Here is a 110639-nt window from a genome sequence, read left to right on the forward strand (position 1 = left end):
TTTTATCCTTTCTTCTTGCTCTGTTTCATTTTTTACCCCTTTTTGAATTCCTTTGCCCTTTTTTACTCCTTTTTCTTCCTCTGTTTATCCCCGATTTTCTTTTAATCTCTCGGATTTCTTTTTCCTTTTCTCTCCTCGCTTTGTTTTTTCTCTAAATTAATACGGTAAACCTTTATACCTTGAATTTCAGAGGTACACATGACTATTGTCATCGGTTTTGAATGAACGATACACACGGTGTATCGTCATCAGGTTTCCACTCGAAACAAAGGGGTCGGGGCGATCCCGTCCGGGTCCCTTGATCTGCCCTCCAAGACTCCCCCCAACTCGACCGGTTTATCGGGATCTCCCGGCGATCCAATGCTCGAAGTTCCACTGGAAACGAAGGGGTTATCTGTCCCTAAAGCGATCATATTAAGAGACCTCGACACGAAAATTTCCTGCCCTGCTTCCCTCCTCGGTGACATCATGTCGGACGATAAAACGAGCCCTATGGGGTTATTCAAAAAATACCTGACCAATAGACGTATATTCAAGAATAGAGAAGTCCTCCGCCACAACTATCGTCCCCAGATCCTGCCTCACCGGAAGCCGCAGATCGACGAGATCGCTTCGATTCTCGCACCCGCCCTCACGAACGAGACCCCGTCAAACATCCTCATCTACGGCAAGACCGGGACCGGGAAGACGGCTTCGGTCCGGTACGTGGGAACGGAGCTCGAGAACGCGAGCGCTCTTGCCGGGACGAAGTGCAAGATCGTCCACCTCAACTGCGAGGTGATCGACACCCAGTACCGGGTCCTCGCCCAGATCGCGAACGGCCTCGACAACGCCGATGAGCACCCGAGCGACAGCACCAGGAGCCACATCCCCATGACCGGGTGGCCGACCGACCAGGTCTACATGGAGCTCAAGAACCAGCTCGAGAGCAGCGGCGGGGTCATGGTCATCATCCTCGACGAGATCGACAAACTCGTCAAAAAGAGCGGCGACGACACCCTCTACAACCTCACCCGGATCAACTCCGACCTGAAGTTCGCGAAGGTCAGCATCATCGGGATCTCAAACGACCTCCGGTTCACCGATTTCCTGGACCCCCGGGTCCTCTCCTCGCTCTCCGAAGAGGAGATTGTCTTCCCCCCCTACAACGCCCCGCAGCTCTGCGACATCCTCCAGCAGAGGGCGGAGATGGCGTTCGTCGAGGGCGCGCTCGACGAGACGGTCATCCCCCTCTGTGCCGCGCTCGCGGCACAGGAGCACGGCGACGCCCGGCGGGCGCTCGACCTGCTCCGGGTCTCGGGCGAACTCGCGGACCGCGAGAACGCCTCGGGCGTGGCCGAGAAGCATGTCCGGATGGCCCAGGAGAAGATCGAGACCGACAGCATGGTGGAGTGCATCTCCACCCTTCCGACCCAGAGCAAGGCGGTCCTCTACGCGATGCTGATCCTCGAGCAGATGGGTAAGAGGATCTTCACGAGCGGCGAGGTCACGGTGGTCTACCGTGAGATCGCCCGGATCATCGACCTCGACGTCCTGACGCACCGCCGGATCACCGACCTCATCTCCGAACTCAACATGCTCGGCGTCATCAACACCCGGGTCATCTCACGGGGCCGCTACGGCCGGACGAAGGAGATGTGGTTCGATGCAGCGACGAGCAAGATCGAGGAGGTCGTCACCCGCGACCCGAGGCTCGACGACGAGAGGCTCAAGAAACTCGACGTCAACCGATTGAGAGCAATGTTCAGGTGAAACCATGGACGAAAAGGACCGTATCCTCCTCCATCTCCTGGAGGAGAACTGCCGCACCCCCGTAAGCGAACTCGCGGTGCTGGCCGAGATGAGCGAGCAGGACGTGAAGGATCGGATCGGCCGGCTGGAAGTGGCAGGCGCCATCCGCCGCTACGGGGCGGTTGTCGACTGGGAGCGGGCCGGCGACGGAAACGTCGCTGCAGTGCTCGAACTCAAAGTCTCGCCCGAGCGGGACTTCGGCTACGACCGGATCGCCGAGCGGATCACCCGGTTCCCGCAGGTCCGGTCGCTCCGCCTGATGACTGGCGCGTACGACCTTCAGATCCTGGTCACCGGGCCGAGCATGCACGAGATCGCGCGGTTCGTCTCCGAGCAGATCGCCCCGATGGACCGGATCCGGGAGACGGCGACGCACATCATCATGAAGACCTACAAGGAGAACGGCACCACCTTCGCCGAGCGCGAAGAGGTCGAGCGGCTCCCCTACTCATTCTGAGGTGAGACGTTTGAGAGATTTCGTCTCGAAACGGGCCCGCGCCATACCTCCTTCGGGTATCCGGAAGTTCTTCGATATCGCCCAGACGATGGAAGACGTCATATCCCTGGGCGTCGGCGAGCCGGACTTCGTGACGCCCTGGTGCGTCTGCGAGGCGTCCATCTACTCCATCGAACAGGGGTCGACCGCCTACACCTCGAACAAGGGGACGCCCCGGCTTCGGGCCGCCATCAGCCGCTACCTCGATACCCGCTTTTCCACGCACTACGATCCCGAGGCGGAGATCATCGTCACCTGCGGCGTCTCGGAGGCGGCCGATATCGCCATCCGGGCCGTCACGGATCCCGGCGACGAGATCCTGGTCGCCGAGCCCTGCTATGTCTCCTACAACCCCTGCGTCTCTCTTGCCGGAGGAACCCCGGTGCCCGTTCTCTGCCGGGCGGAGGACGAGTTCCGGCTGACGGCCGATGCGCTCGCGGAGAGCATCACCCCGCGGACGAAGGCACTGATTGCAAACTTCCCGAACAACCCCACCGGCGGGGTGATGGAGGAGGCGGACTGGCACGCGATCGCCGATCTCCTGGTCGACCACGACCTCCTCCTCATCAGCGACGAGGTTTATGCCGAGCTCACCTACGACGGCGACCATTTCTCACCGGCAAGGATCCCCGAACTCCGCGAGCGTACGATCACCCTGAACGGGTTCTCGAAGGCTTTCGCCATGACCGGGTGGCGGATCGGTTACCTCTGCGCTCCCCCCGAGATCGCCGCGGCGGCCCTGAAGATCCACCAGTACGTTGCGCTCTGCGCTCCTGTCATGGGGCAGATCGCGGCTTATGAAGCGCTCCGGAACGGGGAGGCCGAGAAGGATGCGATGGTCCGGGAGTACCGTCTCCGGCGCAACCTCTTCGTCGACGGGCTGAACAAACTCGGTCTTGTCTGCCACGTCCCGAAAGGTGCGTTCTATGCCTTCCCGTCGGTGGAGAGCACCGGCATGACCGATGTCGAGTTCGCGGAGGGGCTTTTACGCGAGCAGCACGTCGCGGTCGTTCCGGGGAGCGCTCTCGGCCCCTCCGGCGCCGGGCACGTACGGTGCGCCTACGCCGTCTCGCGCGACGATCTCAAAGAGGCGCTCTCCCGGATGGGGGCCTTTTTGGGGTCAGTAAAATAAAAATACCTCCATAAATATCTCCAAATGAAAATCGAAACTCTTTTATGAGATATCTCTGCATGGGCAACCGTCAGTTTGTTGTCCGACAGAGGAACGACAGGTGGAGAACCCCTTTATTTCCACTGGAGATGTGGATTTATTCGGGGATTTTGGCTGACCGGGATCCCCGTGTGCCCGTATCGGAAATATGCATTCAGTCGCCCAAACCCCGGGCAGATCTCCGGGTTCGCATCCGCGCTCCGGCCAATGGATCTGCTGACAGATCGGCATACCGCCCCGGAGGGAAAACTCGATGCGTCAGCCGGTGATCCCTCTGAGACGAAAATTCCACTGGAAACAAAGGGGTCAAGATCCCGTCGGTGATCGTGTCGGGGCCGATCCGCAGAAACCAGGGTTGATATACAATGACCTCTGCCGCTGGAAACCGGAGATATACGCGAATATCGCGGTGCAGCGCCGGAGATACTCGACCTGCACCCTGCACCTGCCCGGACATCTTCCGCGCCTCCTCCCCGGGCGCGGGCCGCTGGTGCGGACGCTGCAGGGGTTGCTGAAACCCGGTTGCCTTTAAACCGGGTGGCCGCACTCCCGGTATCAGATTGTAACGTTTATCAGCATGTATCACTCCATCCTACTTGATAGAACAATGAGTTGTACTATTATCGTCGGCGGGTTCTTTGGTGACGAGGGAAAAGGAAAAATCGTGGCCCACATCGCTCACCAGGACAGACCATCCATCATCTCCCGGGGCGGGGTCGGCCCGAACGCAGGGCATACCGTCTGCATCGGAGAGAAGGAGTACGGAGTTCGGATGGTTCCCTCGGGGTTCGTCTACCCGGAAGCGACCCTCATGATCGGGAGCGGCGTGCTCGTCGATCCTCGTGTCTTTCTGCGGGAAGTCGACCTGGTCGGCGTCCGGGACAGGATCTTTGTCGACGGACGGTGCGGGGTCATCGAAGAGGATCACATCGCGCGGGACAAGGCGAGCGACCATCTCAGTAAGAAGATCGGGAGCACCGGAACCGGGTGCGGCCCGGCCAACGCCGACCGTGTCCTCCGGACATCGCGGCAGGCGAAAGACGTCCCGGAGCTCGCGGGGTTCATCACCGACGTGGCCGAGGATGTCAACCGTGCTCTCGATAGCGACGAGGTGGTTCTCCTCGAGGGGACCCAGGGCTTCGGAATCTCGCTCTACTTCGGAACCTACCCGTTCGTGACGAGCAAGGATACCTCCGCCTCGCAGATCGCCGCCGACAACGGCGTCGGCCCGACCAGGGTCGACGACGTCATCGTCGTCTTCAAGGCCTACCCGACCCGGGTCGGGGAGGGGCCCTTCTCCACCGAGATGTCGGCGGCGCGGTCGCACGAGCTCGGGATCGAGGAGTTCGGCACTGTCACCCATCGCCAGCGCCGCATCGGCACCTGGGACGGGAAGATGGCGCGGTACTCGGCGATGATCAACGGGTGCACCCAGGCTGCGATCACCGGGATCGACCGGGTCGATCCGGCCTGTTTCGGCGCGACGGAGTACGATCAGCTGACGAAAGCGGCACGCGACTTCATCACGCAGGCCGAAAAAGACATCGGCAAACCGGTCACCCTGATCTCGACGGGCCCCGAGATGTCCCAGATCATCGATCTTCGGAGCGAACTATGAGAAAAAACCTGATGGAGATACTCTGCTGTCCGGTCTGCAAGGGCGAACTCGAGCTGACCGTGACCGAAGAGAGCGGTGAGGAGGTGCTGGAGGGGACTCTCCGGTGCGCGGCGTGCAGCGTCGACTACCCCATCAGCGAGGGTATCCCGAACCTCCTCCCGCAGACCGCCTGTGAGGACTGATTGCGCCGATGACGGAGATTCATCTCAACCGCCGGGGGATTAACTCCATCGAGGTTCCGGACGAGGTAGAGGCAACGCCGGGGAGCGACCTCGTCCTCCGGATTATCAACCACGGGTCGCCGCTTCACATCACCCTCGCCTCCCCGAACTCCTCGGCCTTCACCGGCTTTTTTCACGAGAACCTCTACGTGAGCAGATCCGAGGAGTTCTCCATCCCCATCCGGGAGAACGGCTACCCCGGCACCTTCAATATCGAGGTCATCGCCGGGTACGGCACCCGGAAGGCGGAGTTCCGGGTCGTCGTCAGGGAGCGGGCGGCACCGGAGCCCGAGCCGGTCGAGGTTCCGGCAACTCCTGCCGTTCCGGCGACCTCGATGCGATGGCGTTCGTCCGTCCCGGTTCTTCTCCTCGCCGCCGCCGCCCTGGTTCTCTACGTGCTCTGGCTGGTCTACCGGGTGGATCTCTTAAACGCCGCTGCGTTCGCGGTGCTGCTCATCGGGGTCGTCCTCGCATGGCTGCGGCAGCGGTCGTAGTCGCCGCGTCGTTGCTGGTGGACCGGCTGGTCGGCGACCCGCACTCACGCTACCACCCGGTGGCAATCCTCGGCCGGTTCATTGGGTGGTGGGGGGTCCCGGCCCGCTACCCGCCCGGCATCCAGCGGGTTGCCGGGGTTGCGGGAGCCGTCCTGACCGTCGCGCTCTTTGCCGCCCCGTTTGCGCTCGTCCAGTTCGCGGCCCCCTGGTACCTCTATCTTCTCCTCGCGCCCTTCCTGCTCAAGACCTGTCTCGCCTGGCGGGCGCTCGAGGAGCATGCCGCCGCCGTGGTCCAGGCGCTCGATGACGGCGGGATCGATGCGGGCCGCTGCGAGGTCGGGATGATGGTGAGCCGGGATACGGCGCGCCTCGATCCCGAGCACGTCCTCTCGGCCGCGTATGAATCGATGACCGAGAACCTTGTCGACAGCATCGTCTCCCCGCTCTTCTACTTCGGGCTCTTCGGGCTTACCGGGGCTGCAGCCTTCCGGGCGGTCAACACCCTGGACGCCATGCTCGGCTACCGCGACGAGCGGCTCCGGCTCGGGTGGTTCCCCGCCCGCGCCGACGATATCGCAAACTTCGTCCCGGCGCGGCTGACCGGCCTCATCCTTCTCGCCTACTTTGCGGCGAAAGGCCGGTTCGGACCGGCCTGGGCGGCCCTTCGCCGCGACGCGAAGAAACGCCCCGGATTCAACGGCGGGATCCCGATGGCCGTCATTGCCGGCGGCGTCGGCGTCCGGCTCGAGAAGCCCGGTGCCTACACCATCGGGGACCCGGAGCGGACCCTTGCGGAGGCTGGCGCCGGGATCGTCCGTGCGGTCCGTGCGGCGACGATCATCTTTGCGATCCTGGAGATCGCCGCACTATTTTTATTGTGGTCAATGAGCTATACATAGAAGTAATGAAACTCGAGGAACTGAGATTTGGCACCGAGCTGATCAAGCGCGGCTTTGCGTCGATGCAGAAGGGCGGCGTCATCATGGACGTCGTCAACGCAGAGCAGGCGCAGCTCGCCGAAGAGGCCGGTGCCGTCGCCGTCATGGCGCTTGAGAGAGTCCCTGCCGATATCAGGGCGGCCGGTGGCGTGGCCCGTATGGCCGACCCACAGAAGATCGTCGAGATCATCGATGCTGTCTCCATCCCGGTGATGGGGAAGGCCCGGATCGGCCACTTCGTCGAGGCGCAGATGCTGGAAGCCCTCGGCGTGGACATGGTCGACGAGAGCGAGGTCCTGACCCCGGCCGACGAGCAGTTCCATATCGATAAGACCGGTTTTGGTGTCCCGTTCGTCTGCGGCGCCCGGAACCTCGGGGAGGCGCTGCGCCGTATCAACGAGGGAGCGGCGATGATCCGGACGAAGGGCGAGGCCGGCACCGGCAACGTCGTGGAGGCGGTCCGCCACATGCGGGCGATCATGGGCGGGATCCGGGCGCTGAAAGGCCTCTCCAGCCAGGAGCTCGTCGACTGCGCCCGAGATATCGAGGCGCCCGTGGAACTCGTCATCGAGTGCGCACAGCGCGGCCGCCTCCCCGTGGTGAACTTCTCCGCGGGCGGGATCGCGACGCCTGCCGACGCGGCGCTGATGATGCAGCTCGGCGCCGACGGGGTCTTCGTCGGGTCGGGCATCTTCAAGTCCACGAACCCCGAGGCGACCGCCCGGGCGATCGTGGAGGCGGTCAACCACTACGACGACGCAAAGGTCATCGCCGAAGTAAGCAGGGGCCTTGGGGCTGCGATGAAGGGCCTCGACGTCCATCTCCTCCGCGAAGACGAGGTGCTGCAGACCCGTGGGCGTTAAGGTCGGCGTTCTCGCGCTCCAGGGCGACGTCGCCGAGCATATCGCGGCGTTCCGGGAGGCTCTCGCGGAGAGGCCGGGCTCATCGGTCGCGCCGATCCGGCGCGCGGAAGACCTTGCGGACCTCGACGCGCTCGCGATACCGGGTGGAGAGTCGACGACGATCTCCCGGCTGATGGGAAAAAACGGGCTCTATGAGCCGGTTGCGGAGTTTGAGGGCGGGGTCTTTGCCACCTGCGCGGGAATGGTCCTTTCCGCCGACCGGGTGGACGACCCCCGGGTCCGGCCCCTCTCCCTCATCCCGATGCACGTGGCGAGGAACGCCTTCGGGCGGCAGGTCGACTCCCGCGAGACGATGCTCGAGGTTGCCGGGCTTGCCGAACCTTTTCGCGCGGTCTTCATCCGGGCGCCGGTGGCGACGGAGGCCGGGGATGGCGTCGAGGTGCTTGCCCGCATCCCGGAGGGGATTGTCGCCGTCCGGCACGGCCGGCACATGGCGTTCGCCTTCCACCCGGAGCTCGGCGGGGACCTCCGCCTGCACCGGGTATTTTTAGAGGGGCTTGAGGTATAGGCCCCGGTTCACTCTTTTTCCCGGTCTTTGGCGGTGCCTATCCGCCGAGCCCATACAGCGCCCCCGAGATCGGTGAGGCTGTAGATGATCCAGTTCCCCTGCGCCTCGCCGGCGACGAGCCCGGCCTTCTTCAGAACCGCGAGGTGGTAGGAGAGCTTCGAGTCCGCTATCCCGAGCACCTCCCGTATGACGCAGACACAGAGGGGCTGGACGGCGAGCATCGCGAGGATCTTCAAGCGGAGGGGGTCGGCGAGTGCGCGAAAGAGGGCGCTCTCCCTTTCCAGGGCCTCGTTCCCCGGCAGCCGCTCCATCAGTCCCGCGATGCCGCCGCACCGGCAGAGCGCCTCCTCGATCCCTTCCGGGAGGGCCATCGATTCCTGCCTGCGCGTAGTGTTCTCTTCCAACCCGGACTCAGACCCCATGTTTCAAGCAGTTATGAAATGACAGCCGATATATAAGCACCGATCGGCCGGGAAAGCCTGCGCTGCCCCACCGGAACCTCAACGGCCAATTCCCCTTTTTCCACCCCCGGCCGGACCTATTTCAAACATTGCAGAGACCTCAACCCTAATGCCGGCATGCCGCCAATCTAAAATTCAAACAAATTTAAAATACCTGCGGATGCGATTGAATGACTGAAAGAGTAACGGAGAGCGTTGATATTGCCAGCGTATTGAAAACATATGCGCCGACAATCGTTCTGTTAGCCGTCATCGTCGGCCTGACTGCCTGGTCCTTTTCAACAGGCATGTCAGCAAAAGAAGGAGCGCCGGCTGTCACGCTGATGGTGGCAGTCCTGCTCGTTGTTGTCGGACTGGCTGCCGGAATGCTTGGCGGAATTATCGGGGCCGGCGGCTGCAGTGTCATGTTGCCGATCCTTCATTTTTACCTGGGGTATCCGGTGCCCATCGCGATTGGTACCACGCTTTTCGCTGTCATCTTTACAGCAATATCCGGAGGATACGGTCATCTGATACGGAAAAATCTGGATGTAAAAACCACCCTATGGCTTGGCGGGTTCGGCATTATCGGGGTGGTTATCGGTTCGTATGTCTTCAACCTTCTTTCGGATCAGACGGCTCTTCTGGGACTGATACTCGGTATAGCGTTCCTTCTGCCTGCGGTGCGTATGATTTTCGAAGGGGTTGCGCATCGAAAGAAAAGCCAGCCGGAAGGTAATGTCATCCCCGGTTCGGAAGGGAGAAAAGGGCTGCTCGGGTTCGTAGTCGGTATTCTGACGGGGCTTGTCGGACTGGGCGGAGGATACGCTCTTGTTCCCGGCCTGATTTACCTGTTTAACGCGCCGGTGTATGTCACGATGGGAACGTCGCTGGCGACAATAATCCCCCTGGCCGTCGTCGGTGGGGGCATCAAGCTCGCGGAGGGGTATGTTGCAATCGGCGCTGCATTGCTCCTGGCCGCAGGAACGATCGTGGGCGCACAGCTCGGTGCTGCCGTCATCAAGAAGTTCCACCCCGCGACGTTGAAACTGATCTTCGGCGTTTACTTTTTGTACGTCTCTGTGAAGTTTATACTGGCCTACTTCGGAATTGCAATATTTTAGCGCGAGATCCGGACCTCGGTGCCATCCCCTCGCAGTTACGATGGGGGAGCTTATCTCCGGCCAGGTGGACGGTTCCCGGTTGCGAACCCTGCCCTCATCCCGGACGGAGGATCGTGGCGGTCCGGAGAGACCTGCACACCGCGTTCGCGTTCCAACCGGGGCTCGGTGGCAGGGCCTGTACCGGGTGTTGTATAGATCCCCGGATGTGCCTGTTTTCAACTCCGGGCGTTGCCTGCTATCTGCTGCGCCCAGGCGCTGCCTTCACCGGTCAGCCGGTAGATGATCCAGTTCCCCTGCGCCTCGCCGACGATCAGCCCGGCTGTTTTCAGGACCGAGAGGTGGTAAGATAACTTTGAATCCGCTATCCCGAGCACTATCTTGATGACACAGACACAGAGCGGCTGCACGGCAAGCATCGCAAGGATCTTGAGGCGGAACGGGTCGGCGAGTGCGCGAAAGAGGGCGCTCTCCCGTTCTAGGATGCCCTCCTCCGGCAACTGCTCCACCAGCCCCGCGATCCCGCCGCACTGGCAGAGCGACTCCTCGACGTCGGGAGGAAGGGACAGGGATGCGCCCCGGTATATTTCGTCTTCTGTCATCGGGGTGTCACACTCATTATTTCAGGGTAACATGAAATGGAGATGCCTATAATTTTTCGACGCTACCATACGGATACGAACCGGTTGTAAGACCGCAGAGGAAAAACGTCGGTTTTATCAGCGGTGGCAGAGCAGCACGGCTCATCCTGACCGGACTCTACCGCAAGCCCACCGGTTGACCTCTACTTCAACTCTTTTTGAAACCAGAACATTTATCGGGTGGCGTTACCACAATATTTCAAATAATGTTGAAACGATGGAGCGTAGCACCATGACGGACGACACCAGCAAAAACCGGAAGGAGGGCACCGCCGGACGGATCAAGAACCTTTTTGCACCGGAGAGCGACTGCGGCTGCGGCGGCGGCTGCTGCGGCAACGTAAAGATTGTGCCGAAGAAGACGGACGAGAAGAAGGAGTGACCGGAAGCGGAGCATGGCAGGCGGATGGGTGAGGAGTTCCGTGCCCGGGCGGCGTACGGCCCTCAGGAGAGGGAACAGGACAGGTGAGTGAACGACCATGGATGCCGCTTCGAACCTGATCACCGCCGGAGAGTTCTTCGTCGTCATCGCCGGGGAACTGGTTCTGCTCTTTGTGGGGATCACCTTCCTGGTCGGGCTCCTCCAGGCCTACATTCCCGAAGAACGGATCCGGAGCGTGCTCGCCGGGAGGCGACAGGGTGCCGGGAATGTCCTTTCTGCCGGGTTCGGCGCCCTCACCCCGTTCTGCTCCTGCTCGACGATCCCGATCCTGCTCGGCCTCCTCGACATCGGGGTCCCATTCGGCGTCTGCATGTCGTTCCTGCTCGCATCCCCGCTCCTGAACCCGGTGATCCTCGCCCTTCTCGTGGCGCTGGTGGGAATCGTCCCGACCGCCATCTACGCCGCCCTTACCTTCACGGCCGCGATCGTCATAGGCTGGCTCCTCGGACGGCTCGGCTACGCCCGCTACGTGAAAGACGTCATGGTCGAAGGCCGGCCGGAACCGTGCGGCTGCAACAGCAGCCACGGGACGCGGATTCGCGGTGCGTTCTCCTTCGCCGTCCGTCTCTTCCAGCAGGTCTTCCCCTACCTCATCCTCGGAGCGGGGATCGGGGCGTTCATCTACGGGTTCATCCCCGGAGACCTGATCGTCTCTCTCGCGGGGCCGGACAACCCCCTCGCCATCCCGGTCGCGGCGGTCATCGGCATCCCGATGTACATCCGGGCGGAGACGCTCATTCCCGTGAGCGCCGTCCTCCTCGAGAAGGGGATGGGCATCGGCGCCGTGATGGCACTGATCATCGGCGGTGCAGGAGCGAGCATCCCGGAGGTGACGCTGCTCGCCGCGATCTTCGAGCGGAGACTGGTCGCCGCGTTCGTCGCGGTCATCCTCGGCGTCGCCGTCCTCGCCGGCGCGGCCTTCCAGGTCCTCGCCGCCATCTGAGCTGCAGATTGAGGGAACGATAAGAGAACACAAGAGTACAACAAAAGGGAACAGACCATGATCGAGATACTCATCGGCGCTCTTGCGTCGGGGCTCGCGGCAGTGCTCGACTACCTCTCGGCGCACGTCCTCACCTGCCTGGTCCCGGCGTTCTTCATCGCCGGCGCCATCGCGGCTTTCGTCAAGAAGGATGCGATCCTGAAGTACTTCAGCCCGGACGCACCCAGGCACATCTCTTACGGGATCGCATCGGTCTCGGGGACGGTTCTTGCCGTCTGCAGCTGCACCATCCTCCCGATATTCGCCGGGATCCTCAAGAAAGGGAGTGGGATCGGTCCGGCAACGACGTTCCTCTTTGCCGGCCCCGCCATCAACATCCTCGCGATCATCTACACCGCATGGGTGCTCGGCTTCGACCTGGGTATTGCCCGGGCAGTCTCGGCGGTTCTGCTCGCCATCGTCATCGGGCTTGCCATGGCGCTGATCTTCCGGTCGACGGACGTCGAGACCCTGAAGCGGAAGGCGATGGCGCCGAGCGTCGCCGGGGCGTGCGAGGAGGAGAAGCCGCGCTGGGTCACGCCGGCGTTCTTCGCCCTCCTCGTCGGGGTGCTGGTCTTCGGGGCCTCGCCGCTCGACTGGACGCTCCGGCTCTCGATCGTCTACATCCTCACCCTCGCGATCGCCATCCTGCTCATCTACTACTTCGACCGGGACGAGGTGACCGACTGGGGGATGGAGACCTGGGATCTCACGAAGAAGATCTTTCCGATCCTGATCGCCGGGACCTTCCTCGTCGGGATCATCGCCTTCTTCCTCCCGCCCGAGACCTTCCAGCCCTACTTCGGGAACAACTCGCTCGGCGCGAACTTCCTTGCGGCCGTTGTCGGGATGATCCTCTACATGCCGACGCTGCTTGAAGTCCCGATCATCGGCACGACGTTCGGCTACACCAGCGGGCACATGGCCGCAGGGCCGGCGCTCGCCCTCCTGCTCGCGGGCCCGACGATCAGCCTCCCCTCCGTCCTCGTCATCTCCCGGATCGTCGGGGCGAAGAAGACGGCAGCCTACGTGGGGCTGGTGGTCGTCTTCGCGACCATCGCCGGGTTCCTGTACGGGAACGGGATGCTGCTTATCTAGGAGAGGACCCATGGAGACAGAGAAGCGAGAAAAACCCTGCTGCGCTGCCGAAGCCCTGCGCCGCGTCCGCCGGATCGAGGTCGGCGGGGTCGTCGTCGGGCTCGCGATGCTCGACGATATCCTGGCCGATACGGTTGCCCGTAACCTCTCCGGCGAGACCGCCATCGGCGACGAACTCATCAAACAGGTGAAGATCTACAACTACATCCCGAAGGGGGCCGAACCGCTCTACCGGGCGGCGCTCCTCTGTGAGTACCAGAACGAGGTGAAGAAACAATGAAGATTGAAGTGCTCGGAACCGGCTGCGCCAAGTGCAAGCGGCTTGCAAAGAACGTTGAAGCGGCAATCAAGGACCTCGGCATCGAGGCCGAACTCGTCAAGGTCGACGACATCACCGAGATCATGGACCGCGGCGTGATGCTGACCCCCGCCCTCGCCGTCGACGGCGAACTGAAGGTCTCCGGCCGGGTGGCGGATGTCAAAGAGATCAAGGAGATCCTGCAGGGGTGAGACCCCTTTTTCCCCTGCAGTGGAGTCTGAGAGATGGTGCTGGTTGAAATCTTCGGAACCGGCTGCGCCAGGTGCAAGCGGATGAACCGGAACGTCGAGATCGCGGTCGGGGATCTCGAGATCGATGCGGAGATCCGCAAGATCGAGAGCCTCGATGCGATGATCGAGCGGGGCGTGATGCTGACGCCGGCGCTCTACGTCGACGGCGAGGCCAAGGTCGTCGGCCACGTCCCCTGCGTCGAGGATATCAAACAGATATTGCTTGGAGAGAAGTGAGATGACGGAACAGAACACACCCCGGTGCGCCTGTGAATCCGGGATAGAGCCGGAAGGCGGAACGAAACGGATCATCTTCGCCTGCGCCGGCGCATCGAAGGCCGGACAGCTCACAAACGAGGCCGCCGTCCGGTTGACGAAGGAAGGATACGGGAAGATCGCCTGCACGGCCTCCCTCGCCGTCTCTACACCCTCGATCACGAAGAAGGTCGAGGCGGCGGACGAGGTGGTCGTCATCGACGGCTGCCCGGTCGGCTGCGCCCGCCAGATCGCTGAGAAGGCAGGCATCACGCCCGACCAGGAGATCGTGGTCACGGACCTCGGGATCGAGAAAGGCGGGGGCCTCGACCTCTCCGAAGAGGACGTCGAGACGGTCGTCTCCGCCGCCTGGGAGGGCAAAGGGAGAACGGAGGAGGAGAAGGGGCGCAGGCCGTCCGGTGGATGCGGCTGTGGTTGCGGGGGCTCGATGGATACTCTCGTCATCGAATGGCGGCATATTGGAAGAGACATCGAGAACACCTGCGAGCGGTGCGGCGCGACCGGGCGGGCGGTGATGGACGTCGTCGAGCAGATCCGCCCCATCCTCGAGGAAGAAGGCATCGCGGTCCGGGTTGTCGAGACGGTTCTCGAGAACGAGGCGATAACGGAGTCGAACAGCATCCTCTTCAACGGCGTGGCGCTCGAGATCCTCATCGAAGGCATGGAGGTTACCAGCACGCCCTGTGCCTCCTGCTCCTGCATCACCGGGCAGGACGACGTCGAGTGTCGTGCGGTCGAGTATAACGGCGAGCGTTACGAGTCGATCCCGCCGGAGCTGATCGCCCGGGCGGCGCTGAAGGCGCTCGGGCTGGAGTGATCGTGGCGGAGACGCGCTCTCCGCCTGCACACACAACGTCGAAGTTGTCCCCGAGGCCGGAATAGCGAACGGCTTGCAGCCCGGCCGATAAGATGCACCTTTAATACTCCCTCCCTCAAACATATTGTTCGGGACGGAACGCCGTGATCAAAGAGAACCGTGACGATCCGTCGGCCGGTGGGCCGAACGTAATCGAGGTCGAGAACCTCACGAAGACCTTCGGCGCCGTCACCGCCGTGGACTGCGTCTCGTTTCACGTTCGGCGGGGCGAGATCTTCGGGTTCCTCGGGCCGAACGGCGCCGGGAAGACCACCACCACGCGGATGCTCACCGGCGTCGTCCCGATGGACGGCGGGAGCGTGAGGATCTTCGGCCACGATATCCTGAAGGAACCGGTCCAGGCGAAACAGCGGTTCGGCGTCGTGCCCGAGACCTCGAACGCCTACGTCGAGCTCACCGCGTGGCAGAACCTCATGCTGATGGGCGACCTCTACGGGCTCGACCGCGCCCACTCGGAGCGGCGCTCACGCGAACTCCTCGAAACCCTCGGTCTCTACGGGAGGAGGGACCAGAAGGTGCGGGGCTACTCGAAGGGGATGAAACAGCGGCTCGTTCTCGCCATGGCGCTCCTCCACGAGCCCGAGCTCCTCTTCCTCGACGAACCGACGAGCGGGCTCGACGTGCAGAGCACGCAGATGATCCTCGTCCTCCTGCGCGAGCTGAACACGGACGGAACCACCATCTTTCTGACCACCCACAACATGGAGGAGGTGAACCGGCTCTGTGACCGCATAGGCATCATCCGGGCCGGAAAGATCGTCGCGATCGATGCTCCCGAGAGGCTGAAGACGGCGATCGACCGCATGCACCGGCTTGAGGTGAGCTTCGACCGGCCGGTGCCCGCCGACGCCCTCGCGGGACTCGACGGCGTGGCCGAAGCGTACCGGACGGGGGATAAGTGGCGGATCGTTACGGAGGATCCGGATCTCGTCATCCGGTCGCTCGTGGCCTTCAGCGGCGATTGCAGTGTGGCGATCCTCACCCTGAATACTCTCGCCCCGTCGCTCGACGAGGTCTTCCTGCGGCTGACCGGGGAGGAGCAACCGTGAACCCGGCGGCGTACGGCGAGCAGGCGCGGCGGGCTTGGGCGATTGCGAGGAAAGACATCCGCGTCTACTACCTCAAGGGCCCGGTGCTCATCTTCGGGATCTTCATGCCGGTCTTCCTCTTCCTCGCCTTCTTCCTGGGCGGCCGGGACCTCCCGCTCGCGTTCCTCCTCTCCGGGCTCGTGGGGATGACCCTCTTCTTCACCGCGACCGCCGTCTCGCCGGCGATCTTCCCCTGGGAAGGGCAGGCAAGGACGCTCGAACGGCTTGCCGCCTGCCCCGTCACCATCGAGGCGATCGTCCTCGGGGACATGATTGCCTCCGTCCTCTTCGGGATCGGGGTCACGGCGGTCACCATCCTCCTCGCGCTCGGGCTCGGCCTGCCCCTCCTGCACGGCATCGTGCTTGGCATTGCCGTCCTCATCGCTGCATGCTGCTTCTCGGCAATCGGCGTCCTCCTTGCCGTCCCCCCGACGAACGTGCCCTCGAACATCATGATGCTCTCCACCCTCCTGAAGTTCCCGCTCGTCTTCATATCCGGCATCTTCGTCCCCCTGGAACAGATGCCGGCGTGGGGGCTCATGCTTGCGGCCTGCTCGCCGCTCACCTACTTCACGGACGTCGTCCGCTACGCGTTTTCCGGCGCACACCACTTCCCGGTGGTGGTCGATATTGCGGCGCTCACGCTCTTTGCCCTGGTCTTCACCGCCGCCGCGATGTACCTGCACAGGCGGAGCATGCCGCGGAGGATCTGATCCGGTGCAGCGACAGGAAGATGTCCTGTCAATGTCAACAGTGGAGGTGCACCATGAAGAAGGAACTCGTCATCGAATGGAAGCACGCTGAAGGGAACATCGAAAAGACCCCTGAGGAGTTCGAGGAGACCGGGATGACGCTTGCGGCGGTCCTCGCGGAGATCCGGATGCTCCTTGAGATGGAGGGGGTCGGCGTCCGGGTGGTCGAGACGGTCCTCCCCGACGATGCCGCCGCAGAGTCGGAGTCCCTCCTCTTCAACGGGATCCCGGTCGAGCAGCTCCTCGAAGGGGTCGAGGTGACCGCGACGGCCTGTGCCTGTGCATCATGTGAATCCTGCGGGGGGGACGCGGAGTGCCGGACGCTCCGCTACAACGGCGAGGAGTACGAGGCGATCCCGCCGGAACTGATCGGGCGGGCCGCCGCAAAAGCGCTCGAGATGGAGTGAGGCGGGGCGGTCGGGCCGCCGTCGCCGGTTCCCTCTCATGCCGGGAGCCGGAGGTTTCCCGAACGCCGGAGTACACGGGGCCGGTTCCCGTAGCGGGGCGGGGGAGACTTTTTCAATCTGTTTTCAATGTATTGTACTTAACATTAACATAAAGTTAAATGACTATTTTTAATAAGGGCCGCGTTCCAACCACGATACCGTAAGCCTCCGATACCTCCCCGGAGCGTACCGGAGAGGACCGAACGGACGTGGTAGCCATTACAAGACGTTGTCATCTTCTGCTCACCCTCCTCTGCATCTGCGGGGTGCTCCTCTGCACCTCCGCCGCCTGCACGACCGTCCGGGGGACGGATTCCCCTGCCGAGAACCGCACGATCACCGATATGGCGGGCCGGACCGTCGCCGTCCCGTCGGAGATCGAGAGCATCGCCTGCACCTCGCCGCCGTCGACGATGCTCGTTTACATGGTCGCGCCCGACCGGCTCGCGGGCTGGAACTTCGCGCCCGAAGAGGGCTACATCCCCGAGCGGTACATGGCACTCCCGGTCGTCGGGGGCTGGTTCAGGAAAGAGACCGGCAACTACGAGACCTTCATCTCGATGCACCCCGACATCGTCGTCGAGGGCTACACCACCGACGGCGGGGCGGCGCACGTCACCGTCGCGGAGCGGCAGCAGAAGATGGGTTCCATCCCGGTCGTCGCCGTCGAGGACACCACCAACGCCACCCGCTACTCGGGTCCCATCAGGTTCATGGGCGGCCTCCTCGGGGAAGAGGAGCAGGCCGAAGCGATGATCGCCTTCTACGAGGGCGTGCTCGCCACGGTGACGGAGCGGGTGGCCTCGATCCCCGACGACGAGCGGGTGGCGGTCTACTATGCCGAGGGGCCGAAAGGGCTCATGACCGACCCCTCGGGTTCGCCCCATGCCGAACTCATCGACCTCTGTGGCGGGAGGAACGTCGCCGAATGCGCGATTACGCCGGGAATGGGGATGACGGAGGTCTCGATGGAGCAGGTCATCGCCTGGAACCCGGACGTCGTTCTGGTCCACGACCCGGGATTCTACGCCACGGTCCGGACCGACCCGCTCTGGCAGGAGATCGCCGCCGTGAAGACCGATCGGGTCTACCTCATCCCGCAGACGGCGTTCTGCTGGTTCGACCGTCCGCCCGGGATCAACCGGATCGTCGGGATCCCCTGGACCGCCAAAGTCCTGTATCCGAACCTCTTCGCAGATATGGATCTCGAATCCCTCGTCCGTGAGTACCACGAGACCTTCATTCACGTATCGCTTTCCGACGACCGGATCCGGGAGATCCTGAACCCCTGAGGTCAAGATGGGATACGTACCAGGCAGATTCGACCGCGACGGGGCGGAGGATATGGACCGGATTGCAAAGACGATCTTCGCCCCGATCTATCCGGTGATTGCGCAGCAGATAATCGAGCGGTGCGGGATCTCCCGCGGCAGGTGCCTTGATATCGGCAGCGGCCCCGGCTCGCTCGGGATCGCCCTTGCGCAGGCGAGCGCGTTAGCGGTCACGCTCCTCGACTCCTCCCCGGAGATGATCGCCATTGCAGGAGGGAACGTCCGGGAGGCCGGGCTTTCGGGGCGCGTCGCGCTTCTATCGGGCGACGTCCACGAGATCCCGCTTCCCGATAGGTCCGTCGATCTCGCGGTCAGCCGCGGTTCGCTCTTCTTCTGGGAGGATCTCCCCCGTGCGTTCTCCGAGATCCACCGGGTTCTCGCACCGGGCGGGACGGCCTACGTCGGGGGCGGGTTCGGTACGGCCGAACTCCGGGACACCATCGCAGCCACGATGGAGAGGGCGAACCCGGACTGGAGGAGTTTCCGGGACAGGAACCTCGGCGCGGATAACCGGGAGCGGGTCGCCGGGATCCTCGCGGCCCTCGGGTTCCGTCACCGGCTCGTCAGCGACGACTCGGGGTTCTGGGTTGTGATGGAGAAGGAGGGTTGAGCATGCGCTGCTCAATCTGCGAGAACCGCTGCGCCGTCCCGCCCGGGGGCGTCGGGCGGTGCAGGATGTATACGAACGAGGACGGAGCGATCGTCGAGCGGTTCCCCGACCGTTACATCGCGGCCATGCCGATCGCGATCGAGACGATGCCGATGTGCCACTACCACCCCCGTGGGACGTTCCTGCAGGCGAGCGGTATCGGATGCACCTTCTCCTGCGGGGGGTGCATATCCGAGACGATCGCCTTCCACGCGGAGGCGGTCTCCGGGGCCCTCAGGCATATCCCGCCCGGCGCTCTGGTCAAGCGCGCCTTAAAAGAGGGGTGCCGGGGGATAGCCTTCTGCCTCAACGACCCGACCGCCATGCACCGGACCTTCCTCGGGGTGGCCCGGGCGGCGCACGACGCTGGCCTCCTCGTCGGGTGCGCGACGAACGGCTATTACACGGAGGAGTCTCTCCGCGACATCGCGCCCGCCATCGATTTTGCGAACATCGGGCTGAAAGGAGCGTCGGATGCGCGTTACCGTGCGTGCGGCGCGCTCTCGGCGGAACCGGCCTTCCGGACGGTGAAGACCCTTCACGAAGCAGGCGTCCATGTCGAGGTCTCCTGCATCCACGCCCGGGGGTGCGACGACGAGATCCGGGCCGCGGCCGCCCGGGTCGCGGGGATATCTCCCGACATCCCGTTCCTCGTCATGCGGTTCATCCCGTTCGGCGACGAACCGCCGGAGAGGGAACCGACGATTGCGGAGTCGGAGCGGATCTGCGACGACCTGCGGCGGACACTCCGCTACGTCTACCTCTTCAACTCGCCCGGGACCGGGTACCTCGATACGGCGTGCCCGTCCTGCGGGAAGACCGTCGTCCGGCGGGAGTTCTTCGGGCCGATGGGAGCGCGGACGATCGCGATCCCGCCGGACGCCCGGTGCTCCTGCGGTTGTTCTCTCCCCGTGACCGGGAGCGTCGCGGAGACGCTGTACGCCGAGCCGGGGATGATGGGCGGCTACCGGTTCACCCGGGCGCTGGAGATGGTTCACGCCGTCCTGGTCTGCCTCGGTGTCGAGTCCGATGCCGACCTCGCCCGTATCTGGGCCGGGGTCATCCGGGACGACTACATCCGGGACCTCCACGGGAAGATCCAGACAATAGACGGCTACCTTGATCTCGTCCGTGAACTCGGGGAGCGGGCCGGCCGCACCGGGGCGGCGGAGAGGCTGGCCGGCTACATCGGCGACCGGGTGGCGGCGGTCTCGTCGGCGGTCGAGGGCTGCCGCCGGCCCCGGGTCTACTACTCAATGGGGTCGCCGCTCTTTGCCCTGAACGCCGACCGGTTCGAGATGGACCTCGTGGAAGCGGCCGGCGGCGACCCCGTTAACCGCGGGATCGTCCGGGCCGGAAAACCGGGCGTCAACATAACGCCGGAAGAGTTCGCCGCATTCAACCCCGAATATATCTTCATATCCGGGTTCCTCTCGGCACCCGCCTCCGATTACATCGCGGCGTGCCGGAGGATGGGGCTCTCTGCCGACGCCGTCGAACACAGCCGTGTCTACACCCTTCCGCCGGGCTGGGACTTCGGCAACCCCCGCTGGGTGCTCGGCCTCTCTGCCATCGCAGGCACCCTCCACCCGGAGCGTGCCGTCTTCGACCTTGCCGCGGAGCAGGATCGGTTCTACCGGACGTTCTACGGGACCGATGCGGCCGCGATCACGGGGAACCGGTCGTTCTACCGTCCTTAGGTGCCGTGGGGTTTTGTCCCGGCGGTATTCGCCCTTCCCCCGCCACGGCAGCCGCACGGGTTCATCGGGATGCAAACCGTCCGCCCGGCCTCCTTGATGTAGTGGACGCAGATATCGATCCCGTAGGCTTCACGGAGGTTCTCCTTCGTGATGACGTCCTCGGCCCGGCCCTGCGCGATCAGCCTGCCTTTATTGAGGATGGCGGCCGAATGCGAGATCAGGAACGCATGGTCGGGGAAGTGGGTGCACATCAGGATGGCGATCCCGTCGGCGGCGAGCTGGTCGATAGTCGCTATCGTCTTCATCTGGTTGCCGATATCGAGATGCGACGTCGGTTCGTCGAGGATGAGCAGCGACGGCTCCTGGGCGAGGGCGCGGGCGATCATCACCATCTGCGACTCCCCCCCCGACATCTCGGAGATGGACTTCTCCCGGAGATGGGTGATCCCGATCCGCTCAAACGCCTCCTCCGCCTTCTCGTAGTCCTCTTCGCCCGGGACCGAGAAGGCCGATATATGGGGGGCTCTCCCCATGAGGACGAAATCGAGCGCCGAGAACGGGAAGACAGCCTGGTGGGCCTGGGGGACGTAACCGACCTGCCGCGCGACTTCCTCGGGCCGCATATCGGCGACCCGGCGGCCGTTGATCTCCACCTCCCCGCCCTGGAGCCTGAGGATGTTTAAGATGCACTTGATCAGGGTCGATTTTCCGGTCCCGTTCCTCCCGAGGAGGGAGAGGACCTCTCCTTGCCGGAGGGAGAGGGAGATCTCTTCGAACTGTTTTGTGATGCCGTCGTACGAGAACGAGGCGTTGTTGACGTTCAGAATCATGATATCCAGCCTACCTTTTTGCGTGTTAAGAGGTATGCGAAGAATGGCGCACCGATGAGCGACGTCAGGATGCCGAGCGGGATCTCGGCTGCGGTCAGGGTTCTTGCGATATCGTCAACGATCAGGATGAAAGAAGCCCCGATAACGGCCGATACGGGGATGAGTTTCCGGAAGTCAGGGCCGACGAGCATCCTTCCTATGTGGGGGACGACGAGGCCGACCCAGCCGATGATCCCGCTGATACAGACCGCGGAGGCGGTGATGACCGTCGAGGCGATGATGAGCACCACGGTCATCCTCTTTGTGTCCACCCCGAGCGCCCGCGCCTCCTCTTCGCCGACCGCGAGGAGGTTGATTCGCCACCTGACGAGGTAAAGGCAGAGAGCGCAGAGAAGGATCGGCGGGGCGACCGCGATGACGTCGGCGTTCGAGACCGTAGAGAGGCTTCCCATCAGCCAGAAGACTATCGCGGGCAGGGTGTCGTAGGGGTCGGCGACGTATTTGGTGAGGGATATGAAGGCGGAGAAGAGTGATCCAACGATGATCCCCCCGAGGACGAGGACGAGGGTCGAGCCCTTGCCGACGGCCCGACCGATGCCGTAGGTGACGGCGACCGCGAGGATCCCGAAGAAGAAGGCGGAGACCTGGATGACCCAGGGGTTGCCGGAGAGGAGGATCCCGACGGCTGCCCCAAACCCTGCGCCGGCGGACACGCCGAGGATATCGGGCGAGACGAGGGGGTTCCTGAAGAGTCCCTGGAACGAGGCCCCGGCGATGGCGAGTCCTCCCCCGATGAGCATCGCCGCAATCAACCGCGGGAGCCTGATCCGGAAGACGACCACCTGTTCCGATGCTCCCCAGGTCTGCTCGAAGGAGGGGAGGAGGACCGGGTGACCGGAGACGGTCGAGAGCAGGGACGACGCACCGCCGAAGCATGCGTTCGCCGACCCGATGATGAGGATCCGGAAGGTCTCCACCGGGTCCATCATGTATCTCCCGAAGAAGAGGGAGAAGAAGAAGAGGGCAACCGGGAGGAGGTAGATGGCCTTCCCTGCCGGCATCAGCCGGAGAACGGCTTCATGGGCCGGTATGCCGTCCCGAAAGACCGATCGCCAAAAACCGATCGCAACATTCTTCCGGGGTTCCTGTCCGATCTCTATAATCGGTTCTTTCCTATGGGTCATCCGGTATACCGTCCATACCGGATATGTTTATTTGTTTTACTTAATTTTATGGCAATGTAAATGGCATAACCTTTACAACAACAATAAAAAGGTTCGGCGGACCCCGCCGTGTTGCACAATTTCCCGGGATTTCCCTCACGGATCTTCCTGCGGTAGTTTCACTCAGGCCACCGCCGCAACCAGCGTGTTGCAACAGTTCACCTGTGCCTGGTCTGAGATCACCGTGAGGGGCGGGCAGACAGGTTCGGGGATAGGAATATATCTCCAGCTAATATGTAAATATGTTTTATTTAATTTTGCTGAAAAGTAAATGATTATAGATAAATATGCGCGACGTCGCACTATTGTACGGTGTAGTCGGTATGAAGAAAGATGCTCGCCATCTGGTTCTCGCCATCGTGGCCGTCTGTGCCGTCCTGACTCTTGCTTTCGTCCTTGCAGCGCCTGGGACTGCCGGTGAAGAATCTGCTGCAACGGTCCGGACGATCACGGATATGGACAACAGGACGGTGACCATCCCCTCCGAGGTCAGGACCGTGGTCATCACCTGCTGTGGCGGAGCGGCGCAGGAACTGGCTGCCCTGGGGGTCGGCGACCGGGTCGTCGCCCAGCCGCAGCAATGCACTACGGAGCGCCTGTATACCGTCGTCCCGGGATACCGCACCACGCCCGACGTCGGTTCCTTCGACAACGCCAACGTGGAGGAGATCCTGAAACTCAACCCCGACATTGTTATCGGGAGTTATTATGCAGAAACAGGCAACGCCCGCATTGAAGCAGCCGGGATCCCGGTCGTGCGGGTGCTCACGGGGCGTGCCGGAGTCGAGGAACTGAAACAGGAGTTCCGCATGCTGGGTCAGGTCTTCGGGCGCGAGGAGCGTGCCGAACGGCTGGTTGCGTACTGGGATGAAACGCTCGCGCGGATCGAGGCGAAGATCGCCGATCTCCCCGAGGGCGAGCGGAAACGGGTCTATTACATGATGAGCACCCCACTCAAGACGGAAGGCCACAGTGCGTGGGGTAACGATATGATCCGCGCTGCAGGCGGGATTAACGTCGCCGGAGGGATCGACCAGAAGGTCATCCGTGGGGGCTATGAGATCTCTGCCGAAGAGCTCGTCCGGTGGGATCCCGAGGTCATCTACGTTGCATCGAACATGAAGGACTACTCGAGCCCGGCCGGTGCGTTTGTAGCCAACCCCCAGTTTGCGACCGTCACGGCGGTCCGGGACGGGGCGGTGTATCCGTGTCCCGTAGGAACGTTCTGGTGGGATCGCCCCGCACCGGAGAGCCCGCTCGGGATCCTCTGGCTTGCACAGAAACTCTACCCGGACCGGTTCGCCGACGTCGACCTCGCAGACGAGACAAAGAAGTTTTTCCGTGAGTTCTACGACTACGACCTTACGGACCAGGAGGTAGAGAGCATCCTCCACCCGACACCAATTTGAACGGATGTGGTTACACCATGACAAGACAGACAATCCAGCTCCGGCAGGTCATGCCGGCGGTAGAGGGCGTTGCACGCCTGGATGCAGCCCTGTCCGGGTACCAATCGTACCAGGTCATCTCGGCAGCGCTCGAACTCCGGTTCTTTGACTGGCTCTCGGAGCGTGGCCCGACCGCAAGAAACGACGTCACTGCAATCGGCATAAACGGGATGTTTACCCGGGGTTTCCTGACGGCGCTCGCCGATATGGGATATATCACGTTCGAAGAGAACGTGTGTGCAAACACCCCAATCGCCGAAGAACTCCTGGTCAGCACCAGTCCCACCTACCAGGGCGACCTGATTCTCGCCGCCGGCAGGGAGACGTCATCGTGGTCCCACCTGGCCGCAACGCTCAGGGACGGCATGGAGACGCCGAAAACCGGTCCCCGGCCGACGCACGATCACCTCAGGGCGGTCGCTCAGCGGTGCACCCGGGGCGAACTGCAACACGTCGTCGGCCTGATCGGCCAGCACTCCGGGTTCAGGAACGCCCGGTCCATGCTTGATGTTGGCGGTGGACACGGCCTCTACGCCGTCGCCCTCTGCCAGGAGAACCCGAACCTCCAGGCAACCGTCTTCGATCTCCCGCATGTGGTACCGCTGACCCGGGAGTACATCGGCAAATACGGTATGGGTGGACGGATCTCCGCCCGGGGAGGAGACATCCTCGTCGACGATCCGGGCAGGGGGTATGACCTCATCATCGTCTCGCACCTCCTCTACACGTTCCGGGACCGGCTGACGGACGTCCTCGGCAAGATCACGGAATCTCTTGCCCCTGGTGGCCTTCTCGTCCTCAACCATCTCTTCTGCTCACCGGGCTGCACCATATCCCCGGGGAGTGGGACTGCAGAACTCGATCGGGCACTCATGAGCGCCGGGCATCCGCTCTGCCACCCGGAAGGCCTTGAGGCCGTGCTCAAGCGCCTGGGATACATCGACATCACCAGTTCCCCCCACGAGACCGGAATGGGCTATGGCGTCCTCTTCTGTGCGACGAAAGATGGCGGCGAGACCGTGCATTGCCGGGACGGCTCCTCGTCTTCCGGGTGCAGCTGCGGGCCGGGCGGGTGCGGGAACTGATGGGTGACAGTACAGTCCTCGACGCGACTGTCCGGATTCTCAAGGAGCGCCTCGGGGAGAGGATGGATGACGTGAGGGTCGATCGCGCGGTTGTGGGAGTCTTTTTCACGGGAGTCAAACTCAGCACGGGCCATGGGGGTATCTGCGCCACGCCCATAAAGTCGATCCCGGAAGCCGTCTGCTGCCCGAGTTCGGCAAAGGCGCTGCCGCACTCGGGGAGGCTCCGGGAGCGGAGAATCGAAGCCTACCTTGCCGACGCTCTTGGAGACCGGCCGATGCGCAAGGCGCTCGGGATCGCGGCCGTCAGCGCATTATCGGCGCTCTGTGACGATGTATGCCCCGGGCCGGATCACCCCGTCGTACGCGGCGTCGATGCGGTCGATCTCCTCACGATACAGGAGAGCGGGAATGTCGTGGTCGTCGGGGCGCTGACCCCGTATCTGCGTGCCCTCAAGCAGGCCGGTCAGCCGTTTCGTGTCCTCGAGATGGATCCCCGTACGCTCAAGCCCGACGAGCTGCCGTTCTACACGCCGGTCGAGGAGACGGATATGGTCGTTCCCTGGGCTGACACCCTGGTCATCACCGGCACCACGCTGATCAACGGGACGCTCGACCACCTGCTCGAACTCGCCCGGCCGGAGGCCACGGTGGTCGTGCTCGGCCCTTCGGTGAGCATCCTCCCCGACGCTCTCTTCTCGCGCGGCGTGGAGATCGTCGGTGGAAACCAGGTGACCGACCCCGACCGCCTGCTGGATATCCTTGCCGAGGGCGGTTCCGGCTACCACTTTTTCGGGAAGGGGGCCGACCGGATCGCCGTCCGGCGGTCCCAGGAACCGTGAACGCACGAATGACACAGGATAATAATGTGAAATGCTGGATCGACTGCTGGAAAGCATCGGCACAGCACAGCAAGATAGTCAGTGACGACCTCCAGGCGACCCAATGGGACGAGCGGGCTGACCGCTTTGTACAGAACATGGATGAGGAAAGGCACCGGAAACGAGTTGGCGATGTTTTTGCAATTCTGGAGGAGGCCGGTTTCTCACCCGAGGGCGCACGCGTCCTCGACATCGGGTGCGGACCGGGCACCCTCTCCCTCCCCCTTGCCCGGGCCGGGGCGGACGTCACGGCCCTCGACATCTCGACGAGGATGCTCGACCACCTCAGGGAAACCGCGCAAAATGAAGGCTTGCGTGTTAACGCGGTCGAATGTTCCTGGTGGTCGGCCGATATCGACAGACTTGGGTTCCGGGAGAAGTTCGATCTCGTGATCGCGTCGATGACGCCGGGAATCAGGGACGTCGAGACCTTCGACCGGATGATGGCGTGTTCAAGGCAGTTCTGCTATTACAGCCGCTTCGTCGGGAGGGTGGGCACAGACGGGGCTCGCCGGGAGATTTTCAGGAAAATCCTGGGTGAGGAACCCGACAACCCCGGGCCGGATATGCTGTATCCGTTTATGTACCTCTACGTTCTTGGTTACCGGCCGCTTGTGAGACTCAGCCATGTTTCAAGGACCCAGGAGCGGGACTGGGCCGAAGCAGCGGAAGAGACGATCAACGATCTGAGATGCACCCGCGATGTTTCCAGCGATGTCGAGGAAAAGATCAGGGAGTATTACAAAAATGCGTCGCCAGACGGCAAATATCGTTCCGAAACAGAGAGTTGCAGCGGCATGATGGTCTGGTCTGTCACGGCCGGAGATGGGGTATAAGCGGGCTGAAACGATCGATGCTCTTCAGTTCGGCATGGGCGGGGAAATTAACGGAGAACTCCTCGCATCCCCTCTCCCCCATCCTGTCGCCGAACTTCGGGGGTTTACCGGAGTATAACCCATCAGAGATCTCCCAACCGGGTTCCGTACCAGGGGGTGCCCCGGCGAACTCACCGACCTCGCAACACGGGACAATTAACAATAAAATGTTAACATGTCTATTTTGTAAATAGAAAATATTAAACTCCCGGCGTTAAAGACGTTACATCACACCTGTGAGGCGATATGCCGGAACGCCTGAAGGGCTACCCGTACGGGACCTGCGTATGAGGCCTGCAGGGGGTGTTAATGATGAAAGAGACGAGTACAGTCCTGAAAGCGTTCATAACCCTATCATTTATAGCACTTCTGGCGTTCACCTGCGGCTGCACCGGGCAGGGACAGGCGACCGACAGCGGGACAACAGTGGTCACGGACATGGCGGGTCGGGAGGTCGTCGTCCCGAAGAATATCGATAGTATCGTGACGATCGGTTCCGTGCCGGTGCAGAACAGTTTCATGTTCGCCATGGGGCAGGGGGGGAAGATCGCCAACGATCTGCCGGAGTCATTCATCAAAGGAGGCAGACACAAGTACCAATACGTGTTCGAGCCCAATTTAAAGAACAAACCAACGATCCAGACCACGACCGGGGACTTCAATCTCGAGGAACTCATGAAGATCAACCCGGACGTTGCATTCACCATGAGCATGCCCTCGGTCGATAAACTCGAGAAGAACGGTATCCCAGTCGTTTATCTCTCCTGGACGGATGCTGAGGACGTGAAAGACCTGCTGCTGCTGCTCGGGGAGGTCTTCGGTGAGCAGGAGAAGGCCGGGAGGTACGTCAGGTACTTCGACGAGGCCACCGCCCGCCCGGGTAAGGCGGTCGCATCCTTGCCGGACGACCAGCGGCCAAGGGTGTTGTGTTGTTCATACAAGGGCATGTCTGTGGGCCACAAGATAGCCGAGTGGTATATCGAGAAAGCGGGTGGGATAGCTGTCGCTAAGGAGGCCCATGTTGCGGAGAGCCTGCAGCTTGATCTGGAGCAGTTACTTGCCTGGGATCCCGACGTGCTCATTCTTAGCAGCCATGATGAGATCCCCCTGGTTTACAACGATACACGGCTCAGCGGCGTAAGTGCAGTAAAGAACGGGAAGGTGTATGCGACGCCCGTGGGAGCGCATTACTGGATCCAGCGTACAAGCGAGACGCCGCTGATGGTGCTCTGGGTAGCGAAGACAATCTACCCCGAACAGTTCAAGGACTTCGATATGGAGGCAGAGGTCATAGCCTTCTACAAAGAGTTCTACAACTGCGACATAACACGGGAGCAGGCAGCGGAGATACTCAGCGGAACGGCATAAGCACCGCCGAATGTTCCGTGCCTCTAAATTCGCATAGAGGGAGTTGTTGCGGGTGAAAGAAAAACTACGGCCTGAAAAGCGCTCATAACGATATCACTCATAATACCGTGTTGCACAATCTCCAAGGATTTCCTCGCGGGTCTTCCTGCGGTGGCTTTGCTCGGGGTAAGGCCGTTCCCAACGTTCTTTCTTGGGCATGAAGGCCCGGAATGGACGACCGTCGTCATCACGTTTGCGGTTGGGCAACCTGAATATGCGACACGGCAGGCAGATCCCGTTTTTCAGCTGCAATCGAGGGCCGGAAGTCGTGGTCGTTCTGCTCTCTTCTGGATCAGAGGAGGGCCCCCTCACTCGTCCGGGCCGTAGCATCGCCGGAGGATCACCGGGGTGCTCCGCGGTGCCCCGGCGGCCGCGTCCGCGCACTGGGGAGGAGCGGCGATACGATCCCCCGGAACCGGAGGCGCCGGAACCGGGGAGAACGCCTGTGCCTCGCGCCACTCCCAGACGGCATCCATCACGGCCTCCGCCGTCGCCATGACGCTCGCGGCTCCGACGTCCACCACGACGGCGTTCGTGATCTTCCACCGCTCTACGACCGTATCGAGCAGCCGGCGCCGGACCGTCCAGACCATCGGCGGGTGCGGATGCGCGAGCAGGTGGTCGAGCTGCTCCGCCCAGACCGCGCCCTGGAGCTCGAATCTCCCCACCTCGTCGATGACCATGAGATCCGTCTCCCGCGGGTCCGGCGGCGCGAGCGCCCGGCGGCCGAACACGAGCCCCTCGGGGCGGAAGTAGAACCGGCCGTGGGCCTCGCACCGCGGGTCGGGGTCGATCGAACAGAGTTCCTCGTGCTCGCCGGTGGCGAGGTCGACCAGAGTGAACCCCGACCTCCGCCCGTCCCGCAGGTGTCCCGGGGCGATGACCCCGCGGACCCGGACGTTCAGCCCGACGATGAGCCCGAGAACCAGATGCAGGAACGTCGTCTTGCACTGGCCCTGCCCGCCGGTGATGATGAAGACCGGCGCCCGGTGGTTCATCCGTGGACCCCTCCGCTGTTGAAGACCGGGTCCGGGGTTCCGGGTGTGTCCCGGTCTCCTCCGGGGAGGGAAACCCCGGAGACGTTCACTCGGGAGTACATGGGTATACATTGCGACCCCGGGTATAAAACACTTTTACTTGTTGGGTTTGTTAATGTTGTAGCATTTACCCCGCGGATACCGCCGGATCCCGCAACCCTTATGCGGGGTCCGGTGCCTGGGGTGCCCATGAACCAGGAGAGGGCCTGTTCAGCCTGCAGGAAGAACCTCGCCCCGCGCGAGAGGGGGGCGGAACCGGCGCCGCCGGGCGAGGAGACGCTCTCGAACCTCGACCTGATCGAGCGGGTCTGCCTGACGACGACCGAGACCGATCCGCTCGCGCTCGCCTGCACGATCATGCGGCACCCACAGGTCAGCCTCCACGGCCCGGAGCACCACTTCCTGGTGCCGGCCGTCCTGCTTGCGGCTTACTACAACCACCGCGGGAGCCCGGAGAAGAAGGAACCGGCGCTCCGGCAGGCGAGAAAACGGGCCGAGGCCGTCCAGCCGGCCTTCTGCGGCACGCACGGGACCTGCGGTGCGGCGATCGGCACCGGGATCTTCATGAGCCTCATTACGCACTCCGGCCCGCTGAAGAAGGAGGAGTGGTCGCTCTCCAACCAGATGACGGCGCGGAGCCTCACGGCGATAGCCGTGAGCGGCGGGCCGCGCTGCTGCAAACGCGATTCGTGGCTCGCGATCGGCGAGGCGGTGAAGTTCCTCGCCGAGAAGTGCGGTATCCGTCTACCGGTGACGGAGCATATCGCATGCGAGTACGCGACCGTAAACCGCGACTGCACGGGTTACGAGTGCCCGTTTTACCCCGGCGAGGAGTCCGGGCCGCGCCCTCCATCAGTATAAGTAGCAACGATGAACAATACCATACGGAGCTAATGATTATGGCTGAGAAGAACGTCGTGCTCCACACGACCATGGGAGACATCACGATCCGCCTCTACGACGACATGCCGGTTACCGCGGGGAACTTTGAGAAACTCGCAAAATCCGGGTTCTACGACGGCACGATCTTTCACCGGGTCATCGCGAACTTCATGATCCAGGGCGGCGATCCCACCGGCACCGGGACGGGCGGGCCGGGCTACACCATCACCGACGAGTTCGTGAAGGGCCACTCGAACCAGCGGGGCACGATCGCGATGGCGAACACCGGACGCCCGAACTCCGGCGGCAGCCAGTTCTTCATCAACCTGGTGAACAACGACTTCCTCGACTGGGACAACCCCAGGACGCCGAGCGCTCACCCGGTCTTCGGCGAGGTCGTCGGCGGGATGGACATCGTCGACAAGATCGCGAAGGTGAAGACGGGCTCCGCGGACAAGCCGAAGGTCCCCGTCCGGATCGAGAAGGCGGAAGTCCTGGAGTAATCCTTTTTTTATGCGCCATAGTGACGCCGGCCGCAGGGACCCGGGCGTGATCGAGGAGCGGATCGGTTATACTTTCAAGGATCGCGCACTCCTCGAACGGGCGCTCACCCGCCTCGCCTACACCCTGGAGGCGGGCATTCCCCCCGAGACCCACATGGACGCCCTCGCCACCCTCGGCGATGCGGTCATCAACGTGGCCGTTGTGGAAGCGGTGGTCGCGGGCGGGGCGCACGACAAGGGCGCGATCAGCAACCGCAAAATGAACCTGGTGAACATGACCCGGCTCCGCGGGCTCGCAGAAGACCTCGACCTCGCCGACTACGTCCGCTGGGGGAAAGGCGAGGCCGCCCAGAGGGTCTGGACCTCCGGCCGGGTCCTCGCCGAGTGCCTGGAAGCGCTCGTCGGCGCCGTCTACCTGGACGGCGGGATGGACGCGGCTGCGGGAGTGCTCCGGCGTCTCGGGCTCACGGCGAAGGCGTAACCCCTTCTTCTCTCTCCTCCCCCGGTGCCGGAACCCCCGCCGGCGGCCGCATCAGGAGCCAGGCGACGGCGAACCCCACGGCGGCGAGGGCCGCGACCCACGGGAAGACGCCGAGGTAGGTCCCGGTCGCCGTCCGGATGAACCCCGCGAGCTGCGGTCCAACGATGGCGCCTGCGCCGTAGGCGAGGAAGACGACCCCATAACAGCGCGGGTAGTCGCACGTCCCGAAGTAGGAGGCCGTCGCCGCCGGGGCAATGGCGAGCCAGCCCCCGAGGCATCCCCAGAGGACGGCGAACGCGACGATGTAGGCGGGCACCCCCGGCGCGAGCCACATCAGGACGGATGCCGCCGCGATCAGGGCGAACGTCAGCATCGCCGTCTTCTGCGCCGACATCCGGTCGGCAAGCCCGCCGAACGCGGGCCGGCCCAGCCCGTTGAAGACGGCGAAGAACCCGACGAGGAGCGTTGCGAGCCCCGCGTCGACCCCGGCGAGTTCGGTTCCGACCGGTTTCGCGATCGAGATCGCCATGAGCCCCGCAAGGCATCCGACGAAGTAGCAGGCGAAGAGCCCGTAGAACGTCCCCGTCCGGAGCATCCCTCTCCGGTCGCACTCGCAGACCGGGACGGTGCCGACCCCGGGCGCGGGCGCCGTCCATCCCGCCGGCCGCCAGCCCTCCGGCGGGAACCGGAGCGGCAGGGCCGAGAGGACCAGGACGGCGATCAGCGCGGCGCCGAAGATCCGGAACGTCGCCATCACCCCGTATGCGGCGATCAGGGCACCTGCCGCGTTCGCGGTGACGAAGGCCGAGAACCCGAACCCGAGCAGGGCGAGCCCGACGGCAAGCCCCCGCCGGTCCGGGAACCACCGGGCGGCCACGGCGACCGGCGCCCCGTAGGCGATCCCGACCCCGAGGCCGCCGATCATGCCGTAGACGACGTAGAGGGCCTCGACCGACGTCGCCGTCGAGGCGAGGAGCCACCCGAGGCCCGTGAGGAGCCCGCCGACGACCGTCACCCTCCGGGGGCCGTAGCGCTCGATGTACTTCCCGGCGAGCGGCATCGCGATCGCGAAGAAGGCGAGGAAGACCGAGAACGGGAGGAGGACCTCTGCCGCCGTCACCTCCCGGCCGAGCGTCGCGGTGAAGTGCGCCGCGAGCGGCGCCACGAAGACGCTCCAGGAGTAGATGCTCCCGAGGCAGAGGTTGACGACGAGGCCGAGGGCGACGAGCCCCCATCTCCCCTTCTCCGCGGGCAGGCCGAAGATCGTTGGTGTTTCCGGCATGGGATCTACTCCTCGAGCGTTGAGATGTCGCCCGGGTCCATGCCGAGCTCGCGGGCTTTCAAGACCCGGCGCATGATCTTGCCGCTCCGGGTCTTGGGGAGCCGGTCCATGAACTCGATCTCGGCCGGAACCGCGACCGGGCCGAGGCTCTTTCTGACGTGCCGGGCGAGGTCGTCGGTGAGGCCGTCGCCGGGGCTCACCCCCACGCAGAGGGTGACGAACGCCTTGATGACGTTCCCTTTCAGGGGATCGGGTTTCCCGATGACCGCCGCCTCCGCCACCGCGTCGTGGGAGACGAGGGCGCTCTCGACCTCGGCCGTCCCGATGTTGTGCCCGGCGACGACGATCAGGTCGTCGGCCCGGCCGAGGACCATGATGTAGCCATCCTCGTCCTTCACCGCGAGGTCGCCTGCGGTGTAGCACCCCGGGATGGTGTTCCAGTAGGCGCAGTAGCGCTCGTCGTTACCGTGAACCGTCCGGAGCATGGCCGGCCAGGGCTCCCGGATCACCAGGAACCCGCCGGTGCCGGGCGGAACGGGTTTCCCCGTCCTGTCGACGACGTCCACGACGGCGCCCGGGATGGGCTTTCCGGCAAACCCCGGTTTCATCGCCTCGCCGATCATCGTGGTCACCATGTGCATCCCGGTCTCGGTCTGCCACCATGTATCCACGATCGGGCACCGCCCGCCGCCGATCGCGCGGTAGTACCACTCGAATGCCTCGGGGTTGAGCGGTTCGCCGACCGAGCCGAGCACCCGGAGCGTCGAGAGGTCGTATTTCGCCGGCCACTCTTCGCCCACCCGCATGAACATCCGGATGGCGGTCGGGGCGGTGTAGAAGATCGTCACCCCCAGATCCTGGACCAGCCGCCAGTAGGCGCCGGGGTCGGGGTAGTCCGGCGTCCCTTCGGCGAGGACGACGGTCGTGCCGACCTCGAGCGGGCCGTAGACGATGTAACTGTGGCCGGTGATCCAGCCGGTGTCGGCGGTGCACCAGTAGACGTCGTTCTCCTTGACGTCGAAGACGTGGCGGGTGGTGTAGTAGGTTCCGACCGCATACCCGCCGCAGGTGTGCACGATGCCCTTCGGGGCGCCGGTCGAACCGCTCGTGTAGAGGATGAAGAGCGGGTCTTCCGAGTCCATCGGCTCCGCCGGGCAGTCGGGTGCGGCACGGGCCATCAGGTCGGCGTAATCGACCTCCCGGTCGGGGTCGAGTTCGACGGCCGGCGTCTCGCGCCGGAGGACGACGACCCGCTCGACGCCCGGCGCATGGGCGAGCGCCTCGCTCGCGAGTTCGCGGAGCGGGACGGTCTTTCCCCGGCGGTAACCGACGTCTGCGGTGACGAGAACCTTCGCCTTCGCGTCGTTGATCCGCATCGCGAGCGCGTCCGGCCCGAACCCACCGAAGACCACCGAGTGGACGGCCCCGATCCGGGCGCAGGCGAGCATCGCGACGACCTGCTCGGGGACGAGCGGCATGTAGATGCAGACGCGGTCGCCCTTCTCGACCCCGAGGCTCGAGAGGCCGTTTGCAAACCGCATCACCTCGCGGTGCAGGGCCTCGTAGGACAGGATCCGCTTCTCTCCGCTCTCCCCGTGCCAGACGATCGCCGGCTTATCCTTACGGCCCCCGGCGACGTGGCGGTCCAGGCAGCTCGTGGTGATGTTCAGTTTTCCGTTGATGAACCATTTCGCATAGGGGTAGTTCCACTCCCTGACCCGGTCCCAGGGCTCGAACCAGTCGAGCTCGCGGGCGACCCGGTCCCAGAACCCTTCCGGGTCGCGCAGGAACTCGCTGTAGGCCCGCGTGTAGTCCGGCGTCCAGGCGGTCGCCTTGCACCGGGGATCGGGGTAGTAGCACTTCTCTTCCAGTTTCACGGCGAATGTTTCTGCCATTTCTCCTCATTCCGTCTTCATTCATCCTCCGGGCCTGTTTGGCCCGTAATCGTGCTACCGATGCATACCGGTCGCCGGCAGGCGGTGCCGGTCCCCGCGGGGCGTAACCATCGCAGACCTCTGTTCTGCGTGGCCGTCCTGGATTTTACATGATTAATAATGTATAATATGTGATAAACTTTGCGGTCCCCGGAACAACAGAAATCGGTCCGGGGGTGGAAGGCGGGGTTTGCATGAAGGACGCGGAGGGGCGGATGCCGGTCTCCGGCCTGCCCCCAATCCGCAGATGTCAAAAAGGATGAGTCCTTCACCGTCGCTTAAGCCAGAACCCGGCGGCTATTGCGCCGACGACCAGGATAACCAGCACCACGGGAATGAGGGGCGTGCTGGTGGTCGGATTGTCCACCGCATCCTGTACCTCCCGCATCACGTGGCCGCTCACCTCCTGCGCGGCCTTTGCCACATCGCCGGCCATTTTATCGACGGTCTTCCCGATCCCCGATGCATCCGTCGTGTTGGTGACCTGATCTCCCGTGCCGGAAGGAATCGGTGTGAACGTGGGGAGCGCCGAAGAGGAGGAGCGGGAGGATGGACGCTTGCCGCTGCTGCTGGAATCGGGTGCCTGGGATGCGGGGATCTGGCTCTGGATGTAGGCCTCCAGCTGGAGGTTGCCGCAGGTGTGGTGGCAGCATGTCACCCCGTGGAACTCGACCGACTGCTGGAACTCCTGTGCGAGGTGCTGCAGGACCTCAGCATCGGGGTTCCAGTATCCCTTTCTGGCGGCATCCAGCATCCTTGCGGCAATCGACTGATATGCGTAGGGATTGCGCGCATCGAGGAACTCTTTCAGGCCGAGATCGTACTGATCCTCGGCGTATGTCTTGTAGACGCTGTCCCACATCTCCTCCGTGATGAGATCCGGCATGGTGACGTCCCAGATCCACATGTTTTCCACGAATGCCTCCATGTAGCGGGCTCCGTCGAAGCCCTGTTCCATCATTCCCTTTATCCATTCGGGATTCAGGTACCGGGAACGGAGATCGCGGCTGACGAAGTGCTGGAGCGTCTCTAATTTCTGGTTCTGCGCGTCCCGCTGGTTATTGATATACATGTCGGGAGAGATTCCGGATACGCTCTTTACCGCCAGGTTCAGTCCTCCGAAGTAGGCCGCAACCATCGGGTGCTCCAGTGTTCCGTAGACGTTGGATGTCCTGGAGAAGACGGCGGAATCCACATCGCCCAGGTTTGCACGGAAGACGTCGGCGTACTGCTCTCCCCAGATCGTACTCCCGTAGACGTAGCCCATCCGGTTGATGTAGAGGTCGGCGAGTTCTTCGGTGCTGCTCCAGGTGTCGGTGGCCCCGATGGCGTGCTCTATGCCGGGGGTGTACGAGTCCGGCGGCGGGCAGAAGATGCGGGAGGCTGCAAGTTCCCTTGCGGTCTCCGCGTCGTACCCTCGATTGATGAGATCCTGATAGATCGTCGCGGTATGTTCGCGGACATAGTTCGGCGTGGCGCCGTCGTCGGCAGCGGCGGCAAGTCGCACTGCTTTATCGATCAGGAGTAATTTACCGGCATACATGTCCCTGTACGAGCCCGACGTGACAACGAGTACGTCGATACGGGGGCGACCGAGTTCCGCGGACGGGATCAGTTCCACATCGTCCACGCGGCCGTTGTTGTTCCATACGGGCCTGACACCGAGGAGGTAGAGGATCTCAGCCTCCATCGTCCCCTGGTGGCGCGACGTCTCGATCGACCAGAGCAGGAACGCGACTTTATCGGGATACGTTCCGTGCGATGCAATGTGCGCCGCGAGCAGTTCATCCCCGAGGGCCTGTCCGACCGTCCACGCGGCCCGGGTAGGAATGATCCGGTCGTCGAAGGTACAGAGGTTTCTGCCGGTCGGGAGCGCGTCCGGATTGCGTATCGGGTCGCCGTTCGGGCCGGGAGGGATGTATTTCGCCTCCAGGGCATCCAGGATACGCGGTATCTCGATGTTGCAGCCTTCGATCCGGTTCCTGTAGTCCAGTGCCCGGTTGAGGTCGGCGGTGACGTCCGCATGCGTGGCGCCCAGGAACGTCACCTGCGCGTCTGCCGGGGACGCGCCGTTGAGGATCACTTCGGCGAGGAGTTCCAGGCGGTTCTCTTCGCTGCCGCCGGCCGCAGAGACATGATCGGCGAACGGAGCGCCCAGCATGCCGTCTATCATGGTGACGAGTTGTTCGCCAGCCGGCACCTCGCCGAGCGTGTGCGAACCGTAGGGCATGAACGTGGTCTTCAGTTCCTGCAGGTATTCGTCCAGATCGTCGACAAAGGCATCAAATGCGGCAACATTGCCTTCCAGAGTCGTCAGGTCGGCACCGAGATCCGTATCGAGATCGAGTTCCTCGACAGTGGCGACGATCTCGGACCGGTACTCGGCCTTTACGGCCTCGTCAACGACCGTCCGGTAATTGGTGATGGTTTCGTCAAGGTCGGCGAGCGGGCCGTACAGGCCCGACGGAACGATGGTCGGGGTCAGGAAGTCGACAATCGCCATGTTTGCACGGCGCCGATCGAAGATCCCTTCCGCATCCATCGGGAGCACGTGGACGTGCGGCATATCGCCCATCAAAAGAGCCCCCCAATCGTCTGCGGCAAGCCCCGATTCTTTTCCGGGCATCATCTCGATGCCGCTGAAGATGGAGAAGATGGCGTCGGCCCCGTATACCCGGTCCATGTAGTAGTAGAAGGCCAGACACTGGTGTGTCGGGGGAATCGACCCGTCGTGATACATCACGTCGGTATCCTGGTTCCAGCCCCACATCGGGTCCGGCACGAGCAGGACGTTGCCGAACTGGATCGTCGGGATGACCAGGGAACGCACTCCTCCGTCTTCGTATACCATGATCTCGCCGGGGGGTTCGCCCCAGATATCGATCATCTCCTGGCGTTTTGTAGCGGGCAGTTCGTTGAACCATGCGAGGTACTGGCTTTCCGGGATCAGGATCACGTTGCCGGCCCCGACGCGGCTATCCAGTTCTTCCTGTGCCCAGGTTCCGATATTGTAGCCCTGCGTCGCCATCAGGTCGGCAAGTTCGTCCGCATCGGGCAGCTGGCCGGTGCCGAGGCCGTATCCCCGGTCCCGCATCGCCCCGAGCAGGCTGGCGAGGCTTGCCTGCGCGTTGAGGTAATAGTCGATGTCGGCGCCCACGGTCGCCCTCCCTCCTTCGGCGCTGTAGTACGGGATGACGATCTTCTTCTCCGCATTGGCGGTTCGGTGCAGGTTCACCCACCCGAGGGTGCGCTCCGTCAGCCACGCAACCTGATCCTCGAATGGCTTGTAGTAGAGTTCGGCCGTGACGGGATCGGGCTCCTTGCCCGCGACGACGATGGGTTCGATGACGCCGTCGAGTTCCGCCATGACCAGCTGGTATGCCTGCTCCGGCCCGACGCCGTGGGGGCTCTCTCTCCAGGTCGTTTCGTTGACGTCGTAAAAGAGCCTGACGGCGTTAAGCACCGGGACGTTGAGATACTGCAGGTTCGCGATTCCCCTCTCGGGGTCGGCGTAGTCGAGCCGGGAACCCTTCGAGATGAGCACGGCGGTATCGATGAGCACCGCTCCGTTGTTGTCCAGGAAGTAGCCGATTCGTACCGGGTCCTTGTAATGGTAGGTGGCCACGATAACGTTGACGCCCTCTTCTTCAAACGAACGAACCAGAGCATCGATCATGGGGCCGTCCCGGTCCATATACTTGTACTCGCCGGTGATGATGCCGACGGTCGGGCACGTCGCGTCGTATCTGCCGGAAGCGCCGTACCAGTCCAGATACTCTGCCGACGATGCGAAGATATTGGGGGCGTCGGGGTGATAGATGCCGTAAACGGGCCGCTCCTGGGGAGGCGCCACGTCTGCCGTAATGCCGCAGTACGTGACCCCGATATGGCGTGCCAGGTTCTCGAAGTTGGTATCGGATGGATATTCGAGGTAGGCGACGATCTCGGCAACGGCCGGATCGGATGGGTCGACGGTGTGCAGGTTGTAACTTTCCACGAGCGGCCCGCAGGCGATGACGACGCTCCCGTTATCCCGTGCGTCCTCTACAGTATCTCTGATGGCCTCGATGACCGGTGCGTCCAGGTTTGAGAGCAGAATGACGTCGTTTCCGTCGAGATTGAAGGAGAGATCTTCGTTCGATCTGCCAAGGTACACGGAGATGTCCATCATCGACCGGATTGTAGAGTTACCGGAGACCGATGTCATGCTCGCGACCTCGGATGTGCGGGAGAAGACGTACGCGATTCCTGGTCTGCCGGGCGGCGGGATGGGATCTGCAAGGTCGTGGTTGGCCCCGTAGAACCGGTTGTCCAGGGCCAGGAGGAGTTGTTCGAGGTTTGCTTCGCCGCCGTAGAGCCAGTATTGCCGCAGAACTTCATCTGCAGGGATACCGAAGGCCACGCCTTCGGGGAGGTGGCAGGTGATCACCGTGGCGTTCGGGTTCAGCGTACTGTTGATGTGCGCAACGGTATCGTTGCCGATGGAAGCGGCGAAGATGAAAAGATCTTCGGAGAAGTCGTGCAGCAGTGCTTCTTCGGAGAAGAGGGAGACGTTTGACGGGGTGCTCCCGGTTACGCCGGCGATCGCAGTCCGTCTCTGGCTGTCGTTCGTGACGATCGCGAACCTGTTCTCTGCGCCACCCCCTCGCATCTCCCCGGTCGCATTCTCTTCACCGGAACGGGTTATGGTGTCTTCTATTGGGAATGTGTCGCCGGCGGTTGTTGTCGGGGCCGGGGTCTGCGTGGCATTCCCGGCGTCGGAGGGTTCGAACTGCGGTTCTTCTTTCCCGGAGAACGGTGGTTCTTCCTCCACTTCCGTCCCTGTTGCCTGCGGCGCAGGTGTGGTCTCAACCGGGTCCGGGGTGTCGAGCCCGCCCGTTACGTTCAGGGTCGACCCGCTCTCCTCCGGGTCCGCGGCGTCTTCACCCGCCACGGGTGCGATCAGGAGGAGAGCGATCGTGATCAGTGCACACAGACTGTATAGCTGGTTTTTTCGTTTAACTCTCATAATCTGGCCTCATTTCCTCCCGGCAACTCTCTCTGTGGCCGGGCATTTACTAAACTTATATTTAGGTAGATCAAGTACGATTGATTACTAATATACGTTACGCATCGAGGCGACGGAAGAGGCCGGTTTCTGGATAAAAGAGTTAGTTATTCTCGTCCCCATCGTCGGGAACGTAGATGATCTCGCCGCTCTCCAGGCGGTACGCCGTGCCCATGCGGCTGCCCTGGCCGCCGGCAAGCTCCTCGGTCATGTTCAGCACCTTGAGGGTCTTGCCTTCCTTGATGATGATCTGCATGTTCGGCTGTCCCGGGTTTTTCACCACCGTGAGGTCCGCTTCATCGTCGAGGAGCTCGGGAACGTTGTAGGCGACGACGAGCGCGACCAGGAGGGCGACGGCGAAGACCATAGCGACGTCAAAGAGGTTGGCGACGCCGGAGAGGGGGTCTTCGTCCTCGTCATCGAGGATGATGCGGCGCCTTCTCATGCCACCATCCTCACCACGTACTCCATGTCGCTCAAGTCCTGCAGATACCACCGGCGCTTCGTCAGCATGATGGTGTAGGCGATACCTCCGGCAAACAGCCCGAGCACCGTCGTGCTGAACGCGATGACCAGATTGGACGCCAGCGTCTCGACGTTCCCTGCCGAAAGACCCATCAGCGCGGGGCCGAGGGGTATCAGCGTTCCCATGAGCCCGAGCATGGGGGCTGTCCGCGTCAGGATCTTGAGCCGCTCCAGTTCAGCTGCAATGCGTATCTCGTAGTCCTGGAGGAGTTTTTCCGACTCGATTGAAAACCGGTCGTCGTCGAGAAGTTTCGCAAGGTCGCCGGTGAACGATCTGAGGAGCGGGTTTGACCCCGACGTCGCCAGCGTCTCTGCGGCCTCGCCGTACGACCGGGCCTGGACGAGCGCCCGTGTCTCCCGGCAGCCGTCCCTGAGCTGCTCGAGGTTCCGGGTTCGTCCCGAGTACTCGGAGATGAACTGGCCGAGAGCCGTCAGTGTCCAGACAACGAAGACAAGGAGCAGGATGATTGCGGGATAGAGCAATGCCCCGGACAGGGTGAACATGGTCTCCATGATCAGTGTCGGCAGGTCCATCATCGCCCGCCACGCTCCGCGGTGTGCCGGATTCTGTCGGCAAGCGCCCCGAACACGATCAGGGCCGTCATCAGGACGAGCGCAAGGAGCATGCCGCTCGGATCCGTTGCGATGCCGAATGCCGGTGCGTCCTGTGCCTGCAGGTAGGCCGGGACGAGGAGGAGGCAGAGCAGGTAGAAGAGGCCGAGGAACAGCATGACGTTACCCAGGGTGGAGGGATTGTCCATGCCGGCTTTTCTCGTAATCCAGCTCGTGGCGGCTCCCCCTCCTGCAATTCCTGCAAAGAATACGCCCCCGATGACACCGCCCGCCGCAACGCCGCTCACTCCGGTGGTGCTGGTGAAGACGAGGCACGAAAGAAATGTTGCTGCAAGGCATGCCGGGCAGGGAAGCGACATCAGGAGAAACGTCCGACGCGATATGTCTTTTCGGTCTGACAGCCACGCCTTCTTCGTTCTGATGCCGAAATAGACGAGGGCAAGCCCGATGATGAGATGCATGACAACGCCGAGCCCGACGACCTGCTCTGTTGCGTTCACCGGGATGCTGCCCGCGATTGCTCCTATGATGAGCGCCGTGAGCGCGTACACGAACGCGAGGAAGAGCGTCTCGCGTCTTCGCAGCCCCGAAAGGCCGCACCCAACCCCGCTCTTCAACGCCAGAAGGGTGGTGCCGCCGAAGACGCCGGCGGTGAGGAAGTTGACAACGTTACTCATAATAATTTAAGTTTAAACAAATGTACTTTATAAAATGGCCGGATCCGGATCCGGAACTGCGGTGTTTCGTCGTCCGAATCCGACATACAGCTTCGCACATGGCTGTGCCGGAGCAGTGCAATAGTACAACCGCGCCCGCGCGGGCGCCGGCGCATGTAAGTTCGCCGAAAAAAGTGAATGAGATTAGACGACCAGGATCAGCGGCGCAAAGACCAGCGCGACCATGGACATCAGCTTCAAGAGAATGTTGATCGCGGGGCCCGAGGTGTCCTTGAAGGGGTCGCCCACGGTGTCGCCGACGACCGCCGCCTTGTGGGCATCCGATCCCTTGCCGCCGAGGTGGCCCTGCTCGATGTACTTCTTCGCGTTGTCCCAGGCTCCACCGGCGTTCGCCATCGTGACGGCGAGGAGGAACCCGGCTGCAAGCGAGCCGACGAGCAGGCCGCCGAGCGCCTCGGGGCCGAGGACGAGCCCGACGGCGAGCGGGGCGGCGACAGCGAGGACGCCGGGCAGGATCATCTCACGCAGCGCCGAGTTTGTGGAGATGGCGATGCAGGAGGCGTAGTCGGGCTCGGCCGTTCCCTCCATGAGGCCGGTGATCTCCTTGAACTGGCGGCGGACCTCGTGGACGATGCTGTATGCCGCCTTCCCGACAGCCATCATCGTGATGGAGCAGAAGAGGAAGGGAAGCATCGCGCCGATCAGGACACCGATGAAGACGTTCGGAACCGAGACGTCGATGACCGAGAGGCCGACCGCCTGGGTGTAGGCGGCGAAGAGGGCGAGCGCCGTCAGCGCCGCAGAGCCGATGGCGAACCCCTTGCCGATGGCGGCGGTGGTGTTCCCGACGGCGTCGAGCGTGTCGGTGATCTCGCGGACTTCGGGCTTCTGGTGGGACATCTCGGCGATACCGCCGGCGTTGTCGGCGACCGGGCCGTAAGCGTCGACGGAGAGGGAGATCCCGAGCGTCGCGAGCATGCCGACGGCGGCGATCGCGATACCGTAGAGTCCGGCGACCTGGTAGGAGATGAAGATCGCGACGGAGATGATCAGGACCGGCCAGATGGTGCTCTCCATCCCCTTTGCAAACCCGGTGATGATGGTGGTCGCGGCCCCGGTCTCGCTCGACTTGACGATGGCGAGGGTCGGGCTCCGGTCAAAGGAGGTGTAGAACTCGGTGATCAGGCCGATGGCGAACCCTGCGACGAGACCGGCGACGGCCGCGTAGAAGACGCCGATGTACTCCGCCCCGAGGAGCCGGGTCACGAGGAAGTAGGTGGCGGCGACCGTCACGATCATCGCGGCGAGCAAACCCTTGTTGAAGGCCAGGTGAATGGCGCTGCTCTCGGTCTTGTTCGTCCGCACAAAGAGCGAACCGATGATGGACGCGACGATACCGACTGCCGCAATCAGCAGCGGGAGGAGGATCACGTTCATGATCTCGGCGTTCGGGAACGCCGTGGCCGCGACGGCGACACCGAGAACCATTGCCGCGATGATCGAGCCGACGTAGGATTCGTAGAGGTCGGCACCCATGCCGGCGACGTCGCCGACGTTGTCACCGACGTTGTCGGCGATGACGGCAGGGTTGCGGGGGTCGTCCTCGGGGATTCCCGCTTCGACCTTGCCGACGAGGTCGGCACCGACGTCAGCGGCCTTGGTGAAGATACCGCCGCCGACACGGGCGAAGAGAGCGATCGAACTTGCACCGAGACCGAACCCGGTCACGATGGTGAGAACTTCAGCCTGGGGAAGCCCCGTTACGGTGCTGATGACCACGTAGGCGATCGAGAGCCCGAGAAGCCCGAGCCCGACCACGGCCATGCCCATGACCGAACCGCTCGCGAACGAAACTTTGAACGCATCGGCGATCCCCCGCCGTGCGGCGTTCGTCGTCCGGACGTTTGCGGCCGTGGCGGTGAACATGCCGATGTAGCCGGCAGTCGCCGAGAGCGCCGCACCGAGCACGAAACAGGCCGCGGTGAGGGGGTTAATCCAGACGCCGAGGACGACGGCAAGGACAATAACAAATATGGCTATAGCGCGGTACTGTCTGTTCAGGTAGACCATTGCCCCTTCATGAATGGCGGCAGCAATCTTCTGCATCAGTTCGGTACCCGTCCCCTCCCGCCTGATACTCATGTACGAGTACCCTGCGAACAGGAGAGCAAGAACGGCACCGATGGGTGCCAGATATACCAGATCCATCTCTCTGCATTCCTCCGGTTGAGTACCATATACAGAGGGATTCAACATTTTTAAATATGTGGAAAAGATCCGGGGTATCGGCGGGCATTCAGCTGAAATCGATCACTTCGGGCTGGAGCGTCTGGAGATCGACGACGAACGCACGTGCGGGCGTGGGATGGATGTTCATCTGTTTCTGAAACGCGGTCTGAGCCTGCCAGGTTCCGGCATTCACCCCGAGCACGCCCCGGTAGCGGGTGATACCGCAGATGTGGACGTGCCCCGTGAGGAGGATCTCGGGGAGCGGGTCGATGACGAGCCGGTCGGTCTTCATCGCGGCGATAGGTGTGCGCATCCCGTAGGGGGCGGCAAGCAGCCGGCGTTTGAGCATTTCATCCATGATCTCGCCGGGCCGTTCGTAACTCGCTCCGGGGATGAGCCCGATCATGTCGTCGATCGACCGGCCGTGGTACATCAGGACCCGGACGCCCTGGAGGTTCAGGAGACAGGGGTTCTCGACAAGGGTGCAGTTTTCCGGGAACTTCGCGGTGAATTCCGGCGGGATCGCCGGCTGCGGCTCGGCCATCCTGACGACGTCGTGGTTCCCCGGTGCGGCGACGATCCGGATTCGCGAGGGCAGGTCGCGGAGCATCCCCGCAAAGATGTCGTACTGCTCGTAGATGTTCTTGATCGTCAGTTCGTTCTCCTGGCCGGGGTAGATCCCGATCCCGTCGACGAGATCGCCCGCGATCAGGAGGTAGCTGGCGTCGGAGTCCTGGAGCCAGTCGGCGAACCGGTTCCACCCGTCTTCGAGGAAGGTGTCGCTTCCCACGTGGACGTCGGAGATCAGGACCGCTTTCCCCGGCCGGTCGCTCTTGAACGGGGCGTTGTTGATGGGGACGTCCGGGCGAAAGAGATTTTCGGCGAAGAATAGGCCGCCGTCGCTCGAGAGTTTTCCCTTGACCGCGAGCACCTCGTCGGGGAGGATCCGCTCCGCCTCCGCGAACGAGTCGTCCTTCCCTTTGTTGAAGAGCACCCGGATCGCCCCGGTGGGATCCTCCACCTCGACGAGCCGGTGCCCCTTTGCGGTCGTCCGGACGTCGGCCACCATCCCGATGATGCTGCACTCCTCGTCGCGGTAGCGGTGGGGCGACTTCACCAGCGCCTCGATCGGCATCGTGGTCATCCGGCTCCGGATCATCGAAGAGAGGCAGTTGTAGCGGTTCCGGAAGTAGTGGACGGCGTCCTCGTGACCGCTGACGCTCCCCGTGGTCCCGGCGCTCCCCATGATCACCTCGAGTTCCGGGTCGACCAGGAACCGCGTCCCGTCCCGGACTTTCTTGAGGCCCGGGATATGTTCGGGTAAGATAACCGGGATGCCGGCGGGGACCCCCGCCGCGGTCCGGTCGATGAGCGTCGGGTCGTTCTGCTCGCGGATGTAACTCACCACATCGGGATGGACCTGACGTTTCAGCTCAAGGAACCGGCGTACGATCTCGGCGTTGGCGAGCATGGACTCCAAGATATTCTCCCCCTGGCAATATGGGTTTATCTTTTTCACGTTCCGGGGGAGTGATTCGCACTACCGCCGTGTCTCACGCTGTCGACGGATCATGGGCCTATACGGCCCCGGGGGGAGGTATTCAGGAGAACCCGTTCTCGCGCTTCACCACGGCCGGGGCATCCGGGGAACCTATGTATATGAAGGATAGCAATCTCTTTAGAACAGATGTCGGATACCACCTGGCTGCAGCGTGCAGCATCGGCCCTCGCGGCGTTCCGGGAGAGCGACCGCCCGCTCGTCTCGCTCACCCGCGACCTCCTCTGGGTCGTCGCGGTCGTGGGGGGTATCGCCCTTCTTCTCTACCTCGTCGCCGGCACCTGGCCGGCGGTGGTCACGATCGAGTCGGAGAGCATGGTCCCGAACATGAACGTCGGCGACCTGGTGCTCGTCGTCGACGAGGACCGGTTCGGCAACCTGGTGACCTGGGCCGAGGGGCAGCGGACGGGTCAATCGTCGTTTGGGGATTACGGCAACGTGATCGTCTACCGGCCGAACGGCGCCGACTCCGTAAACCCGATCATCCATCGGGCGATGACCTACGTCGATACCGCCGCCGTGGTGGAGTCGGGGCTCGGGGCTTACTACGATGACCCGCACGGCGGCTACATCACCAGAGGCGACAACAACCCCTACACCGACCAGCCGAACCTCCGGATCTCCGGCATCGGGGTGATCGAGCCGGTGAAGAAGGAGTGGATTGTCGGCAAAGCCCTCGTCGCGGTGCCGCTCGTCGGCTACCTGCCCCTGCACCTCGCCGAGTTCGCAGTCGTCGTCATCCTGGTCATCCTCGTCCACGACTTTGTCCTTGCGCGCAAAAAAGAGAAAGAAGAATAAATCCGGGATTACGAGAGTTATTACGATGCCGTACTCGCTGCATACGCTGCTCGATGACACACTCGCCGGCCACCGGCTCACGGAAGAGGAAGCGGTCCGCCTCCTTGCGACGCGCGACCGGGGCGTCTGGGAAATCGCCGCCGCCGCGGACGAACTCCGCGAGCGGAAAGTCGGCAACGTCGTCACCTACGTAAGGAACCAGAACATCCACGTCACCAACATCTGCAAGAACCTCTGCGGGTTCTGCGGGTTCGGGCGCCGGGCGGACGATCCGGAAGCGTTCTACGACGATACCGATGCGATCCGGGAGAAGGCACGGGCGGCCGCGGCGCGAAACGTCACCGAGATCTGCCTCCTCTCCGGCGTCCACCCGGACTACACCCTCGACTCCTACGTCGACCTCATCTCCTGCGTGCGGGAGGAGGCGCCCGGCACGGACATCCACACGGCAAGCCCCGACGAGATCGCCTGGGCGGCGAAACAGAGCGGCGTCTCGACGAAAGAGGCGATCGAGCGCCTGATCGATGCGGGTCTCGGAACCCTGCAGGGGACCGCGGCCGAGATCCTGGTGGACGACGTTCGGCGGGTGATCTGCCCGGCCAAGTGCGACACGGCGACGTGGGTCCGGATCATCAAGGAGGCACATCGTCTCGGGCTCCGGTCGACGGCGACGATCATGTACGGCTCCTCTGAGAGCGCGGGTGATCGTGCCCGGCACCTTGCGATCCTCCGCGAGATCCAGGATGAGACCGGCGGGTTCACCGAACTGGTTCCGCTCTCCTTTCTCCACGAGAACACCGCCATCTACCAGAAGGGTCTCGCCCCCGCGGGCGCCACCGGCCGCGAAGACCTCCTGCTCTTTGCAGTCGCGCGGCTCTTCCTCGACAACTTCGACCACATCCAGATCTCCTGGGGCAAGGTCGGGACGAAGATGGCAGAGCTCGGGCTTCTCTCCGGCGGCGACGACCTCGGCGGGACGATGTTCTGCGACGACGTCAGCACGGATGCCGGCGGCGAGGGCGCCGACTATCTCGATCCTGCGGAGATGCAACGGATCGCCGAGGATCTCGGCCGGACGCTCCGCCAGCGGACGACGACCTACGAGTTAGTGTGAAGTGCAAGGCCATATCACCGTCCGCAACCGTTCCCGCACGCGAAGAGCGCGAAGTTCGGTATAGTTACCTGTACCTCCCCTTCGCACCTTCAGTGCCCGAACTCCAGCCCGTAGGGCAGTGGCATTTCGCGTGAGGCTGCATTGTTATCCCCAGCAAGTAACTCGCGCGAAGCCGCGAAGGACGCGAAGATCAGTAGAGGGTTACCGGGAACTCCCCTTCACACCTAACGGTGCTCATGCCCCGGTTCTACGAACCGTCGCACTTCGCGGCTTCGCGTTCTTCGCGTGAGGCCGTTTCGGTGCTCAACCTGACCCTCTCACGCGAAGACCTGGTTGGTTGAGCGTTACGCTCCTTCGCACCTGCGGTGCTCACGCTCCGTTCATTGCGGAACCCCGTATTTCGCGTGAAACGTTCTCCATGCCCGTCACATCCGGTTCGGGGCCTCCCTCCCCGGCATCCCGATCTCGACGCGGCGCTGCACCGCCGGCAGGTTCGCCGCCTTCACCCCGGCGTCCATCAGGGAATCCGGGTCGTCGAGGGTCGCCTCTTCCGAGGCGCCGACAACCGTCGCAGGAACCCCGGCGTTCGCGAGCGCCTCGATATCGAACCCCCCTGTCCCGATTATCCCTCGTCGGCCGCCCGGGCCCTCAGGCTGCACCACCGCCGCGCGCACCCGAAGGTTCTTGTCCTGACCGCGCCAGATCAACGTATCCCACACGGGGAACGGATGAAGTGTATGCCGCCGCCACTGCGAGAGATACTTGACGACGTGCTTGCCGGCCACCGGCTCACGGAAGAGGAGGCGGTCCGCCTCCTTGCGACGCGCGACCGGGGCGTCTGGGAAATTGCCGCCGCCGCGAACGAACTCCGCGAGCGGAAAGTCGGCAACGTCGTCACCTACGTCCGCAACCAGAACATCAACGTCACCAACCTCTGCGTGAACGCCTGCGGGTTTTGCGGATTCTCCCGAAAGCCGGGCGACGCCGATGCCTTCTTTTACGGCGAGACCGCGGTGCGGGGGAAGGCGCGGGAGGCGCGCGAGCGCGGCGTTACCGAGGTCTGCACGGTGAGCGGGCTCCACCCGGAGTTCGACGTCCAATCCTACGCCGAGATCTACTCCTGGATACGGGACGAGGTTCCGGGAGTACATATCCACGCGAGCAACCCGATGGAGGTGGCATATGCCGCGAGAAGGAGCGGCATCTCCACCCGGGAAGTGATGGAACTGATGAGGGGCGCGGGTCTCTCCACCCTCTGCGGTACCGCGGCCGAGATCCTGGTCGACGATGTTCGTCGGGTGATCTGTCCCGACAAGATTGACACGGGGTCCTGGGCCCGGATCATCAGAGAGGCGCATGGTCTCGGCATCCGGTCGACGGCGACGATCATGTACGGCCACTGCGAGAGCGAGGCGGATCGCGCCCGGCATCTTAACATCCTCCGCGAGATCCAGGACGAGACCCACGGGTTCACGGAGTTCGTGCCCCTCTCGTTCATCCACAAAAATACCCCTCTCTACCGGGCGGGGCTCGCCCGGGCGGGGGCGACCGGCAGAGAAGACCTCCTGATGTTTGCGGTCGCCCGGCTCTTCCTCGACAACTTCGACCACATCCAGGCTTCCTGGGTGAAGGTCGGGACGAAGATGGCGGAGATGGCGCTTCTTTCGGGTGCAGACGACCTCGGCGGGACGCTCTTCGAGGAGAGCATATCCCGGGAAGCGGGCGCCCGGGATACCGATTATCTGGATCCGGCCGAGATGCGGCGGATGGCCGAGGATCTCGGCCGGGTACTCCGCCAGCGGACGACGACCTATGCTCTTCTTCCGGGCTGATCAGCGAGAAGGATGGGACGGTTCCGCTCCAACGTTCTGGAAAAATATAAATAGCAACGGATAGATCGTCCCTCCTCAACGTCGGCCGGATGCCGGCGGTTGGGAGGAGAATGGTATATGTTAGGCGGTGGTCTTGTTGGCCTTGCAATCCTCTTCTTTGTACTGGCACTCATATTTGCCATACTGGGGGCACGGGGCGTTGCAGGCATGTCAATGTCGGTCGCGAAGTGGTTGGTCATCATCTTCATAGTCCTCGCGATAATATCGCTACTGCTCTGACCCGACGGGGGTTGCGGGGTGTTCGGCTGCGGCACATTTTTTTGGCGGATCTGCCCCGCATCGCAGGACCCGTCTCTCAATCTTCGGGCCGGAGATACCTGACGATCGAGTTCGCGACCGCCCTGGCCTTCTTCATAGCCTGCTCGTCTTTGCGGATATCTCCGGGCGCGTAGCCCTTCCCGCAGACGTAGCCGAGATACGAGAACTCGTGGGTGTTTAAGAACCCCTCAATGGTCTCGAGGGAGCGCTCGCACCCCCGGTCGGCGCAGACGGCGACGGCGACGGCTCTCCTCCCCGAAAGCCTCCTGTCGTGGTAGAGAGAGTAGGTCCGGTCGATCAGGTTCTTCGTCTGGCCGTTGATGTCGTAGTAGTAGGTCGGGGCGCCGAGAATCAGCACCTCGCAGTCGATCATCTTCTCTGCGACAAGGCCCCAGTCGTCATCCTCCGTCACGCACCACTTCGCGTCCTTGCAGGCTTCGCACCCGGTGCAGGGCTGGATATCCATATCGGCAAGCGTCAGATACTCGGTCTCGATGCCCGCCTCCCGCACCCCGTCGAGGATGGTGGTGACGAGCGTCGCGGTATTGCCGTTTTTGCGCATGCTTCCGGAGATACCGAGAACGTTCATACCCTATGCTGGTTCCCCTCGTTCTTGATTCTTGTGATCCGGGCATCGAGGCCAAGGCTCCTGAACGCTGCGGCGACCTCAGGGACCGGGTCGCCGGAACGGTAAAAGAGGTGGGAAGGGCAGGCGCAGTCGCTGCATCCGAACCCGGGAACGTACTCCCCGGAGACGGCACGGGCAAGATCGCACTCGCAGTCCCGGTCGGTGACGGCGGTGACGACGGCGGCAGGAAGAAAATGCGGGTCGAGGAGGAGGTAGTCGATGTGCCACCGGGGAGGACGGTCGCGGCGGCGGGCGAGCCGCAGGTGCCGCAAAACCCGGGCAAGGCCGCCGCTCCCCCGGGCGGAGCCCACGTAGACGTGACTGCCGGCGGAGAACTTCCTCTCCCCGAGGGCGCCGACCCGGACGACGCAGCCGGTGTTCTCGAGGACGAGGGCGTAGACCCCTTTATCCATAGAGCCGGAGCGCCTCCCGGGCGGCCGCGATATGCCTTCCGCCGCCGCGGGCGACGGGTTCGCCGTGGCCGGGGTAGAGCCCCTCGACCTCCAGGGCGCTGAGGCGCTCGATGGATGCCGCGAGCGCCGTCCGGTCGCCGCCCGGGAAGTCGTAGCGCCCGAAGGAGCCGCCGGTAAAGACGGTGTCTCCGGAGAAGAGCAATTTTTCCGCCTCATTGTAGAGGCAGATCCCGCCCGGGGTGTGCCCGGGGGTGTGGATCACGCAAAGGTTCCCTATCCGGTCGCCGTCGGCAAGAACGGTGTCGGGGACGATCCCGGGCGCGTGGGCCCCGAAGACCATCGAGAGGCTCCGGGCGTCGTCGAGGAGGCCGGGCGCGTCCGCCTCGTGGATGCAGACGGCGGCACCGCTGCAGAGCCGCGCGATCTCTTTGATGTGGGCGATATGGTCGTAGTGGGCATGGGTGATGACGATCGTATCGATCGCGGCGGCATAGGGCTCCACCGCCATCGGGAGAACGCCCGCGTCGATGAGGATGTTTCCGTAAACGAACGAATTGGCGTAGGTCGCATTGCTCGCGATCCACCGGACTGGCATGCAGACTAATATGGCTTCCGGGCAAATGGTTCTTATGCATACCCTGATCTCCGCGTGCCTGCGCGGGGTTCCCCCCGAGGTGGAGACGATCGCCCGGGAAGAGGATCTCCCCCCCCACGCCGCCGCGCGGGCCGTCGCCCGCGGCCGGATAGTCATTCCCGCAAACCCCGCGAGACCGCACCGGCTCTGCGCCATCGGGGAGGGCTGCAGGGTGCGGGTCAACGTGAACGTCGGGACGTCGGGAACACGGTGCGACGAGGATCTCGAGGCCGAGAAGGCGAAGGCGGCCCTCCGGGAGGGGGCGGACGCGCTGATGGACCTCTCTACCGGCGGCGATCTCGTCCGCATCCGGCAGAGGATCCTCGAACTCGATGCGCCGGTCGGCACCGTCCCGGTCTACGAGGCGGTCCGGCGGGCGGGGAGTGCGGCGGACGTCGACGCCGATCTGTTGTTCAAGGTGATCCGGGAGCACTGCCGGCAGGGCGTGGACTTCCTGACGCTGCACTGCGGCGTGAACCGCGACGCGCTCGCGTCGCTCAAGGCCGACCCCCGGACGATGGGCGTTGTTTCCCGGGGCGGGGCGTTCCACGTGGCGATGATGGCCGCGACGGGCGAGGAGAATCCCCTTTACGCGGAGTACGACTACCTGCTCGAGATCCTCAGCGAGCACGACGTCGTCGTGAGCCTCGGCGACGGGATGCGGCCGGGCGCGCTCGTGGACGCCGGCCGCCTCGCGAAGTCGACCGAGTACCTGACGCTCGGCCACCTCGCGAAACGGGCGCTCGCCGCCGGGGTGCAGCGGATGATCGAGGGGCCGGGGCATATCCCGGCCGACCAGGTCGGCTACAACGTCCGGATGATCAAGGAACTGACCGACGGCGCTCCGCTCTACCTGCTCGGCCCGCTCGTCACCGACGTGGCGCCGGGCTACGACCACGTCGTGGGGGCGATCGGGGGCGCGATCGCCTGCATGAACGGCGCCGACTTCCTCTGCATGGTCTCGCCGGCCGAGCACCTGGCGCTGCCGGACGTCCGCGACATCGTGGAGGGGACGCGGGTGGCGAAGATCGCGGCGCACGTCGGGAGCCTCTCCCGCGCCGCCGCACACACGAAGAACCGCGAGATCCGGATGGCGGAGGCGCGGCGGGCGCTCGACTGGGAGAAACAGTTCGAGGCGGCGCTCGCTCCCGAGGAGGCGCGGCGTATCCACGAGCGCGACGGCGAGATCGAGACCTGCTCGATGTGCGGCGACCTCTGCGCCGTGAAGATGGTGCGGGATATCCTCCCGGTGCCGGAAGAACGGATGGAGCCGTGAAGGGGCTCTACCGAATACTCTTCTCTACTTCCTTCATACTCTTCGAGTGCTCGAACCGCCCGTCAAGCCAGGCGGTTACCGCGTCGCGGCTCCGGCGGTAGGCCGCGAGCACCTTGTCGGGGGTTCCGGTGGCCCGGCCCGGGTCCGGGAAATCGACGTGGATCGTCTCCTTCGCCCAGGGAAACATCGGGCAGACGCCCCCTGCACAGAGTACAACCGCGTAGTCCATCTCCTTCCCGTCGAAGAGGGTGAGATCCTTTGCCCGCTGCCCGGCGATATCGACCCCGATCTCGTCCATGACCTTTGCGGCGAGGGGATCGAGGGCGGTCGGGGCGATCCCGGCGGAGCAGGCCTCGTAACGGTCGCTGTAGCGGGCGCGGAGGTAGCCCTCCGCCATCTGTGTCCGGGCGGCGTTGTTCGTGCCGATGAAGAGCACTCTCTGCTTCATGCCCCTCCCTGCACGGCCGGGTGCAAAAAGGTTGCCCGACACCCTCGAAGTGCGACCGGCGCCCCCGGCCCGGCAGGAGATCTCAGGCGCGCCCTGCCTCGAGGATCCGGATCGCGAGCAGGGCGGCGTTCACGCCGTTGTCCACCCCGACGCAGGCCACCGGCACCCCTTTCGGCATCTGGGCGATCGAGAGGAGGGCGTCGAGACCCATCAGCGTCCCGCTCACTGGGACACCGATCACCGGCCGCTTCGTCTTCGAGGCAATCACTCCCGGGAGGGCCGCCGAGAGCCCGGCGATCGCGATGAAGACCCGGGCGGTGCTCGCCTTCACGTACTCGTCCAGCCGCTCGGGGTCACGGTGCGCCGATATCACCTTGTAGTCGTAGGACACGCCGTGCTGATTCAGGGTCTCAAAGACTTTCTCCGCGACGGGGCCGTCCGAGGCGGAACCGCAGATAACCGTGACGTCTGCCATATCCAGCTTCAATTGCGCCCCGCCTCTTTTTCACCCTGTCGATATTGCACGGTGGTGAGGTTGATATGAAGCTACATCCAAGTTCCTTGCAGGAACAGCGTCTGTCCTCGACGAGACGATACGGACTGATATCTTATGGAACACGAACCACTCCTGATGATCCCGGGCCCGGTACCCATTCCGCAGCGGGTACGCGCCGCCATGACGCGGCAGGCCATCAACCACCGCGGCCCCGAGTTCGGCGCCGCATATGCGGACACTGTCCGGACCTTAAAGACCCTATTCGGCACCGCAAACGAGCTCTATATTATCAGCGGCTCGGGAAGCGCCGGCATGGAGGCCGGCGTCGCGAACTTTGCGCGGGACAAACGAATCGTCTCGCTCGTTAACGGCAAGTTCGGCGACCGCTTCGCCAAGATCAGCGCACGTTACGGCACCGTCACCACCCTCGAGTCCGGGTGGGGAACCCCGCTCGATCTCGCGGCCCTCGAGCGGGAACTCGAGGCCGGTGCCGAGGTCGTCACCATGGTACACAACGAGACGAGTGCCGGGATCAGGAACCCCGCGCCCGAGGTCGGTAAACTCGCCCGGAAGCACGACGCGCTCTTCATCATGGACGGAGTCACCTCCATCGGCGGCGACGATGTCCGGATGGACGAGTGGGGCGTCGATATCGCCGTCGTCGGCTCGCAGAAGTGCCTCGCGGCCCCCGCGGGCCTCGCGGCCATCGCCGTCGGCGAGCGTGCCTGGGACCGGATCTCGGAGAAGCGGCCGTTCTACCTCGATATGGCTGCCTACCGGAAGAGCGGGAGCGGCACCCCGATGGAGACCCCCTACACCCCGGCGGTCCCGCTCTTCCTCGCGCTCTGCGAGGCCTGCAAGATCATCGAGGAAGAAGGCATCGATGCCCGGATCGCCCGCCACCGCCGGATGACCGAAGCCGTCCGCGCCGCGGCGAAGGGCTGGGGCGTCGAACTCTTCCCGGAGCTCGATGAATACCACGCCTACTCGAACACCGTGACCGCGATGCGGCTCCCCAAAGGTGTCACCGACAAGGATCTCCGGGGAACCGTCAAGCAGTTCGGCATCGAGATCGCCGGCGGCCAGGACCACCTCAAGGGCAAGATCTTCCGGATCGGTACCATGGGCGGCGTCGGGGCGCAGGAGATCCTCGCCACCCTCGCGGCCGTCCAGTTCGCCCTGAAAAAGTCCAACGTTGCGGCCGGCGACGGTGTCGAGGCCGCTGCCGGGGTGCTGCTCGGATGAAGATCGGGATCGCCGACACGACGTTCGCCCGGGTCGACATGGGCGGGATCGCCATCGACGAGATTCGCAAGCACGCGAGCGTCGGACTGGAACGCTACGTCGTCCCCGGGATCAAGGACCTCCCGGTGGCGTGCAAGAAACTGATCGAGGAGCGGGGGTGCGACCTCGTGATGGCGCTCGGGATGCCCGGGGGAGCGGAGAAGGACAAGGTCTGCGCCCACGAGGCCTCCCAGGGCCTCATCCTCTGCCAGCTGATGACGAACAAACACGTCATCGAGGTCTTCGTCCACGAGGACGAGGCAAGGAACGCCAAAGAGCTTGCCTGGCTGATGGAGCAGCGGACGAGGGAGCACGCGGTGAACGCCGTCCGGCTCGCGCTCCGCCCGAAGGATCTCGAGAAACTCGCCGGGACCGGCCAGCGGCAGGGGTTCGAGGACGTCGGGCCCGCACGCCCCTGATGAAAAAAGTGAGGATTATCAACAACCGGTGCGAGTAGTACCACAGGAAGGATTAACATGACGGTAAAACTTGGATTCGTCGTCGCGGAATTCAACCGCGACATCACCTACATGATGGAGATCGAGGCCCGGGAACACGCCGGTTTCCTCGACGCGGAAGTTGCCGATACGATCTACGTCCCCGGCGCCTACGATATGCCGCTCGCGATCAAGAAACTGCTCGAACGCGGCGAGATCGACGCGGTCGTCACCATCGGCTGCGTCATCGAGGGCGCCACCCAGCACGACGAGATCGTCGTCCAGCACGCGGCGCGTAAGATCATCGACCTCTCTCTCGAGTTCGGCAAACCCGTTGCTCTCGGCATCTCCGGGCCGGGGATGACCCGGATGGAAGCGACCGAGCGTATCGATTACGCGAAGCGCGCCGTCGAATCGGCCGTGAAGATGGTCCAGCGGTTGGAATGAGGGGTCTCTCGGAGAAGGTTGCGGCCATCGCTCCCTCCGCGACGATCGAGATCTCGAACGCCGCAAGGCGGATGGCGCAGGGGGGGGTCGATGTCATCAGCCTCTCCATCGGGGAGCCGGATTTCGACACCCCGGCCCACATCAAGGACGCCTGCATCGACGCCCTCCGCCGTGGCGAGACACATTACGCCCCGAGTGCCGGGATACCGGCGCTGACGGCCGCGATAGCCGAGAAGGTCGCCCGCGAGAACAACGTTGCCGCAAAGCCGGACGAGGTGATCGTCACCTGCGGGGCGAAAGACGCCATCTACGAGGCGATGGAGGCCGTCCTGAACCCCACCGATGAGGTGCTCATCCTCGACCCGGCGTGGGTATCCTACGAGCCCTGCGTAGAGCTTGCAGGCGCCGTCGCCCGGCACCACCCGCTCTCGACAGAGACCTTCCAGGTCGAAGACACCCTTCTCGAGGCCCTCGGCCCCCGGACGAAGATGATCGTGGTCAACTCCCCCTCGAACCCCTCCGGCGCGGTGCTGAACGCGGACTCGCTCCGGCTCGTCGCCGATATCTGCCGTGACCACGACCTCTACGCGCTCTCCGACGAGATCTACGAGAAGCTGGTCTACGGCAAGGAGCACGTCTCCCTCGCCTCGCTCGACGGTATGGCCGAGCGGACGATCACGATCAACGGGTTCTCGAAGGCCTACGCGATGACCGGGTGGCGGATCGGCTACGCGGTCGCTCCCCGGCCGATCCTCCGGCAGATGGAGAAGGTGCAGCAGCACACCATATCGCACCCGACGACGTTTGCGATGTTCGGCGCCCTCGCTGCGCTCCGGGGCAGCCAGGACTGCGTGGAGGCGATGCGTCGCGAGTTCGAGCGCCGGCGCGACTACCTCATTCCGGCGCTCCGCGACCTCGGCTACGCCACCGCCCCGGCCGACGGGGCTTTCTACGCCTACGTGAAGGTCGACGGCGACGACATGGCGATCGCCCGGTCGTGGCTCCACGATGCCCATGTGGCGGTCACCCCGGGAACCGCTTTTTACACCCCCGGCTGGCTCCGGCTCTCCTACGCGACCGCGATGGAGAACCTCGAGAAAGCGGTCGAACGGATCGCGCGGGTTTAAAGCCCCTTCCTTTTTCCCGAATTCCGTTCTCGCTGCCATGCCGGCAGCCGCTGCAGCCTCTCGTAGTATTTGGCCGCTTCGGCGGGACGGTCGAGATTTATGAGGGCCACCGCCTTCCCGTTGAGCGCTTCGATGTCGTCGGGGCTCGCGGCGAGCGCCAGGTCGTAGCACTCGAGAGCCTCTTCGGAGCGCTCCAGGATCACGAGTGCGTTCCCCATCGTGTTCCAGACCTCGGCTCTCGCGGGATCGATCTCGAGCACATGGGCATAGCAGGTGACGGCCTCGCTGTACCGCCCGAGGACGAAGAGCGCGACCCCTTTATTGTACCAGGCGTCCGCGTTCTCCGGGTGGGCCAGGAGTTCCTGGTCGTAGCATACGAGCGCCTTGTCGTAATGTGACAGAACGGAGAGAACGCTCGCTTTGTTGTTCCAGACCCGGCGGTTCTCCGGGTCGATCTCAAGCGCCCGCTCGTAACAGACGAGTGCCTCCTCGTAGTGCTTGAGGTGGTAAAGTGCGTTGCCGCAGTTGTTCCAGGCTACGGCGTTCTCGGGATTCAGCCTGACCACGGCCCGGTAGCAGTCGATCGCGGCCTCGCAGTTCCCGAGGGCGTAGTAACTCTCGCCCCGGTAGTATTCTGCGTCAGTGTGACCGGGCTGGAGTTTGAGCGCCTGACTGAGGCACTCTATCGCATCTCCGTAGCGCTTCAGGGTAAAGTAGAGCAGGCCCTTCTGGTGCCAGATCTCCGCGTCGACGGCGTTCACCCGGAGCGCCCGGTCGAAGCAGGCGAGCGAGAGGTCGTAGCGTTTCAGCTTCTTCAGCACCGTGGCCTTGTGATTCCAGATACCGGGATAATCGGGGTTGATCCGGAACGCCCGCTCGTAGCAGTCGAGCGCCTCTTCGTAACGCTCCAGATTCTGCAGTGCGCGGCCCCGGTTGTACCAGGTCTCGGCGTCGTCGGGGCGGAGGGCGATCGCCCGGTCGAAGCACCCGATTGCCTCGTCGTAGCGCTTGAGCGCCGAAAGCGCGCATCCCCGGTTGTACCAGGTCTCGGCGTGGTTCGGGTCGATGGCGACGGCCTGGCCGTAGGAGGCGATCGCGTCCTCGTAGCGGGAGAGGAGGGTCTCGATGGTCCCTCTGGCGTACCAGGCGTTCGCGTTTTTTGGCTCGAGCGCGACCACCCGGTCGTAGCACTCGATCGCCGCCTCGTATCGGCGTTCGGCGGCAAGCGCCGTGCCGCGAGCGAGCCAGGCATCGATCCGGTTCGGTTCGAGCGCGACCACCCGGTCGTAGCACTCGATTGCCTCGGGGGAAAGCCCGATCTTTCTGAGGGCGTGGCCCCGGATGAACCAGGCGTTCGCGGAGTCCGGCGCGAGTTTCACCGCCTGGCCGCAGGAACCAATCGCCTCCCGGCACTCCCCGAGGTCGTAGAGCGTCTGCCCCCGGGCCAGCCAGAACCGGCCGCAGGTCGGGTCGATCCTGACCACCTGGTCGAAGCATTCGAGCGCTTCCCGGTGGCGCCGGGCGGCCGCGAGGGCAAGCCCTTTATGGTACCAGGCGTCGCCGGCGCCGGTGTTCTGGCGGATGGCCTGGTCGTAGCACTCGACGGCCCGGTCGTACTGCCCCTGCTCGGCGTATGCACGCCCTTTTTTGCACCAGGCCTCGACGCTCTTCCAGGGGAGTTCCATTTCGTGAGAGATAGCGCCACCGGGTAAAAAAGCGTTTCGATAGAGTTCGCAAGGATCTCTCTTGCCGGAAGAAAAACCTCGCTCCACAGTCTCTCCTCCCCGGATTCGGGCCGGGCAGGTCCGCCGGATCGATTGGCAACGTATACATGCTCCGGGATCAAAACCGGAAATCACGGTATCCCTGGCGGGCCGGCTGAGTATGAGAAAGAGGATGCGAGACACCCCGAACCGCGATCGCCCGCGCGAGAGACTGGCAGCACGAGGACCGGAGGCTCTCACCGATGCCGAACTGCTCGCCCTTCTCCTCGGGCGCGGCACGAAGGGGCGGGACGTCTGGCAGGTCGCGGGCGACGTCGAACGCTGCCTGAAACGTGCCGAAGGTTGCCCTTCTTATGACGATCTCCTCGGAATAGACGGGGTCGGGTCGGCGAAAGCCTGCGAGATCATGGCCTGCTTCGAACTCGGCCGGAGATACTTCGGGGACGACGGGGTCTCCGGGCACCGGATCGCCCGCCCCGAGGACGTGCTCCCCCTGGTCACGGAATGGCGGGACAAGAAGCAGGAGTACTTCTTCTGCATCACCTTAAACGGTGCCGGCGCTGTGATCGAGCGGCGGATCGTCACCGTCGGAATCCTGAACCAGAGCCTCGTCCACCCCCGGGAGGTCTTTTCCGATGCGATCACCGACCGTGCGGCCTCGGTCATCCTGGTCCATAACCATCCTTCGGGCACGCTCGAGCCGTCCGCCCAGGATCTCGCCATCACCCGGCAGCTCGTCGAGGCCGGATCGATCCTCGGCATCCGGGTGCTCGACCACATCATCGTCACGAAGAACGGCTGCGCGAGCTTAAAAGAACTCGGGCACCTGTAACGGCGGGGACGTAATCCGCGAGGCCGCCGGATCGAAAAAGTTATATTTATCTAACATTATGTTAGATATATATAACAGGTGGAGCGATGGATACGCGATACGGGTTACGATGGGCGTGCCGGCGGCGCGTGCGAGGGTCGCCATGCGGTACGGGGGTCCGGGGCCGAACCACCCCTGTCCCCCGCTTTGAGCCGAACCCTGTCGGAGGATCGCGGAAATCCGGTGAATATCCCCGCATTCGGCATCACTATCCTGAAAAAGGTTTATACCTTCCCGTCGGCCAAGAGTATACGAGGCATACTTACCATGGATACTGGATTTCTCCGGGTGTTGTTTGATCCCGGGCGTTTCTTTGAAGCGCGCATGCAGGACAGACCGAGCCTGAAGATACCGGCGCTGATCGCAGTCGTCATGGGGCTGATCGGTGCGGTCTCGGTCATACCGATGACGGATATAACCATGGCCATGCTTCCCGCAGAGATGCAGGGCCTCGGGCTGCTCATGACGATCATCTCCGCCGGCGTTGCCTTCGTCGGCGGGCTCCTGGGCTGGATCATCTACGGTTTCGTCTTCCACCTCGTCTCGATGGTCTTCAAGGGTCAGGGCCCCCTCGAGCGGACGATGGAGTTCACCGGCTACGGTCTCCTCCCTCAGGTATTCGGGGGGATCATCGGGACCTACTTCTCCTTCCAGCTCCTCTCGGGCCTGAACATCCCGCCCATGACAAGCCCCGAGCAGATGGTGGAGTTCTCCGAGGAACTGGTGAGCGTTCTCGCGACCGATCCTCTGGCGCAGATCGCCGGGATCGTGACCATCCTCTTCACGATCTGGAGTGCGAACATCTGGGTCTTCGGTATGAAGCACGCGCGGAACCTCTCCACGCGGGACGCGGTTCTCACCGTCGGGATACCCGTGGGGCTTTATATCCTCTATCTGCTCATCAAACTTGCCGGATGGCTGTAACATGAAACCACTCAACGTTTTGATTATATCACTCCTCTGTGCCGCGATAGCCCTCGTTGCACCGGTTAGCGCTGCCCCTGCAGACCTCACCGTGGTCTCCTCGTCTCTCGACCCCATGGTCCTGATGAAAGGGGACACCGGGACGCTGACGGTAGTGATCCAGAACAACGGCGCCGAGCCGGTCGCGATCCGGAACGCCCGGCTCTACGGCAGCGGGGTCGTGCCGTTGAGCGACCCCTACCCCTCGGTCGGGGAGCTCGGCGCCGGGAACAGCAAGACGTTCACCTTCACCGTCCGGGCGGACGGGGGCGAGGGGACGTTCTACCCCCAGTTCGTGCTCGACTTCCGGGACGCCGGCAGCCTGCGCTACCCGGTCCCGGTCCAGGTCGAGGATACCCCGCTCAGCGCGTCGGTGATCGAGAAGCCGGACGCCTTCTCCGCGTCGCGGACGGCCGACATCACCGTCCGGGTGGGCAACCCGCGGCCGAACGCCGCCTCGGGCGTCCAGGTGATCCCGCAGGGGAGCGACTTTACCGTCACCCCGACCGGCGGGTTCATCGGGGCGCTCGCCCCCGACGCGTCCGGGACGGTCACGTTCAACCTGACGCCCACTGCGGAGACGGACGTCACGTTCCAGGTGGTCTGGCGCAACGGGATCAACACCCATACCGCCGACCTCGTGCTGCCGGTCGCGTTCGGCGAGGACAAGAAGCAGGCCGACCCCGTCATCACCAACGTCGAGGTCACGCCGATCGCCGGGGGCTACCGGATCGTGGGCGACGTCATGAACGCCGGCCTCGAGTCCGCCCGGTCGGTGCTCGTCACCCCCGGGTCGCCCGCGACGCCCATCGACCCGTTCCGGGTCTACGTCGTCGGGACGCTTGACCCCGACGACATCTCGTCGTTCGAGGTGACGTTTACGACCGACGGAACCGTGGAGGAGATCCCGGTCGTCGTCGAGTACCGGGACGCCGACGGGAACCGCTACACGTCGACGCGGATGGTCGGGCTCGGCAACACAGCGGCCGCCCCGCTCGACGAGCAGCGGGAGGACGGCGGGTTCCCGGTTGTCGGGTTCATCGTCGTCGTGCTCGTCGCGCTCGGGATCGCCGGAGCAGTCTATTACTCGTGGAAGCGGACGTAACGACGATGCCGGTCATCAGTTTCGAGAACGTGACAAAGGTCTACCCCCTCCCGGCGGGCGACGTCGTGGCGCTGGCCGGGGTGGATCTCGCCATCGAGAAGGGCGAGTTCGTCCTGATCATGGGCCCCTCGGGGTCGGGGAAGTCGACGCTCTTGAACATCATGGGCTCGCTCGACGTTCCGACCTCAGGCGAGGTCACGATCGCCGAAAAGCGGATCGGCGGGATGGACGACGACGACCTGACCCTTCTGCGGCGTGACCATATCGGGTTCGTCTTCCAGCAGTTCAACCTGATCCCGCTGCTTTCGATCGTCGAGAACGTCGAATACCCCCTGATCCTGAAAGGCCGGCAGAACGGCACCCGGGAACGGGCGGAAGAAGTCCTCCAGGCGGTCGGGATCGAGAAGACCCATTTCACCCATAAGCCGGGTGAAATCTCCGGCGGGCAGCAGCAGCGCGTGGCGATTGCCCGCGCGCTCGTCAACGACCCCGCCTTCCTCCTCTGTGACGAACCGACCGGAAACCTGGACTCGAAGACCGGGACCGCCATCATGACCCTCCTCGACCGGATGAATCGCGAGGAGGGCAAGACCGTCGTCATGGTCACCCACGACCCCCGGATGACCGAATACGCCGACCGCACCATCCGCCTCGTCGACGGGAGGATCGCATGACGTTCTTCGACCTCGCCCGCCGGAATGTCACCCGTCACTGGCTCCGGTCGTCCCTTGCGGTCATCGGGATCGTCATCGGCGTCATCGCGATCGCCTCCCTCGGCATCATGGGCAACAGCATCGGCCTGATGTTCGGCGATATGGTCAGCGACGTCGGCGACACCCTCATCGTCTCCCCGGCGACGGGCGTGGGCGGCGGGAAACTCACCGAGCGGCAGGTGGACGACATCGCGCGGGCGGTCGGATCCAATGTGGTCATACCGTTCTCAAGCACCGCCGACAGGATATTCGTCGGCGAAAAAGAGAGCGTCGCGATGATCTACGCGATCCCCGCCGGCGATATCGCCGGTCTGCTCGACGTGGAGTCCGGAGCCTACCTGAAGGAGACCGGTGCCGGATGCCTGATCGGGAGCGAGCTTGCCGCGAACAGCAGGGAGAACGGCCTGAAGCTCGGCGCCCGGGTCCGGATGGGCGATGAGACCCTTCGGGTGGTCGGCGTGCTCAAGGAGCGGGGGATGGGGTTCGACATCAACCCCGACTACGCCATCATCGTGCCTTACTCCTGGTACTCGAGCCATTACGACGAGGACGATTACGACCAGGTGATCGTGAAGGTCAGGGACGTCAACGACATCGACGCGGTCAAGGAGTCGATCGAGCAGAGGATGAACCGGCGGGAGGACGTCGTCAACGTCATGGACACCCGCGGGATCCTCGAGAGCATCTTTGAGGCCACCGGGTCGATCACGGTCTTTTTGGCGGGGATCGGCGCGATATCGCTCCTCGTCGCCGGGGTCTCGATCCTGAATGTGATGCTGATGTCGGTCACCGAGCGGATCAAGGAGATCGGCGTTCTCCGGAGCATCGGCACCCGTCGCGGCGAGGTGATGCGGATGTTCATCTACGAGGCGCTCGTCCTCGGCCTTGCAGGCGCCGTCCTCGGCGGTGTGCTCAGTTTCTGCGCCGGCTACCTGGTGACGGCGATCTTCGTCGGGAACGCGGACTACCTCTTCGACCCGACGAGCCTCCTCTACATCGTCTTCGGGATGGCCTTCGGCGTCATCACGAGCGTGGCGTCCGGCCTCTACCCGGCCTGGAAGGCGGCGCACCTGAACCCGATCCAGGCCCTGCGCCACGAGTGACGGCCTACCCCGAACACTTCTCTTTTTCCCGCTCGATATCCCCGCGCAGTTCGCCGATCAGGTCGTTGATCCCCCGGGGCGCACCCGGGAGGAGGGCAAGGTATTCCCGCTCCCCTTCGGCGAAGAGGAGCGCAACCGGGGTCAGGCTGACCACGGCCGTCCCTCCCGCACAGATCGAGAACGCCCTGATGAGAGGGATGATGCACCGGCCGCCTGCCATGCGACCGCCGCCGACGACGAGATCGGTCGCTTCAGGCACCCGGAGCACCTCTTCCCGATACCTGGCGGAGCCGTTCTCGCACCGGTTTTTTCAAAAGAGCCCTCGCGACCGCGATGAGGATCAGGAGCGGCCGGCGGATCTGCAGCCGGAGTATGAAGGTGCCTTCGAAGACCTCGCGGTCGAAGACCGGGGTCATCACGAAGTCGATCGCCTCCGCCGGCCAGAGCGCGTAACGGGCGGCGGTGCAGTAGCCGTACACGACGCCGGTGTCGGCGGGGCTCTCGAGGCCGAGGATGATATCCCCCCGGAGCGTTTCAAGGCGGAGAGACCGGTAGACGGTTTCGAGGATCCTCCAGAGATGCGGCCAGAGGTCGCCCGCGGCGTCGAGGTAGTCCCGCACCGATTGGACCGGTTTTCGCTCTTCCTCTTTCTTCTCTTCCTCCGGCTCCGCCGCCGCCAGCTCCCCCAGATCCCTGGTCATGACCCGGCGGCCGACGAGGAGGATCTCGAGCACCTGCTCGTCGTCGCCGACCCGGACCCTCGCCTCCGCGATGCCCCAGGCTACGGTTGCCGTCGCCCGGGCTCTCTCCCGACTGCAGTCGGCGACCGTCGAGACGGTCACCGGAACCAGATAGAGGGCCAGCAGAAGAGCGAGGAGGATGACGGCGACGGCGAGCAGGATGACGAAGAGAAGGGTCGCGGCCATGGAATGGAGGTGAAGAGAACCTTATGCCTCTCCTTCACCGCCGATCGGGATCTCCTTTCCTTCCGGTGCCGGGGACGTTCTGCCGCCCTTGTGCTGCTGCAGCATCTCGGAGCCCTTCTCGAGCACCCGCTCGACGTGGGGGCCGACCGCTTCCCCGATCGTCGAGATGACCTCGGCGATCTCGCTCTTCTTCTTCAGCGACACCACCTGGACACCCTCGGGGCCGGGGACACCTCTGGTGATGATGATCAGGGCGACGGCCGATATGCCGCCTCCACCTCCACTTGCGGATCCGGATCCGCCGGCAGGGCTGCCTTCCTTCTTCTCTCCGGAGCCTTCTCCGGCGCCGAACCCGAGCCCGAACTCGGCGACCGGTATGATCACCCGCTCGCCGGCCTCGATCGGGGCACCGAGGACCGCGCTCGCGCAGAGTGTTCGTGCAAGTTGATCGACGGTTATCTGAAGCATAGATTCGCCAGTCAAATTATTCACCACAGGTAATCCACTCTTCGGCCTCGTATATAATGGTTGGGGTCTCCTGTCGTCCGCCTGCCGATTTGGGGAGGGCGGCCGGCGTTCTCACGGCAGGAGCCGCCAGCCCACGGCCAGCGCGGCGAGAACGGCGAGGCCGAGCGCGGCGACGAGCGCCAGGCGGAAGGAGGGATTTGTAAGCCACGTGAGGGCGGTCGCGAGTTCCCGGCGGTAGATGTAGGCGAATAGCCCTGCTATCAGGATGAAGAAGAGCCATTCGCTCGGCTGGGCGAGCTCCCGGAGAACCGACTCCCAGAAGTAATCTTCCGGGTAGCCGTGGTGCCGAAGAGGGCCGAGGAACGGCCAGAACCACTCGACCGGGTGCCGCCACATCCCGTCGAAGAACTGGTGGCTCGCCATCCCGGCGGCGACGGCGAAAAGATCGATCCTCCGGCGGTAGCGGTAGAGGATGAGGCCGGCGACGACGACCAGGAAGAGGACGGTGAGGCCGTGGAAGTAGATCCTGCCGTAGCCCAGGGTTCCAGCGAGGACGATGTGCCCGAGCGGCTTGTCGATCAGGTCGGGGAGCACGGCGCCCAGCACGGCGAACGCGAGAACCCGCCTGTCGCCGGCGATCGCCGCGAGCACGACGCCTATGAGGAGACCGACCATGGCGTGGGCGAGGAGATACATCGTTATCCGGTTGCGGGGTGTGCATATACTCTTTTCCCGTGCGGATCGGGCGGAGATTTGGCCCGTGGAGCACCAGGTTGATCTAAAGTGATCAATAGTGTTGAATAATGTATATATGTGTGCAGAGTACACCGTGATGCATGCAGACGAAGATCCTCCTTGACGAGGAGGAGATGCCGAAACGGTGGTACAACATCCAGGCAGACCTCCCGACGCCCATGGATCCGCCCCTTCACCCGGCTACCGGGAAACCCGCGGTCCCTGACGATCTCCGCCACATCTTCCCGATGGAACTGATCCGGCAGGAGATGAGCACCGAGCGCTACATCGATATCCCGGGCGAGGTCCGGGATATCCTGACTCTCTGGAGGCCGAGCCCTCTTTACCGGGCAAGAAGGCTTGAAGCGGCCTTGAAGACCCCGGCAAAGATCTACTACAAGTGGGAGGGCGTGAGCCCGCCGGGTTCGCATAAGCCCAACACCGCTATCCCCCAGGCCTACTACAACCGCGAAGAGGGGATCGAGCGGCTCGCGACCGAGACCGGGGCAGGACAGTGGGGCTCGTCGCTTGCGTTTGCAACGAGCCTCTTCGATATGGAGTGTACTGTCTACATGGTCCGTTCCTCCTACGAACAGAAGCCCTATCGCAAAAGCATGATGCAGGTCTACGGCGCCGAGTGCATCCCGAGCCCGTCGGAGAAGACCCGGTCGGGCAAGGCGGTGCTGGACAAGGACCCGAATACGCCGGGTTCCCTCGGCATCGCCATCTCCGAGGCGGTCGAGGATGCGGCCGCCCACGAGAACACGAACTACGCCCTCGGCTCCGTCCTCAACCACGTCTGCCTCCACCAGACGATCATCGGCCAGGAGGCACAGCAGCAGCTCGCGGCCGTGGACGCCTATCCCGACGTGGTGATCGGGTGCGTCGGCGGCGGCACGAACTTTGCCGGGCTCTCGTTCCCGTTCGCGGGCGCGAAGATTACCGGGAAGCATCCCGAGACCGATATCATTGCGGTGGAGCCTTCCGCCTGCCCGACCCTGACGAAGGGGCTCTACGCCTACGACTTCGGCGACGTTGCGGGGCTGACCCCGCTCATGCGGATGTTCACCCTCGGCCACGACTTCGTCCCGCCGGCGATCCATGCCGGAGGGCTCCGTTACCACGGGGCGTCGCCGCTCGTCTCCCGGCTCGTCCAGGATGGGATCGTCCGGCCGGTCGCCTACCGGCAGAACGAGGTCTTCGAGGCCGCCGTGATGTTCGCCCGGACGGAAGGGATCGTCGTCGCGCCCGAGGCCGCTCACGCGGTGAAGGCCGCGGTCGACGAGGCGCTCCGGTGCCGGGAGACCGGTGACGCGAAGACGATCCTCTTCAACAACTCCGGGCACGGCAACTTCGATTTCTCCTCCTACGAAGCCTACTTTGCAGGAAAGCTCGTCGACTACGAGTACCCGGCGGAGCTGATCAAAGAGTCGCTCGCCCGGTTGCCGGTGACGGGGTGATGCCGGTGGACTGGGCAGCGCTCCAAGAGAGCTGAACACGACCCCGGGATACGACGAGGCCGTTGCCGCGGCGGATGCGGCCGGCCGGCCTCTTGTTGTCCCTGTTTTTGTAGAGATCCCGCTCCCCGCGGCATCGCCGGCCGACCTCTATGCCTCCCTCCGCGAAGGGTCCGGGTTCCTGCTCGAGTCGCTCGAGGGGAGCGAGAAGGCCGCCCGTTACTCGTTCATCTGCACCGTCCCTGCCGCAACCGTTGCCGTGGCCTCCGACGGCACGCTGACGGTCTCCGGCGATCCGCGTATCCGCGAGGTTGCCGCCGGCATCGAGGCCGCCGACCCTCTCGACGCCGTTCGATCGTTCATGGGCGGGTTCCGGGTCGCTCCCTCGCGGCTCGAGAGGTTTTCCGGCGGGCTTGCCGGCTACTTCGCCTACGACCTCGTCTCCTCTCTCTACCCGGTTCCCGGACCGGAGGGGGCCGAAGAACCCGTCGCCCGGTTCATGCTGGCGCGAGAGTGTCTGGCCCTCGACCACCGCAGAGAACGGCTCGCGGTCGTCGCGAACCTGCTCGTCACCGGCGGGACCGACGCGGAGGCGGAATTTTCCCGGGCCCGGGCGGCGATCGCCAAACAGATAGCCCGGATTTGCGCCTTCTCCTCATCGTCTCCGGACGAGCCGTGCAGGTCCGGCGCCCCGGCGTCGTCCTGCACCCCGGACGAGTTTTCGGACGCGGTTCTCCGGATCAAAGAGCATATCGCGGCGGGAGATATCTTCCAGGCCGTCCTCTCCCGGAGGCTCGCCTGCTGCATCGAAGGCGATCCGTTCGCCGTCTACCGGCGGCTCCGGGCAACAAACCCGAGCCCCTACATGTACTACCTGGACTTCGGCGACCTGGCGGTCGCCGGGAGCAGCCCCGAGATGCTCGTCCGGGTGGAGGACGGCCGGGTGACGACCGTTCCGATCGCCGGCACCCGGCCGCGGGGGCGAACCCCGGCGGAAGACAGGCAGCTCGCGGCCGAACTCCTCGCCGACGAGAAGGAGCGGGCCGAGCACGTCATGCTCGTCGACCTCGCGAGAAACGACGTCGGGGCGGTCTCCGCCTTCGGGAGCGTCTCGGTGAAGGACTTCATGACCGTCGAGCGGTTCTCCCACGTCCAGCACATCGTCTCGACGGTCACGGGGACACTCCGGGAGGGGTGCGACCGGTTCGATGCACTCCGCTCCTGTTTCCCGGCGGGAACCGTCTCGGGAGCCCCGAAGGTCCGGGCGATGCAGATCATCGGGGAGGCGGAGGGGCTCCGGCGCGGGATCTACGCCGGGGCCGTCGGCTACATCGGTTTTTCCGGCACGATGGACCTTGCGATAGCCATACGGACGGTTCTGGTGCAGGACGGCGTCGCCTCCGTCCAGGTGGGGGCGGGGATCGTGGCCGACTCCGACCCGGGCCGGGAGTGGATCGAGACCGAGAACAAAGGGCGGGCGATGCTTGCGGCGCTCAGCGCGGAGGTGGAGTGATGCGGGTGCTCGTCATCGACAGCTACGACAGTTTCACCTTCAACCTCTGTCAGCAGATCGGGGTGCTCGGGGCGGAGCCGGTCGTGGTGAAGAGCGATACGCCGTTTGAGCGGCTACGGTCCGAATCGTTCGATCGCGTCGTCCTCTCGCCCGGCCCGGGGCATCCCCGGGACTCCGCTCTCTACCGGGAGGTTCTCGACTCGATCAGCCGCACCGTCCTGACGCTCGGGGTCTGCCTCGGCCACCAGGCGATCGGCCTTGTCTTCGGCGCCAGGATCGCCCGGGCGGATCGGCTGATGCACGGGAAGCGGTCGCTCGTCCGGCACGACGGTGCGGGGATCTACGCAGGCGTGCCCGATCCCCTCGTCGCGACCCGCTACCACTCGCTCGTCATCGACCCGGCATCCGTCCCTGACTGCCTCGCGGTGACCGCCACGAGCGACGACGGGGCGATCATGGGCGTCCGGCACCGGGAGTTCCCGATCGAGGGGGTGCAGTTCCACCCGGAGAGCATCCTCACCCCCGAGGGGGCCCGATTGGTGGCAAACTTCCTCTTCGGCCCGGGAGGTGCGGCATGATTCGCGAGGCGATCGCCCGGGTCTCCTCGGGCACGGATCTCACCCCGGCCGAGGCTGGAGGGGTGATGGCGGAGATCATGCACGGCGCGGCGACACCCGCCCAGATCGGCGGATTCCTCACGGCTCTGCGGATGAAGGGGGAGACCGTAGCGGAGATCGCGGCGTTTGCCCGGGCGATGCGGGCGGCGGCCGTCCCGGTCGCCCTCCCGGCCCCCGGGGCGCGGGTGGATACCTGCGGGACCGGGGGCGACGGCGCGGGGACGTTCAACATCAGCACCGCGGCCGCCTTCGTCGCGGCCGGGGCCGGCGTCCCCGTCGTGAAGCACGGGAACCGCGGGGTTTCGAGCCGGTGCGGCTCGGCCGATGTCCTCGAGGCGCTCGGGGTCTCCGTCGCGATCCCGCCCGACCGGGTCGGGGAGGTTCTTGCGGCCGCCGGGATCGCGTTTCTCTTCGCCCCGGCCTACCACCCGGCGATGCAGTACGCCCGCATTGCCCGCCAGGAGATCGGGATACGGACGGTCTTCAACCTCCTCGGCCCCCTGACGAACCCGGCGGGTGCGGGAGCCCATCTGCTTGGCGTCTACGACCCCTGCCTGACCCTTCCGGTCGCCCGGGTGCTCGGCGACCTCGGGGCGGAGCGGGCGATGGTGGTCCACGGCGCGGGGCTCGACGAGATCGCGACGGCCGGGCCGACGACGGTCGCGGAACTCCGGGGCGGCGAGGTAACGACGTATACACTCGACTGCACGGAGTTCGGGGTCCCGCGTTCATCCGTCGCCGCCCTCAGGGGAGGCGGGCCGGAAGAGAACGCCGCAACCCTTCTCGCCGTCCTCGCGGGCGAGGAGGGCCCCGCCCGGGATATCGTCCTCCTCAACGCCGGGGCGGCGATCTACCTCGGCGGGAAGGCCGACGGCATCGCCGGGGGCATTGCCCATGCCGAGGCGTCGCTCGACTCGGGGGCGGCGCTCGACCGGCTCCGCCGCCTGGTCGAGGCGACCGGAGGAGCGGCATGATCCTCGACGATATCGTCAGGTCGACCCGCGAGCGCCTCCGGGATCTCGATCAATCGGTCGTCGATCCCGATCCCCTGCCCCGCCGGAGCCTCGCAGCGGCGATACGCACCTCTTCCGAGAGGCACGCGGTCATCGCCGAGGTGAAGTACGCCTCCCCGTCGCGGGGGAGGATCCACGAAGGCTGCACGCCTGAGGCGATCGCCCGGGAGTTCGTCGCCGCCGGGGCCGCCGGCCTCTCGGTGCTGACCGAACCCACCTACTTTTCGGGGAGTATCGAGAACCTCGCCAGGGTGCGGCGTGCGGTCTCTGTCCCGGTTCTCCGCAAAGACTTCATCGTCGACGAACGCCAGCTCGGCGAGACCCGGGCGCTCGGCGCCGACGCCGTCCTCCTGATCGCCCGGGTGCTCGGGAACCGCCTCCCCGCGTTCGTTGATTCGGCGCTCGCGCTCGGGCTCGAGCCGCTCGTCGAGGTTCACGATAGGGACGAGATGGAGCGTGCTCTTGCGACGAATGCGACCCTCATCGGGATCAACAACCGTAACCTCGCGACGATGACGATCGATCTCTCGACGACCGTCCGCCTGGCGGGGGCGGCACGCGATGCGGGGAGGGTTGTGGTCTCGGAGAGCGGCATCATGTGGCCCTACGACGTGCGGAGCCTCTCCCGGCACTGCGACGCGTTCCTGATCGGGTCCGCCCTGATGTCGGCCCGCGACCGGCGCAAACGACTGGAGGGGTTCGTATTCGCGTGAAGATCTGCGGGACGACGAGCGTTCGCGACGCACTCCTCGCCGTGGCGGCCGGAGCCGACGCGATCGGCGTGGTGCTCGCGAGCCCCTCCCCCCGGTCGGTGACCCCTGAAGCGGCCAGCGAGATATTTGCGGCGGTTTCGGCGTTCGTGACCAGAGTCGCGGTCACCTCGACCGACCGGCCCGAAGACCTCGCGGCGATCCTCTCCTCGCGGCCGGACGTTGTGCAGGTTGCGGGCGATCTGGAGGTGCCCCGCGATGCGGGGGTGCGGGTCATCCGGATGCTTGCGCCCGGCGACGCTCTCCGGGACGACTGCGACGCGGTGATCGTCGATAACAGCCACGGCACCGGGCGGACGTTCAACCCCGGGTATGCCCGTGAGTGCGTGGCCGCCTCCCCGGTGCCGGTCATCCTCGCGGGAGGGCTCACCCCCGGCAACGTTGCAGAGGCGATCCTTGCGGTTCGGCCGTATGCGGTCGACGTCTGTTCGGGCGTCGAGGCGGCGCCGGGGATCAAGGACGAGCGCCTCGTGCGGGCGTTCGTGAAGATATGCAGGATGATGGACAATCCATGAAAGCAGGACGATACGGAGTATACGGCGGGCAGTACGTGCCCGAGACCCTGATGAGCGCGCTGATCGAGCTGGAGGAGACCTATGGGCGAATCCGCGAGGACCCGGGATTCTCCCGCCGGCTCTCCTGGTACCTCCGCGAGTACGCCGGGCGGGAGACGCCGCTCACCTACTGCGGGAACCTCTCCCGTGACCTCGGCTGCCGGGTTTACCTGAAACGTGAGGATCTCCTCCACGGCGGTGCGCACAAGCTGAACAACACCCTCGGCCAGGCACTCATGGCGAAGTTCATGGGCAAGCGCCGGCTGATCGCCGAGACGGGCGCCGGGCAGCACGGCGTTGCGACGGCGATCGCGGGCGCGGCGCTCGGTCTGCCCGTCGAGGTCTACATGGGCGAGGTGGATACCCGGCGCCAGGCATTGAATGTCTTTCGGATGGAACTCCTCGGCGCCCGGGTCGTCCCGGTCGCCTCCGGGACGCGGACATTGAAGGACGCCATCAACGCGGCGATGCGCGACTGGGTGGCGAACCTCCGGGAGACCCACTACCTGCTCGGCTCCTGCGTCGGCCCGCACCCCTTCCCCCGGATCGTCCGCGACTTTCAGTCGGTGATCGGCGAGGAGACGAGAAGGCAGATCCTTGAACGGGAAGGGCGGCTCCCCGACACCGTCGTCGCCTGCGTCGGCGGGGGTTCGAACGCGATCGGCATCTTCTACCCGTTCGTCGGCGACGACGTTGCACTGGTCGGCGTGGAAGCGGGAGGCGAGGGGCTCGATTCCGGCCGTCACGGCGCTTCGCTCTCTGCCGGTTCGGTCGGGGTCTTTCAGGGGGCGCTCTCCTACCTTCTCCAGGACGGCGACGGCCAGGCGCTCGAGACGCACTCCGTCGCCGCGGGCCTCGACCACCCCTCGGTCGGGCCGGAGCACGCCATGCTGAAGGACTCCGGGCGGGTCCGCTACGAGGCGGTCACCGACGCAGAGGCGCTCCACGCCTTCCGCCGTCTCTCCCGCACCGAGGGGATCATCCCGGCGCTCGAGTCCGCCCACGCGGTCGCCTACGCTCTCCGGGCGGCGGACGATCTCGATAAGGACGGCATCCTCGTCGTCAACCTCTCGGGGAGGGGGGACAAGGATGTTGCCGACGTCGCGAACCTTCACGGGGGCGTTGCATGAGCCGGATCGACGCCCTCTTTGCCCGGAGCCCGGCCTTCATCGGGTTCACCGTTGCCGGAGACCCCGGCATCGAGGCTTCGCTCCGGGTGGCGAAGGCGATGATCGAAGCGGGCGTGGACCTCCTCGAGATCGCGATCCCCTACTCCGATCCGGTGGCGGACGGTCCCGTGATCGAACGGGCGCACGTCCGTGCCCTCCGGGCGGGGACGACCACGGACGACGTCTTCGCCCTTGTCCGGCGCATCCGGGAGCACGCGCCGGCGCTCCCCCTCGTCCTCTTCACCTACCATAACATCATCCACCGCCGGGGGCCGGACCGGTTCTTTTCGGAGGCCGCGGCCGCCGGCGCGGACGGCGTTCTCATCGTCGACCTCCCCGTCGAGGAGTCGGGCGAGGTCGCGCCCTGCGCCGCCCGATACGGCATCGACCGGATCGCCCTCATCGCCCCGACGACGTCGCCGGAGCGGCAGCATGCGATCCTTTCCGGAGCATCCGGGTTCGTCTACCTGATCTCGCTCGAGGGGGTGACCGGCGAGCGCGACCGCCTCCCCCCCGGTATCGCCGGGCTGGTCGGCGCGGTGCGGGAGAAGACCGGTCTTCCTCTCGCCGTCGGGTTCGGGGTCTCGCGCCCGGAACACGTCCGGACCGTCGTCGCCGCCGGCGCGAACGGCGTCATCGTGGGGAGCGCGCTCGTCCGGCTGATCGAGGAGCACGCGGGCGACGAGGCCGGGATGCAGGATGCCCTCCGGGCGGCGATAGCCGCCCTCCGGCGCGGGCTCGTCCCCGACCCCGAACCTGATATACCCTGATGGGCAAGAATAGAGAGGTGGGTTCCGTAGTGATGAAATCTCACGCGAAGTCGCGAAGCCGCGAAGTCTGGTGGGTACTGATAGTCTCCTTCGCGTTCTTCGCGGCTTCGCGTGAAACAACGGGAGCTGGCTGATCCTGGAGCACTGCTTCATCCAAACCCGGGTGGTAACCAATTGACGCGAAAACGGGGGTATGATCTCTGACAGAAAGTTTTCTACAGAGTAGGGTGATGAAAAAGACCGTCGGGTTCCTGGTCAACCCCGTCGCCGGGATGGGCGGCGCCGTGGGGCTCGCGGGGACGGACGGGCAGGCGGCCGAAGCCCTCCGGCGCGGCGCCGTCCCACACTCTGCCGACCGGGCGGTGCAGGCCCTCTCCGCCCTCCGGGGTCAGGATATCGCATGGTGCACCTGCTCGGCGCCGATGGGCGAAGACGTCCTCGCGGCGGCGGGGATCGACCATTACACCGTCCTCTACCGGCCCGCCGTCCCGACGGGTGCGGCCGACACGAAGGCCGCGTCCCGGGCGTTCCTTGCGGCCGGGGTGGATCTCGTCGTATTCTGCGGCGGGGACGGGACGGCTAAGGACGTCTTCGACGCAGTGGGGCGGGAGGTGCCTATCCTCGGCATCCCCGCCGGGGTGAAGATGTACTCGGCGGTCTTCGCGGTCAACCCGGCGGCGGCGGCCGACCTCATCCGCCGGGCGGGGGCGGTCCCCTGCCGGGACTCCGAGGTGATGGACGTCGACGAGGAGGCCTACCGCTCGGGGCGGCTTACCGCCCGGCTTTATGGCTACGCGTGCGTCCCCTACGTCGCGGAGCGGACGCAGGGCGGCAAGCAGGTCTTCGAGCAGCAGGACGAGGAGCGGGCGAAGGACGACATCGCGGCGTTCATCGCCGAGATCATGATCCCGGACACCCTCTATATCATCGGCGCCGGGAGCACGACGGCGCGGATCATGGAGCGGCTCGGGCTTCTCCCCACGCTCCTCGGGGTCGACGCCGTCAGGAACGGGGAGGTCCTTGCCTGCAATGCCGACGAGCGGACGCTGCTCGCCCTCCTCGATACCTACCCGCGGGCGAAGATCGTCGCGAGCCCCATCGGCGCCCAGGGGTTCGTCCTCGGGAGGGGGAACCAGCAGATCAGCCCCGCGGTGATCCGGAAGGCCGGGCTACGGAACCTGATCGTGGTCGCCACGCCGGGGAAGCTCGCCGCAACTCCCCTCCTCTACGTCGACTCGGGGGACCCGATGCTCGACCGGGAGGTCGGGGACTCTCTCCAGGTCGTCTCCGGCTACCGGATTGCGCAGCGAAAGCGGGTCGTCCAGACCAACTGACGGTGTCCCGGCCGTCTTCTCGCGCGAGTACTGCTCGGCAAGTTTGCGGAGGTCCCGCACTTTGGCGTTCGCCGCCTCGATGATCGAGAGGACTTCGAGGTAGCGGCTGTCCGCGAACGCACCCTCTCTTTTGAGGCTCACGAGCTGTTCGCGGTAGCGCTCGTTGATGGCGTGCTGGAGTTCGACGTCCCGGCCGCGGAGTTCCGCGACGGTCGCGTTCAGGATCTTCGGGAAGAGGAGCCCGAGCCCGACGATGTTCTCGTCCAGGATCCGGTAGACGCCGTCCGTCTTCTTCACCAGGACGGCGGGGGCGCCGTTCCCGTTCCCCGACATCCTGCGGAAGAACTCCCCGAGGTCCGCCCCGAGGTCGCCGAGCCGCTCGATCTCGTTTGACATCCGCACCAGGAAGACCACCTCGGTCGCTTCCCCGTCAGAGAGCTGCCTCTTCGAGATCGCCCGGAGCGCCTGCTCGATCCTCGCATCGAGGTAGTTGTTCAGGCTCTTGAGCCGCTCGACCATCTGGTAGTCCGCCTCCTTTGAGGTGGCGAGGTAGGTCATCGCCGCCCGGAAGAGGTCGAGCGTGACCTCGTGGGCGTGCCGCAGTTCCTTTCGGATCACCTCGAACCCTGCTTGCGTGTCGTCGGGGATGCCCTCCTCGAGGTGGCGCGTCCGCATCAGGATCTCGGGCTCGCTCCCGGGCACCGCCCGCTCCACGACCTGCCCAAACCGCCCGATGAAGAGGAGGAAGACCGCCGCCGCGATCAGGTTGAAGATGAGGTGGGCGTTTGCCACCATCTGCGCCTCGGTCCCGCCGATCGCCGTCACGATGTCGGCGAACGGTACGAGGAAGGGCAGAATCAGGAGCACCCCGCCGAGGTTGAAGATGAAGTGGGCCGCCGCCGCCCGCCGGGAGTAGAGGTTCATCCGGGCGGAGGCGATCAGGGTCGTCGTGGTCGAACCGATGTTTGCGCCGAGCAGGATGGGGATCGCCTGCGGGAGGGTGAGCAGCCCCTGCTGGGCGAGGACGACGACGAGGCCGGTGGTGACGGAGCTCGACTGCACCGCGGCGGTGAAGAGGAACCCGATCAGGACGGCGAGCGGGAGGGCCGAGTACTCGGTAACGAGCGCGATGATCTCGGGATCGTTCTGGAACGGGGTAAGCCCCGTGGAGATGAGGTTCAGACTGAAGAGGACCAGGCCGAAGTAGAAGAGGGGTTTACCCAGGAACCGGTAGCGCCGCCCGAAGATCCCGACGAGAAACCCGGCCGGGATCAGCACCTGCCCGAGAGCGGTCATCTTGAAGGCGACGAGCTGGGCGGTGACGGTCGTCCCGATGTTCGAGCCGATGATGATCCCGAGGCTCTGGAGGAACGAGAGCGTCCCGGCGTTGACGAGCCCGATGGTGATGATCGTGGTCGCCGCGCTCGACTGGACGAGGGCGGTGACGACGGCGCCGATGAGTGCGCCGATGACCGGCCGCGACGTCAGCCGCCCCAGGAGGTTTGCGAAACTGCCTTTCGCGACCGCGAGAATCTCCCGCGAGAAGTTCTCTATCCCGTAGAAGAAGAGGATGAGGCCGGGTATGATGGCGAATACGAGTTCCCACGGGACCATTGCTGTTCAGGGAGTATGGAGCCGCCGCCCTCAAATACCTCTCTACATGCATCCCGGCCGTGGGGCTCCGGAAGGGGTTTTTCTATTGATGCTGCGCCGCACTCCGCTGCCGGGCGAGGACGAGGAGCAGGACGCCGAGGAGCCCGAGCCCGGCGTAGACGTAAGCCGCCCCGGCGAATTCGTAGAGCGACGGCGAGTGGATTATGATATTCTCCGGGAGCGGTGGGGCGAGGAAGAGGCCGTATGCCCAGAGCAGGCCGGGGAGACTGATGAACCCCGCCTCGATCGCCCCGAACCATGCCGTCGATCCCTTCTCGAGCGGGAGCGCCCCGAGCAGGATCAGGACCCCCGGAGCGAGGAGGACGGTCGCGAGCAGGCTCGCCCCGGAGGACTGGTGCACCGGTCCGAAGACGGCGAGGGCGAGGAGGAGCACCGCGAGGGGTATCGCGGCCCACCACCTGCCCCCTTCCTCCCGCACGGCGACGGCGAAGAGCACCGCTCCCGCAAGGGAGAGGATGCAGAAGAGAAGGAGCACCGGCGAGAGCCCTAAAGTCAGGTACGCGGACCGGCCGGGCGGGGCGGCGAACCGGGCGTATAGCCCGACCACGGGAACGGCGATGAAGTAGGCCGCGGTGAGTGCGAGTGCGATCGAGGTTCTCTCCGGCGCCGTTTTTCACCCCTCCTCCTCGGTGTGTCTCTCTTCCCGGAGCCCCGGGGCGGGGGCGGCGGTCAGGCGGAGAACGGCGTAGATGACCGTGGCGACCAGCACGCACTCGAGGTAGAACCCGAAGACCCCGAAGGCGGAGAAGAGCAGGCTATACACGGGGGTGCCCGCGGTGAGGGGCAGGACGGTCATGATGCCGTCGAGGAGCCACCCGAATACCGGCACGCTGTCCGCGACGAGCGGAAGGGCGTCGCCCCGTTCCCACTGGCCCGGGTTTATCAGGAGGGCGAAGACGAACGGAACGGAGGCTGCAACGGCGACGAGCATCGCCTGCCGCGCTCTCCTGACCGGGACGGCGCCCGAGATAAGCGGAAGCGGCGTCGCGGCTCCCGCGACCGCAAGGGTGACCATCACGAGAACGAAGACGGGGAGGACGAACGGTGGCGCCGGTCCGATGATCCCGGAGGCGGTTCTCGCAGTACCCGCCCAGATCACGCATGCGACGACCGCAGCGAGCGGGGGGATGGCCGGCGAGAACCGGCTCCGGGGGAGCGAGGCGACGATCTTACCTGACATATCTGCACCGTTCTCGACACGGTTCGGCTCCCGTGTCCTGTAAATCTGCGGGAAATGTCGACGTCCCTCTATAAACGATTTCTGTCACGATCGTCTACACGTCGGGGCGCTTCAATCCGTTTCGTTCCCGGAAAGGCGGTAAAAGGGATATCTCGATGCGGCTCTTCCTTCACGGCACAACGGTCAGCCCGGCTGCTTCTCCCGGCACCGGGTGCTCACGATCTGCACGATAATACTGCCAAACAGCAGGATGAAAAACAGGTACCGGGCAAGGGCGCCGGGCCGGCCGTGCAGGATTATATCCTGATAGAAGTTGACCGCGAGGACGACTACGGCAAGGACGAGGAGCAGTTTCCACAGGAGCGACAGGTAGTTGCAGTTCGTGATCGCCACCGGTTATACGATTCCCACCGCGCGATGGAGGTAGTACGCGAGGACCACACCGGTTGCCAGAGCGACGAAGACGGCCCGGTCCTTCGACTTCTCGTGGAATATCCATACGCCGAAGTAGGTCGAGAGGCAGAACCAGGCGAGGAGGAGCAGGCCGGCAAACGGAACCCCCAGGAGGACCGCCCAGGAGAAGAGGATGAGCGGCGCGAGAGCATAGACCGCCGATTTCATCGTCTTCTCGAACTCGCGGTGGACGTCGACGAAGAGCAGGAAGAAGTGTTCGACGAGGCTGACCGGCGAGGAGGGCGACGGCCCCGGTTATCAGGCCCTGTGTCAGGGTGATAAGGGTGCCTGCCGCGATAAACCAGATCCGGTGCAGACCGTCAATCTCCGCTGCCTCTCCCGTAAGGAGGGGTAGCACCATGAAGAGAACCGATGCGACTGCGACGATCGCGAAATAGAATACGAGATCGTCGCGTAACGACTTTTCATTGAGGCGCTGAAAGACCCGGCGGGGGCCGGTGAAGGTGGTTTCTGAGGGCGTCTCTGTCGACATGTTCTCTTCTCCCGGACGACGGTACTCACCCGCCCCGCCGTTTGCCGGGCCTGGGTTCCGGTATTAATCGATGAGTGGTCAACGTCACCCTATAAATGTTCTCTGTCATGATTGTCTACACGTCGGGTCTCAGTCGGTTGAAGAGGAGCAGCCAGTGCCCGTTATCGCTCTGACACTATGTGGGGGCCGGGACACATAGTCCCACGGCCATCCGATTCGTCCCGACGGGCAAAGTTCGCTGTTTATCAATGGGTGGCCTGGAAGTCGCGGGTATCAGCGGCCGAAGACCGCCGGGAGGTTCAGCTGCCTCTCGCGGATGGTCGTTGTGACCTCGAACCGCCCCTCTCCGGGTTCAAACGGAGTGCAATCTACGCTCAGCGTTTCGGAGCAGATCCCCCGGAATTCCCGGGTGGTGCTGTGGGGCACCCCTGCAGGGTTCCAGACCGTCAGGGTGAAGACGGCCGTCCGGGTCCTGCTGAGTTCATTTCCTCGGGCGTTGTCGCATGTGACAAGAAAGACGCTTCTTCCCGTCCCCGTCTCGATCGAAGGGGTCACGTTTGAGAACGTTGCGTTGCTTCCGAAATCAGCCCAGGCCCTGCCGAGGAGATAGACGCCGTGGGAGTCGTTATCCTGAAAGAGGATCTTGCCGCCGGAGGTGGTGGCGTTCACGACGATGTCCTCCGCGGCATACGATACGAGCCCGTACCCGAGGAGGATGGCAAGGCCCAGCGTCAGGATGATGCTGCACATTACTTTTTCGCTCAATCGGATCACCGTTTCAAAAAATAGGTGCATTCCTAGGGGATGCACCCCCTTCAGACATAGTCGAGGTCCCCGGTGCCTATGTCCGTTGCTTTCGTTGTGTCGAGCCAATCGTGCGTCTCGCACCAGAGTTCGTAGTAGGCATCACCAGTGCCCCGCGAATCAAAACTCACTTCGATTGTCCCGCTGGTCGCCCAGTCCACCTTTATTTGTTTAGTGTGCGCCATACCCTGAGCATCGTAGACCGTCAGACGGTAGAGTGCTCCCTGCCCGTCGTTGTCTTCGTCATTGGAGTTGTAGTACTTCGCTTTGAAGGTGTTGTACCCGGGCGGAACGGTTATGGGTCCGTACGTCGTCACGCTTGCCGTATCGGCGTCGCCGTCTGTATACATGACTCCCAGTTCTTCTACGGCCAGAATTCCGATGTCGCCGGTATCCTCGGTTCCGACTTCAATGCTCTCCTGACTTTGAGCCTGGGCTGCGGAAACCGCACCGACGGAAGCCAGTACAACCAATGCCAGCACCGCCCAGGCCGTGATAGATCCGTTTCTTGTTTTCATCTTCTGTTTCCTCCTTGTTACGGTGCCGGAGGGGGAAAGGACGTACCTATAAGTAGAGGTAATAATAACCTTCTTTTCGCCTCCGGGCATGCGGGGTGCATCATCCTGTCGTGAACTGCAGATGTGTGGCCCCGCAACTTTATGCGAATGCCTGATGCCGGCATCCGCACTGCTACCTCTACGTTGGAATATTTACCTTTTCTCTCACTTCTCTCTACATGTTCGCTGTCTTCTTCGGAAAGCGGAAGGCTGGATACATCCTGCACGGCCCACGGAACCGGAGAGGGTCCCGGCTGGCACCGGGAGTGCCGGGGCTCCATACTCGGTCCCGCTCCCTCCCGGGCGTGGTCACCGGATGTCCATCCGCATGAACCGCGTGTACGCGACGGCGAAGAAGACGGTGGGGTAGAGGATCAGCGCCACAACGCTCGACCATATCTTGCCGAGCGTATCCTCAAGGGTCGCCCCCGATGTCGGGGCGTTGCCGATCCCCTGGATGAGGGCGTTGGTCGCCATCTGCGGTGATGCGAGGTTTCCGATGCTCTGGATCAGGTCAAACTGACCGTAATACGCCGTGATCGCTGCCTGGAATTCTTCCGACGAGATATCCCCGCCGTATGCCGCCGGATCGGGCTCCTCCGTCATGAGCGCCATCCCGATATGCGTGGTGGCGTAGGGAGCCAGGAAGACGAGGAGGATGAAGACGACCACCGAGAGGAGCAGGGCGCTGCCGCTCTCCCGGCAGAGGGTGGAGAGGGCGAGCGCGATGGAGAAGAACGTGATGAGGAAGAGGAGGATAACGCCGGCATAGGTCAGGATCATCCAGAGATCGCCGGGGGCGGGCACGATCGAGAAGACGAGGAGGAGCGCGGTGGAGATAGCGAGCACACTCCCGACGACGAGGGCAAGCAGCGCGACGCCCCCGAGCGCCTTGCCGTTGATGATCTCGTCGCGGTAGACCGGATGGGAGAGCAGGCTTTTGAGCGACCGGGACTCCTTCTCCCCGGAGACCAGGCCGGACCCGACGGCGATGGCAAGGAGGCCCCCGTAGGAGACCAGCGTGAGGAACATTGAGGAGTAAACGCCCTCGACCGGGGGTTTTGCGGGCATCATCCCGGCCGATCCGTCATTCTGGTTATCCATCGCGGCCAGTTGCTGGGAGTATCTATCCAGTTCTCTCTCGTAGCTCACGACCCCGCTGTAGGTTCCCACCAGAGCGATGGCGAGGAAGAGGGCGAGGATCACCAGGAATCGCCAGCCCGTGATCTGGTCGGTGAACTCTTTTTGGGCCACGGTGAAGACCCGTTCCGCCGTCATGCGACCCTCCGGGAAACCGGTATCCGGAAGGTCTCCCTGCCCGTCGCCGGGTTTTTTGCATGTTGATGTACCTGCATCTGTGCCTTCCCCGTTGCCGTCGATTTCGTTGTCATACCTTTGCCCTCCATGATCGTGCAGAACCGTACCGGTTCCGTCCATCAACACCGTCGGCTTTTTTTGGGCCCGGAAACGCCGTCCGGGCATTGTCATCTAGAGACTGGGATGGAACTCTATTTACCTTTTCTCTCAAACTCCTTTACACGTCCGCCGCCGTCTTGCGGAAAACGAGCGGCAAGGTCGTTTTATGCTGCAGAGGAAGCCCGGATCTTCAAGGGCTGCCCCGGGGGGGTGAGTGCTCAGGATAAGCCGTCAGCGGCTACCTGCAGCGGGTGACGGGTTGCGGCGCTCTTGATTCATGCGCTAACAATAACAGGCTCCCTCCCCCCACGGAGCCTGGTGTCGACCACCCGAATTCCGGCTTTCGCTCTGCGCCTCAAAGCGCCTCCGGTTCCCTCGATGCAGGTTCGTTCCTTTTCAGTTCCTCCCGCATCATTAGTTCTTCCCTTGGTGCGCCTCCAATTAACTCAATCGTCCTACCGTACATCACGGTGCCGTTCAATGCCTCGTTTTCGGGTGTACGGTTGCGCACCCACATTTCCACATGGGCGGGTGATGTTATAATAAAACCCGATATCTCCAATTCAGGATGATCGTTCTGGAATTGCATCAGTTCGGCCGCGGCCTGCTTACGCTCATTCTCATAATCGAGATCATGGATGACCTTGAATGTCCAGCCGCCAGCCTGCCTGCCTTGAATGGCCTTCACCTTCTTTTCGTCCAGTATGGAGTACGCATAGATGATGGCCAGTTTGTTCTCTGAGTCAAACTCCCATCTGCTTATACCGAATTTTCTGTCTTCATAACTTCGTTGCAGTTGTTCAATCTCCTCTGTCAGCTCTTCCGGCAACACCTCCGGCGTCATATTTGCCTCTTCTAGCGCTTGCCTCACGAACGGATACACATATAGTCCCTGCGATAATCTTTCCGGTGTCATGTTCCTAACCTCCTGCATTTCATCAGGTACCTCATTTGGCGTTGCATTCCGGCTTATACCGCCGGGCAGGTCTGACCCTAATGGCGATCCTTCCGGTGTCGCGTTCCCGACCTCCGGATGGGGATAACCGTCCGGAAGGTGCACTGTCACGATCATCGCTCCCGTGCAACAGATGATTGCAAGTGCGATGACGATCCGCAGGGTCGTTTTTGTCATTTATTCCTCCTCCCTCAACCCTTGGTTACATCCCCGTTTTCCTTGATCAGAAACGTCACCAAAGGCACTAAATCGTGGTCTGGGAGACCGCAATTAAAGATGCCTGTTATCTCGTAGATCTTCACCTTCGTATCTTCTGTTTCCGTCCCGTAGGGCATCTGCCAGTTCCCGGGCCAGATATCCAGGTTGTCAAACTGGTAAAACTTCCAGCGGGAGAACGTCTGCATATCGCCGCCTAAGAACTCGGCACAGATCGCATGACCAAACCCCCGGGAGTTGTTTATGAGCGACACCATGTAGAAATCCAGGTTGAAGGTCCCCTCGATGTAGCAGTGCTCGGGGCAGCCGTCTCTCTCCATCCAGTAGCAGCCCGCCAGTGTCTGGAGATGCGCGAGGCATGTCCGGGTCCGGGCATACCGTATCACCACGTTCGGCAGGCAATCGGCACTGCCCCACGGGCCCATACCTCCCCCGCAGTCCGAAAGCCCGTGGCGGTAATACCCGATCATGAAGGGCAGATACGCGCCTGCCGACGAGTGGCAATCCCCATCCCGGCGGATGTGCTGGTTGGCGGCAGGAATTTGAGTATCGGCCCGATTGAGTGATCTTTTTTCCTGTGTCATGTGTGTTCCTCCAGTCTTCGAAACGATGCCCGGAGGAACGCTAGACCACAATGGCTATCCCTGATGGCAGCCAACAGCCCTATTGGCCCTCCGGGCACGCTGTGGGAGCCGGGATACGAGACCAATCGAGCTTCCCGGCCCCCGCGGGACACCGTACGCGGTGTCACCGATCAAGGCGTCAGCGTTCTCCCATATACCTTTTCTGTGACAAACATCGAACTGTCGCGGCTGTACTCTGGCCGTCGCATTCTCCTGATACACCCTCGTTGTTCTATCTCCTGACAGTATGGCCGATTTCCAGTGAAAATATGCCTTGATCCCCGGGTCGCGGGTATGTGTATATACTCCGATGAGAATCCTGCATACCTTCCCCGGACACCGAATCCCGACGGAATAACCGGCCTACCTCGATGCAGCACCTCCCGGGAAGCGAAAACGCGCGTCTATCTGTCATCGGGTATCTATCCGCATAAGCCACATGTGCGACGGCAAAGAGGCGACGGAATAGGATGGTCAGTGCAAGCGTGAGAAGCCCTCCGTGAGAGATCAGCTTCGGAGCATCGAGGAGTAGACGCCCTCGACCGGTGGTTTTACGGGCATCATCCGCTCCGGCCCGTCGAGCCGGTCGTCCATCGCGGCCAGTTGCTGGGAGTATCTATCCAGGTCTCTCTCGTAACTCCCGACCCCGCTGTAGGTTCCCACCAGAGCGATGGCGAGGAACAGGGCGAGGATCACCAGGAATCGCCAGCCCGTGATCTGGTCGGTGAACTCTTTTTGGGCCACGGTGAAGACCCGTTCCGCCGTCATCTGCTCTCACCGGTCAGTGCACATACATCTATCTCCATGCTCGTTCTCCGTCCGTGGTCGCAAGAGTACCGCAGGGCCGTGATGATACATGGTATCGCCCCTTAAGCGATAACCGAGGTTTTTCCGTCGCCCGGAACGGGCAAGGGTTACTCAGATGCACTTCCACGGGTGTTGCCGTCTTGAGACTGGATCGTTACTGCATATACCTTTTCTCTCACATTCCTCTACACGTCGGGGCGTGAGAGGAGTGGATCCGACCAGTGGCCGTGGTAAACCGACGATACTCTGCACCGGTCACTTTTCGGAAATTTCAAGGTCGGCCGGTCCCATACTGACTTTAACCACGCCGGTTCCATCGGCCCGGAACTACCATGAGACGACCGATCCTTGCCGTTATCGTCGGAGTAATAGCTGTCTACGCCTGCATGCACTTCTCCATCTTACCGGAGGCCCCGGACGTCACCCGTATCGAGAATATCACCCATCTTGAGTCCCCGGCCTACAACCCGGCCGTCCTGGACCTCTGGGAGATCGCCGTCGAGAGCACCGGCGTCGAGAACGAGTCGGCGAGACTGCTGCGACTGGAGACCAACATCGCCGGGGACGGCGCGATTCGGGTGATATGGCTCTACTTCTACGGCGATAAGAACGGCGAACAGCACGGCTACGAGGCGTATGTGGGGCCGGGCGGAACAGTATCGGCCAAATCGCAGAAGTTCAATTTTTCCGTGCAGGGGGTGCACCCCCTCGAACTCTTGCGGGAGGTCGACGCTATCGCCCTGGAGGATATTCCCTTCCGGGACCGGGGTATGAGGCTTCTTGTGAGCGTGAACGCGTACGGGGACCACTACAACGAGACCCGGGGAAGGCTCTACGAGGTCTCGGACGGGGCGTTCCGCCCGGTGAAAGAGGTGACGTTCGGCCCGGACGTGCGCTGGTACACCATCACGATCACACCCCACCGGAGCCCGGGATCCCCGCCACCTCCAGAAGAGGTTCTTATTGCGTTCACCCGGCAGGATCTCGCGGCAGCCGAGTCCGTAGTCTACGGGTAGGTGAGCGTCGAGAACCGCAGCCCAAACCGCCCCCGGGTGACCTAACCGGTTGGGTCTGCGCTCCTGTCTGCCCGGAATACGATATCCCGCCTGGGGAAATAGCGCACCATCCTCCCGTCCCTCTCGCTCCGTATGGCACCGTCCCGGATGAGCAGCCCCGTATGCCAGGTCACTGATGCGCCGGAGATCCCGAGCGCGGATGCGACCTCTTTTCGCGCTATCCCTGGGTTCCGTGCGAGGAGATCGAGGATCTGCTTTCGTGTCCCGTTGATGGGGTAGCCCTCTCCCTCACGGGCCGCCCTGCCGTTCGCATAATACCGCAAAAAGCCGTGATCGCGCTCAGCTACTATCTGTCCGGTCTCGCAGAGGGTTGCAAGGTGGTACCGGAGCGTTCCAATGTTAACCCCCAGCCTGTGTGAGAGGGAAGCGTGGTTGATCCCGGGGTTCTCCCGGATGCAGAGGTATGCCGCACGGCGGGTGTCGTGTTCGAGAACGTTCTTTCTGGAGATCCTCCTCTGACCGAGAACGAGCCATACGGCTACTGATATGAGGAACTGCACCGGGAGGAAGAGCAGGGGTGCGGTCATGAAGACGAAGTCGAGCAGGATCAGCTTGAGCGGCACGTTCCAGATATATAGCGGGGCCGGATCGTCCGGTATCGTCTCCGGAAACTCCCCCTCACTTGATATGGTGCCGGCAGCACTCCCCGGGGCGATTATATGCAGGAGGACGAGGAGGAGCAGAGCAGTCCTCGCGAGAGGGAGTTGATTCCGCATTAAAAAGATCAGGCGGCCGGGAATATAAAAAAGGTGTGATTCATTCCGCCGTGGCTTCAAAAGTATAATCCTGCGTGCCCCGTACTATTTCTCCATAGACCTGGAACTGCCACGTTCCGGCCTTTGGCGAGGGGATCCACGTGCGGATCTGTGCGTCTTTATGGCCATCCAGATCGGTGTCGTGATAGTAGGCGTAGGTACTTCCACTCGGTGAGATGATCTTCAGCGTCAACGACTGCTGGGGAATGAACCAGTCCAGGTTCACAAACAGCGTTGAGCTACCGGGAGGTGCGTACGTGTTGTGATAGTGTGTCTCTCCCTGCTGTATGAGGTAAATTGCACGTATCCCCATGTCATTTTCCGGGATGTCCTCTTCCGGGGCGATGTTGCACATTCGTTGCTTCCGGCAAAAACCGGCGGTACCATCAGGACCAGCGCAAGCACCAGTGCGAAGATGCGGTTGTATGTCATTATATCACAGGAGAACTTCTCAAATACCTTCACTTAAGTTTTCTGTCGATCCTCTCTACACGTTCTCTGGTTGGAGATAGATTGATAGTCCGATGTGTGCCGGAGCAGGAGGGCTTGGACTATGCGATGGCGGAGAGGGCCTGTCGTGCAGGGTGGGCGCTGGTGTTGGGCCCTCCTGCAAAATGGGTGGCTTTGACAGGGACACGATTATCCGGTATCGATTTTTCCTTTGCCGCGTGGGTTTATTGTCGGTCGACGCAGTGTGAGTTTCCGGTTGACTGCGGGATGTTTTCGGAAGCAAAACGAATCGAACTGCCTCAACGTGTAGAGGGGTTCGACAGAAATCGTTTATAGAAGAACGTTGATTTCTCAACCGTGGGTGTCGCAGGCGGCGCCTGCAACGGTGCGGAGGTCCACCCGGCCAGTAACGAATCGGATGGGTGAACATCCCGCATGCCCGGAGGCAAAGGGAACGTATGCTCTTCCCGTACTTGAAGGTATGCCTCTCCGGTCTCCGGGAAAAGAAACTGGAGGAAAAATGCATGAATGGAAAAATTGGAATGCAGGTGTTCTCCTTGCTCTTGGCACTGATGCTGGTGAGCATGGTCGTGGTGTCTACAGTAAGTGCTCAGGACGTCTGTAGGGATGGGACGGCGTACTTTAGCAGCATACAACTATCCGACAAAGGGGGTAAAGTACACCTTACCAACCTCCCACCTGCTCAGGAGTACGAACTTGTGACTGTTAATCCCTCTCTCTTCGCTGTCGATGCCGGTTCAGGTAGACCTGTGGCAGTGGACATCCTTGGGAAGGAGTATCTTCTTGATCTTAAACAAGTGCCTGCTCCCATAGCAGAAGACGCCAAATGCATCGTGGTTAATGAATCCGGGACATTTACTGCCGATTTTCCTTGGATACAGTGTTATTCGGGGACGTTGACCGAGGATCCTGAGAGTTATGCCTTCTTCACAGTGGGTGATGGGGTGATTCTCGGGACAATCCGCCATGGTAACAACTCGTATACCATTGATCAGGTAGGTACAACCGAGGTTGGCGGGGTCCGGAAAATTGTGCATGCGATCTACAATGGTAGCACCGTAATTGATGTTAAGAGTCCCTTTGCATATGACTTGCAGGTTCCTGTCTCTCTTGAGGAGGTGGAAAAACTGGAGGAGAGTGAAAAAATGCTACGAGCCCAGAATCCGCAGATCGACCCTCGATCGGTAACTACTGTAACACTCTGTACCGCACACGACTGGCAGTTCCGGAACGCCTTTCCAAGCCCCAATTATGAAATGGCAAATATGATCGCCCAGATGGGCTCAGCGTTCTCTCCATCCGACATCGGTGTAGGGTTCCAGATTAACGCCTTCTGCGACATAGGTACAGTACTGGGTTCTACTACAAACCCCTATGATCTGCTCCAGGCTTTTGGGGAAAATATCAAGCCAGACCGTGACTATTCGGATAGTGACATTGCAGTGCTGTTCACCGGAAAAGAGCTCGACGGCGATACGATAGGGATCACATATGATGTCCCCGGTTCATCTGGTCACGCCTATGCCGTTGTTCAGATGGTTAACGCCGGGAGCACCTATCAGGCTACGTTCTCTCAAAGGTGTGTTAATACTGCTCACGAAATCGGGCATGTATTCGGAGGAAAGCATCAGGACTCCACCGGTTCGCCTAGTTATGCAAGAGCCTATCACTGGAAGGATTGGGGCATCTGGGATAGATATACCGCAATCTGGACTCCTTTCATGGGCGATGAGGCGATGCTGGAATTCTCATCCGATACGAACCATGGGGATGCATCTCACGACAATGCCCGGAGAATTTATGAACTGAAGGGTACCGTTGCAGGATATCGGTGAACCCGGGAGTGTCGTGATGAAAAAAACCTCAATTGGTGTGGTTCTTGCTGTTGTCGGGATAGCAGCAATCTGTATGCTGGTCATCTCAACGTTTTCTCCACAGGAAGGGGAACTTCTGCCGTTTGCTCCCACCTCACCCTTTTTAGTGAGTAACCAGGATAACGTTTCTCATCGGGTTCATGTGTCGGTCTCCGGCGTTAACGGCACCCTGGATAACACGCTGCTCTCTTCGGAAAACTTTACGCTCGCTGGCGGCGCACATGTCCACTCATCCGCGATGGCCGACCAGATTGGGGAATATCTCTACTCCGTCTCGGTCGACGGGAATCCCCCGCACAACGCAGTAAGAAAACTCAGTCCTACCGCCGGGGTCATAATCGAGGTCATCTCCGGTCAAGAAGTCGAGATTGTCCCCGTTGATTTTCATATAGCCCTATAATGCTCTCCGGGCGGCCGGTAGCGGCATGGGTCTGATTCGCCTTATTCGGGGCGGATCCTGTTATCTGGGTTTTTTCCACGTTCCGCCCTGCTGTCCGTGGACGAAATCCTGGAGGAAATGGCATGAGGCAGACTACACAGGAGGCGCCCCCCTCCTGGCATACTTGCTCGTCAAGGGGGGTCCCGACTGCTCCCCGGAGAATGCGTCCTTCATTCACCCGTGAACCCGGGCTTAAAGCAGCACCCGACGCTTGTCTCCGCGATTCGGGATGCCGGCAGGCATGGATCGCAGCCCCGGATCTCCCCTGCCAGACTCTCCTGTCGACCGGCGCAGCGAACGCCCCTGATTGACTGCGGCGAATTTTCCGGAGCAAAACGAACGGATCCGGCTCGACGTGTAGACGATCGTGACAGAAATCGTTTATAGAGGAACGTTGAGTTCTCATGCATAGATCCCGGAAGACGGGCCCACCCGGCCGGGCGATGGTGAGGAGATGGACGAGCGACGTAACAATACCCGGAAAATGGCCAGGGGGATCACGTTTTGACGGGTGAATCTGGAAGAGAACGATTCTATCGGTTGAAATGCATGCTCGTTGACGGCAAAACTCATGCAGCCCGTAAAAGGGCGATCTCCCTTGCTCTTTTATCCCTCGTCGTCCTCACTGCCGTATCGGGGTGCCTCTCGATCGACGCTGTCGCCGACCCTCATGCTCTCTCCGTCACCCGAACCGACGCCGCCGGTACCGAGATCTGGCACACCGTCTTTGATGGAGGGGGCGATGAATACGGCACCGTCATCGTGCCGGTTTCGGACGGCGGCCTGCTTGTCGGAGGGTCGGTCAAACAATCTCCGGGAAGCGATGAGCACGCCCTGCTGCTCAAGATCGCGGAGGACGGCCGGATCGAGTGGAACCGGTCGTTCCCGGCACGGTATGGCGTTGAGGCAGTTGCCTCCCACCCTGACGGCAGTTTCACCGCCGGGACGGGTGACGGGTCTCTATTCCGGGTTGCCGGCGACGGGACACCGGTCTGGAGCAGCCGGGTTTCGGGGTCCGTGCCTGGAATCTCCGGTCTGCCGGACGGAGGCATCGTGGCTGCAGGGAGCAAGCACGAGAGGGATGTCTGGGTGGCGGTCGTGAACGATACCGGGTCGCTGCTCCGGGAAGAGACCTACCCGGATCTCGGACGGGGACGGGCTCTCGAGGTCGCTTCGGCGTCGGACGGGGGATGCATCGTTGCAGGGACGACGGATAGCCATCCGCTCTGGGTGATGCGGCTCGATGGAGAGGGCAACGTCATCTGGACCCGCACCTTCGAGGAAGGCCCTGAGTTTATCGGGGTCATGCTTCACCGTGTATATTCGGTGCGAGAGAAGCCGGACGGCAGCGTGGAGCTGCTCTATAAGGTCGGCCGGGCCCTGAAAGGAGAGGACGCCGGAAGATCGGTCACGGTCGACCGAACCCTCGCCCGGGACGGCTCTGATGTGAGCGTAACGGAGTTTTATATGCCCTGCCCGGTTGTCCGGGCCTCCGGCGGCGGTTACGCCTGTGCCGCCCTCGAGAGTTCCGAGGGCGCCGGTTACACCATGGGGAACCATCTCGGGTCGCCGATTCACGTGATGAAATGCGACGAGCGGGGTGAGATTGTCCGGGTCAGTGCCGGCACGGAGGCGGAGGTGGAAATCGTCACGGACATCTTGCAGACCCCGGATGGGGGGTTTGCGGTTCTTGGCGGGTCTACGAGGATCTGAACCTTCGAGAGCCTGTATGCTCTCCCGGTGCCGGCTGCCATCACAACCTTTATAGTTAGGTCAAACCAAACTAATCAGTATCAACCATGGCGGCAAGACACGAGCACCTGTTCGAAGTGTTTGATCGCCTGATCGCCATCAAGAACGAATGCTCCTCCGAGATCTTCTCCGAATGCGGGCTCAGCCGTTTGACGGTGAAGCAGGTCACCTACCTGAAGACGATCGATGAGCACGGCGACGTGACGTTCAGCAGTCTTGCCGAGATCACCAGGAACTCGAAACCCACCGTGACGGAGATGGTTAATCGGTTCGTCCGGATGGAGTGCGCCTACCGCCAGAAGTCCCCCGACGACGGGAGGGTCACCTACATCCGGCTGACCGAGAAGGGCCGAATGCTGGCAAACGCCGAGCGGAACGCACTGAACCGGATGATCGAGAGGGTGGTGCGGACGCTCGATGAGAACGAAGTGGATCTCCTGGTGGAGATCCTGAAGAAGGTCGGATGATTTTTTTGGCCGGCAAAACAGTTAGGTAAATGCGAACTAAACAACCCGGAGTCACCATGCACTCACCAGAACCAGACACCAGCAAAGAGTACATCGTCATACCGCTCTTCGAGACCGTGGTCTACCCCGAGACCCGGACGAAGCTCCAGGTCGAGACGGCCATCGGGGAGGCGCTGATCGCCGCCAAGAGCGACGGATCGGCGTCCGCGGTCGGGCTGACCGCAAAGAGCGGGGCGGAAACCCCTGAGGATCCGGCCGACGCGCTCTATTCGACCGGGAACCTCCTTATGATCGCGCACGTACAGCCTGCAGACGACGGCTACCTGGTCTTTGCGCACGCAACGAGCCGGGTGAAGGCCGTAACCCTCTCAGAGAGGGACGGGCTGCTCTACGCCGCCTGTGAACCCCTCCCGGACATACCGGACCTCGACGAGGATGCCCGGGCGAAGACGCTCGCAGACGTCAAAGCGGCCGTCCACGAGATCAGCGGAAACTTCCAGGGCTCCGAGCAGTTCACCCGCCCCGTCGACAGGATGGAGTCCGTCGACCAGATCATGGGGTTCGTCATGCCCTTCATGCCGGTGGACGTCGAACAGAAGCAGGCCCTCCTCGAGACCGTCTCCGTCCGGGAGCGTCATGCCGCGTTCCTCGACCTCCTCGTGAACATGAACGAGAACATCAACCTCCGGATTGAGGTGGCCAGGAAGGCCTCCGAGAAGGTCGGGAAGGCGAACCGCGAAGCGATGCTCCGCGAGCAGCTCCGGGTGATCCAGGAGGAGCTCAACGGCTGCGAGGGCTCGTCGGGCGAGGAGAACTACCGGGAGCGGATTGAGCGCTCGACGATGCCTGAGGAGGTGCGGAAGAAGGCGCTCGCCGAGCTCAAAAAACTCGAGTCGGGCGGGAGCCAGCACCACGAGAGCCAGGGGATACGGAACTACCTCGACCTCCTGCTCGACCTGCCCTGGACGGTCGAGAAGAGGAGCATCGATATCGAGGAGGCCCGCCGGGTGCTGGAGAGCAACCACAACGGCCTCGAGAAGGTCAAGGAGCGGATCGTCCAGCATCTTGCCGTCATGAAGCTCAAGGAAGAGAAGCAGGGCTCGATCCTCCTCCTCACCGGCCCGCCCGGCACCGGGAAGACGAGCCTCGGTCGGAGCGTCGCGGACGCGCTGGGGAGAGAATACGTCCGGATCAGCCTCGGCGGCGTCAAGGACGAGGCGGAGATCCGGGGACACCGGCGGACCTACGTCGGGTCGCTCCCCGGCCGGATCATCCAGGGGATGAAGCGGGCGGGGGCGAAGAACCCGGTCTTCATCCTCGACGAGGTCGACAAGCTCGCCGTCTCGTATTCGGGAGATCCGGCAAGCGCCCTCCTCGAGGTCCTCGACCCCGAGCAGAACAGCACGTTCTCGGACCACTACCTGGAGGTGCCCTACGACCTCTCGGACGTGCTCTTCATCGCGACGGCGAACAGCCTCGCGACGATCCCGGCGCCGCTCCTCGACCGGATGGAGCTCATCGAGATCTCGGGCTACACGAAGAACGAGAAGTTCGCGATCGCAAAAGACCACCTCCTGCCGGAGACGCTCGAGGAGCACGGCCTGACCGCGGCTCACCTCCGGGTCGAGGACGAGGCCGTCTCGGCGATCATCGACCGCTACACCCGGGAAGCGGGTGTCCGGGCGCTCAAGAAGCAGCTTGCCCGGATCGCCCGGTATGTCTCCGCAAAAGTGGTCTCGGGGACGGTCGACCTCCCGGTCGTCGTGACGGCGGAGATGCTCCCGGAGATCCTGGGCCGTGAGACCGTCCGGCCGGACATGGCGCGGAAGGAGAACCAGCCCGGCGTCGTGACGGGGCTCGCGTGGACGCCGGTCGGCGGCGACATCCTCTTCATCGAGGGGACGTTCATGCCCGGCAAAGGGAAACTGACGCTGACCGGCCAGCTCGGCGACGTGATGAAGGAGTCGGCCCAGATATCGCTCAGCCTGATCCGCTCGAGGCTCGCGGCCACCACGACCGGGTTCGACTTCTTCGCAAGCGACGTCCATATCCACGTGCCGGCGGGGGCGACCCCGAAGGACGGGCCGTCGGCGGGCGTGACCCTCTTTACGGCCCTCGCTTCCCTGGTCACCGGGAGAACGGTCGACCCGACGGTCGCGATGACCGGCGAGGTGACCCTCTCCGGTGCCGTCCTCCCCGTAGGGGGGATCAAGGAGAAGGTCCTTGCGGCACACCGGGCCGGGATCAGGACGGTCATCCTCCCGCGGGAGAACGAGCGGGACCTCGAGGACGTTCCTGAGGACGTGCGGCGCGATCTCGCGTTCGTGACCGTGGAGACGATCGAGGACGTCCTCCGCGAGGCGCTCGGGGTAGAACTCCACGGGCCGGTCCTGCCGTATGCGGGGAAGAACCGGTGCGTGCCCATGCACGACCTCTGAAGATCATTCGGGTTCGGGCACCTCCTCTTTTACCCTGCCCCGTGCCTTTTTTTGCTCACCAGGCCCCGCCCGGGGAGCCTATTGGCCCAAAGCTGCCTGACGTGTAGACGGTCGTGACAGAAATCGTTTATAGAGGGACGTCGACCTCTCCCGCGTGGACGCCGCGACCTGTCCCCGGAGGTCGCCCGTCACCTAGAGGAAACCTCATGAATCAAACTCATATAGGAGCTATCGCCCTCACATGCTGCATCGCGTTCTTTGCCGGTGCCCTCTTCACGTGCGTGCTCGTCCATAACCCCGAACCCCCCGCCCCCACACTCCGGCAGAACATCTACGGCCTCCCGCTCTCGGAGATGTGGGCGATCGTCCAGGACCGGACCGGTGTCGAGAACTCGACGGCGGTCCTCGGGGATTTCCGGCTCGTGATCGACGGGCACGGGGCGGTCGAACAGTTAAGTTTCGAGTTCTACGGAGACGATACGGGTCTCCCCCACTGGTATCGGGTTGCGGCGAGTTCGACGGGGAGAGTGACCTGGAATTCCCTGGAGGTCGACAGAGTACCTCCCGGAGAGCATCCGCTCACCCTTTTCACGGAGATTGAGCGGATTCCCTACCGGGAGCTGGCCGGTGAGAACGGGATCCTGATCGTCGGCGTCAGTTCGCAGTCGGGAGGCCTGGGATACGATGCCAGTTATGGAGACCTCTACGCCCTGCGCCAGGGCGAGTTCATCCCCTTGAAGCATGTGGGGTTCAACACGACGGAACCCTGGTACACTATCGACGTCTCGCACGGGGTAAAGGACGGTTCCGGACTGGTAGGTACCTACTACTGCACGATCTTTACGCTCCGCGATCTCGTCAAGGCCGAGAGGGTGTACTATCCGGACGGGAGATTTTTCTGGCCCCCACCCGGTTCGCTCCCGGCAGATACCGATGAATTACCCGGATTGGGGGCCGCCTCTTGATGCCAGACGATCCGCTCCGGAGACAGGATGGTCATATGAAGCCTGACAGGGAACGCCTGATTATTGTCGGGACCCTCGCGTTCGTCGGCGTCATTCTCCTCGTCGCGACGGTCGTGTTCGGAGTTACGACCTTCGTCACCCTGATCACGGGAGTCGACGGTCTTCCACAGGAGCTGGATGTGCGGGTGGTCGGGGAAGAAGAGCTGCAGAACGCATCCGTCATTCACCTGACCGACCGGGACCTGCAGCAGCACCCGGTTCTTGCCACCGCGATCCGGGAGGCCGGCAGCGAATCCAACGTGCCGGCATCCGCGCCGGTTCCGATGACGGGAGTCGAATGCCTCGTACTCACCGAGTCCTGTGGTGTGTATACGGCGAATGCGCCGATCCTCGAGTACGACGGAGTATACTACGCCACCCGCGTTCTGATCCATTAGAATCGTGTCAAAACAGGTGCAGAATGGAAGAAGGTAAGAAACCCGGCAACCGGCTCAGAACGGCGGGGTTCGTCGTCGTGTTCGGTCTTGCCGGCATCGTTGCGGTCGTGCTCGGCTTCATGCTCGCCGATGCCCTCCTCATCTACGCGATGGAGGGTTCGGGCGGGCAGCCGATGCTCTACGTCATGGAGAGGACGGATGTGCAGCCCGAGTGGGGCATGGTCGTTCCCCTGACCGAGAAGGACTTCGCCGACCACCCGGCGCTCGACGCGGTCATCCGTGGCGATGAGCGCAACCCGTCAGGATGGGAGTGGGGTATGAGCGACCGGCGCTTCATCGGGGGAACCAACGTCTCCTACGCGGAGAGCAGGGCGCTCCAGGACACTTACGGCCCCGACCGGGAGACGTGGGTCTACCCGCACCTGGAGTACGAGGGGGCGTACTATCTGGTGGTGACGACGTGGTCGTGAAGGGGTTCTGCCATGCGATGATACCCCGGTGGCAAGGCACTTGCCCTCCGGCTGCGGGCCAATTGCCCGGGTTGCCCCGGACCAATCTGCGCGGTGTTAATTCCCGGCCTGGTGTGGCGTTTTCTCAGTTTGATTCAATTCGCCAGGCCCGACGTGTAGATACGTGCCACAGAAATCGTTTATAGAAGAACGTTGACGTATCCACCGTGGATGCTGGAATCAGTATCCCGTGATGCGCGGGGACCGCCCATCCCCGGTTGACGCCCGGATGAGGCACCCCGCATGCCCGGAGGCAATGGGAATGTGTGCTCTTCCCGTACTTGAAGGTATGCCCCTCCTGCCTTCGGGAGGAGGAAAACGAAATGAACGGAAAAATTGAAATGCGAGCATTCTCCGTGCTCCTAGCACTGCTGCTGGTGAGCGTGGTTGTGGTATCGACGGCAAGTGCGCAAACGGGTATAGATGCGATCGCTGAGGAAGAACTTGCGGATAGCGTAATCATCACTCCCGACTTCAGTTCTCAGGACATTGTCGTTTCACCATCGTTAGGGGAAGACGACCTGATAACACTGGTGTTTCCGGAATCCTGGATCAAGGATCGGAATTCAGCGGATTATTCCGATCGGGTTGAGCTTGTTGATGCACACGTGTTACTGAAAAATGAGTGTTTTGATGAAAAGACTGGATTGAGATACTTCTCTCCCGTTCAAGTAACTGAAGCCCAGAGTCTGAGTGTGTTAAGGATTCCGAAAAAAATGTTTGAACTTTCGCTTGCCATGAACGACGGGAGCATCTCATTTCCTATGAAGTATTTTACCGCGTACCCGGACATGCAGACCATGCTGAGCGAAGTGCGCGTAGCCACCCCCTCTGAGCCCGAAGTCTACTCACCTGAGAATGCACGATCCGCTTCGTATGTATCCCCACCCCTGCATGGTGAATGGGCACAATACAATGTGAACTCCCAGTACGCGGGCAGGCCGGTTCATCTTGAGGGATTGATAAAGCCCGGTTCGTTTACGAACAACGGTCATGAAGGCGCAATCTATCATGAGCGTGAGATTTATCTGGATGGTGGAGACGCGATTGAGTACATATTCTATTACGACGAGGATTATTATGGTGACAAAGTATGGCTGGGCGCAGCGATTTACGATAATAGTGACTCATTCCAGGGATGTCCGACAATTAAGTGGTTCGATGCAACCTCAAGACATTGGTACGATTACGATTTCACGATAAGTAGCGCTGGAACCTACTACATCTGGTTCAGGGATTGCACGACAGGTAGCTGGAAGGAGCATATTTACTACGACAACGACGACCCCTCCGCTTCGATCAATCGGATCTGTGGTTCCGCTGAGATCTATGCCGACGTGCCTGTTCAGTATTCATTCGAGGCGATAACGGATCGCATGATCGATGAATACGTGAGAACAAATGACGGACTAACGAAACTTCCCGGGGAGGTTTTCTCCTGGGCCGCTTACACAGGTGAAGACAGGACGTACTGCTTTATGAATGCATGGATCGCCTCGGGTAGGATCACCACATACCACGAGTGCGATAGCACCTTATAACCTATTTTTAAGAAATGAAATTGTATTGAGGTGTTAGATGCAATCGCGACGATGGATCCCCTGGGTGCTGATAATGGCCGTGTGCGTGACGGCGGGCTGTAGCATAATCCCGGCTACCCCGGAACCTTTGCCACCCGACGAGGCTTTACCGCCAGAAGAAGCACTTCCTCCCGGCCCTGAAGTTGCCGCGAAGTTCGCCGAGACGTACGACTCGCTGCAGGATTTCTCTGCGACGGTGACGACCGTATCGGATCGCGGAACGTTCTGTGAATTGGTCTGGTTTAAGAAGCCGGATCGGTTCCGCGTTAACTACCTTGAAGGACATCCCAACAACCCTGAGCACCACCCCGCGAAGGAAGGGGATCTCGTTGTTTTCGATGGCGAGACGCAGTGGCACTACGTCAATGCTACCGGAGAGGTTCTCTACGTCTCTGCCCGGATGCGCAACTATACTTTCAGTGAAGAGTACGCGACGGGAGCTTTCGACGCTCTCGGCCTGATCCGGAACCTGCTTGCTGACCATGAGTGCTCGTTATCCGGGGTGCGAACCGAGGATGGAAAGATGATTTACGTGCTTGAGGTTGCGAACACCACCCGGATAGCGGACACTCCGGATCCCCGACGGTACCCGGTCTACGCCGTGAATGCCGGGGTTGAGAAAGATTCATGGATCCTCAGGAGAGCCGACTTCTTCAACGCCAGGGGCGAGACTGTCCTGATAGTAGAGTACCACAATGTCACCTGGAACACCGGGATCCCGGAGAGCCTGTTCCAGTACAGCCCGCTGGAGGAGGCGATCGTCAAGCCGATGAGAACCGTGGCGATTACCCCTCCCTACACCGGCCCCTGAGGGGAGCTGGGTAGAAGTACATCATCCATGACGGCGACGTGGTGCTCGCTCTCTGAGGACGGGCGCGCCCCCGGTTCCCGGCCCGCAGCGGCGTTGTTCGGCTTCAAAATCGATCGGGAAGGCCCGACGTGTAGACGATTGTCACAGAAATCGTTTATAGAAGAAGGTCGACCTCTCCCGCGTGGATACCGGTATCCGGGGGCGCGGGTCCGGTCGTGCGACCCGTCAAAAATCGGGCCGGTACTACCGGATCGGGACGATTTACCGGGACTGAACGGTGAGGAATTGAGAATGAACGGAACAACCAGAACATTGACCCTCCTCCTCGCGCTGCTGCTCGCGGCCGTCCCGGCGGCGGGCGCAGATCTCGGTCCCAATCAACACCTGATCCCGGAACTGAAGGTGAACGAGTCGATCGAGACGATCGCCATATCCGGGGTGTTGAGCCTTCAGCCGGAGTGGGACGGGAGTGTGACCACCGGGATACCGTTCGGCTCGATCATGGTTCATACTGCCGACGCAAGAACACTGATCTTCGATAGCGACGGGAACCAACTGCTCTCCATCAGCGACGAACTCTCTGCAAAAGTCCCCACCCCTGCGGGTGTCGAGAAGCCCTGCACCTGGGTGCACCAGCTCCCGAACGACTCCCGGGTCTATCATCACGACAACGCGACCTTCATCTTCGGCAAGGCCGGGAACCTCATCCTGACCGTCATCAACGAGCACCCGCCGCCCGTCGAAGACCCGATCACCATCAACATCACCTCCCCGGCCGAGGGCGAGACGGTCTGGATCGACGTCGTGCCGCCCCGCGTCGCCGTCGTCGGGGAGGTCCACGCCCCCACGGGTCTGCACAACGTGGTTGTGCGGAGCGGAACCGGGGAGGTCTCGTGCGGGAACCGGCCCGAGTTCGCCTGCTCGGTCCCGGTCTCCGCCGGGGAGAACACGATCACCGTCGTGGCGGGCACCCATGGACGCCGGGCCGAGAAGGCCGTGAACGTGACCGTCCGTATCGGTCTCCCGCCGCCCCCGGCGATCGCCGTCTCGGGCAGGGTGACGGACGCCGGCGGCAACCCGGTTCCCGGTGCATTGGTGCGGTTCGAGTCGGTGTTTACGCTCGACGACGAACCCCTTGCGGGGACGAACGTGACCGGGGAGGACGGCGGCTACCTGGTGGAAGGCGTCTTCGGCTACCGGCAGACCATCACGGTCGAGAAGGAGGGCTACGCCCCCCTCCGGGAGGAGTTCCTCTTTGAGAACCCGACGAACAATCTCGACCTGGAACTGGAACCGTCGAGCCGGACGGTCCCGGGGTTCGATTCCGCGGTCGGGGTTCTCTCGCTTCTGGGGGTCTTCCTCCTCATCGGCCGGAGGGGGTGGTGAGATGACAGAGAGCGGCTCAGTAATCCCGGCGCTCCTCCTTACCGCCGCGGTCACGGCGCTGGCGGCGGGGTTTGCGGCTTTCGCGCCCGTCGCGGAGGTCACCGTAACCCCGCACGAGCAGATTGCCCCACAGGATCGGGCCCCGGTTCATATCGACTTCTTCACGGAGAAGAGGGATGCCCCGGTCGAGGGCGTGGATATCCTCCTCCTCGATCCGGCGCTACGAACTCGCGGTCTACGATACAGAGGGTATCCGGGATAGCCTGCTTTCCGGCGAACCGCTGGCGGTGCATATCGCCGGGCAGCCCTGCACGGCGGATCTCGAGGAGTCGTTGCACGGCACCGGCTCCTTCACCGGCACCCTTTCCGGGGACGGCAGGGCGCACCTGACCATCAGCGGCGACGTCCTTCGCGGCTATTTCGAGATCGGCGGCGTCGCATACTGGGTGGAGAGCACCGGACGGTACGACGCCGAATCCCCCGGGAAGGTCCTCCACTATGTCCACTCCTCCGCCGACGTAAAAGGGCTGAGCGGCTGCTATCTCACGCTCTACAACATCAGCAACGGGGATCTGGAGGATTCCGGATACCCTGCCGACTGGACGAAAGCCGACTTCCTGAGTGGCGGCCACGAGGTCGTCCCGCTCACCGATACCGATCTCGTCGACCTCCCTAAAGTGAACGAGACCCTCCGCACCGGCTTTATGGAGGTGCCGCTCTCCTACAACGAGACGATGCGCATCGTAAAGGGTTACCGGGGGAAGATCGCGGAGTATCGCGGGAACTACTACGTGATCGACTTCTTCGAGAGTTAGATTGTGGCGATCCCCTAAACCCTCTTTGCTATCGTCTCGATCGCCTCGATCAGCGTCTGCTGCTGCGGCTTGATGATCGCCACCGGGCAGTCGGCGATCTTCTCCACGATCGGCGCGAGGATGGGGGCGCAGATGATCCCGAGCGCCCCCTCTTTATCCGCCCGGACGGCGGCGATGATGCACTCTTCAAGGGAATCGGCCGCGTAGCCCCGGATGTGGTATTGCTTCCCGCCGATGGGAAGGTCGCGGTTGTCGATCTCGTCGAGCAGGAACCGGGCCGCGATCACCGCGATGAAACTCTTCTCCCGGGGTTCGAGGACGTTGACGATCCGCCGGACGGTCGAGAGGCGTGGGTCCGCCCTGCCCGACGTGAGTTTGTAGAGGGTTGCGGGCGGGATCCCCGCCCGTTCCGCGAGGTCGCGGATGCTCATATCCTGCCGGGCTAGTTCCTCCTGGAGCGCGTCGGCAAAGTCGGCTTCGAAGATCTTTCGCGAGAGCATTGTTCTACTATAGTCATATCTATGAGATAATATTTTTCCTGATTTGGTTAAGAGTTCCGCTATGGAGAACAATCCTTATCTTCCTGCATGACGACCCTCCCGCATGGACCCCTCACCCATCCGCGAGATCACGATCCTCCCCGGCCGAAACCGGCATGGCGAACCGGAGCGGTTCGATGCGATCACCATCCGGTCCGGCGACACGATATCCATCGTCGGCCCCACCGGTTCGGGGAAGAGCGCCTTCATCAACGACATCGAGGTCTTCGCCCGTAACGACACTGCCACGGGACGCACCGTCCTCGTCAACGGGGAATACCCTCCCGAAGAGTTTGTCCGCGACCCGGCGCACAAGCCCGTCGCCCTGATCACCCAGAACACCCGGTGCCTCGCTGACCTTGCGGTCGCCGAGTTCCTCTCGATGCATGTCCGGTCCCGCAGGATCGCCGACGACGGGCTTGTCGAGAGGACGATTGCCCTTGCAAACGAGTTCACGGGCGAGGAGATTCGTTCCGGCGCCCGGATGACCGCTCTCTCCGGGGGGCAGACCCGGTCGCTCCTGGTGGCGGACGCCGTCCTCATAGCGGCTGCGCCGGTCCTCCTCCTCGACGAGGTGGAGAACGCCGGGATCTTCAAGGAGCGGGTGATCGAGGTGCTCCGGGCCGGTGGGAAAGCGGTCGTCTTCGTCACGCACGATCCTCTGGTCTCCCTCCTCTCCGCCCGACGGATCGTGATGCGGGACGGGGCGGTCGAACGGGTGATCGAGCCTCTCGACCGCGAGAATGAGGCGCTCCGGGAGGCCCTCCGCCTCGACGGCATCCTCCGCCGGATGCGGGAGCAGATCCGGGCGGGCGACCTGATCACGGGACCGGTCGGGGCATGAGGCTCGCCGTCGTCGCCGGTCCGCCGTCGGCCGGGAAGACCGCCGTCGTGCGGCAGACCATCCGCTCTCTTCTGGACCGGTACCGGATCGCTTACCTGAAGATCGACGTCGTCCGGGCGTTCGAGGACGAGGAACTCGCGGCCGAGTTTTCGATCCCGGCACGGAAGGTCTGCTCCGGCGACCTCTGCCCGGACCACGCCGGGGTGATGGTGATGCGGGACGCCATCGCCTGGGCCGAGGGGGAGGGCGCCGACCTCCTCCTGGTCGAGAGCGCCGGGCTCTGCCTGCGCTGCTCTCCCTACACGACGCAGGCGCTCGGGATCGTCGTCCTTTCCGCCGTATCGGGGACGAACACGCCCCTGAAGATGGCCGCGATGCTCGCGCTCGCCGACATCGCGGTCGTGACCCGGATTGATCTCGTCTCCCAGGCCGAGAAGGAGGTCTTCCGGGAGCGGATCCGAGAGGTGAACCCGGACCTCGATATCGTGGAGACGAACGCCGTCCAGGGGACCGGGATGCGCTACCTCCTCCGGGCGATCGAGGGCTGTCCGCCGATAACCGATCCCGATACGATCGTCCTCCGGGGTGCGCCGCCGCTCGGGGTCTGCACCCTCTGCATCGGGAAGACCGAGATCGGATGGCAGAACCACTTCGGGGTCGTCCGGAGGCTCGAGGGTGCCGATTATCTCTTCCGGGGGGACTAGTCCGGTGGCGTGGAACCCACCGGGGAAGGATTGCGGGGCCTGCGGCGCTCCGACCTGCGAGGCGTTCCTCGCCCGGGTCCGGCGGGGAGAGAAAGCCCTCCCGGACTGCGTCTTCTACCCCACCGGGACCGCACCTTCCCGGTTCGAGGGCGAGGCCCGACACTCCGGTCGCGACGTCCTCGGCGGCGAGTACGACTTCATCCTCGATCCCCTGCCCGGGGAGGTCTCGGCCAGGAAGATCGTCCTCCCCTTCCGCCCGGACCTCGTGGAGAAGTGGGGGATTGCGGCCGGGGATATCGTCGTCGGGAGGCCGGCCGGCGCGGGCTGCCCGGTCCAGCATGTCCTCTCGGTCATCCGCGCAAGCCCGGTAAGCGGCCTCCTCACCTGCCTGGTCGTCGGCCCGGAGGTTTCGCGGGGCGGAGAGTTTAAGGACGTTGAGGCGTACCACATCGTCGGTTTCGAGGGGATTGCCCGGACGGTGCGGCGCGAACCGGTATTCGGGATGCGGCAGCGGTTCCTGCCCGGCTACTGCATGATGAACCTTACGCACACGGGTGTCGTGAATATGATTCTCGCACGGTCCTCGGGTCTCCATGTGCGGGTGGAGGATATCAGGTTATGAAGACGATAGCAGAGATCGACGAGAAGATCCGGAACGGTTCGGCGGTCGTCTACACCGCCGCGGAGTTCAAGCGCCTCATCCGCGAGGGTGCCGATATCACGGCCGCAGAGGTCGACGTGGTCACCACCGGGACCTCTGGCGTGATGTCGGGGACCGCGGCGATCCTCTCTGTCCCGGTCGCAGAGCCGGGGACGTTCGAGCGGGCGGAGCGGGCCTGGCTGAACGGTGTCCCCTGCATGCCCGGCCCCTGCCCGAACGAGCGTCTCGGAATCCTCGACCTGATCGTCTCGGGGACCGCACATGCCGGGGCCAGCTACGGGGGCGGCCACCTCTTCCGCGAGATCGTCGAGGGCCGCGAAATCGAGGTGGTGGTGGAGGCCGCCGACCGGTCGATCGAGGCCCGGGTGACACTCGACGACTTCTCCTACGCCCGGCTCTTCACCACCCGGAGCGCTTTTAGGAACTACACCGCCTACGTCAACACCAAACCGACCCGGATGAAGACCATCTTCTCGGTCACGGGGCTTCAGGGGCCCTGCCGGGAGGTCTCGGTCAGCGGGTGCGGCGAGATCAATCCCCTCCAGAACGATCCCGCACGGCTCGCGATCCGGGACGGGACGCCTGTCTTCCTGAACGGCTCGGCCGGTATCGTGACCGGGGAGGGGACCCGGAGCACTCCTTCGCGGCCGAACCTCACGGTCATCGCCGATATGGCCGGGATGCAGCCCCGCTACATGGGCGGGTTTGCGACCTCCGCGGGTCCCGAGTGCATCACGAGCCTCGGCGTCGCGATCCCGGTCCTCGACGACCGGCAGGTCGCGGCCCTCCGCGTCCTCGACGAGGAGATCCCGCTCCCGGTTGCCGACATCAACACCCGCACCGTCCTCGGGGCAGGGACTTACGCCGACGTCTGGCAGCGGCCTGATAGGGAGGTGGCCTACTATCCGGAGTGGTGCGAGGGGTGCTCGGCCTGTGCTGCGGCCGTAATTTGCCCGACGGGCGCGTTTACCCGCGAGACCGGGATCGACCGCGACCGCTGCCTCGGCTGCACCGCCTGCATGGCCTCCTGCCCGAACAACGCCCTCGAGGCCGGCGAGGGCTCGATCCGGGTCCGGGGACGGCGTGTCCCGATCACCCTCCGCCAGTCGGGCCGGACGCTCGCGGAAGACCTTTGCCGGGACGTAAAAGAGCGGATCCTCGATGCCCGGTTCACTTTCACCGGGGGCGGGGGGCGGTGAGGGAGAAATACCTCCTCCACTGCCCGGGGTGCGGCCGGCTGTTCCCGGACAACTACACCCTCGACTGCCCCTTGGGGTGCAACGCCCTCCTCCGAACGGTCTACGCCGAGCACCGGCTCACTCTCCGGGATCTCCCCGGGATCTTCCGCTACTCTTCGTGGCTTCCCATCGAGGGCCATCTCCGGATCGACGCCGGCCCGGTCTCTTACGCGAGTGAGGGGCTCGCCCGGGAACTCGGTCTCTCAAACCTCACCGTCACCTTCTCGGGCTACTGGCCCGAGCGGGGCGGGCGGATGGAGACCTGCTCCTTCAAGGAGCTCGAGGCGCAGCCGACGGTGCTGCGCCTCGGGGAGAAGGGCGCCGGGGTCCTCCAGATCTCCTCGGCGGGGAACACCGGCCGGGCCTTCTGCCAGGTCTCGGCCCTGACCGGGGCCCCGGTCGTGGTGGTGGTCCCGGCATCCGCCGCCGACCGGCTCTGGACGACGGTTCCGGCCCCGAACGTCTGCCTCATCACGGTGGAAGGGGACTACTCCGACTCGATCGCGTTCGGGCGGGAGGTCTGCTCGCTCCCCGGTATCGTCCCCGAGGGCGGGGCGAAGAACGTCGCCCGGCGGGACGGGATGGGGACGGTGATGCTCGATGCGGCACTTTTTGCCGGCCGGCTCCCCGACGCCTACTTCCAGGCGATCGGGAGCGGAACCGGTGGGATCGCCGCGTGGGAGGCGGCGGAGCGGCTCGTCGCCGACGGCCGATTCGGTTCCCGTCTCCCGACCCTCCACCTCTCCCAGAACCTACCCTTCGTCCCGATGGTCCGGGCCTGGGAGGCGGGGAGGCGGGAGATTGTTCCTGAGGTTGATATGCCCGACGCCGAAGCCTCGATCGTCCGGGTCTCCGCCGACGTCCTGACGAACCGCCACCCGCCCTGGGAGGTCCGCGGTGGGGTCTACGATGCGCTCGCGGCCTCGGGCGGGAGGATGTATGCGGTCGCTAACGACGACACCCGGTCTGCCGGCCGGCTCTTTGAGGCGACGGAGGAGATCGACCTCGACCCGGCTGCCGCGGTCGCGGTCGCCTCGCTCATCCGGGCGGCGGAGGAGGGATTCATCGGCCCGGATGACCACATCCTCCTGAACGTCACCGGCGGGGGCTACGCACGTGCGGCGGAAGACCTCGACCGCTACCCGGTTGAGCCTTACCTCCGGGTCCGGGCCGGTGAGGCCTTCGCAGGGGATGTGCGGGACGCCGTCCGGGGCTGGCTCGCGGAGCAGGAGGTGGTTGTCCGTGCGTGAAGGATGCGTCCTCGACCGCCTCTCCGCCCTCGGGGTCGATACCGTGGCGTCCCTCCCCTGCGACCGGACGCAGGAGTTCTGCGCCCTGATCCCGGAGCGGTTCCATGCCGTGAACCTCACCCGGGAGGAGGACGGTGTGGGGATCTCGGCCGGGCTCGCGATGGCGGGGGGGCGACCGGTGCTCCATATGCAGAGTTCGGGGCTGGGGAACTCCTTGAACGCTATCATGTCCCTCACCGTCACGTTCGGCCTCCCCCTCCCCGTCCTCGCGAGCTGGCGGGGCGTCTACCGGGAGGCGATCCCGGCCCAGGTGCCGTTCAACCGGGCGGTCCCGGACGTGCTCCGTGCGCTCGGGATCCCGCATACGATCATCCGCGACCCTTCGGATGAGGGATTGATCGATGAGGTCGTCCAGGACGCCTACGATTCCATGCGGCCGCACGTGGGGCTGATCCTCCCCTCGTTCTGGGAGGGAACGGAGGAGGCCTGCCCGGTGGAGCAGCCGCCCCCGCCCCGGGCCCGCGAGTCGGCGCTCGAGTACCGGCGAACCTTCCGGGAACCGGTGATGGCCCGGAACGACGCAATCCGGGCTATCGCCGACAGCCTGGATGGGGAAGCGGGCGTCGCGAACATCGGGGTCCCCTCAAAGGAGCTCTACGCGGCCCGCGACCGGGACCTGAACTTCTACATGCTCGGGAGTTACACCCAGGCGACGCCGATCGGGCTCGGGCTCTCGCTCGCGACGGATAGAGACGTCGTCGTCCTCGACGGCGACGGGAGCCTGCTCGGGACCGCGGTCCTCCCGGTGGTGGCGGCGGAATCCCCGTCGAACCTCACGGTCGTCTGCCTGGACAACGGGGCCTTCGGCAGCACCGGAAACCAGCCCACCCCGGCCTCCGGCCTCGTGGACATGGAGCTCCTCGCCCGTGCCGCCGGGATCCGGCGGACCTGTATGGTGCAGGACGAAGAAGAGCTCGCCGACGCATGGGAGAACCGGGTACGGGGTCCGAACTTCATCCACGTTGTGTTGAAGCCCGGGAATGCGGCGGTCCCGAATATTCCCCTCACTCCGGCGGGGATCCGGGAGCGGTTCGTGCGGGCGCTTCGAGGGTGAGGGCCCTGAGACGGTCCACGTGGAAGCGGAGCGGGTGTTCTCTCGCTGCCGGGAGCTGCCAGGTCACCACCTGTGTTGAACGTATAGGGAAGTTGGACAGAAGACGTACATGAGCGGACGTTCAGATCTTTGTTGCAATAGCGAGGCGGGTGAAGCATGCAGCGCAGGGTATCGATGGACACACTCTTAACGGGACTGCTTGCCGCGATGCTCCTTCTCTTGCTCTTCTACGACCCTATCAGGGGGCTCCATCCAGCACTCGACCCTCTCTTCATGCTCTCTGGTCAGGCTATCGGTCTCGTCTTCTCGGTGCTCATGGTATTCTGCATCGTCGGGTTGGTGCTGATGATCGGCCGGCGCCTGTACGGCTTTTGCCGTGGGGGATGACGGCAGTTATCCGGATAGAGCTTTTCTCCGCACAGGGAGATCCGTTCCGGGAGCGATCAACCTGGATGCGAGCGTCTCTCTTAATCCATTGTGGAGATCAAGGCTCTTTATTTCCGGTAACAACTCCCGGAAGTGTAGATGAACGTGACAGAAAACGTATATCCCCGAACGTCCAGGTCACTACATACATGGAACGCAACCACATCGCCCTGTTGCTGGCCGTCGGCATCGCGGCCGGCCTGTATGGGGCCGTCACCTACCAGTGGATCCTGATGCTCGTCATCGTCGCAGTGGTGGCGCTGATCCTGGTCGCGAGCGACGTCGCGGGGCGGATCGGGGCGTAGCCGGCGGCGATCGCGGCACGGCAGACCCGGTCATACCGGTCAACCTTTATCCCTCCCGCCGCCCCCTCCCGCTCATGCGCATCACCCGGGCGGCGCTCCTCCTCACCGCCTTCGCCCTCTTCCTCGCCGCCTACCTGGTGGTCCGGTTCGACGACCCGGTCCCGTCCGCCGTCCCGGTCGTCTTCCTGGTCGGGCTCGCCCTCCCCTCGTACCTTGCCCTCGTCCGCTGGCTCGGCCCCGCCCGCGGCATCGCCCTCCTCCTCCTGAGCCTCCTCCCGCTCGTCGTCGAGGCCTATGCCGTCGCGACCGGCATCCCGTATGGGGAGTTCACGTATTCGGCCGACCTCGGCTACCGGGCCTTCGGTCTCGTCCCCTGGACGGTCGCATTCGCCTACCTCCCGATGCTCCTCGGCGCCGTCACCCTCGCCGCGGCCGCCGCCGGGACCTCCTGGAGCCGGCTGGTCCCGGCCGGGGTCCTCGTCCTCCTCCTCGTCGACCTCGTCGTCGACCCGGCGGTCGTCCACGCCGGCCTCTGGGTCTGGCTCGCGGGGGGCGCATACTACGGCGTCCCGGCCTCGAACTTCGCGGGCTGGGTCCTGACCGGAACGGCCTACATCGCCCTCTTCCGGCTCGTCGCGGGTGCCCGGCCGATCCCGGGGACGGTGGCGGCGAGCCTCCTCCTTGTCCTCGCCTTCTGGACCGGCTACCTCGCCCGGAACGGCCTTGCGGTACCGGCCCTCCTCGGGGCCGCGCTCGCCCTTGCGACCCTGCCGGTCATCCTCAGGGACGGGTCGCCGCGCTGACCACCCGTTCCGTGCCCCCGATACCAAGGTTTATATTCCATATGCTTCTTCCTGCACCCGTTTTCTCATTCCGGCAGGAGGAATCTATGCGAGCTGTAATTGTTGGGGCCGGGTTCGGGGGTCTCTCCGTCGCCGCCCTTCTTGCGAAGGGCGGCTTCGACGTCACGGTCGTCGAGAAGAACGAGCGGCCCGGGGGCCGGGCGAGCATCCACCGCGACGGGGGGTTCACGTTCGACATGGGGCCGTCGTGGTACCTGATGCCCGACGTATACGACCGGTTCTTCGCGGAGTTCGGGAGGAGCCCGGGAGACTACTTCCCGCTCGCGAGACTCGACCCGTCATACCGGGTCTTCTTCGGGACCGACCGGGTCGCGGACGTCTCGGCCGATCTCGAGAAGAACTACGATCTCTTCGAGTCGTTCGAACCCGGAGGAGCCGGGAAACTCCGGGGTTACCTCGCCGGGGCGGAGGAGACCTACCGGACAACGATGGACGACCTCCTCTACCGGGACTACCGGAGCATCCTCGACTTCTTCGACCGGCGGCTCCTCTCCCGGGGAAGGAAACTCCATCCCTTCGAGAACCTGGAGTCCTTCGTCAAGAAGCGCTTCGCAAGCGACGAAGCCCGTAAAATCGTCCAGTATTCCATCGGTTTCCTCGGCGGGTCGCCGGAAAACACCCCCTCGTTCTACCACATCATGACGCATATCGACATGAACATGGGCGTGTGGTATCCGGAAGGGGGCATGCGGGCGGTGGTCGAGGCTCTGGTCTCGCTCGGCCGGGAGTTCGGGGTCGAGTACCGCTACAACGAACCGGCGACCGCCATCGACGTGGAAAGGGGGCTCGCACGCCGGGTCGTCACCCCTCTCGGTGCGCACGAGACCGATATCGTCGTGGTGAACGCGGACTACCCGTTCACGGAACTCTCCCTCCTCCCCGAAGGCTCCCGGTCATACTCCGCCTCCTACTGGAAAAAGAAGGTCCTCGCCCCGTCCACGTTCGTCGCCTATCTCGGCGTAGACCGGGTGGTCGAGGGGCTCGCGCACCATAACGTCTTCCTCGAGCCCGACTGGGAGGAGGGGTTTGAGACGATCTTCGACCCCAAGAAAGCCGCCTGGCCGGAGAATCCTTCATTCTACGTCAACGTCCCCTCGCGGACGGATACGACCGCCGCCCCGAGCGGCACCGATACGCTCTTCGTCCTCGCGCCCCTCGCCCCCGGCATCGAGGATACACCGGAACTCCGCGAGCGGTTCTACGACCTCCTCATGAGCCGGATGGAGGAGATCCTCGGCGAGAATATCCGTGACTCGGTCGTGTCCCGGCGAATCTTCGCGCTCTCGGACTTTTCGAACCGTTACAACGCCTACCGGGGCACGGCGCTCGGTCTCTCCCACACCCTCCGGCAGACGGCGCTCTGGCGCCCCGCACACCAGAGCAAGCGTGTCAGGAACCTCTACTACACCGGCCAGTATACCCACCCGGGGATCGGGGTGCCGATGACCCTGATATCCTCCCAGATCGTCGCCCGCGAGTTGACCGACCGTTACCGCCGGTGAGGTGCCCCTTGATCGACCGGACCATCTACAATATCTTCAGGCGGGGGAGCAGGACCTACTTCTACTCGACCCTCTTCTTCCCGCCGGCGGTGCGGGAGGATGTCTTTTCGCTCTACAGCTTCGTCCGCACCGCCGACGACTACGTGGACGCCGTGCCGCAGGAGATCGAGGAGTTCTACGCTTTCGCCGACCGCTACGCCGCGGCCGAGGCCGGGGAGGCGACGGGAGACGTGGTGGTCGAGTCGTTCGTCGACCTTGCAGGGCGCAAAGGCTTTGATCCGGCATGGACAACGGCATTTCTCCGCTCCATGGAGAGCGACATCATCGTCGGCTCTTACCGGACGATCCGGGACCTCGAGGGCTATCTCTACGGTTCGTCCGAGGTGATCGGGCTGATGATGGCCCGGATCCTCGACCTCCCACCGGAGTCGTACGCTGCGGCGCAGAACCTCGGCCGGGCGATGCAGTACGTCAACTTCATCCGCGACATCGCAGAAGACCTCGCTCTCGGCCGGACCTACTTTCCTCTCGAAGAGATGGAGGCGTTCGGGCTTGATGACCTCTCGGCGGCCGCGGCTTCCCGTGACCCCGGGGGATTTGCAGCATTTCTCCGGTTCCAGCTCCGGCGCTACCGGGAGTGGCAGGAGGCGGCGGAAGCCGGGTTCGGGCACATCCCCCGGCGCTACCGGATCCCGATCCGGACGGCGTCGGATATGTACCGCTGGACGGCCCGGACGATCGAGCGCGACCCGGCCGTCGTCCACCGGCGGAAGGTGAAGCCGTCGGTGATCCGGATCGTCTCCGGCGCCGCAACAAATACCCTGAAGGCGTGACGGCCCATGCCTCCCCGGCTCCTCTCGCTTGCCTGGCGGGTCTCGCGGTTCCGGTTCTGGATCTACACCGGCGGAACCTACGTGGTGGGCTACGCCCTCGGGATGGACTCCTGGACGGCCTTCTTCGACCCCGCGTACGTCCTCTTCCTGCTCTACTTCTTCTTCCCGGCAAACCTCTTCATCTACGGGGTGAACGACTGGTGGGACCAGGACACCGACCGGTTCAATCCAAAAAAAGACGTGAAGGAGTACCGCATCAGTGATGCGGACGGCCGGAGCCTGCTCCTCCTCCTCGCTCTTGCGGGCGCCGTCAGCCTCGCGCTCCTTTTCGTGCTCGACACTGTCGGGCGGGCGCTTCTCCTCGCGTTCCTCTTCCTCTCCTACTTCTACAGCGCTCCACCGCTCCGGTTCAAGGAGGTCCCGGTCCTTGACTTCTCCTCGAACATGCTCTACGTCGTCCCGGGAATCCTGGGCTACTACCTCGCGAGCGGCGCCCTCCCGCCGCTGGCTCTCGTCATCGCCGGCTACCTTCACATCTCCGCAATGCACCTCTTCTCCGCTATCCCCGATATCGGATGGGATGCGGCCGCGGGGATGACGACGACGGCCGTCGTCCTCGGGAGGCGACGCTCGCTCCTCCTCTGCCTCGTCTTCTGGTCGGGGCTTGCCGCCCTCGTCATCTGGCTCGCCGGTTTTGCTCCACTCAGCCTGCTCGTCCTGATTTACCCGGCCGTCCCTCTCGCCCTCCTCCTCCGGGAGAGCCTCTCCATCGACCGGGTCTACTGGTATCTGCCTTTCGTCAACACCGGCCTCGGGGGGCTGGTCTTTCTTCTCGCGACCCTCCGGACGGTGGCGGGGTAGGGAGGATGGCCTTTCGCACGGTTCCCGGCTCCGGCTTGCAGGCGCCACAATGATGCTGGGAATCGATAAGGGGTGCCTGATGCGTAGACGGGTGCCACAGAAAAGGTTTATAACTGAACGTCGATACCTCACCCATAGGTACCGGTATCCGGGCATGCACAGTCCATCCCCCGGTTCGGCACTCGAAGCGAGGCCTGTATGAAGGTTGACTTTGTTTTCAAGGCGTTCACTGCCATCTTTGCCATGATTGTCATCCTGTTCCTCCTTTCCGCGTTTACCGAGACCGTTCTGCCGGGCAACTTCTACCGGATCTCGATCACCGATCTACCCGGTCCTGCCGTGAACGGCACCACCACGGTCATGGTCCCGCTCCCGGCGAATGCAACGGGTGAACCGGTGATCCCGGAGGGGGCATTCTCCGGCGACCGGGTCGTCGGGTGGCAGGCAGAGATCCGGGAGACGC

The 110639-nt window shown here is 63.5% G+C and carries 118 protein-coding genes and 1 pseudogene (1 of these 119 running past the window's edge); 81 read left to right on the plus strand and 38 right to left on the minus strand.

Annotated features, from left to right (window positions below):
* The first annotated feature begins 468 nt into the window (after positions 1 to 468).
* From MEMAR_RS00005 to pdxT, 9 genes are all read left to right on the plus strand, one after another.
* Complete coding sequence (locus tag MEMAR_RS00005) at positions 469 to 1752, plus strand: ORC1-type DNA replication protein (RefSeq protein ID WP_011842857.1); 1284 nt, start codon at positions 469 to 471, stop codon at positions 1750 to 1752.
* Between the two features lie 4 nt (positions 1753 to 1756).
* A complete protein-coding gene (locus tag MEMAR_RS00010; protein ID WP_011842858.1) occupies positions 1757 to 2248 on the plus strand; it encodes an Lrp/AsnC family transcriptional regulator in 492 nt (163 codons plus the stop codon).
* Between the two features lie 10 nt (positions 2249 to 2258).
* Positions 2259 to 3419 (plus strand): aminotransferase class I/II-fold pyridoxal phosphate-dependent enzyme, encoded by a 1161-nt coding sequence (locus tag MEMAR_RS00015; RefSeq protein ID WP_011842859.1) that lies wholly within the window; start codon positions 2259 to 2261, stop codon positions 3417 to 3419.
* 646 nt (positions 3420 to 4065) lie between these two features.
* Entirely contained in the window at positions 4066 to 5076 is a 1011-nt protein-coding gene (locus tag MEMAR_RS00020; protein WP_187147926.1) for an adenylosuccinate synthetase, read from the plus strand.
* Positions 5073 to 5258 carry a methytransferase partner Trm112 gene (locus MEMAR_RS00025; protein ID WP_011842862.1) on the plus strand — a complete coding sequence of 62 codons (186 nt, stop codon included), beginning with the start codon at positions 5073 to 5075 and terminating at the stop codon, positions 5256 to 5258. Before MEMAR_RS00020 ends, MEMAR_RS00025 begins: the two co-directional genes overlap by 4 nt.
* 8 nt (positions 5259 to 5266) lie before the next feature.
* Positions 5267 to 5791, plus strand: coding sequence for a DUF7524 family protein (locus MEMAR_RS00030; RefSeq protein WP_011842863.1), 525 nt, complete (start codon positions 5267 to 5269; stop codon positions 5789 to 5791).
* A complete protein-coding gene (gene cbiB / locus MEMAR_RS00035) occupies positions 5770 to 6690 on the plus strand; it encodes an adenosylcobinamide-phosphate synthase CbiB (RefSeq protein WP_011842864.1) in 921 nt (306 codons plus the stop codon). The genes MEMAR_RS00030 and cbiB overlap by 22 nt, the downstream gene beginning before the upstream one ends.
* 5 nt (positions 6691 to 6695) lie before the next feature.
* Complete coding sequence (pdxS, locus tag MEMAR_RS00040) at positions 6696 to 7592, plus strand: pyridoxal 5'-phosphate synthase lyase subunit PdxS (RefSeq protein WP_011842865.1); 897 nt, start codon at positions 6696 to 6698, stop codon at positions 7590 to 7592.
* A complete protein-coding gene (pdxT, locus tag MEMAR_RS00045; RefSeq protein WP_011842866.1) occupies positions 7582 to 8160 on the plus strand; it encodes a pyridoxal 5'-phosphate synthase glutaminase subunit PdxT in 579 nt (192 codons plus the stop codon). The genes pdxS and pdxT overlap by 11 nt, the downstream gene beginning before the upstream one ends.
* An 8-nt stretch (positions 8161 to 8168) precedes the next feature.
* Here the strand turns inward: pdxT and MEMAR_RS00050 are convergent, their stop codons facing one another.
* Positions 8169 to 8531 (minus strand): ArsR/SmtB family transcription factor, encoded by a 363-nt coding sequence (locus MEMAR_RS00050; RefSeq protein WP_011842867.1) that lies wholly within the window; start codon positions 8529 to 8531, stop codon positions 8169 to 8171.
* Between the two features lie 260 nt (positions 8532 to 8791).
* On the opposite strand from MEMAR_RS00050, the gene MEMAR_RS00055 reads away from it, so the two are divergent.
* On the plus strand, positions 8792 to 9724 hold the full coding sequence (locus MEMAR_RS00055) for a sulfite exporter TauE/SafE family protein (RefSeq protein WP_011842868.1): 933 nt from the start codon (positions 8792 to 8794) through the stop codon (positions 9722 to 9724).
* A 215-nt stretch (positions 9725 to 9939) separates the two neighbouring features.
* On the opposite strand, the gene MEMAR_RS00060 is transcribed toward MEMAR_RS00055, so the two are convergent.
* The gene (locus MEMAR_RS00060; RefSeq protein WP_011842869.1) at positions 9940 to 10323 is read right to left on the minus strand and encodes an ArsR/SmtB family transcription factor; all 384 of its coding nucleotides are present in this window, start codon (positions 10321 to 10323) and stop codon (positions 9940 to 9942) included.
* Positions 10324 to 10594: 271 nt separating this feature from the next.
* On the opposite strand from MEMAR_RS00060, the gene MEMAR_RS13055 reads away from it, so the two are divergent.
* From MEMAR_RS13055 to MEMAR_RS00120, 13 genes are all read left to right on the plus strand, one after another.
* Positions 10595 to 10744 (plus strand): hypothetical protein, encoded by a 150-nt coding sequence (locus MEMAR_RS13055; protein ID WP_187147951.1) that lies wholly within the window; start codon positions 10595 to 10597, stop codon positions 10742 to 10744.
* 97 nt (positions 10745 to 10841) lie between these two features.
* The gene (locus MEMAR_RS00065) at positions 10842 to 11747 is read left to right on the plus strand and encodes a permease (RefSeq protein ID WP_011842871.1); all 906 of its coding nucleotides are present in this window, start codon (positions 10842 to 10844) and stop codon (positions 11745 to 11747) included.
* 57 nt (positions 11748 to 11804) lie between these two features.
* A complete protein-coding gene (locus tag MEMAR_RS00070) occupies positions 11805 to 12884 on the plus strand; it encodes a permease (RefSeq protein WP_011842872.1) in 1080 nt (359 codons plus the stop codon).
* Between the two features lie 10 nt (positions 12885 to 12894).
* Positions 12895 to 13164 (plus strand): hypothetical protein, encoded by a 270-nt coding sequence (locus MEMAR_RS00075; RefSeq protein ID WP_011842873.1) that lies wholly within the window; start codon positions 12895 to 12897, stop codon positions 13162 to 13164.
* Positions 13161 to 13394 carry a thioredoxin family protein gene (locus MEMAR_RS00080; protein WP_011842874.1) on the plus strand — a complete coding sequence of 78 codons (234 nt, stop codon included), beginning with the start codon at positions 13161 to 13163 and terminating at the stop codon, positions 13392 to 13394. The genes MEMAR_RS00075 and MEMAR_RS00080 overlap by 4 nt, the downstream gene beginning before the upstream one ends.
* A 33-nt stretch (positions 13395 to 13427) precedes the next feature.
* Complete coding sequence (locus MEMAR_RS00085; RefSeq protein WP_011842875.1) at positions 13428 to 13670, plus strand: thioredoxin family protein; 243 nt, start codon at positions 13428 to 13430, stop codon at positions 13668 to 13670.
* Position 13671: 1 nt separating this feature from the next.
* Positions 13672 to 14526, plus strand: a complete 855-nt coding sequence (locus tag MEMAR_RS00090; RefSeq protein ID WP_011842876.1) for a putative zinc-binding protein — start codon at positions 13672 to 13674, stop codon at positions 14524 to 14526.
* A 143-nt stretch (positions 14527 to 14669) separates the two neighbouring features.
* A complete protein-coding gene (locus MEMAR_RS00095; protein ID WP_011842877.1) occupies positions 14670 to 15635 on the plus strand; it encodes a daunorubicin resistance protein DrrA family ABC transporter ATP-binding protein in 966 nt (321 codons plus the stop codon).
* Positions 15632 to 16387, plus strand: a complete 756-nt coding sequence (locus tag MEMAR_RS00100; protein WP_011842878.1) for an ABC transporter permease — start codon at positions 15632 to 15634, stop codon at positions 16385 to 16387. Before MEMAR_RS00095 ends, MEMAR_RS00100 begins: the two co-directional genes overlap by 4 nt.
* 53 nt (positions 16388 to 16440) lie before the next feature.
* Positions 16441 to 16833, plus strand: coding sequence for a DUF2703 domain-containing protein (locus MEMAR_RS00105; RefSeq protein ID WP_011842879.1), 393 nt, complete (start codon positions 16441 to 16443; stop codon positions 16831 to 16833).
* A gap of 248 nt (positions 16834 to 17081) precedes the next feature.
* Complete coding sequence (locus MEMAR_RS00110; protein WP_011842880.1) at positions 17082 to 18164, plus strand: ABC transporter substrate-binding protein; 1083 nt, start codon at positions 17082 to 17084, stop codon at positions 18162 to 18164.
* Positions 18165 to 18171: 7 nt separating this feature from the next.
* On the plus strand, positions 18172 to 18813 hold the full coding sequence (locus MEMAR_RS00115) for a class I SAM-dependent methyltransferase (RefSeq protein WP_011842881.1): 642 nt from the start codon (positions 18172 to 18174) through the stop codon (positions 18811 to 18813).
* Positions 18814 to 18815: 2 nt separating this feature from the next.
* On the plus strand, positions 18816 to 20552 hold the full coding sequence (locus MEMAR_RS00120) for a radical SAM protein (RefSeq protein ID WP_011842882.1): 1737 nt from the start codon (positions 18816 to 18818) through the stop codon (positions 20550 to 20552).
* On the opposite strand, the gene MEMAR_RS00125 is transcribed toward MEMAR_RS00120, so the two are convergent.
* Together MEMAR_RS00125 and MEMAR_RS00130 are read right to left on the minus strand one after the other, a co-directional pair.
* Positions 20549 to 21382, minus strand: coding sequence for an ABC transporter ATP-binding protein (locus MEMAR_RS00125; RefSeq protein WP_011842883.1), 834 nt, complete (start codon positions 21380 to 21382; stop codon positions 20549 to 20551). The genes MEMAR_RS00120 and MEMAR_RS00125 overlap by 4 nt on opposite strands.
* Complete coding sequence (locus MEMAR_RS00130) at positions 21379 to 22566, minus strand: FecCD family ABC transporter permease (RefSeq protein WP_245526617.1); 1188 nt, start codon at positions 22564 to 22566, stop codon at positions 21379 to 21381. The genes MEMAR_RS00125 and MEMAR_RS00130 overlap by 4 nt, the downstream gene beginning before the upstream one ends.
* Positions 22567 to 22928: 362 nt before the next feature.
* Between MEMAR_RS00130 and MEMAR_RS00135 the strand changes: the two genes are divergently transcribed.
* The 5 genes from MEMAR_RS00135 (at position 22929) to MEMAR_RS00155 (ending at position 28259) form a co-directional block, all read left to right on the plus strand.
* Complete coding sequence (locus MEMAR_RS00135) at positions 22929 to 24014, plus strand: ABC transporter substrate-binding protein (protein ID WP_011842885.1); 1086 nt, start codon at positions 22929 to 22931, stop codon at positions 24012 to 24014.
* A 17-nt stretch (positions 24015 to 24031) separates the two neighbouring features.
* Entirely contained in the window at positions 24032 to 25138 is a 1107-nt protein-coding gene (locus MEMAR_RS00140; RefSeq protein ID WP_011842886.1) for a methyltransferase, read from the plus strand.
* On the plus strand, positions 25138 to 25977 hold the full coding sequence (locus MEMAR_RS00145) for a DUF364 domain-containing protein (protein WP_011842887.1): 840 nt from the start codon (positions 25138 to 25140) through the stop codon (positions 25975 to 25977). Before MEMAR_RS00140 ends, MEMAR_RS00145 begins: the two co-directional genes overlap by 1 nt.
* Before the next feature lie 8 nt (positions 25978 to 25985).
* Entirely contained in the window at positions 25986 to 26852 is an 867-nt protein-coding gene (locus tag MEMAR_RS00150; RefSeq protein WP_011842888.1) for a class I SAM-dependent methyltransferase, read from the plus strand.
* 348 nt (positions 26853 to 27200) lie between these two features.
* Positions 27201 to 28259 (plus strand): ABC transporter substrate-binding protein, encoded by a 1059-nt coding sequence (locus tag MEMAR_RS00155; RefSeq protein ID WP_143706272.1) that lies wholly within the window; start codon positions 27201 to 27203, stop codon positions 28257 to 28259.
* 347 nt (positions 28260 to 28606) lie between these two features.
* Here the strand turns inward: MEMAR_RS00155 and MEMAR_RS00160 are convergent, their stop codons facing one another.
* Positions 28607 to 29296, minus strand: coding sequence for a nucleoside-triphosphatase (locus MEMAR_RS00160; RefSeq protein WP_011842890.1), 690 nt, complete (start codon positions 29294 to 29296; stop codon positions 28607 to 28609).
* A gap of 228 nt (positions 29297 to 29524) precedes the next feature.
* Here MEMAR_RS00160 and MEMAR_RS00165 point away from each other — a divergent pair, with 228 nt between their 5' ends.
* The 3 genes from MEMAR_RS00165 to MEMAR_RS00175 are packed head-to-tail and all read left to right on the plus strand — an operon-like array spanning position 29525 to position 31201.
* On the plus strand, positions 29525 to 30196 hold the full coding sequence (locus MEMAR_RS00165) for a DUF5714 domain-containing protein (protein ID WP_011842891.1): 672 nt from the start codon (positions 29525 to 29527) through the stop codon (positions 30194 to 30196).
* Positions 30197 to 30234: 38 nt separating this feature from the next.
* Complete coding sequence (locus MEMAR_RS00170) at positions 30235 to 30720, plus strand: peptidylprolyl isomerase (protein WP_011842892.1); 486 nt, start codon at positions 30235 to 30237, stop codon at positions 30718 to 30720.
* Between the two features lie 10 nt (positions 30721 to 30730).
* Positions 30731 to 31201 carry a ribonuclease III domain-containing protein gene (locus tag MEMAR_RS00175; protein WP_011842893.1) on the plus strand — a complete coding sequence of 157 codons (471 nt, stop codon included), beginning with the start codon at positions 30731 to 30733 and terminating at the stop codon, positions 31199 to 31201.
* Here MEMAR_RS00175 and MEMAR_RS00180 read toward each other — a convergent pair.
* From MEMAR_RS00180 to MEMAR_RS00215, 8 genes are all read right to left on the minus strand, one after another.
* Positions 31185 to 32483 (minus strand): L-lactate MFS transporter, encoded by a 1299-nt coding sequence (locus tag MEMAR_RS00180; protein ID WP_011842894.1) that lies wholly within the window; start codon positions 32481 to 32483, stop codon positions 31185 to 31187. The two genes, MEMAR_RS00175 and MEMAR_RS00180, sit on opposite strands and share 17 nt — an antisense overlap.
* Positions 32484 to 32488: 5 nt before the next feature.
* Positions 32489 to 34378 (minus strand): acetate--CoA ligase, encoded by a 1890-nt coding sequence (gene acs / locus MEMAR_RS00185; protein WP_011842895.1) that lies wholly within the window; start codon positions 34376 to 34378, stop codon positions 32489 to 32491.
* A gap of 307 nt (positions 34379 to 34685) precedes the next feature.
* Positions 34686 to 39425, minus strand: coding sequence for a cobaltochelatase subunit CobN (locus tag MEMAR_RS00190; RefSeq protein WP_011842896.1), 4740 nt, complete (start codon positions 39423 to 39425; stop codon positions 34686 to 34688).
* 142 nt (positions 39426 to 39567) lie between these two features.
* Positions 39568 to 39909 (minus strand): DUF2149 domain-containing protein, encoded by a 342-nt coding sequence (locus MEMAR_RS00195; protein WP_011842897.1) that lies wholly within the window; start codon positions 39907 to 39909, stop codon positions 39568 to 39570.
* Entirely contained in the window at positions 39906 to 40526 is a 621-nt protein-coding gene (locus MEMAR_RS00200) for a MotA/TolQ/ExbB proton channel family protein (protein ID WP_011842898.1), read from the minus strand. The genes MEMAR_RS00195 and MEMAR_RS00200 overlap by 4 nt, the downstream gene beginning before the upstream one ends.
* On the minus strand, positions 40523 to 41239 hold the full coding sequence (locus tag MEMAR_RS00205; protein ID WP_011842899.1) for a DUF2162 domain-containing protein: 717 nt from the start codon (positions 41237 to 41239) through the stop codon (positions 40523 to 40525). Before MEMAR_RS00205 ends, MEMAR_RS00200 begins: the two co-directional genes overlap by 4 nt.
* A gap of 183 nt (positions 41240 to 41422) precedes the next feature.
* The gene (locus tag MEMAR_RS00210) at positions 41423 to 43447 is read right to left on the minus strand and encodes a sodium-translocating pyrophosphatase (RefSeq protein ID WP_011842900.1); all 2025 of its coding nucleotides are present in this window, start codon (positions 43445 to 43447) and stop codon (positions 41423 to 41425) included.
* Between the two features lie 88 nt (positions 43448 to 43535).
* Positions 43536 to 44939, minus strand: a complete 1404-nt coding sequence (locus tag MEMAR_RS00215; protein WP_011842901.1) for a DNA-directed DNA polymerase II small subunit — start codon at positions 44937 to 44939, stop codon at positions 43536 to 43538.
* Between the two features lie 216 nt (positions 44940 to 45155).
* On the opposite strand from MEMAR_RS00215, the gene MEMAR_RS00220 reads away from it, so the two are divergent.
* Together MEMAR_RS00220 and cofH (MEMAR_RS00225) are read left to right on the plus strand one after the other, a co-directional pair.
* Complete coding sequence (locus MEMAR_RS00220) at positions 45156 to 45824, plus strand: S24/S26 family peptidase (protein ID WP_011842902.1); 669 nt, start codon at positions 45156 to 45158, stop codon at positions 45822 to 45824.
* 25 nt (positions 45825 to 45849) lie between these two features.
* Positions 45850 to 46938, plus strand: a complete 1089-nt coding sequence (cofH, locus tag MEMAR_RS00225; RefSeq protein ID WP_011842903.1) for a 5-amino-6-(D-ribitylamino)uracil--L-tyrosine 4-hydroxyphenyl transferase CofH — start codon at positions 45850 to 45852, stop codon at positions 46936 to 46938.
* A gap of 425 nt (positions 46939 to 47363) precedes the next feature.
* Here cofH (MEMAR_RS00225) and MEMAR_RS00230 read toward each other — a convergent pair whose 3' ends face one another.
* Entirely contained in the window at positions 47364 to 47645 is a 282-nt protein-coding gene (locus MEMAR_RS00230; RefSeq protein ID WP_143706273.1) for a hypothetical protein, read from the minus strand.
* A 21-nt stretch (positions 47646 to 47666) separates the two neighbouring features.
* Between MEMAR_RS00230 and cofH (MEMAR_RS00235) the strand changes: the two genes are divergently transcribed.
* Complete coding sequence (gene cofH, locus MEMAR_RS00235; protein ID WP_011842904.1) at positions 47667 to 48770, plus strand: 5-amino-6-(D-ribitylamino)uracil--L-tyrosine 4-hydroxyphenyl transferase CofH; 1104 nt, start codon at positions 47667 to 47669, stop codon at positions 48768 to 48770.
* 117 nt (positions 48771 to 48887) lie between these two features.
* Positions 48888 to 49049, plus strand: coding sequence for a DUF1328 domain-containing protein (locus MEMAR_RS12565; protein WP_011842905.1), 162 nt, complete (start codon positions 48888 to 48890; stop codon positions 49047 to 49049).
* Between the two features lie 76 nt (positions 49050 to 49125).
* Here MEMAR_RS12565 and MEMAR_RS00245 read toward each other — a convergent pair whose 3' ends face one another.
* From MEMAR_RS00245 to MEMAR_RS00255, 3 genes are read right to left on the minus strand one after another with little or no spacing between them, the layout of a single operon-like run.
* Positions 49126 to 49677: a flavodoxin family protein gene (locus tag MEMAR_RS00245; RefSeq protein ID WP_011842906.1), complete on the minus strand. Its 552-nt coding sequence runs from the start codon at positions 49675 to 49677 to the stop codon at positions 49126 to 49128.
* Entirely contained in the window at positions 49674 to 50129 is a 456-nt protein-coding gene (locus MEMAR_RS00250) for a GIY-YIG nuclease family protein (protein WP_011842907.1), read from the minus strand. Before MEMAR_RS00250 ends, MEMAR_RS00245 begins: the two co-directional genes overlap by 4 nt.
* A complete protein-coding gene (locus tag MEMAR_RS00255) occupies positions 50122 to 50724 on the minus strand; it encodes an MBL fold metallo-hydrolase (RefSeq protein ID WP_011842908.1) in 603 nt (200 codons plus the stop codon). Before MEMAR_RS00255 ends, MEMAR_RS00250 begins: the two co-directional genes overlap by 8 nt.
* A gap of 25 nt (positions 50725 to 50749) precedes the next feature.
* Between MEMAR_RS00255 and thiC the strand changes: the two genes are divergently transcribed.
* A complete protein-coding gene (gene thiC, locus MEMAR_RS00260; protein ID WP_143706274.1) occupies positions 50750 to 52039 on the plus strand; it encodes a phosphomethylpyrimidine synthase ThiC in 1290 nt (429 codons plus the stop codon).
* 7 nt (positions 52040 to 52046) lie between these two features.
* Here thiC and MEMAR_RS00265 read toward each other — a convergent pair whose 3' ends face one another.
* Positions 52047 to 52487, minus strand: coding sequence for an arsenate reductase ArsC (locus MEMAR_RS00265; protein ID WP_011842910.1), 441 nt, complete (start codon positions 52485 to 52487; stop codon positions 52047 to 52049).
* An 82-nt stretch (positions 52488 to 52569) separates the two neighbouring features.
* On the minus strand, positions 52570 to 52962 hold the full coding sequence (purE, locus tag MEMAR_RS00270) for a 5-(carboxyamino)imidazole ribonucleotide mutase (protein WP_011842911.1): 393 nt from the start codon (positions 52960 to 52962) through the stop codon (positions 52570 to 52572).
* A 135-nt stretch (positions 52963 to 53097) separates the two neighbouring features.
* On the opposite strand from purE, the gene MEMAR_RS00275 reads away from it, so the two are divergent.
* The 4 genes from MEMAR_RS00275 to MEMAR_RS00290 are packed head-to-tail and all read left to right on the plus strand — an operon-like array spanning position 53098 to position 56278.
* Positions 53098 to 54228: a pyridoxal-phosphate-dependent aminotransferase family protein gene (locus tag MEMAR_RS00275; protein ID WP_011842912.1), complete on the plus strand. Its 1131-nt coding sequence runs from the start codon at positions 53098 to 53100 to the stop codon at positions 54226 to 54228.
* A complete protein-coding gene (ribC, locus tag MEMAR_RS00280; RefSeq protein ID WP_011842913.1) occupies positions 54225 to 54686 on the plus strand; it encodes a riboflavin synthase in 462 nt (153 codons plus the stop codon). The genes MEMAR_RS00275 and ribC overlap by 4 nt, the downstream gene beginning before the upstream one ends.
* Positions 54687 to 54743: 57 nt before the next feature.
* Complete coding sequence (gene ribH, locus MEMAR_RS00285; protein ID WP_011842914.1) at positions 54744 to 55151, plus strand: 6,7-dimethyl-8-ribityllumazine synthase; 408 nt, start codon at positions 54744 to 54746, stop codon at positions 55149 to 55151.
* A complete protein-coding gene (locus tag MEMAR_RS00290; protein ID WP_011842915.1) occupies positions 55148 to 56278 on the plus strand; it encodes a pyridoxal phosphate-dependent aminotransferase in 1131 nt (376 codons plus the stop codon). The genes ribH and MEMAR_RS00290 overlap by 4 nt, the downstream gene beginning before the upstream one ends.
* On the opposite strand, the gene MEMAR_RS00295 is transcribed toward MEMAR_RS00290, so the two are convergent.
* Positions 56275 to 57963: a tetratricopeptide repeat protein gene (locus MEMAR_RS00295; protein ID WP_011842916.1), complete on the minus strand. Its 1689-nt coding sequence runs from the start codon at positions 57961 to 57963 to the stop codon at positions 56275 to 56277. The genes MEMAR_RS00290 and MEMAR_RS00295 overlap by 4 nt on opposite strands.
* 211 nt (positions 57964 to 58174) lie before the next feature.
* Between MEMAR_RS00295 and radC the strand changes: the two genes are divergently transcribed.
* The 5 genes from radC (at position 58175) to MEMAR_RS00320 (ending at position 62757) form a co-directional block, all read left to right on the plus strand.
* Positions 58175 to 58834, plus strand: a complete 660-nt coding sequence (radC, locus tag MEMAR_RS00300) for a RadC family protein (RefSeq protein WP_143706275.1) — start codon at positions 58175 to 58177, stop codon at positions 58832 to 58834.
* Positions 58835 to 59140: 306 nt separating this feature from the next.
* Entirely contained in the window at positions 59141 to 59797 is a 657-nt protein-coding gene (locus tag MEMAR_RS00305; RefSeq protein WP_011842918.1) for a Yip1 family protein, read from the plus strand.
* Position 59798: 1 nt separating this feature from the next.
* A complete protein-coding gene (locus tag MEMAR_RS00310; RefSeq protein WP_011842919.1) occupies positions 59799 to 60941 on the plus strand; it encodes a COG1361 S-layer family protein in 1143 nt (380 codons plus the stop codon).
* A gap of 5 nt (positions 60942 to 60946) precedes the next feature.
* The gene (locus MEMAR_RS00315) at positions 60947 to 61615 is read left to right on the plus strand and encodes an ABC transporter ATP-binding protein (protein WP_011842920.1); all 669 of its coding nucleotides are present in this window, start codon (positions 60947 to 60949) and stop codon (positions 61613 to 61615) included.
* Positions 61612 to 62757 carry an ABC transporter permease gene (locus MEMAR_RS00320; RefSeq protein WP_011842921.1) on the plus strand — a complete coding sequence of 382 codons (1146 nt, stop codon included), beginning with the start codon at positions 61612 to 61614 and terminating at the stop codon, positions 62755 to 62757. Before MEMAR_RS00315 ends, MEMAR_RS00320 begins: the two co-directional genes overlap by 4 nt.
* 4 nt (positions 62758 to 62761) lie before the next feature.
* Here MEMAR_RS00320 and MEMAR_RS00325 read toward each other — a convergent pair whose 3' ends face one another.
* From MEMAR_RS00325 to MEMAR_RS12365, 4 genes are all read right to left on the minus strand, one after another.
* Positions 62762 to 63016, minus strand: coding sequence for a hypothetical protein (locus MEMAR_RS00325; RefSeq protein WP_245526618.1), 255 nt, complete (start codon positions 63014 to 63016; stop codon positions 62762 to 62764).
* A complete protein-coding gene (locus MEMAR_RS00330) occupies positions 63009 to 63683 on the minus strand; it encodes a DUF2953 domain-containing protein (protein ID WP_011842923.1) in 675 nt (224 codons plus the stop codon). The genes MEMAR_RS00325 and MEMAR_RS00330 overlap by 8 nt, the downstream gene beginning before the upstream one ends.
* A gap of 21 nt (positions 63684 to 63704) precedes the next feature.
* Complete coding sequence (locus MEMAR_RS00335) at positions 63705 to 64151, minus strand: GerW family sporulation protein (RefSeq protein ID WP_011842924.1); 447 nt, start codon at positions 64149 to 64151, stop codon at positions 63705 to 63707.
* Between the two features lie 111 nt (positions 64152 to 64262).
* The gene (locus MEMAR_RS12365) at positions 64263 to 64847 is read right to left on the minus strand and encodes a metal-dependent hydrolase (RefSeq protein WP_011842925.1); all 585 of its coding nucleotides are present in this window, start codon (positions 64845 to 64847) and stop codon (positions 64263 to 64265) included.
* 140 nt (positions 64848 to 64987) lie between these two features.
* Between MEMAR_RS12365 and MEMAR_RS00345 the strand changes: the two genes are divergently transcribed.
* The 9 genes from MEMAR_RS00345 to MEMAR_RS00385 all read left to right on the plus strand — a co-directional run bounded on the left by MEMAR_RS00345 (position 64988) and on the right by MEMAR_RS00385 (position 74083).
* Positions 64988 to 66346 carry a TrpB-like pyridoxal phosphate-dependent enzyme gene (locus MEMAR_RS00345; protein ID WP_011842926.1) on the plus strand — a complete coding sequence of 453 codons (1359 nt, stop codon included), beginning with the start codon at positions 64988 to 64990 and terminating at the stop codon, positions 66344 to 66346.
* A gap of 31 nt (positions 66347 to 66377) precedes the next feature.
* Positions 66378 to 67856, plus strand: a complete 1479-nt coding sequence (locus MEMAR_RS00350) for an anthranilate synthase component I family protein (RefSeq protein ID WP_048063698.1) — start codon at positions 66378 to 66380, stop codon at positions 67854 to 67856.
* Entirely contained in the window at positions 67856 to 68434 is a 579-nt protein-coding gene (locus tag MEMAR_RS00355; protein ID WP_011842928.1) for an anthranilate synthase component II, read from the plus strand. Before MEMAR_RS00350 ends, MEMAR_RS00355 begins: the two co-directional genes overlap by 1 nt.
* Positions 68431 to 69447, plus strand: coding sequence for an anthranilate phosphoribosyltransferase (gene trpD, locus MEMAR_RS00360; RefSeq protein WP_011842929.1), 1017 nt, complete (start codon positions 68431 to 68433; stop codon positions 69445 to 69447). The genes MEMAR_RS00355 and trpD overlap by 4 nt, the downstream gene beginning before the upstream one ends.
* A complete protein-coding gene (locus MEMAR_RS00365; protein WP_011842930.1) occupies positions 69444 to 70199 on the plus strand; it encodes an indole-3-glycerol-phosphate synthase in 756 nt (251 codons plus the stop codon). The genes trpD and MEMAR_RS00365 overlap by 4 nt, the downstream gene beginning before the upstream one ends.
* Positions 70196 to 70771, plus strand: a complete 576-nt coding sequence (locus MEMAR_RS00370) for a phosphoribosylanthranilate isomerase (RefSeq protein WP_011842931.1) — start codon at positions 70196 to 70198, stop codon at positions 70769 to 70771. Before MEMAR_RS00365 ends, MEMAR_RS00370 begins: the two co-directional genes overlap by 4 nt.
* Complete coding sequence (gene trpB / locus MEMAR_RS00375) at positions 70768 to 71940, plus strand: tryptophan synthase subunit beta (RefSeq protein WP_011842932.1); 1173 nt, start codon at positions 70768 to 70770, stop codon at positions 71938 to 71940. The genes MEMAR_RS00370 and trpB overlap by 4 nt, the downstream gene beginning before the upstream one ends.
* A complete protein-coding gene (gene trpA / locus MEMAR_RS00380; RefSeq protein WP_011842933.1) occupies positions 71937 to 72749 on the plus strand; it encodes a tryptophan synthase subunit alpha in 813 nt (270 codons plus the stop codon). Before trpB ends, trpA begins: the two co-directional genes overlap by 4 nt.
* A 230-nt stretch (positions 72750 to 72979) precedes the next feature.
* Complete coding sequence (locus MEMAR_RS00385; RefSeq protein WP_011842934.1) at positions 72980 to 74083, plus strand: ATP-NAD kinase family protein; 1104 nt, start codon at positions 72980 to 72982, stop codon at positions 74081 to 74083.
* 723 nt (positions 74084 to 74806) lie between these two features.
* Here MEMAR_RS00385 and MEMAR_RS13265 read toward each other — a convergent pair.
* From MEMAR_RS13265 to MEMAR_RS00440, 11 genes and pseudogenes are all read right to left on the minus strand, one after another.
* Positions 74807 to 75697 (minus strand): annotated as a pseudogene (locus MEMAR_RS13265) (Na/Pi cotransporter family protein); the annotation flags it as partial.
* Positions 75698 to 75779: 82 nt separating this feature from the next.
* The gene (locus tag MEMAR_RS00395) at positions 75780 to 76304 is read right to left on the minus strand and encodes a hypothetical protein (protein ID WP_011842936.1); all 525 of its coding nucleotides are present in this window, start codon (positions 76302 to 76304) and stop codon (positions 75780 to 75782) included.
* A 66-nt stretch (positions 76305 to 76370) separates the two neighbouring features.
* Complete coding sequence (locus tag MEMAR_RS00400; RefSeq protein ID WP_011842937.1) at positions 76371 to 76937, minus strand: hypothetical protein; 567 nt, start codon at positions 76935 to 76937, stop codon at positions 76371 to 76373.
* Between the two features lie 183 nt (positions 76938 to 77120).
* Positions 77121 to 77330, minus strand: a complete 210-nt coding sequence (locus MEMAR_RS00405) for a hypothetical protein (protein ID WP_011842938.1) — start codon at positions 77328 to 77330, stop codon at positions 77121 to 77123.
* A gap of 3 nt (positions 77331 to 77333) precedes the next feature.
* Complete coding sequence (locus MEMAR_RS00410; protein WP_222702457.1) at positions 77334 to 77597, minus strand: YIP1 family protein; 264 nt, start codon at positions 77595 to 77597, stop codon at positions 77334 to 77336.
* A 559-nt stretch (positions 77598 to 78156) separates the two neighbouring features.
* On the minus strand, positions 78157 to 78657 hold the full coding sequence (locus MEMAR_RS00415; RefSeq protein WP_224732779.1) for a hypothetical protein: 501 nt from the start codon (positions 78655 to 78657) through the stop codon (positions 78157 to 78159).
* A gap of 41 nt (positions 78658 to 78698) precedes the next feature.
* On the minus strand, positions 78699 to 79295 hold the full coding sequence (locus MEMAR_RS00420) for a hypothetical protein (protein WP_048063700.1): 597 nt from the start codon (positions 79293 to 79295) through the stop codon (positions 78699 to 78701).
* 258 nt (positions 79296 to 79553) lie between these two features.
* Positions 79554 to 80522, minus strand: coding sequence for an ABC transporter permease (locus MEMAR_RS00425; RefSeq protein ID WP_011842942.1), 969 nt, complete (start codon positions 80520 to 80522; stop codon positions 79554 to 79556).
* A gap of 493 nt (positions 80523 to 81015) precedes the next feature.
* Positions 81016 to 81792, minus strand: a complete 777-nt coding sequence (locus MEMAR_RS00430; RefSeq protein WP_011842943.1) for a hypothetical protein — start codon at positions 81790 to 81792, stop codon at positions 81016 to 81018.
* A 14-nt stretch (positions 81793 to 81806) separates the two neighbouring features.
* A complete protein-coding gene (locus tag MEMAR_RS00435) occupies positions 81807 to 82415 on the minus strand; it encodes a hypothetical protein (protein WP_011842944.1) in 609 nt (202 codons plus the stop codon).
* A 546-nt stretch (positions 82416 to 82961) separates the two neighbouring features.
* Complete coding sequence (locus MEMAR_RS00440) at positions 82962 to 83222, minus strand: hypothetical protein (protein ID WP_011842945.1); 261 nt, start codon at positions 83220 to 83222, stop codon at positions 82962 to 82964.
* 371 nt (positions 83223 to 83593) lie between these two features.
* On the opposite strand from MEMAR_RS00440, the gene MEMAR_RS00445 reads away from it, so the two are divergent.
* Positions 83594 to 84277, plus strand: a complete 684-nt coding sequence (locus MEMAR_RS00445) for a hypothetical protein (RefSeq protein WP_011842946.1) — start codon at positions 83594 to 83596, stop codon at positions 84275 to 84277.
* Between the two features lie 41 nt (positions 84278 to 84318).
* On the opposite strand, the gene MEMAR_RS00450 is transcribed toward MEMAR_RS00445, so the two are convergent.
* Entirely contained in the window at positions 84319 to 85053 is a 735-nt protein-coding gene (locus MEMAR_RS00450) for a winged helix-turn-helix transcriptional regulator (RefSeq protein ID WP_011842947.1), read from the minus strand.
* Positions 85054 to 85093: 40 nt separating this feature from the next.
* Positions 85094 to 85447, minus strand: coding sequence for a hypothetical protein (locus MEMAR_RS00455; RefSeq protein WP_011842948.1), 354 nt, complete (start codon positions 85445 to 85447; stop codon positions 85094 to 85096).
* Between the two features lie 553 nt (positions 85448 to 86000).
* Between MEMAR_RS00455 and MEMAR_RS00460 the strand changes: the two genes are divergently transcribed.
* The 13 genes from MEMAR_RS00460 to MEMAR_RS00515 all read left to right on the plus strand — a co-directional run bounded on the left by MEMAR_RS00460 (position 86001) and on the right by MEMAR_RS00515 (position 99036).
* Entirely contained in the window at positions 86001 to 87398 is a 1398-nt protein-coding gene (locus MEMAR_RS00460) for a M12 family metallo-peptidase (RefSeq protein WP_011842949.1), read from the plus strand.
* A gap of 16 nt (positions 87399 to 87414) precedes the next feature.
* Positions 87415 to 87837, plus strand: a complete 423-nt coding sequence (locus tag MEMAR_RS00465; RefSeq protein WP_048063701.1) for a hypothetical protein — start codon at positions 87415 to 87417, stop codon at positions 87835 to 87837.
* Positions 87838 to 88425: 588 nt separating this feature from the next.
* Positions 88426 to 89589 (plus strand): PQQ-binding-like beta-propeller repeat protein, encoded by a 1164-nt coding sequence (locus MEMAR_RS00470; protein ID WP_011842951.1) that lies wholly within the window; start codon positions 88426 to 88428, stop codon positions 89587 to 89589.
* Positions 89590 to 89675: 86 nt separating this feature from the next.
* Positions 89676 to 90095: a MarR family winged helix-turn-helix transcriptional regulator gene (locus MEMAR_RS00475; protein ID WP_011842952.1), complete on the plus strand. Its 420-nt coding sequence runs from the start codon at positions 89676 to 89678 to the stop codon at positions 90093 to 90095.
* A gap of 56 nt (positions 90096 to 90151) precedes the next feature.
* Entirely contained in the window at positions 90152 to 92533 is a 2382-nt protein-coding gene (gene lon, locus MEMAR_RS00480; RefSeq protein WP_011842953.1) for an endopeptidase La, read from the plus strand.
* 206 nt (positions 92534 to 92739) lie between these two features.
* The gene (locus MEMAR_RS00485) at positions 92740 to 93498 is read left to right on the plus strand and encodes a hypothetical protein (protein ID WP_011842954.1); all 759 of its coding nucleotides are present in this window, start codon (positions 92740 to 92742) and stop codon (positions 93496 to 93498) included.
* A gap of 35 nt (positions 93499 to 93533) precedes the next feature.
* Positions 93534 to 93935: a hypothetical protein gene (locus tag MEMAR_RS00490; RefSeq protein WP_048063702.1), complete on the plus strand. Its 402-nt coding sequence runs from the start codon at positions 93534 to 93536 to the stop codon at positions 93933 to 93935.
* A gap of 23 nt (positions 93936 to 93958) precedes the next feature.
* Positions 93959 to 94405, plus strand: coding sequence for a hypothetical protein (locus tag MEMAR_RS00495; protein WP_011842956.1), 447 nt, complete (start codon positions 93959 to 93961; stop codon positions 94403 to 94405).
* A gap of 362 nt (positions 94406 to 94767) precedes the next feature.
* Positions 94768 to 95985, plus strand: coding sequence for a hypothetical protein (locus MEMAR_RS00500; RefSeq protein WP_143706278.1), 1218 nt, complete (start codon positions 94768 to 94770; stop codon positions 95983 to 95985).
* A gap of 73 nt (positions 95986 to 96058) precedes the next feature.
* A complete protein-coding gene (locus MEMAR_RS00505; RefSeq protein ID WP_011842958.1) occupies positions 96059 to 96835 on the plus strand; it encodes a LolA family protein in 777 nt (258 codons plus the stop codon).
* Between the two features lie 291 nt (positions 96836 to 97126).
* A complete protein-coding gene (locus MEMAR_RS12370; protein ID WP_011842959.1) occupies positions 97127 to 98221 on the plus strand; it encodes a carboxypeptidase-like regulatory domain-containing protein in 1095 nt (364 codons plus the stop codon).
* Position 98222: 1 nt separating this feature from the next.
* A complete protein-coding gene (locus tag MEMAR_RS12845) occupies positions 98223 to 98483 on the plus strand; it encodes a hypothetical protein (RefSeq protein ID WP_011842960.1) in 261 nt (86 codons plus the stop codon).
* Positions 98398 to 99036 carry a hypothetical protein gene (locus tag MEMAR_RS00515; protein ID WP_048063704.1) on the plus strand — a complete coding sequence of 213 codons (639 nt, stop codon included), beginning with the start codon at positions 98398 to 98400 and terminating at the stop codon, positions 99034 to 99036. Before MEMAR_RS12845 ends, MEMAR_RS00515 begins: the two co-directional genes overlap by 86 nt.
* A 14-nt stretch (positions 99037 to 99050) precedes the next feature.
* On the opposite strand, the gene MEMAR_RS00520 is transcribed toward MEMAR_RS00515, so the two are convergent.
* On the minus strand, positions 99051 to 99536 hold the full coding sequence (locus tag MEMAR_RS00520; RefSeq protein ID WP_011842962.1) for a helix-turn-helix domain-containing protein: 486 nt from the start codon (positions 99534 to 99536) through the stop codon (positions 99051 to 99053).
* 103 nt (positions 99537 to 99639) lie between these two features.
* On the opposite strand from MEMAR_RS00520, the gene MEMAR_RS00525 reads away from it, so the two are divergent.
* From MEMAR_RS00525 to MEMAR_RS00580, 13 genes are all read left to right on the plus strand, one after another.
* Positions 99640 to 100419: an ATP-binding cassette domain-containing protein gene (locus MEMAR_RS00525; RefSeq protein WP_011842963.1), complete on the plus strand. Its 780-nt coding sequence runs from the start codon at positions 99640 to 99642 to the stop codon at positions 100417 to 100419.
* Positions 100416 to 101123, plus strand: a complete 708-nt coding sequence (locus MEMAR_RS00530) for a GTP-binding protein (protein ID WP_011842964.1) — start codon at positions 100416 to 100418, stop codon at positions 101121 to 101123. Before MEMAR_RS00525 ends, MEMAR_RS00530 begins: the two co-directional genes overlap by 4 nt.
* 4 nt (positions 101124 to 101127) lie before the next feature.
* Entirely contained in the window at positions 101128 to 101745 is a 618-nt protein-coding gene (locus tag MEMAR_RS00535) for a (Fe-S)-binding protein (RefSeq protein ID WP_011842965.1), read from the plus strand.
* Positions 101742 to 102983 carry a methanogenesis marker 16 metalloprotein gene (locus MEMAR_RS00540; protein WP_011842966.1) on the plus strand — a complete coding sequence of 414 codons (1242 nt, stop codon included), beginning with the start codon at positions 101742 to 101744 and terminating at the stop codon, positions 102981 to 102983. The genes MEMAR_RS00535 and MEMAR_RS00540 overlap by 4 nt, the downstream gene beginning before the upstream one ends.
* Entirely contained in the window at positions 102980 to 104272 is a 1293-nt protein-coding gene (locus tag MEMAR_RS00545) for a cysteate synthase (protein ID WP_011842967.1), read from the plus strand. The genes MEMAR_RS00540 and MEMAR_RS00545 overlap by 4 nt, the downstream gene beginning before the upstream one ends.
* Entirely contained in the window at positions 104265 to 105386 is a 1122-nt protein-coding gene (gene comE, locus MEMAR_RS00550; protein ID WP_011842968.1) for a sulfopyruvate decarboxylase subunit beta, read from the plus strand. Before MEMAR_RS00545 ends, comE begins: the two co-directional genes overlap by 8 nt.
* Positions 105387 to 105560: 174 nt before the next feature.
* Positions 105561 to 105773 carry a hypothetical protein gene (locus MEMAR_RS00555; protein WP_245526619.1) on the plus strand — a complete coding sequence of 71 codons (213 nt, stop codon included), beginning with the start codon at positions 105561 to 105563 and terminating at the stop codon, positions 105771 to 105773.
* A gap of 188 nt (positions 105774 to 105961) precedes the next feature.
* Positions 105962 to 106117: a hypothetical protein gene (locus MEMAR_RS13060; protein ID WP_187147927.1), complete on the plus strand. Its 156-nt coding sequence runs from the start codon at positions 105962 to 105964 to the stop codon at positions 106115 to 106117.
* Positions 106118 to 106191: 74 nt separating this feature from the next.
* A complete protein-coding gene (locus MEMAR_RS12375; protein WP_011842971.1) occupies positions 106192 to 106920 on the plus strand; it encodes a carotenoid biosynthesis protein in 729 nt (242 codons plus the stop codon).
* Between the two features lie 86 nt (positions 106921 to 107006).
* A complete protein-coding gene (locus tag MEMAR_RS00565; RefSeq protein WP_011842972.1) occupies positions 107007 to 108482 on the plus strand; it encodes a phytoene desaturase family protein in 1476 nt (491 codons plus the stop codon).
* An 8-nt stretch (positions 108483 to 108490) separates the two neighbouring features.
* Positions 108491 to 109315, plus strand: coding sequence for a phytoene/squalene synthase family protein (locus tag MEMAR_RS00570; protein WP_011842973.1), 825 nt, complete (start codon positions 108491 to 108493; stop codon positions 109313 to 109315).
* A 6-nt stretch (positions 109316 to 109321) separates the two neighbouring features.
* The gene (locus MEMAR_RS00575; RefSeq protein WP_011842974.1) at positions 109322 to 110176 is read left to right on the plus strand and encodes a prenyltransferase; all 855 of its coding nucleotides are present in this window, start codon (positions 109322 to 109324) and stop codon (positions 110174 to 110176) included.
* A 198-nt stretch (positions 110177 to 110374) separates the two neighbouring features.
* Positions 110375 to 110639: the 5' portion of a hypothetical protein gene (locus MEMAR_RS00580; protein ID WP_011842975.1), read on the plus strand. The gene runs 452 nt beyond the window's last position; the window shows 265 of its 717 coding nt (coding positions 1–265); its start codon is at positions 110375 to 110377; its stop codon lies beyond the right edge, outside the window.

The organism is Methanoculleus marisnigri JR1 (assembly GCF_000015825.1).
GTDB lineage: Archaea > Halobacteriota > Methanomicrobia > Methanomicrobiales > Methanoculleaceae > Methanoculleus > Methanoculleus marisnigri.

Coding starts and splice junctions, on each gene's coding strand:
- MEMAR_RS00005 (WP_011842857.1), top strand. CDS start 469: ATGTCGGACGATAAAACGAGCCCTATGGGGTTATTCAAAAAATACCTG.
- MEMAR_RS00010 (WP_011842858.1), top strand. CDS start 1,757: ATGGACGAAAAGGACCGTATCCTCCTCCATCTCCTGGAGGAGAACTGC.
- MEMAR_RS00020 (WP_187147926.1), top strand. CDS start 4,066: ATGAGTTGTACTATTATCGTCGGCGGGTTCTTTGGTGACGAGGGAAAA.
- MEMAR_RS00025 (WP_011842862.1), top strand. CDS start 5,073: ATGAGAAAAAACCTGATGGAGATACTCTGCTGTCCGGTCTGCAAGGGC.
- MEMAR_RS00030 (WP_011842863.1), top strand. CDS start 5,267: ATGACGGAGATTCATCTCAACCGCCGGGGGATTAACTCCATCGAGGTT.
- cbiB (WP_011842864.1), top strand. CDS start 5,770: ATGGCTGCGGCAGCGGTCGTAGTCGCCGCGTCGTTGCTGGTGGACCGG.
- pdxS (WP_011842865.1), top strand. CDS start 6,696: ATGAAACTCGAGGAACTGAGATTTGGCACCGAGCTGATCAAGCGCGGC.
- MEMAR_RS00050 (WP_011842867.1), bottom strand. CDS start 8,531: ATGGCCCTCCCGGAAGGGATCGAGGAGGCGCTCTGCCGGTGCGGCGGC.
- MEMAR_RS00055 (WP_011842868.1), top strand. CDS start 8,792: ATGACTGAAAGAGTAACGGAGAGCGTTGATATTGCCAGCGTATTGAAA.
- MEMAR_RS00060 (WP_011842869.1), bottom strand. CDS start 10,323: ATGACAGAAGACGAAATATACCGGGGCGCATCCCTGTCCCTTCCTCCC.
- MEMAR_RS13055 (WP_187147951.1), top strand. CDS start 10,595: ATGACGGACGACACCAGCAAAAACCGGAAGGAGGGCACCGCCGGACGG.
- MEMAR_RS00065 (WP_011842871.1), top strand. CDS start 10,842: ATGGATGCCGCTTCGAACCTGATCACCGCCGGAGAGTTCTTCGTCGTC.
- MEMAR_RS00070 (WP_011842872.1), top strand. CDS start 11,805: ATGATCGAGATACTCATCGGCGCTCTTGCGTCGGGGCTCGCGGCAGTG.
- MEMAR_RS00075 (WP_011842873.1), top strand. CDS start 12,895: ATGGAGACAGAGAAGCGAGAAAAACCCTGCTGCGCTGCCGAAGCCCTG.
- MEMAR_RS00080 (WP_011842874.1), top strand. CDS start 13,161: ATGAAGATTGAAGTGCTCGGAACCGGCTGCGCCAAGTGCAAGCGGCTT.
- MEMAR_RS00085 (WP_011842875.1), top strand. CDS start 13,428: ATGGTGCTGGTTGAAATCTTCGGAACCGGCTGCGCCAGGTGCAAGCGG.
- MEMAR_RS00090 (WP_011842876.1), top strand. CDS start 13,672: ATGACGGAACAGAACACACCCCGGTGCGCCTGTGAATCCGGGATAGAG.
- MEMAR_RS00105 (WP_011842879.1), top strand. CDS start 16,441: ATGAAGAAGGAACTCGTCATCGAATGGAAGCACGCTGAAGGGAACATC.
- MEMAR_RS00115 (WP_011842881.1), top strand. CDS start 18,172: ATGGGATACGTACCAGGCAGATTCGACCGCGACGGGGCGGAGGATATG.
- MEMAR_RS00120 (WP_011842882.1), top strand. CDS start 18,816: ATGCGCTGCTCAATCTGCGAGAACCGCTGCGCCGTCCCGCCCGGGGGC.
- MEMAR_RS00125 (WP_011842883.1), bottom strand. CDS start 21,382: ATGATTCTGAACGTCAACAACGCCTCGTTCTCGTACGACGGCATCACA.
- MEMAR_RS00130 (WP_245526617.1), bottom strand. CDS start 22,566: ATGACCCATAGGAAAGAACCGATTATAGAGATCGGACAGGAACCCCGG.
- MEMAR_RS00135 (WP_011842885.1), top strand. CDS start 22,929: ATGAAGAAAGATGCTCGCCATCTGGTTCTCGCCATCGTGGCCGTCTGT.
- MEMAR_RS00140 (WP_011842886.1), top strand. CDS start 24,032: ATGACAAGACAGACAATCCAGCTCCGGCAGGTCATGCCGGCGGTAGAG.
- MEMAR_RS00145 (WP_011842887.1), top strand. CDS start 25,138: ATGGGTGACAGTACAGTCCTCGACGCGACTGTCCGGATTCTCAAGGAG.
- MEMAR_RS00150 (WP_011842888.1), top strand. CDS start 25,986: ATGACACAGGATAATAATGTGAAATGCTGGATCGACTGCTGGAAAGCA.
- MEMAR_RS00155 (WP_143706272.1), top strand. CDS start 27,201: ATGATGAAAGAGACGAGTACAGTCCTGAAAGCGTTCATAACCCTATCA.
- MEMAR_RS00160 (WP_011842890.1), bottom strand. CDS start 29,296: ATGAACCACCGGGCGCCGGTCTTCATCATCACCGGCGGGCAGGGCCAG.
- MEMAR_RS00165 (WP_011842891.1), top strand. CDS start 29,525: ATGAACCAGGAGAGGGCCTGTTCAGCCTGCAGGAAGAACCTCGCCCCG.
- MEMAR_RS00170 (WP_011842892.1), top strand. CDS start 30,235: ATGGCTGAGAAGAACGTCGTGCTCCACACGACCATGGGAGACATCACG.
- MEMAR_RS00175 (WP_011842893.1), top strand. CDS start 30,731: ATGCGCCATAGTGACGCCGGCCGCAGGGACCCGGGCGTGATCGAGGAG.
- MEMAR_RS00180 (WP_011842894.1), bottom strand. CDS start 32,483: ATGCCGGAAACACCAACGATCTTCGGCCTGCCCGCGGAGAAGGGGAGA.
- acs (WP_011842895.1), bottom strand. CDS start 34,378: ATGGCAGAAACATTCGCCGTGAAACTGGAAGAGAAGTGCTACTACCCC.
- MEMAR_RS00190 (WP_011842896.1), bottom strand. CDS start 39,425: ATGAGAGTTAAACGAAAAAACCAGCTATACAGTCTGTGTGCACTGATC.
- MEMAR_RS00195 (WP_011842897.1), bottom strand. CDS start 39,909: ATGAGAAGGCGCCGCATCATCCTCGATGACGAGGACGAAGACCCCCTC.
- MEMAR_RS00200 (WP_011842898.1), bottom strand. CDS start 40,526: ATGATGGACCTGCCGACACTGATCATGGAGACCATGTTCACCCTGTCC.
- MEMAR_RS00205 (WP_011842899.1), bottom strand. CDS start 41,239: ATGAGTAACGTTGTCAACTTCCTCACCGCCGGCGTCTTCGGCGGCACC.
- MEMAR_RS00210 (WP_011842900.1), bottom strand. CDS start 43,447: ATGGATCTGGTATATCTGGCACCCATCGGTGCCGTTCTTGCTCTCCTG.
- MEMAR_RS00215 (WP_011842901.1), bottom strand. CDS start 44,939: ATGCTCGCCAACGCCGAGATCGTACGCCGGTTCCTTGAGCTGAAACGT.
- MEMAR_RS00220 (WP_011842902.1), top strand. CDS start 45,156: ATGTCGGATACCACCTGGCTGCAGCGTGCAGCATCGGCCCTCGCGGCG.
- cofH (WP_011842903.1), top strand. CDS start 45,850: ATGCCGTACTCGCTGCATACGCTGCTCGATGACACACTCGCCGGCCAC.
- cofH (WP_011842904.1), top strand. CDS start 47,667: ATGAAGTGTATGCCGCCGCCACTGCGAGAGATACTTGACGACGTGCTT.
- MEMAR_RS12565 (WP_011842905.1), top strand. CDS start 48,888: ATGTTAGGCGGTGGTCTTGTTGGCCTTGCAATCCTCTTCTTTGTACTG.
- MEMAR_RS00245 (WP_011842906.1), bottom strand. CDS start 49,677: ATGAACGTTCTCGGTATCTCCGGAAGCATGCGCAAAAACGGCAATACC.
- MEMAR_RS00250 (WP_011842907.1), bottom strand. CDS start 50,129: ATGGATAAAGGGGTCTACGCCCTCGTCCTCGAGAACACCGGCTGCGTC.
- MEMAR_RS00255 (WP_011842908.1), bottom strand. CDS start 50,724: ATGCCAGTCCGGTGGATCGCGAGCAATGCGACCTACGCCAATTCGTTC.
- thiC (WP_143706274.1), top strand. CDS start 50,750: ATGGTTCTTATGCATACCCTGATCTCCGCGTGCCTGCGCGGGGTTCCC.
- MEMAR_RS00265 (WP_011842910.1), bottom strand. CDS start 52,487: ATGAAGCAGAGAGTGCTCTTCATCGGCACGAACAACGCCGCCCGGACA.
- purE (WP_011842911.1), bottom strand. CDS start 52,962: ATGGCAGACGTCACGGTTATCTGCGGTTCCGCCTCGGACGGCCCCGTC.
- MEMAR_RS00275 (WP_011842912.1), top strand. CDS start 53,098: ATGGAACACGAACCACTCCTGATGATCCCGGGCCCGGTACCCATTCCG.
- ribC (WP_011842913.1), top strand. CDS start 54,225: ATGAAGATCGGGATCGCCGACACGACGTTCGCCCGGGTCGACATGGGC.
- ribH (WP_011842914.1), top strand. CDS start 54,744: ATGACGGTAAAACTTGGATTCGTCGTCGCGGAATTCAACCGCGACATC.
- MEMAR_RS00290 (WP_011842915.1), top strand. CDS start 55,148: ATGAGGGGTCTCTCGGAGAAGGTTGCGGCCATCGCTCCCTCCGCGACG.
- MEMAR_RS00295 (WP_011842916.1), bottom strand. CDS start 57,963: ATGGAACTCCCCTGGAAGAGCGTCGAGGCCTGGTGCAAAAAAGGGCGT.
- radC (WP_143706275.1), top strand. CDS start 58,175: ATGCGAGACACCCCGAACCGCGATCGCCCGCGCGAGAGACTGGCAGCA.
- MEMAR_RS00305 (WP_011842918.1), top strand. CDS start 59,141: ATGGATACTGGATTTCTCCGGGTGTTGTTTGATCCCGGGCGTTTCTTT.
- MEMAR_RS00310 (WP_011842919.1), top strand. CDS start 59,799: ATGAAACCACTCAACGTTTTGATTATATCACTCCTCTGTGCCGCGATA.
- MEMAR_RS00315 (WP_011842920.1), top strand. CDS start 60,947: ATGCCGGTCATCAGTTTCGAGAACGTGACAAAGGTCTACCCCCTCCCG.
- MEMAR_RS00320 (WP_011842921.1), top strand. CDS start 61,612: ATGACGTTCTTCGACCTCGCCCGCCGGAATGTCACCCGTCACTGGCTC.
- MEMAR_RS00330 (WP_011842923.1), bottom strand. CDS start 63,683: ATGGCCGCGACCCTTCTCTTCGTCATCCTGCTCGCCGTCGCCGTCATC.
- MEMAR_RS00335 (WP_011842924.1), bottom strand. CDS start 64,151: ATGCTTCAGATAACCGTCGATCAACTTGCACGAACACTCTGCGCGAGC.
- MEMAR_RS12365 (WP_011842925.1), bottom strand. CDS start 64,847: ATGTATCTCCTCGCCCACGCCATGGTCGGTCTCCTCATAGGCGTCGTG.
- MEMAR_RS00345 (WP_011842926.1), top strand. CDS start 64,988: ATGCAGACGAAGATCCTCCTTGACGAGGAGGAGATGCCGAAACGGTGG.
- MEMAR_RS00355 (WP_011842928.1), top strand. CDS start 67,856: ATGCGGGTGCTCGTCATCGACAGCTACGACAGTTTCACCTTCAACCTC.
- trpD (WP_011842929.1), top strand. CDS start 68,431: ATGATTCGCGAGGCGATCGCCCGGGTCTCCTCGGGCACGGATCTCACC.
- MEMAR_RS00365 (WP_011842930.1), top strand. CDS start 69,444: ATGATCCTCGACGATATCGTCAGGTCGACCCGCGAGCGCCTCCGGGAT.
- trpB (WP_011842932.1), top strand. CDS start 70,768: ATGAAAGCAGGACGATACGGAGTATACGGCGGGCAGTACGTGCCCGAG.
- trpA (WP_011842933.1), top strand. CDS start 71,937: ATGAGCCGGATCGACGCCCTCTTTGCCCGGAGCCCGGCCTTCATCGGG.
- MEMAR_RS00385 (WP_011842934.1), top strand. CDS start 72,980: ATGAAAAAGACCGTCGGGTTCCTGGTCAACCCCGTCGCCGGGATGGGC.
- MEMAR_RS00400 (WP_011842937.1), bottom strand. CDS start 76,937: ATGTCAGGTAAGATCGTCGCCTCGCTCCCCCGGAGCCGGTTCTCGCCG.
- MEMAR_RS00420 (WP_048063700.1), bottom strand. CDS start 79,295: ATGCCCGGAGGCGAAAAGAAGGTTATTATTACCTCTACTTATAGGTAC.
- MEMAR_RS00425 (WP_011842942.1), bottom strand. CDS start 80,522: ATGACGGCGGAACGGGTCTTCACCGTGGCCCAAAAAGAGTTCACCGAC.
- MEMAR_RS00430 (WP_011842943.1), bottom strand. CDS start 81,792: ATGACAAAAACGACCCTGCGGATCGTCATCGCACTTGCAATCATCTGT.
- MEMAR_RS00435 (WP_011842944.1), bottom strand. CDS start 82,415: ATGACACAGGAAAAAAGATCACTCAATCGGGCCGATACTCAAATTCCT.
- MEMAR_RS00440 (WP_011842945.1), bottom strand. CDS start 83,222: ATGACGGCGGAACGGGTCTTCACCGTGGCCCAAAAAGAGTTCACCGAC.
- MEMAR_RS00445 (WP_011842946.1), top strand. CDS start 83,594: ATGAGACGACCGATCCTTGCCGTTATCGTCGGAGTAATAGCTGTCTAC.
- MEMAR_RS00450 (WP_011842947.1), bottom strand. CDS start 85,053: ATGCGGAATCAACTCCCTCTCGCGAGGACTGCTCTGCTCCTCCTCGTC.
- MEMAR_RS00455 (WP_011842948.1), bottom strand. CDS start 85,447: ATGTGCAACATCGCCCCGGAAGAGGACATCCCGGAAAATGACATGGGG.
- MEMAR_RS00460 (WP_011842949.1), top strand. CDS start 86,001: ATGCTCTTCCCGTACTTGAAGGTATGCCTCTCCGGTCTCCGGGAAAAG.
- MEMAR_RS00465 (WP_048063701.1), top strand. CDS start 87,415: ATGAAAAAAACCTCAATTGGTGTGGTTCTTGCTGTTGTCGGGATAGCA.
- MEMAR_RS00470 (WP_011842951.1), top strand. CDS start 88,426: ATGCTCGTTGACGGCAAAACTCATGCAGCCCGTAAAAGGGCGATCTCC.
- MEMAR_RS00475 (WP_011842952.1), top strand. CDS start 89,676: ATGGCGGCAAGACACGAGCACCTGTTCGAAGTGTTTGATCGCCTGATC.
- lon (WP_011842953.1), top strand. CDS start 90,152: ATGCACTCACCAGAACCAGACACCAGCAAAGAGTACATCGTCATACCG.
- MEMAR_RS00485 (WP_011842954.1), top strand. CDS start 92,740: ATGAATCAAACTCATATAGGAGCTATCGCCCTCACATGCTGCATCGCG.
- MEMAR_RS00490 (WP_048063702.1), top strand. CDS start 93,534: ATGAAGCCTGACAGGGAACGCCTGATTATTGTCGGGACCCTCGCGTTC.
- MEMAR_RS00495 (WP_011842956.1), top strand. CDS start 93,959: ATGGAAGAAGGTAAGAAACCCGGCAACCGGCTCAGAACGGCGGGGTTC.
- MEMAR_RS00500 (WP_143706278.1), top strand. CDS start 94,768: ATGAACGGAAAAATTGAAATGCGAGCATTCTCCGTGCTCCTAGCACTG.
- MEMAR_RS00505 (WP_011842958.1), top strand. CDS start 96,059: ATGGCCGTGTGCGTGACGGCGGGCTGTAGCATAATCCCGGCTACCCCG.
- MEMAR_RS12370 (WP_011842959.1), top strand. CDS start 97,127: ATGAACGGAACAACCAGAACATTGACCCTCCTCCTCGCGCTGCTGCTC.
- MEMAR_RS12845 (WP_011842960.1), top strand. CDS start 98,223: ATGACAGAGAGCGGCTCAGTAATCCCGGCGCTCCTCCTTACCGCCGCG.
- MEMAR_RS00515 (WP_048063704.1), top strand. CDS start 98,398: ATGCCCCGGTCGAGGGCGTGGATATCCTCCTCCTCGATCCGGCGCTAC.
- MEMAR_RS00520 (WP_011842962.1), bottom strand. CDS start 99,536: ATGCTCTCGCGAAAGATCTTCGAAGCCGACTTTGCCGACGCGCTCCAG.
- MEMAR_RS00525 (WP_011842963.1), top strand. CDS start 99,640: ATGGACCCCTCACCCATCCGCGAGATCACGATCCTCCCCGGCCGAAAC.
- MEMAR_RS00530 (WP_011842964.1), top strand. CDS start 100,416: ATGAGGCTCGCCGTCGTCGCCGGTCCGCCGTCGGCCGGGAAGACCGCC.
- MEMAR_RS00540 (WP_011842966.1), top strand. CDS start 101,742: ATGAAGACGATAGCAGAGATCGACGAGAAGATCCGGAACGGTTCGGCG.
- MEMAR_RS00555 (WP_245526619.1), top strand. CDS start 105,561: ATGGACACACTCTTAACGGGACTGCTTGCCGCGATGCTCCTTCTCTTG.
- MEMAR_RS13060 (WP_187147927.1), top strand. CDS start 105,962: ATGGAACGCAACCACATCGCCCTGTTGCTGGCCGTCGGCATCGCGGCC.
- MEMAR_RS12375 (WP_011842971.1), top strand. CDS start 106,192: ATGCGCATCACCCGGGCGGCGCTCCTCCTCACCGCCTTCGCCCTCTTC.
- MEMAR_RS00565 (WP_011842972.1), top strand. CDS start 107,007: ATGCGAGCTGTAATTGTTGGGGCCGGGTTCGGGGGTCTCTCCGTCGCC.
- MEMAR_RS00575 (WP_011842974.1), top strand. CDS start 109,322: ATGCCTCCCCGGCTCCTCTCGCTTGCCTGGCGGGTCTCGCGGTTCCGG.